Below are 115,343 nucleotides of genomic sequence, written 5' to 3' on the forward strand. Positions count from 1 at the left end.
TTTTTATTATTTAAGTTTAGGTTATCGTCGAACACGTTCATATTCTTGTAGTGCGATTGTACTTGATTTACGTCGTGTCGTTATACAAACGCACTACATGGAAGGTCCTCGTTCGCGCGGTCTAAGCGCGCTCACGTCTTCGCCGCCGTAGAAGCACACCGTGCTTCTACGCTAAGCGGCTCAGCGCTCCGAATTACCTTTTCGCGCTACGATTCTCAAGCGAAAAGGTAGGTCGTCGCGCATATAAATAACGTCATAACGAACATATATAGTCAAACATAGGTTCGGGGTGCGCATAAGCGCTGAGATTATACCCGTTGAACCTGATCTAGTTAGTACTAGCGAAGGGAAAATCATGACTACTGTGTCGTGTTCTAAAAATAATGAATTCTCAACTAATGCTCGTTGCAAGCAATTCGTTCAAGATGTACGTGAATGCATTGAAACTTTACGCGCAAAAAATCCGCTAACACATTGCGTAACGAATAATGTTGTTCAAGAAATAACAGCAAACGTTCTGCTGGCTGCTGGAGCATCGCCAGCAATGGTCGTAGATGCAGAAGAAGCTGAAGTATTTGCTCAAATCGCATCTGGTGTATTAGTAAACATTGGAACGTACAGGCCAGTAGACAAAGAATCTATGGATGCTGCGATTCGCGGAGCTGTAAAAGCACACACTCCATGGGTTCTTGACCCAGTTGCAGTTGGCGGTTTAGCTCCACGCACGCAATACGCGCGCGAAATTGTTAAAAGTCATCCTGCTGTAATTCGTGCCAACGCTTCCGAAATCTTAGGCTTAGCTGGAGAAGAAAGCGGCGGTAAAGGCGTAGACGCTGGAGATTCCGTTGATTCGGCAGTTGCAGCAGCTAAGAAGCTAGTTAAACGCTACGGCTCGGTAGTGGCTATTTCTGGCGAAAAAGACGCTATTTATGGGCACGGATGCTCGGCACGAGTTTCTGGCGGCCACGAAATAATGACGAAAGTAGTCGGCACGGGCTGCTCTCTTGGCGCGTTGGTGGCAGCATACGTTGGAGCAAATCGAAATCGACCTTTTGCAGCAACAGTTGCCGCGCACGTACACGCTGCTGCAGCAGGAACTTGGGCAGCGCAACGTTCAACATTGCCAGGGTCATTTAGAAAATTATGGATGGATGCGCTTATGGATTTGAGCGCAGACGAGATGCTGAAATTAGCGAATATTGAATTTGAACTCGATCCTGTTGATTGGTCTCTATACTTTATAACAGACCCAAAGATGAGTGATCGAGCAGAAGAAGATATTGTAGTTGATTGCGTTAAAGGCGGAGCAAGCGTAGTCCAATTGCGCGATAAGTACGCAAATAGCGAAACTTTTAACAATAAAGCTCAAAGCCTGCGAGACAAAATGCTTGCTAATGGTTGCGGAGACGTGCCGATTTTTGTTGACGATCGTATAGATTGCGCTAAAAACTTAGGGTTCAACTTGCATGTTGGGCAAACAGACACGCCTTATATTGAAGCGCGTAAGTCTATTCCTGCAGAGTGGATGGTTGGACTTTCTATAGAAAAGTTAGAACAGTTAGATTACGTTTATAACGAATGTGCTAAAGAAAATGTGGCATTACCAGATGTTATTGGAATAGGTCCGATTTGGCCTACTGCCACTAAGCCAGACGCTGCTCCTGCTTTAGGAGTTGAAGGAGTAGAAAAGATTGCTAAACGCGCTAAAGAACTCGGCATTAGCACTCTAGGAATCGGCGGAGTTAATGAAAATACCGTGTTTCCTATTAAAAGCACTTCAATAGATGGTTTATGCGTAGTATCTGCTCTAATGCTTGCGCAAAATCCTTGCGAAGAAGCACACAAATTACGCGATGCTATTACAAAGGAATAAAAATAATGAATAATCAATTTTCGCAAACTCAAGCACCTTTGCAATCAATTTCTAAATTATATGATTCAAGCCTAAGGCCATCTTCCTTGCCATCTTTAGAAGAGCCAATTATTCCGCGAGTGCTAAGCATTGCTGGAACTGATCCAACAGGCGGAGCTGGAATTCAAGCTGATCTAAAATCAATCACAGCATCTCATGGATTTGCAATGTGTGTAACAACTAATTTGGTTGCTCAAAACACTTGCGGTGTGCGCGAAGTTTACGCTCCTCCAACAGACTTTTTGCAAGCGCAACTAGAAGCAGTATTTGATGACGTAACTATTGATGCTGTAAAAATCGGCATGCTTGGAGACAAATCATATATTAGCCTAGTTCAAGATTGGCTTAAGAATCATCCTGTTCCTGTTGTTGTGTTAGACCCAGTAATGGTAGCAACTTCGGGAGATAGGTTGCTTGAAAAGTCTGCAGAAGATGCAATGCGTGAGTTTGCGCCTCTTGCAGATGTGATTACGCCAAACATACCTGAACTCGCAGTATTATGCGATAAACAGCCTGCATCTAATTTTGAAGAAGCTTATGCTCAAGCAAGCGAGTGGAGTGCAAAAAACAATACTATTGTTATTGTTAAAGGCGGCCACTTAACAAGCGAAGATGCTGGTAATACTGTTGTGTTCCCAGATGGCCACAGAGTGCACGTTCCTTGCCCTAGGGTTGATACAACAACAACGCATGGCACTGGCTGCTCGCTATCTTCCTCGCTTGCTACGCGCATAGGATTAGCGTTGCGAGAAGGCAAGAAGCTAAGCGATTACAGTACAGTAGCGGATGCTTTAGCATGGTCGTCAAGATGGCTTAACGAAGCTATTGCTTGCGGTAAAGATTTGCATGTTGGCAAAGGTCATGGGCCTGTGAACCATGCTGCTCGTAATTATCGTTTGGAATTAGATTCTTCGTCAACTCCTTGGGAGCATATGCAAACTAGTGGCTTAGACGGATTAACTGCGCAAAGCGTAGTCGTAAAAGCTCATAGCAAGGCTAGAAAGCCAAATGTGGAGCCTTGTGGCCCTTGGACTCAAGCTTTATGGGATGCTAGTGCAGATGTCGATAACAACATTATGAAAATGCCATTTATTAAGGCTTTAGGTAATGGAACGCTTGACTCCGACTTGTTTGCTTTCTACATAAGTCAAGATTCTGAATACTTGAAGCGTTACTCGCGCGCGCTAGCTGCTGTTGGAGCTAAAACGCCAGATAATGAAGCTAGAGTGCGTTGGGCTACGGGTGCAGCTATGTGCATAGAAGCGGAATCGCAGTTGCACAGAGATTGGCTTGGAAGCAGAAATATAAGCATTGATGCGTCTTGCTCGCCAGTAACGTTAGCTTACGTAAATCACTTACTTGCTTCTACAATGGCAGAAGATTACGTGATTGGAGCTGCATCCATATTGCCATGCTATTGGCTTTATGAAGAAGTGGGGCAAATTTTAGTCAAAAATAATACTCCTGAAAACCCATATCATGATTGGATTTCAATGTATTCTTCTAATGATTTTGAGTCAGGAGTAAGAATGGCAGTTAAATTTGTTGAGAGAGCTTTTGAAGAAGCTGGCCCACAGGCTCGAATTCTTGCTGCTCAAGCATATATGACTTCATGCATTTACGAGTATGAGTTCTTTAATCAAGCTCATAGAGCATTGAGGTAGATGGTTTGATAGCTTGATAGCGCTGATGCATTGACTTCGTCTTTATTAACAAAATCTAGAAGATTTGAAGATGAGTAAAAGCGTCAGCGCATTTTTATAATACGCATGTCTCTTATTTATTGTTGATTTTCTGAGCAGCGCAGATGCACAAGTGACTTGCTTAAGACCTTGCTTAAGACTTAAATCGTGAGTAGTAAAAGTTACCTAAATTCGCTAGTCAATTTTCCTATCTGCATATTTTCCCATTTTCATATCTCCCTATCTTCCTATCTTGCAAAACTCAAAGTACTTTGGAAAATATCAAATAGAATTGCATTCAATGACGGTTATGCATTTGCGATGATTTTGTATGCAATGCCTATTTACTGAATTGATAAATAGGCATATACTTATATGTGTGAAGCGAAAAGAGTTGGAGAAAAAACTCAATCAGCTTGCAAGAAGTACTAATAGACAAATAACTTGGTCTGAGGGCGGTAATCATAGCAAAGTTTGCATTGGCGAATTGGCTACTACTGTTCCGAGGCATAATGAAATAAATGAGCTTACTGCTAGAAGCATTATTAGATATTTTGAAAGGAACCTGCAGGCATGATAGGAGCAATGAGTGTTACTGAGCATGATAATGCAACAAATTGTTTGCAAAAGGTGACTGCTATAGCTCGCAGATGCGATGACTGGTGGGCTATAGAAGTGCCAGAAATACCAGGATTATTTACTCAAGTACGTAGGCTTGATAAGGTTGCAGCAATGGTAAAAGATGCTGCTGCAACTTTAAATGTTAAAGTCAATTGCGTGGAAGTAACTCCGAAACTTAGTGAGCAAGATGAGCTTATGCTTCAGCGCATGTTAGATGCAAAATCTGCAGCTATAAAAACTCAAGAAGAAGCGTCTATACTTATGCGTGAAACAGTTCGTATACTAAGGAATCAGGGATTGACGGTTCGTGATGTTGCAGAGCTTACGGGGGTTACTCCGCAGCGAATAAGCTCGCTTAAATCTTAGTGATTTAATGCAATGCGGTTGGGGCTATGCACAAGCAAGTTGCTCAGTAGTGTATAAACTCTATGCAAAACAAATCAATAGCGGATAAATAAGTAAAGGTCAAGTCGTAGGATGTGTGGCTACAACTTGACCTTTGAAAATTGCGATATGTTTTTAAGTTAAAATCGCAGTCTAATGCTTTTATTTATTCTTGGCAATTCCAAGAGCTTTTGAACTTTCATCCTTGTCAAGGCCTATAAATAAAAGCACGATTATGCCAATAATCAGCGGAACATAACCGTATCCAGATCCGTGGATTATGCCGAATATTTCCATAAGTCCATTTGCTATTACGGCTAGTGAAGATACTATAAAATATAGTTGAGCGCACCACGGTTTTTTAATGAGAAACATGGTTGCAAGACCAAATAATCCAGCGATAATTTGAGGCACTCCCCATAGATAATCATTACGCATTACAATCAGCGCAATTCCGCTAGCAAGAAATACACCATTGGCTATTGTCCAAAATACGGATGGAATTTGTGCTTTTGTATCTTCTAAATTACTCATATTCTTCTCCTTCTAATACAAGAAAATAATTGTGTATATCAAACCTTTACAACTTATAAATTAATGGCGTGCTAAAAGGTAAACAATATCTTGTCTAGGAAAACCTTTACAAATAATTACTATCTAAAACTGCTTAAGATTCATTAATCTTTTAAACTGAATCAGTAAGCCATACTATCTATACAGTTATGTTCATTTTTGAAAGGAATAACTGCATTACATTCCCAATACTTACCAAAGGCTCGAAAATAGAGTGAACCGCCTAAATGCTTTATGGTATCGCGATGAAGCAAAAGTCCTTTTTGAGATACTGAGCGAATTGCATCTTTACTTTTCCCGCCCAAAAATCGAACATTGAACTGTTTTATAACAATTTGTTTTTCGCGTATCGAAATTCTGATGTAATAAACTAAAGAAGCATATTTTCGCATGTTCAAATATAGTTCTTCGATTAATTCAATAACTTCACAGATGATTTCATTGCTAATGTCTTCAGGAATATCGTTACTAGATATGTTGCATATTGATCTTCCTTTTAATCCACAAGATGTATTGATTGAGTCGTTCATTTGTAGTGTATCTTCAATGTGCTGAATGAACTCGCTTCGAGCATCTTGCTTAGCAGTATTTCCACGTAGAATGTCGATAATATTATGTCCTTCTTCAAAAGCCTGATCTGCCAAATCATTTATTGCCTCAATAGCACTTCGCTGTTTTTTAGAAATAGACTTGTCAAGTAATGCTATTTTACTTTGTAGTGCAATATCTGCAATCTTATTAGTTAATCTATCGTGCATTCGCACAGCCAGATGAAGATTATTAATTGTTTGCTTATCTTTTTCATAAAGAACCATTTTTTGGTGAGAAATGCGCAAAATAATACCAGTGCAAACGCAAAATATATTTATTAAAAGGTAAGCAATAAGATACTTGAAAGACAAAGTTGATAGGTATCGGTATGCAACGTAGTGTAATGCATCTATTACTAAGAATAAAGGTAGTGTAAATTGAATCGGATATAAATACGAAATAAAAACAAATGATATGATGAGCCCGAAAGTTACTGGTGGAAGATTCAGACTAGGAATAACAAGAATGCTGAGATGTACAAAAATATAGCACATGCTCATAAAATGCGGGAGCAAGCAAAGAAACAGATTTATAGCAGCAAGAATCATGTAAACTATGACAAGTTGTATTGTGCTATTGTCGCTATTTGAGTAAATATATGCATCCATTGCGCTCGACAAACATCCCAATAGTAAAAATGTTTTATTGTCAATAAGCTTTTCTCGTAAACGACGCATTAAGAAAATAATCATTGTGTATCATTTCCTAAATATTCATCATGCAGCCATGTAGTAATAAGTTGTGAACGATTTGTCACATTCAATTTTTTGAACACGCGACGAAGGATAGTTTCCACAGTACAAGTTTCAACAAATAAACGTTTGGCGATTTGCGCATTAGTCATGCCTTTACTGCACAACTTTATAATTTCAGTCTCATGATTCGTTAAAGCAAGGCGTCCATTTTTTGGCTTATTTTGCAAACGCTGAAATGCTGTCGTCGTGTCGTCAAAATGAAGATCTCCTATTATTTGTGGCTTGAACGTGCCATTGGCAATACTGCTAAGCATGGCGCAAATAGTTTCTGGGTGGTTCTTTCCAACAATGCCTTGCGCGCCTGCTGTTGATGCTTTTAAAGCATAATCGTTTATAGGGAATGAAGTTATAGCAATTATTATTGGGAGTGAGTATCTTCTTCGCAATTCGTATAATATTTTAATTCCCGAAACCCCAGACATATACATGTCAATTAGCAGCACGTCTGGGCATTGATTTTGACAAAATTGAATTGCTTGATCGGCGTACGCGGATAACCAGCAAATACTGCAGGACGGAACAACCTGTTCAATATATGTTTTTAGGCCGTGTAGACAAAAACAATCATCATCAACAATGCCAACAGTAATATGCTTTGCTATCATATTGCTCCTTCAGAAAAGCATTATTTAAGTAATAATAGTACTTGAATTTGTATGATGAATATCTTGTCTAGGAAAACCTTTACAAAGGTAATCTTATAAAGGTAGGCACTGAGAGCTTACGTGGGTTACTCCGCAGCGAATAAGTTCGCTTAAAGTTTAGTGATTCAATCACAATGTGGTTGTGGCTATAAGCAAATAAATTGTTCAGTAACATATAAACTCTATGCAAAACAAATCATTCTCTGGTATTATGCAAGCTCCAAAAATCATAAATAAAATCATCATTTAGTGTGATGCAAACTCTTTACGGAGATTATAGGCTATTAAGCAAAAGCTTAAATCCTCAATAAAGTGACAATCATAAAAGCATTAATTGTAGCATTATCAAGCACTTTATTTATTTTGGATCAGTTTGAGAGGCTTGTTTCGACGCATACTATGTGTCTACGAGTTTGGCGAGTAAGGAGATTTGTGTTATGAGTAAGTTTGCGAAAGTACTCTTGCTTGCTGCTATGCCAGTGTGTTTGCTTACTGCATGCTCTGGTAGAGCAGTTGATAATAGTCAGCAGCAGGCACAACACGATTCAGTTCCACTTGTTTCAGTCAAAAAACAGCCTTTAACACAAGTTGTGTCGGGTAAAGCAACAATAGAACAATCATCTACCTTTGTTATCACTGCTGTAAGTAGAGGGAATTTTTCTCCATCGGTAAAAGCAGGAAGTGCTGTAAAAGCTGGAAGTGTTCTAGGCTACAATGCTGGTAACAAAATTATTGCTCCCGTAGACGCTAAAGTTGTGTCAGTAGCTGAATCATCTGCGGACGTGCCTAAATCTTTCCCACTATTCACTCTTAAATATGAAGGTTTTTCAATAAGCCTTAACGCAAAAGCTTTACTTCGTTCTGCGGATATTGCAGATGTTAAAGGTCGCTTCCAAGTTGAAGATGGTGTTGGGCCAACCAATTGTTTGCAAATAGTACAAAGCGGTGGAACTTCTACAGATGTTGCAGCCTCGGGTAGTAGCAAGAATGAGAATGCTGATTCAACTCAAACAGATGAGTCGAGTGCGCAAAGTGCACCTAGCGTATCGTCAAAAGTTTTAACGTGTTTAATAGATAAAAGCACAGAAGTAGAATCAGGTCAAAATGCGACGCTTGTTTTTAATGGCAAGCATAAACAATCAGTTCTAACACTGCCCGTTAGCGCGGTTGCTGGAAGAGTCCAAAAAGGATTAGTCTCATACAAAAAAGGCGATAATTGGGAGCGTAAAGAAGTTGGTCTTGGAATCAGTGACGGCGCTAATATTGAAATTACGTCTGGTTTGCATGAGGGTGATGTCGTAGCAGGTGTTTCTCCTAATCTCATTCCAGGAGTGCAATGATTATGGAGAACAATACTGTTCCGCTGGTTGAACTACAAGACGTGTCAGCGCGTGTAAAACTAGGCAATGGCGAATGGCTTACCACTGTCAACTCTGCTTCTATGTTACTTAATCAAGGTGAAACATACGCGGTAGTTGGCAGGTCTGGCTCCGGCAAAACAAGTCTTATTTCTATTATTGGATTTTTGAATAAAAATTTTACTGGAAAATACTATTATTTTGGCAAATCAATCCAAAAGTGTAGTGATGCTACAGTATCGCATATGCGCGCTCGAAATATTGGTTTTGTTTTTCAAAACTATTCGCTTATTAAGCATTTAAGCATTAGAGAAAATGTTGAGTTGCCGCTTTTATACGCAGGACTACAACAAAGCAAGCAGAAAAGAAGAAAAACTATAGAAGAAGCATTATGTGATGTTGGATTGCAAGATAAACTAAACGAATACCCTGGAAGGCTATCAGGCGGTGAACAGCAGAGAGTCGCGATAGCGCGTGCTCTCGTCACTAATCCCGAATTACTTATTTGCGATGAGCCAACTGGTGCGCTCGATAGTAGTACGGGAGAAAAAGTGCTTCAAGTGTTGCATGATCGTGTTCAAGAATCTGGAACAACATTACTATTAGTCACTCATGATATGAAAGTGGCTCGTTCTTGCTCTCACATTTTTACTATGGAAGGCGGTGTTCTTTATGATCATGCTGCTTAAAGATTTGCGCCTGTCTCCTATGAGATCCTTCCTCACAGGTTTTTCAATGTTTATCGGCATCATTGCCGTTATTGCGTCAGTGCTTATCGGCACGGTTGGTAAGGACTATCTTATTGCAACTAACGAACAGCTAAACGGTCGTAGACCAACATACGAGATTACTTTTTCAGCACAAAATTTTGACGAATATTCAGTATTTAACAAATTCTTAAATCGCATTGAATCCGCAAACCGTAACGCTAACGTTATGCTACAAACAAACACTGGACTACTGTTTAGCGCTTCTATGCCAGCCTCGAAGAGTGTAAAAATAAGCAAAGAATATAAGACTGGCAATCTTCAATATGCTGACGCTGTTTACACTACGGCAGGATACAACAAAGTTTATAACTTACCTATTGTAAGTGGAAGATGGTTTAGTAATAGCGATAAAAGCAACGCATTAGAAATGGTAGTAAACCAATCTGCTAGCAAAAGATACAAGATTGGTGAAGTAGCATTTATTACTTCTCGCAAAACAACACAAATGAGTCCTATAAGGATTGTTGGAGTTGTGAACGATGGCGTAGACTCAGCAAAAGTATACGTGAATATTCTAGGATTATTACGTTATGCTCCAACTCTTTGGGAATATTCTGGAAAAGAAGCTCAAGGCTCAATCTACTGGTTGAATAAAGAAAATCGTTCTCAAAAATCAATTAAATCTTATGTTTCAGATGCTCTTTACGACTGTTGTGGTGGACAAGTAAACGAAATTAGAAGACATGATAATAGTGATGATTACGAGAATGTTATAACAGTATTGCAATTAAGTTTTGCTATCGTAGCAGCATTATTGCTTTTTGTTTCCGCGCTAGGTTTAATCAATATTGGTTTAGCATCGTTGGAGCAGCGCACACATGAACTGCTTATACGCAGAGCCTTGGGTGCTACTAGATGGTCTATTGCTTCACTCGTGTTAGGAAGTGCGATTATTTTAGCGCTGATAGTTTCGATTGCTGCTGTCGCTGTTTCTTTTGGACTTGTGTCTATAGCATCAAGTTTTTGGGATGCAGCAAGCCCAGTTAGTCCGCCAGTTTACCCATATGAAGCCGCTATTGGAGCTGTTATTGCGGCTTTTATTACAGCGCTTGCTGGAAGTGTGGTGCCGGCAATAAAAGCATCACGTTTACAACCAGCATTAGCATTGCGTTAATTTTCAAAAAATAAGAAAGAAGGAATAATGAATAATCATACTATTGGTAAAGCAACTCTTATTGTTGGTGTGCTTAGTGCGCTTCTTATGTTTAATGCGTGTGGAGGAATAGGCAACAATAATGCGAGTGGTATGGGTGGCGCGCGCTCGCAAAATAGTTCGCCGAGAGAGATTGTTGATTTTGCTCATATAGAGAAGGAATATCAGGAATCTGTGGCAAAGCTTAGTTGGCCTGAAAAATATAAAGCTCCTGCAAACTTGGTTGGAGAAGAAAAAGACGCTCAGTTCCAGAGTGGATATGGTGATACGCAAGCATCTAATTATTATCAGTGTGCTTGGGAACGGCAATGGTTAGACACGTATGCTAGTGATGAACAAGCGGCAAGTAAAGCTTTGCATGAGCTTGAAAAAGTGCCTAGCATGCCGTTTATGGGTCCAGATCGTTGTGATGATGCAACGCGAAACTTTTTCAAAGAGCACATGCGTAAAGCAAAACTAGGAGATCCGTCAGGATTCCAACAGGATGTGCAAACTAATTGTCCTGTGATGTAATTGCATTTGTATAGCTTTATTGTGCTTACGCGCTAAATAGCTTGTTATATGCTTCTTTTTACCCATGTTGATGGTGTCCAATAATCTTTGGTAAGCATTGATGGGTATGTTTGTTTACGAGCTTGAATAATCCATAAGGCTATACCTGTTGAAACAAGTATTACGCCAGCTGCAATCATTATGAATAATGATGAATTTAGATTTCCCCATGCTAGTACGCTTGCATACCCTACGATAATGCCGCATTGCTCCATAATAGAAGTAAAAGTAGTAGTCGCGCCGAGAATGTGTGTCGGTATGCCATCGAGAAGAGCTGTTTGCCCATAGACAATAGTTGCGTCAAAAATAATACCTGCAATGAAAGCAGAGCAAAGAAAAAGAGCAATCCAATTATTAAGTGCGAAAATAAGTAAAGGAATAGAAAGGAATCCAGGTAATAAAATAGAGTATAAAATCTCATAATACAGCACAATATATTTGCATAATAGCGAACCTACAATCATGCCAATGTTAAATATGCTGACTATTGATCCCCACGTGGATGCCGAATGAAAAAGCGTGAGACAATGGTGTGCTCCCATTAGTCTGAATGCAGCAAGCCATGAGCCTGATTGTAATGCTGATACTACTCCTAAGACTATTAACCATGGTGTAGATTTCATATAGTGTAAAGAAGCTGCAAAACCAGCAGTTTTATTGCTTCCTGTCTTCGTATTGTTTGAGCTATTTTGTGCTTGCTGGTTTAGATTAACTAACAGTAGAGGTAGCGCCGCTAGTATCATCACAACAGCAATGCTCGTAAAGAAAATGAGTGGATTGCATATATCAACAAATATGCCAGTAATCGCAGGTGCAGCAAGCCTGCTGAGATTAATCCACATACGCATGCTTGCTAAAAATTTGGTTTTTTCGCCAGTTGGCGCGCTATATGCCATTAATACTTTTTGATTAGGCGAAGAAAATGCAGTAAAGAATCCGAATATTATGCCGAGTAGTGTAACCGTAATAGCAATAAGATTATGCTGTGCTACTAAAGCGAAACCGTATCCAGTACACAACAAGGCAAAACAGACCGTTAGCGCTATAAACAATCTAGTTGGTGGATATTTATCTGCGATAATGCCGCCAAGCGGTGCTGCTATGCAGGTCATAAGTGCTACGGACACTGCGTTAAGCGCTGCGTGAGATAAGTCGACATGTATTAAAAGATATAGGCTTACGCCAAATCTACAGCTTGTTATAAGAAAAGCATTAAGCGATAAAACGGCAATAATAAGAGTTGTGCGAATCCGTGCCGCAGCGTTCATTTCCTTCTCTTTTTTCTTTCTTTCATGTTATGAATGTCTTTCATATTCTGAATGATATATGCCTCTTGATATACACCTTTTTCTGGACTGTGAGTGAAATGAGTGTTTTATTGCAGTGTTTTACTCTTAACTACTCTTAACTGTGCTGAGCCCTACTCTCGTATGGCTTTGTTGGGTTTTCTTTGTGTTTATTGTGGTGTTTTACTCCGAAATGCTCCGAAATGTATTTACTTTTGCGCTTTGTTGTTTGTGTCGTGATTCGAATTGCTGCAGTTTGCAAACAAGATATATAACTACTGGCGATAGTAGGAGAGGAAGCTGGAGAGTTTGCTTATTGCGTCGCGAAGCGTTTGCAAGCGCGACAAGTAGATAACGTGTAATTATTTTAAGGGATTGACGTTTGTTTAACAATGTAGTAAATTGATTTACAAGAGTTTAGCATTGCAGTTCAAAGGAGACTGAAATGGAAAGAATACCTAAAGGTAAAAAGTTCCAATTTAAGGCATTGCTTGATGACAAACAGTGGGTATCTAAAGATAATGTCTTCGGAGTTGGAGGGGAGGAGGTAGAAACAAGCGTGCATTTTTGATTTGGTGTCTGTGTGAACATGACATGTAGATTTATATGAGCCAGTGTTTGCGGCAATTAAAAAACTGTTTGCTTGTTATGTAGTCATACAACAAAGAATAAAAAAATTACTAGTTTGTTTTCTGATGCTTTAGAGAATAGTTCGTCACCCATTTTCTAAATGCAAAATGAGTGCAAGTTAACATATGCAGATAAAAAGAAGGTTACAATGAAGAAACTTACAAAAATATGTGCATTAATCGGTGCTGCTGCAATGATTATTAGCGCAGGTGCGTGTGGTAGTGCAAAATCATCCGACGCTAATGGCTCAACACAGCTTACCATTTGGCATTATTGGGATGGCGCTAATGCCGATACCTTTGATGCAATGGTGAAGGATTTTAATGCTTCGCATAAAAATATTAAGATTAAGACTGCGAGCGTCCCGAACTCTGATTTTATGACGAAGCTTCGTGCATCGGCTTCGTCGAAGAGCTTGCCAGATATTTCTATAAGTGATTTGGTATGGGTGCCACAGATTGCAAAAATGGGCAATTTGACTGATCTTTCTAAGGTTATCAGCTCGAAAACGCTCGATGATGTGACTCCTGCATTGATTGACTATGGTCATATTGACGGCAAACAAGTTTCTGTGCCAGTTACTGCCAATAATCTTGCGTACATGTACAACAAGGACGTTTATAAAGAAGCTGGGTTAGATCCTAACAAACCACCACAAACATGGGATGAGTTGAAGAAAGTTGCAAAGACGATCAAGGAAAAGACGGGCAAGCCAGGGTATGATTTGCTTACTCAAGCAGGAGATAACGGAGAAGGTTTAACTTGGAACTTCCAGGTCAACTTGTGGCAAGCTGGCGGCGAATTCTTGACGAAGGATAATTCTAAGGCTGCATTCAATACGCCAGAAGGCAAGAAGGCTATGAACTTCTGGATGGATCTCATCAAGAGTGGCGTGAGCCCATATGCTAAGTGGGGCGAATTTGAAAAGGGCAAGGGTGGTTCTGCTCAGGAAGGTAGCTGGATGGTTGGCATCTGGGCGCCAGATCCACCATTTGATTTCGGTGTAGCGAAAGCTCCTCATCCAAAGGATGGCAAGGAAGCGACTAATCTCGGTGGTGAACAAGCAATCGTCTTCCATAATTCTGACGCTCGTGCCAAGGCTGCTGGCGAATTCTTGAACTGGTTCTTGCAGCCAGAACAGGTGATCAAGTGGTCGCAAAAGACTGGCATGCTTCCTGTAACGAAGAGTGTTGCAAAGTCTGATAAGTATTTGGATTGGGTTAAGAAGGAACAGCCTCGTTTAATTCCGTTTGTGGAACAAATGGAGATTGCTCATACACGTCCAAATACGCCATTGTATCCAAAGATTTCCTTTGAATTTGCAAAGGCTGTGGAGAAGGCTTTCGCTGGAGAGCAGAGTGTTGACGAAGCGCTTGCGAATGCTGAAAAGGCAGTTAACGACGTGATTGCCAAAGGCTGATTGCATAAATACTGTGCCGATAGCTGGGTCAAAGGAAATGAAGTTGACTCAGCTATCGGGGTTCTTTGCATCAAGGAGTATGTAATGAAAAAACGTCATTTTCTCAAGTCTGCGCACAGGCACTACCAGAAAGATCAAGTAATATGTGCTGCGGTATTCTTGTTGCCAGCAGTGCTTATTATTGGTGGTTTCGTGCTGTACCCTGTGTTGTCTGCTGTATATATTTCACTAACATCGTGGGATGGATTCTCTCCAGAAAAGAAATTTATTGGCTTGGGAAACTATGTTCGTCTTTTCCAAGATCCTGAGTTTTTCAATAGCTTAATGGTAACGGTTATTTATGCTGCTGGTGTATGTGTATTAAGTGTGCTGACTGGATTGTTGCTCGCGCTTTTGCTTGATGCGCCTATACGAGGTAGGAGTATTTATCGTAGTATTTACTTCCTTCCAGTGGTTACATCTTCTGTGGCTGCAGCCATTGTGTGGAAATATATGCTCGATCCTTCTGGATTCGTGAACAGTGTGTTGATGAAATTCAATATACACGGACCAGATTGGTTGCAAAATCGCTGGCTTGCGCTTATTGCATTAATTCTTTTGACCGTGTGGAAAAATATTGGTTTTAACGCTATTTTGTATTTAACTGCGTTACAAGCATTGCCAAAAAGCGTGTATGAAGCGGCTGCATTAGATGGAGCTACTGGGTGGCAAAAATTATGGAAGATTACTTTCCCATTGCTATCTCCAATGACGTTTTTTGTAGTAGTTCAGGCATTAGTAACGAGCTTCCAATCCTTCGACCTTGCATACATGCTCACGGGTGGCGGTCCTCGCGGAGGCACGGAAGTGCTTGGCATGATGATGTATCGTGATGCGTTCAAGCTTGGTGATTTTGGCTATGGAACAGCAATAGCGTTTATTACACTTGCGCTAGTGCTAGGCGTGACGATGGTTCAATGGAAAGTTTCTGGAGCACAAGGAGAAGAATAATGAAATCATCATTATGGTCGCGTTTGGCGCGTCATGCGATTCTGATTTTAGGTTCAGCAACAGTAATCATTCCATTTTTGTGGATGTTCACTACTTCTTTGCAAATGCGTGCTGAAACATACACGAATACTTCAATTTTTCCTACATCATGGCATTGGGAAAACTATATTCATGCGTGGCAAGCGGCGCCGTTTGCGCAATATTATTGGAATACGCTATTGATGACGGTAGGAATTGTTGTAGGACATTTAATATTTGATGCCTTTGCCGCCTACGCTTTTGCGCGATTAGAATTTCCTTTGAAGAAAACAATATTCATTCTGCTGCTTTCTGCATTGATGATTCCTAATTTTGTGATTGTTATTCCGTCTTATGAGATAGTCGCTAATTTGGGATGGGTCGATACGCTGTATGCTTTGATTGTTCCTAGACTTGCAGATGTGTTTGGCATTATTTTACTTCGCCAATATTTTGCAACAATTCCTCGAGAGCTTGATGAGGCAGCGCGCATTGACGGTTGTGGCAGGTTTGGAATATTCTTCAAAGTAATCGTTCCATTGTCGTCCCCAGCGTTTGCGACGCTTGGTATTTTTAGTTTTCTCTTTGCGTGGAATGATTTTCTTTGGCCGTTATTGGTTACGAATACGGATGAAACTCGTACAATTCAGATTGGTTTAGCATCCTTCGTAGGGCGTTACGGAACCTCTTGGAATTATTTGATGGCAGGAACTTTGACTGCAACAATACCAAGTATTATTGTGTTCCTTTTCTTCCAACGTGCGCTTGTTAGAGGAATTGCCAATACTGGTATGAAAGATTAGAAATTGTAGAAAAATTAAGGATGGGGTTTATTATGTCTATACCACAGTGGTTGCCTGATGCAAGATTTTATCAGATTTTTCCTGATCGTTTCTATCGTTGTGAAGGCTACGGTAAGCTAACTGAAGGTCATGTGCCGCTTGATCCATGGGATGCTGAGCCTACGCGTGAGAATTTCTTAGGTGGTAATATTGCTGGAATTACAGAAAAACTTGATTATATTCATGATTTAGGTTGCAATGCTCTCTATTTGAATCCAATTTTTTCTGCTGCAACAAATCATCGTTATGATGCAAACGATTATTTTAAAATCGATCCACTTTTAGGAACTCTTGAAGATTTCCATACATTAGTAGATGAAGCGCATAAGCGGAATATACGTATAGTACTAGATGCAGTTTTAAATCATTGTGGTAAAACTCATTGGATGTTTCAAGATGTTGTTAAAAATGAAGAGAATTCAGAATATGTGAATTATTTTTCAGTGAAAAACTTTCCAGTTAAGTCATTGCCTGTGCCTAATTATAAAACCTGTTCTGGTTGTGAATATCTACCGAAGTGGAATGTGTTTAATCCAAAGGTGCGTGAGCATCATTTTAATGTTGCGAGATATTGGATTGATCAAGGTATCGATGGTTATCGTCTTGATGTTCCATATTTTATTTATCCAGAATTTTGGCAGGATTTTAGGCAAGTTGTTAAAGCAAAAAATTCAGAATTATGTTTGATAGCTGAAGAATGGAGAGACCCTGCTCAATGGCTGCAAGGAGACACTACTGATAGCACAATGAATTATACTCTGCGTGATTTAGTTTTAGGTTTTACTGCAACGAAGCGATTCAATGCATACGATTTTGTTAACGGTATTAACCGTTTGCAGGAGCGTATACCGTATGGATATCACCATGGGATGATGAATTTGTTGGGTAGTCACGATACTGAGCGTGTTTTAACTGCGCATCAAAATAATACTGAGGATTGCATAACTGCGTACTATTGCATGTTTGCCTGCGAAGGTGCTCCAATGATTTATTATGGTGATGAGCTTGGTATGGTTGGCGATAATGATCCAGGGTGTCGTTCTGGTATGCAGTGGGATAGTCTTGATACAAATGCTGAAATATTCCGTACAATTGTTCAATTAAATGCATTGCGGCGTGATCATATTGCGTTGCGAAGAGGCACGCAAAGTTGTTACGCTGTTGACGGAGATACTGTCATTATTTCGCGAGAGCATAAGGAAGAATCTCTTTTGATGATTATTTCACGTAATAATTTGGTAGAATATAATTCATCGAAGCTACCTCAACAATTGCAAAATCATAATTGGCGAATTATAAATGGTGTAACTGTTGGAAATAGTTGGCGCCCCAATAGAGATAATTCTATGATCGTATTGCAAGCTCAACAGTAAAAATAATGTAGAAGTAAGAAGTGTGAGACATGGGAAAGAAAATTACAATGCAGGATATTGCTGATGCAGCGCGTGTCTCTAAATCTGCTGTCTCCTTTGCGTATAATACTCCTGATCGCTTATCATCAGAAACTGTAGAACACATATTTTCAGTTGCAAAGGAACTAGGATATGTGCGTAATCCTGTTGCTTATATGCTGCGAACTCAAAAGACAAATAGTTTGGGATTGTTACTACCACAGCAATTAGGGCGAGTGCTAGAAAATCCATACTATTCGGAATTTATTCAGGGTATTGGGCAAATCTGTGAGCGAGAGGGATTGACGCTTCTTTTAGTGCCTCCACTTCGTAATTCTATGTTAAAAGCAATTCCTTATGCTGCAGTTGACGGTTTTATAGTAACTGGTTTAGAAGAAGATCGTGGTGAAGTTGAAGCTCTTATGCAGCAAGGAAAGCCATTTGTGATTGTTGACAGTGAAGTACATAGCCAGGCTCCGAGTATCAATATTGATGAGACGCGCGCTATGAAGGAATTAACTGAGCATCTTATTTCATTGGGTCATCGCAATTTTGTGGTGATTTCTCCAGAATCAGGCAATGATGATGGGTATCTTTCTTGGCATGGAACAATTCGTCGCCGTATTGATGGTGTGGTTTCTGCTTTAGAAGAGAATGGAATAGCTCCACTGGTCGATAAGAAAAATGTTATTGAAGTGCCATGTACTCGTACTGGAGGAGAAGAAGCTTTTGCACAAATAAAACAAAATAATTCTGTATTACCAACTGCATTCATCTGTTTTAGTGATGTTATTGCGTTTGGAGTAATGGACGCTGCTAGACAGTCTGGTTTACAAATCCCACGTGATATTTCTGTTACAGGCTTTGATGATCTAGCTGAGTCTGCATGTAGTAATCCACCGTTGACAACAGTTAAACAGCCTGTTACAACTAAAGGACGTTTAGCTGCTGAATATATAGTAGAGACTTTGAATGCTGGGTATGAACGAGCATCATCCCGTCACGTATGCCTACCTATTACTGTGCTGCTGCGTGAGTCAATTGGTCCAGCAGCATCTATACGAGAATAGTCTGCGTAGTAAATACTTTGATTCCTTCCTCCTATGAAAAATATAGTGCCACGTTAAGTTTTTTTAGCGTGGCACTATATGCATAATTTCTTGAATAGGGTCAGAATTAATCGTAATTTTTTGTTTATGCAAAAATTATGATTTCTACTGGCGATAGTAGGAGAGGAAGCTGGAGAGTTTGCTCATTGCGTCGCGAAGCGTTTGCAAGCGCGGCAAGTAGACTACGCGGAAGTAGCCTGGAGTCTGCCAATTAAAGCCTTTGCCGTGCACAATCAGCAACTTCTGGTCGCGCAGCAAATCAAGCGCAAACTGTTCGTCGTCGTGAATGTTGTAGCGAGCAGGATCGAGTTTTACAAACATGTAGAAAGCAGCATCTGGTCGCTCGACGCTTACGCCATCCATCTCCTGAAGTGCGTTATAGCAGTACTCTCGCTGCTCATACACGCGTCCGCCCGGCTCCAAATACTTCTCAACGCTTTGGTATCCGCCTAAAGCAGTCTGAATAATAGATTGCGCAGGAACATTCGAGCACAAGCGCATATTAGACAGCATGTTAAGCCCCATAATGTAGTCGCGAGCCTTGGATTTATCTCCCGAAAGACTCATCCAACCAATACGGAAGCCAGCAATCATATGCGACTTAGAAAGTCCGCTAAAAGTTACGCAGAACACGTCTGGAGCAAGAGAAGCAATCGAAACATGCTTCTTGTCGTCCATAACAAGACGGTCGTAAATCTCGTCCGCAAAAATAATCAGATTAAACTCGCGCGCAATCTTAACAATCTCTTCCAAAACTTCGCGACTATACAGCACGCCCGTAGGATTATTCGGGTTAATAATCACGATTGCTTTAGTGCGAGGCGTGATTTTAGAGCGAATGTCGGCAATATCTGGGTACCAATGCGACTTTTCGTCACACATGTAGTGCACAGGAGTGCCGCCAGCCAAGCTTGCGCACGCAGTCCACAGCGGATAGTCTGGGCTTGGTATAAGAATCTCGTCGCCGCAATCAAGCAGTGCTTGCATAGAAAGGTTAATCAGCTCGGAAACGCCGTTTCCAGTGTAAATATCTTCCATTTGCACGCCTGGAATGCCCTTAAGCTGATCGTATTGCATAATCGCTTTGCGCGCAGAGAAAAGTCCACGACTATCCGAGTAGCCTTCGCAATCAATAAGCTGCTGCTGCATGTCGTAAATCACTTCGTCTGGAGCGCGGAATCCAAAAGGCGCAGGATTCCCAATGTTTAGCTTTAAAATATGCGTTCCGTTTGCTTCCATGCGGTTTGCTTCTTCTACAACTGGGCCTCGAACGTCGTAAAGCACGTGCTCAAGTTTGGTGGATTTGTTGAAAGATCTATGTTTGAGCGTTTTGGAAAGCTCTTCCTCTGTAAGATGTGGCTGATTTAATTGTGATTCTTCTACAGACTGGCAGTTTTGCGCGGTTTTTGCGCAAGAATGCCCACCTTTGATTCCGTAGTCGCTAATTTCAAGAATTTGTGCAAGCATATCTCGCACGTCTTTGCGTGGCTCAGTTTTACCGCTTAAATATTGACTTAGTTGACTTTTGCCAAGCTTATGACCATCTTTTGCTGCAAGCGCGATTACATCAATCTGCTTATATCCTTTGATTTTCATGGCCTTTTTAAGGTCGTTTGCAAAATTCTGTGCCATAATCCGTCTTTCTTATAGAAGCTTATAAAATCAGCATTCTTAAATTGAACAAACTTACAACAAAGTTCAAAATAGAAGCTATAAATTGAACTTTGAGGCGATTAAAAGACAATTTTACGCATAAAAAAGCATTTTGCAAGCCTAGAATTGAATTTATTTTGAATTTTGACAGAACCGTGCGAACAATTATGAACTTTTTGAATCTATGTTGAACTTTTGAATAAATAGACAATTTTTTAGATTTATTTTAGATTACTTTGAATTACTCAAATTGTTTTACCATTTTCTTATATTTCGCGCGGTTGCCATGTTTCGATAAGCTGGAAAAATATGGCAAATAAGCAAGGGGAGTTATAGCAGTATGCCAATTTTTGAGCTAATTCTGTACATAATGGCAGTTGTGGTTCTGTCATCATTCTTGGAGCGTTTTATACCAAGAGTTTCAGTGCCACTTGTGCAGATAGCTATGGGCATTATTGCTGCAGAATTGCCATTTTTTCCAAACGCATCTTTAGATCCAAACATGTTTATGGTCGTTATAGTTGCGCCACTTATATACTTTGAGTCTAGAGAAATCAATAAGCTAGCTCTGCTGTCTTCCTTCAAATATTCAGCCACGCTAGCTATTGGATTAGTTTTAGCCACAATGATTGTTGTTGGCATTCTATTGCCTGCAATATGGCCGTTTGTGCCAATTACGGCAGCTCTTGTGTTGGGTGCTGCATTAGGTCCAACGGATGCCGTGGCAGTAAGCGCTTTAAGTCACGAAGTGTCGCTTACGCGCAAACAATTTAGCGTTCTTCAAGGCGAATCATTATTTAATGACGCATCTGGAATAGTAGGATTCCAATTTGCAGTGTTGGTAGCATCCTCAGGCGTTTTCGACATTGTTCCAGCATTAAGCAGTTTTACAACAAAATTCTTTGGTGGAATAGCAGTAGGCGCGTTAGTAGGTTTTGCTGCAAACTGGCTTTTTGAAAAAATCAGGTCACTAGGTTGGGAAACTACGAAAACTAGAATATTAATGGAATTATTCCTACCATTTTTGTTATACATGGGTGCAGAAAGCCTTGAAACTTCGGGAATGCTTGCGCTAGTTACTGCAGGATTGCTTACAAAATTCGATCGTTCTGGAGTAGGTCCTAATGTTTCGCGAACAAATATAGTGGCAAACAGTGTTTGGAGCGTTCTATCTTTTGGGCTTAATGGTGCTGTTTTTGTGCTTTTGGGAATCGCGCTTCCAAAAGTAGTAAGTTCAAGTTGGAATGATCGTGGAATTAACAATCTTATTCTAGTGGCGATTATTTGCGTAACTTTAGTTGCCATTATAGGCGTTCGATTCTTGTGGATGGTTATTATGATTCGCCTTGCAAGTCGATCTAAAGCAAATAGGCGAGATGTAGATTGGCTAAAATCGTCCGTAATAATGACATTAGGTGGAGCAAAAGGAACTTTAACATTAGCGCTGATGTTTACGCTTCCAATTAGCTTCTCGCTTAGAAATGAATTGATTTTTATTGCTGGAGTGGTGATAGTAGTAACGCTTTTGCTAGCTAACTTTATTCTTCCCCTAATATCTCCTAAAGATAACAATCATGAGCTAGAAGCAGTTACGCCAATAATCATAGAAGTTTTGCGGAGAACCGTTGAAGAGCTTACGCTTAACGTTACGCAGGACAATCTTAAAAGTGATGATTATGAAACTCGAGGTGCCGTTTTATCTGTGATTGATTCCTACACGGAACGAATCAATAGGCTAAAACAAAATGTAAATAAGAGTGATTCAAAAGACTACTTGTTATTACGTGTAGATGCTCTAAATTGGGAAAAGGACTATATAAAACAAAGGCTTAAAGAACTTAAACAAGATAGTATAAATAAATCTCATAATTTAGAGACAGAAGCATGCGAGAGGCTTTTGGATCAGATAATGAATTCCTTAAGACATATTCACACAGGGGAACAATCACAATCTATAATGTGGTATTTGCGTGGACGATTTAGGGCTGCTCAGCGAAGAGTAGTAACAGTTGTAAGACGAACAAGTAATATGATTCGCCGAACGACTCCGCTTCTTAGAGAAGACATGATTTTTGTGCGCGTTCGGCAGATTCATATTGACGTTATACATAGCGTTGTTAAACGCTTGTATCAGGAAATGCATAAGGAAACATATAATACGGAGCATTGTTCAACGCTTTTGCGTGAATATAGGGCTAATGAGGCGCTTCTTAGATCTAGGCCAAATGTTGCTATGAGCGTAAAAATGATTGAGAGAATTGATGATGTTAAGCGTGAAAGCTATGCGATTGAGCTTAGGATTATTCATGAGATGTATGAGGCGGGTTACATTACGCGTGCACAAGAGCGGCAGTTGCGAAACAACGTTTATGTTATGAATGTTGATGCTAATGCAGATGTGTAAGTTTTGTGTTAAATGCAGCTTTGTATTGCGTTTGTATTAACTTTGCGGCGTGCTGTGTCGTTCGCGCGGTCTAAGCGCGCGAACGACTTCGCCGCGCAGAAGCAGTGCTTCTGCTTTGAGCGGCTCAGCGAATCGAGGTGTATCGTTCGCGCGTTACAGCGCGCTCACGTCTTCGCTTGCGTTGAAAGCACACTGTGCTTTCAACCTTAAGCAAGCTCAGCGCTCCGAATTGCCTTTTCGCGCTACGCTTTAAGCGAAAAGGCAGGTCGTCGCGCCCGCGCATTATGCAGCTCGAAATCGTCGATTCGCACGCGGTCTAAGCGCGCGCTATTCCTCGCGGCTATTAGTAGCCGCTCGGCTGATTTGGCACATAAAGTTGCGAATCAACGCAGTTTGTTGCGGTGATACTATGGGTTACATGTATTTCTTTACTCCGCGCAGATGTGAATCTACCCAAAAAATAATGTATGCCAATAAAGGGCAGGCTCTTATGGCAGCGGATAAAAGCCTTAGAGAGCGCGGAGCAAGATTATGGGTTTATAAATGCGATTATTGCGGAAGTTGGCATTTAACGCATTCAAATCCTGCAATTCGTAAGTATTGCGATATGCGCTCGCGATTTGAAACAACCAAACCTAAGTCTAGAAAACGCGGATATAAGCCGCGTCTTCGTTAAATAATTAATGCTAAATAATTAACACTAAAAATCAGCAAATCAATAAATCAATACTTAAAAGTAAATCCTTGCGCATTAAGCTGCGATTCGCAACTATGGTTTTTGGCGCCAGAATCTACAGCAAGCTTTGCGATTTGTGCGCTGAACGCGTCTACTGGTTTGCTAGCATTTCGCAAATCGTAGTATTTATGCACTCTTTCATCGAATTCTGCAAGTTTTTCAAGCAAAACATCATCGCTGCTAGGGTATTCATTTTCAAAGAATTGCATGCTCGAGTCCATGCGCGGCTTTAGCTCTGGGCTTTGGTCTGGCTCGCCAATCGCAAGCCCAAGTACTGGATACGTGTATTTTGGCAACTTCAAAAGTTCAATTAAATCGGGAATGTTGTTCAAAATTGAACCAAGGATTACGCATCCGAGCCCAAGTGATTCTGCAGCTGTTTCCATAGCATGCAGTGCAAGAATTGCATCGTTCTGCGACTGTGAGAACCTGTATCCTGTTTTAAGCGTAAAATCGTTTCCGTCTGCATCAATGCCATTTTTGCGCGCTATAGCAGCATTTCTGTGCTGATCAATAATAAAAACATACAAAAGTGGCGCTGTGGCTATATAAGTTTGATTTCCAAGCTCGGAAAGCTTTTGTTTAAGATTTTTGCTAGTGATTTTAATTGCGGACCAGTCGTTTAAAAACTGACTACAAGCTGCGCGCTGCGCTGCTGCTTCCAACGTTTTTACAATATTTTCGCTAATCGGCTCGTTTTTAAAAGCGCGTATAGATCTGCGATTTAGAAGTGTCTGAATTGTTTTATTTTCTTCAATCTGTTTATTGTTGTTTTGATCGTTATTTTGTTGCAACTCTGTCATTTTATTTCCTTAAAATTATGCTATTGAAAAATATTTATGCTATTTAGACTACTTAAAATACTTGTTTTTCTTGTTATTTTCTGCGACTTTGCCTTTTCTTAATTGCAGATAGTACCGCGCGATTTGTGTATCTACCTGCAACTGTTGTTAATATTGCGCTAAAAATCGCAAGCCCGAGGTTCATGAGCAAAGAATCTTCTTGTTTATTGTCTTTACTGATTTTTTTATAGTCTTCCCTATTTACGTCTTTATTTTTGCTACTTTTATTTTTTCTGTATTTCTCAAATTGTTTATTTTGCGCGATTTTGTGCATTTTATTGTTTTTTACGTAATGCTTCCATACGATTTCTGCGACTTTACCTACGACCATTGTAACAATTGCAGGAATTGCAGATTTTGCAATCATATCTAACAAAGTGTCAGGATTTTTAAGTCTTTTTTGTCTTAATGCAATAGCTTTATCGTTAACCTTGTTTAAACGCTTAATTGTAAGATTTGAAGCGCTGCGGGTTGCGCTGCGAGACGCATTATGAGTCGCACAATAATCTGCATGTGCGTTGGAAGATTCGGTATAAAATTGACCAGAAAAGTCTTGTCGTGAATTGTGCTGCGAATCATTCCGTGAATCATATCGTGAATCATTTTGGGTTAACGTCATATTTTTATGTTAATGGTAGCGAAATACCAATTAGTAATTGACATGTAAAAGTGTTATAAAAGTGTTATAAAAGCGAGCGAATATGGCAGTGGAGCCAGTTTGTAAGTAATGGGTTTAGATTTGCGCTAAGGCACCAAGCGTAGATTTTTGACTTGTTGGCGGTGCTTAAGGCGGAGTGGATTTATGCTGAACAGTATTGACGTTGACGTTAATGGTGGTTCATTTAGCGGAGATTCGTACGAGATTCAAGATGTTCCAGCAACTTGTGGCGGAGCTCCAGAGGGAAGACTTGTTCTTTTGCGTCACGGACAAACTGTTTGGAGCGAATCAGGTCAGCATACAGGCAGAACGGATATACCGCTTACTCAAATTGGTTGTTCGCAAGCAGTTTATGCTGGTGAGCGCATTCGACAAGCATTTCCTAAGGGTTTTGATGCGGATTGCCAGTTTGTAAGCCCTCTTGTTCGTGCTCGTCAAACAGCTCAACTGGCGGGTTTTACGTATTGCACGCCGTTAGAATACGCAGCTGAATGGGATTATGGGTGTGCAGAAGGGCGAACTAGAAAAGATGTCTCCGCGTTAAGCGGAGTAGAATCGTGGGATGTTTGGCGAGATGGTCCTAAGGCTCTTCCAGAGTTTATGTCGGATTCTTGTGAAGAGTCTCTTCCTAGTGGTGAAACGGTGAAAGTCGTACGCTGCAATGGGGAAAGTCTGCAGGATGTTTCTGATAGAACGCAAAAAATAATCGACTCTGTTTTACCAAAACTTAAAAGCGGCAAGGATGTGATTATTGTTGCACACGCGCATGTTCTTAGAATTTTAGCTATGAGATGGTTAGGCGTTGATGCGTCTCAAGCGCGGTTGCTGCGACTAGACACTGCTCATTACAGCGCTCTTGGAACTTATAAGGGAGATCGTGTAATCGTTCGCTGGAATTGTTGATTTGTGATTGTTGCAGATTATTCGACACGCCATCATATCAACACTGCTATCGTTTGCAATATCTTTGCATTTGAGGCATAATAAAAATTGTCGAAAAGGGCACCTAGGGGTGCGGCGGCTCATAGTAGGGTCGACGGCATAGGAGAAAGGTTCGATGATGAATCGTACAATTAAGTCAACAATTGCACTTGTAGCTTGCTCCGCGATGGCATTCGGTGCGCTCGCTGCATGTGGTTCCAGCTCTTCGGATTCTTCCGATAAGGGTAAGGTTTACTTCCTTAACTTCAAGCCAGAATCTGCTGATCAGTGGAAGGAAGTTGCTAAGGAATATACCAAGAAGACTGGTATTCCTGTAAAGGTCCAGAACGCTGCTTCTGGCACATATGAGCAGTCTCTTAAGAGTGAAATCAGCAAGGGTGATGAAGCCCCTACACTCTTCCAGGTGAATGGTCCTGTTGGATATGCATCTTGGAAGGATTACACTGCAGATCTTAAGGATACGGAGCTTTACAAGCAGCTTCAGAACAAGGATATTGCTCTTAAGGACGGAGATAAGGTTGTTGGTGTTCCATACGCAATGGAAACTTACGGCTTGATTTACAACAAGTCTTTGTTAAAGAAGTACACTGAGCTTAAGGATGCAAAGGTAAAGTCTGCTGAAGAGATTAATTCCTTCGATAAGCTTAAGGCTGTTGCTGACGACATTCAGGCTCGTAAGAGTGAACTTGGTGTTGATGGTGCTTTCACTTCTGCTGGTTTCGATTCCAGCTCTGATTGGCGCTTTAAGACTCACCTTGCAAACATTCCTCTGTACTATGAGTTCAAGGCAGACAAGGTAACTAAGCAGCCAGCAAAGATCAAGGGCACGTTCCTTGACGGATACAAGAAGATCTTTGATCTTTACATTACTGATTCCACCACTCCTGCAACTCAGCTCAGCTCTAAGACTGGTGAGGATGCAAACTCTGAGTTCTCGCTTGGCAAGGCTGTGTTCTATCAGAATGGTACTTGGGCTTGGACCGACCTGCAGAAGGCTGGCATGAAGGCTGAAGACCTTGGCATGCTCCCAATCTACATTGGTGCTAAGGGCGAAGAAAAGCAGGGCTTGGCTACTGGCTCCGAGAACTACTGGTGCATTAACGATAAGACTTCGGATGCAAACAAGAAGGCAACTAAGGACTTCTTGAAGTGGGTTCTTACCTCTGATTATGGCAAGGAAGCTATGTCTAAGAAGATGGGCTTCACCACTCCATTCAAGAGCTTTGCTGATATGAAGTCTGAGAATCCTTTGACTGCTGCTGCTGTTGAAGATGCTCAGTCTGGTAAGACTCCTGTAAGCTGGAACTTCACTATGATGCCATCTGACAACTGGAAGAACGATCTTGGCTCCGCTTTGCTTGAGTATGCTCAGGGCACTGGCAAGTGGGATAAGGTTAAGAGCGCCTTCGTTGACAATTGGGCTAAGGAAGTTGCTCAGACTCACGAAGATCAGGATTAATCTGAATATTGATTATTCGGCTTAAACTTGATTACAAATTAAAGTCATAATTTAAGAACATAATTTAAAACGATAATTTAAGATTGGGCTGTTGATGTAATTGCATTAGCACAGTGCATTAATAGCCTACTAAAAGAGCTTCAAGCCTTAGGTGTTTGAAGCTCTTTTGTTTGAATTTAGGCTGAATTTTGTTTGAATCTATTCTGATATTTAAATAGTATTTTAAGATTGCATTTAAAATGGTACTTAAACTAAGCTACGTCAAGTTGAGATGTACTCGAGCGCACAATTAGCTGTGCTGGAATCGTAATGTATCTGCGACTTTCATCTAAATAATCTCCATTAATTAAAGATAAAGTCATTTTTGCAGCATCCACTGCCATGCTTACAGGGTCTTGTCTGATAGTTGTAAGTCCTGTTTCTCTAGCGTAGAAGCTGTCGTCAAAACCGATAATTGAAAGATCACCTGGTGTGCTGTATCCGCTTCTAGAAAGCTGGAACATTAAAGGTATTGCTATTCCGTCTTCTTGGCATGCGATTGCGGTAGGCATACTACTGTTGCTTAAAAGCGATGAAACTATTGAACTTATGCGGTCTAAACCTTCTGGAGCTACGATTTCGGTAGGCGTAATATTGTTAATCTTGCATTCGTCAATAAACGAATGATAACGTTGTAAAACGCTGAAATGCAGGGAAACATCGCGATTTGTGCGAATATAAGCTATGTTTTTATGACCTAATCCAATAAGGTGGCGAGCCATAAGCCTCGCGCCCTGATTGTCGTCAATATTAATTGTTGCATCAAAATCGCAGTCCATAGGATATAAGCAGTTTATGCCTAAAACTGGTACACCAGTTGCCTTTAATGAAGCAACTTCCGACTTATTTACGTCAAATGAGCAAACTATTACGGCATCTGCATTTCTTCGAGTTGGTAGCATATCAAAGAATTCTGCGCGCTCTTGGCTGCTTGATATTTGGAAAATTGATAGATCGTAGCCTGCTGGGTGAAGAACCTGATTCAATCCTTGCATTATGGATGCGCTAAACCACAGGCGAATGCTGTCGCTCATTAGTAGTGCGACTCTTAGAGTTCTGCCAGATTTTAAAGCGGCTGCAGAACGAGATATTGAGAAGTTTAGTTTTTCTGCAATAGCCAACACTTTGTCGCGAGTTATTGCGGAAACTAAGTTTGGTCGTGTAAATGAGCGTGAAACAGTAGATACTGATACGTGAGCTTCGTTGGCAACATCTTGAATATTAGCCGGCATGTGAACTCCTTTATTCGCACAACATCAATATCTTCATCAATATTTTTATTAATGTCTTCATTAATATCATTCAATCATCTTCAACGATAGTATATGAGCAGCGCATACATCAATGTTCATTGCGCCTCTTATACACAAACGTTTGCAATAAAAATAATAATAGCAGATTTTGCTGCAAAATCGCCAAAAATAGGGATTTTCTTCACATTTAATTTTGATTTCATCGCGTAACGACATGCAAAAAATGACAACGTTTGACATTGCTGTTGCATGTAGTAATATAAAAGTATTGGTTCGGGCGTCGACGCTCGTACAAGCGTTGTACTCAAGGAGGAGAAAGTGACGAGTCATGATTAATATGAGTGGAAAAGCAATACGCAAATGGTGGGCGTTATTCGCTTTGCCAACGTTTGCTGCTTTTGTAATCGGCTTTTTAGTGCCATTCGTAATGGGTGTGTATCTTAGCTTTACTAAGTTCCATACTGTTACGGATGGAAAGTTTGTGGGTATTCGCAATTATCGCAAGGCTTTGCGCGATCCTCATTTTATTCATTCGTTGATTTTCACAACTGCTTTTACTGTTGTAACAACAGTTGTTATTAACGTTATTGCTTTTGCAATTGCGTATATGCTTACAAAGAAGTTCAAAGGTTCAAACTTATTCCGTACAGTGTTCTTTATGCCAAATCTTATTGGTGGCATTGTTTTGGGCTATGTTTGGCAAGTAGTGCTTAATGGTATTTTAGGCTACTTTGGTCGTGCTATTACGTATTCTGCGACGTACGGATTCTGGGGCATGGTTCTTTTGATATGCTGGCAGCAAATCGGATATATGATGATTATTTACATTGCTGGTTTGCAGGCGCTTCCAGGAGATGTTATTGAGGCGGCAGCTGTTGATGGCGCAACACCAATGCAAACGCTGTTTAAGATTACGATTCCTCTTATGATGCCGTCCATTACAGTGTGCACATTCTTGACTGTGACAAACGGATTCAAGCTGTTCGATCAGAACTTGGCGTTGACTAATGGTGCTCCTTCCAGAAAGTCGGAGATGTTGGCGTTGAACATTTTCAACACATTCTATGGAAGAATCAATGGTGAAGGCGTCGGTCAGGCAAAGGCAGTCATATTCTTCATCATTGTGGCTGTAATTGCTTTGATTCAGAACAGGTTGACAACGTCTAAGGAGGTGGCAGCATGAACGAGAAAACTAAGCATCCTGTGCTTTGGACCACGCTTTTTGCTGTAGTGAGTTTGTTGTGGATTTTCCCAATCGCGTTAGTGTTTATGAATTCCTTTAAGTCAAAGGTGTATATTGCTAGCGAGCCATTCTCACTTACTCCAAAGTCGTTTATTGGTTTTGATAATTACGTTCTTGGCATTAACCGCACGAATTTGTTGATGAGCTTCTGGTGGACAATTGTTGTAACGATTGGCGCTGTGGTTCTGATTCTTTTGTGCACTTCGATGTGTGCATGGTGGATTGTGCGAGTAAACAATTGGGCTGCAAGGCTGCTTTACGTATTGTTCTTGTTCAATATGATTGTGCCGTTCCAGATGGTTATGTTCACTCTTTCCAACATCACTACAAAGCTTGGATTGAACACCCCTTGGGGATTGTGGATTATCTACCTTGGTTTTGGCGCAGGTTTGGCTGTGTTTATTTTCACGGGCGTTGTGAAGGGTATTCCTCAGGAATTGGAAGAGTCCGCAATGATTGATGGTGCTTCAGTGCCTCGCATATTCTTCCAGATTATTGTTCCAATTATGAGACCTGCTATTATATCTGTGTCGATTTTGCAAACAATGTGGATTTGGAACGACTTCCTTCTTCCTTACCTCACTTTGGATTTGAACAAGTATAAGACTGTTTCGATTGCAGTTCAATATTTGAAGGGTGGTTATGGTTCCGTTGAAATGGGTGCCATGATGGGCTGCTTGGTTCTTGCCATTCTTCCAATTATTATCTTCTACCTCATCTGCCAGAAGTATATTATCAAAGGCGTTATGGCTGGTGCGGTAAAAGGCTGAGGTCTTTTCTCCTTCGGACCTCGGTTGCATGATGATGGTGGTTGCAAAACTTTGCTTCCACCATCATTTGTGTTTAAGTGTATTTTTTAGTGTATTGTTATTTTAGATTTGTTTTAGATTGCGTTTAACTATGCGGGAGTGGTTGTAATGATTTCTTTTGGCAGCCCCGATTCAAAGTTTGCTCAAGGAATGGAATCGTTTGCAGATGCAGTATGGCTTACCATTTTAATGATTATTACGAGTATTCCGATTATAACGATTGGCGCATCTATTACAGCTGCTCATGAAACTGCTAGAAGGATTGAACGCGGAGAAGCGCACACAACTTCAATCTATTTTAAATCTTTTAAAAATAATTTTGTTAAATCTACTATTATTTGGATAATTTTGCTTCCGATTCTTCTGGCAATTGTAGGGTCTTGGATTTTTCTGCAGCTTACGCCACTTTTAATAATAAAGTTTGCGATCAGTATTTTATGGGTTTTGGTTGCTCAATGGGTGTTTGCTCTTCAAGCAAGATTTGAAAATTCTGTTGGTAGAACTTTGATTAATTCGTTGATTTTTAGCGTATCTTACATTGCAACCACTTTTATGATGGTTTTGCTTGACTTTGTATTTTTTGCGCTTGTCTATTTATCTTTAAAGTATTTTTTGCAGGGATTGCCGCTGTTGATTTTGCTTGGATGGGGGTCTTTGATTATGCTCCATACTCCGCTGCTTGAGCGTGTGTTTGCAAAATACGTTAAAACAAGTGGTAAGTGATTTGTGAATTGACATTAGTAACCCGAGAATTAGATGTAACCAAGTAATCGGGTATTCGGATAACTGGGTAATCGGGGGTAACTAGGTATCCGTGTATTCTGCAGAATAATTAATGAGGCGAACACCATCATGGATGTTCGCCTCATTTGGGACATCATTACAAGGTGCTTTAAATGTGCAACTATGCGCAAATCCTAACACCATGTCGGGGAGGGAAACAAGTTACTCTTAACAGATAACCATGCCCTTTCATTATACTCTAAATAGCTTTATTTATAAAGGTTTTCACCCTTTCTTTTTTGTTATTTTTATTGTTATTTTTATTGTTATTTTGGCTTAAATTCTAATTATTTTTTGCCGTTCATAACAGCTGCCATAGAAAGCACTCTAGGTGACTTAAACACTTCGTCTGTATGAACAACATTGCCATCTTTGTCAGCCAAAGGAATACGCCAATTTGGATATTCTGTACTGGTTCCAGGCTGATTCTGCGAACGCTTTTCTCCAACTGCGTCAACAAGCGCCACTTGCAAAAGCAAAGATGGGGAAGTGAGCATAACCGCATGCATAGCCTCCACAATCTCTTGCACATGGTCTTCTACATGTTCGGCAGCATCCTTGCTAATCCATCCGCCTTCCAAAAGCATCTTCATCATGGCGTCCCGTTCTGCGCTCGCAGCCTTCTGGAAGCTTTCTACAGAATCGGTAAGCAAATGAAGCTCCTCGCGAAGCTTAACATGCTCGAAAGCAAGATATCCAGCTGTAGGTGGCATGTCGTGAGTTGTAACAGATGCCAAAGCATATTCGCGGTATGTGGAAGGGTTTGCAAATATAGTCTGCTTTTTACCAACCTTCTTAGCGGCTTTTTCTGCATCGTCGTCGTGAGTGAACCATTCAACAACAGTTCCAAGAATTCCATGCGAGGCAAGAACCTTAGAAACATATGCTGGAACAGTGCCCAAATCTTCGCCAATCACCAATCCGCCTGCGCGAGTTGCCTCAATGCTAAGCACAGCAAGCATAGCGTCCACGTTGTAGTACACGTAAGCACCGTTTTTAGCTCCTTGACCTTGCGGAATCCACCATAAGCGGAAAAGCCCGAGCACGTGGTCAATGCGAACCGCGCCAGCATGCAAGAACACGTTGTGAACCATGTCTCGGTATGCAATGTAACCAGTTTCGTCTAGATAATTAGGGTCAAATGGAGGCTGACCCCAATCTTGACCTTGCTGGTTGTAGAAGTCTGGAGGTGCACCAACGCTAACGCCGTTAGCAAATCGCTCTGGGCTCCACCACACATCTGCGCCATATCCGTGAACGCCAACAGCCATGTCTTGCATAAGACCTATTGCCATTCCAGCGGCTTTAGCTTCGGCGTGGGCAGCTGCAACCTGCTCGTCTGCAATCCACTGCAGCCAGCGGTGGAACTCCAACAAATCAGCGTGCTCGCACTTAAGCGCGTCAATCTGAGGAGTGCCCTTGCCGGTGGTATCAAACCAAAGGTTATCTCCCCAAGGAGCGCCCCAAACCTCGAAGGCTACGCACCAAGTCGCAAAAGCGTCTAAGTCTTCTCCAGAACGCGCCTTAAAGTCTGCGAAATCCTGCTCGCGCTCTGCGCTTCTAGGCTGCTCAAAAATCATCTTTAGTGCTGGTAGCTTTGCGCTCCAAGCAGCGTTAATATCCATAGGATTTGGATCGTTGTTTTGCGCTTCAACCGACTCGTGCAGAGCTTCCACTTGTTCTCTCTGGCTATCGCTTAATTGCGTGTATTCTGGAATATCCTGTGGGCGAATATAAGTTACGTTTAAGAATCTGCGCGACTCAGGCAAATAAGGCGAAGGCTCTAAAGGCGCCACTGGTGCGCAGGCGTGAATTGGGTTTATAAGCATGAAGTCGGCTTTGCCAATGCTACCCGCGTCTTTAAGCAGCCTACGCAAGTCTCCATAATCGCCAACTCCCCAAGATTCCTTTGATCGCACGGAGTAGAGCTGAGTCATGTAACCCCAGCGATGGCGTTCCTGAACGCTTTGCGGAAGAGGGATTCTTGCTGGAGCAGAAATCAGTGTAACCTGAGCATGCAAGGCGCATTCGTCATCTACAGTTGCTTTCAGAGTGTGGTAACCCATTGGCAAATCTTCTGGAAGTTCCAGCAATAAGTCGCCCTCTTTGCTTGTCTTAAAGTTATTAAGCGGCTTATCAGGCGTATCCTCGTATTCTGTTCCGTCTTCTAAAGTCAGTGTTACGTGGATTTTGCTTGGGTCGATTGCACTACCGCCAGTGTGCACAGGCACTATTGTTTTTGTGCCATTAAAGCATACAACTGTTGGTGGCAGAAGTTCGCTATCTCGCTTTTCTTGCACTCGTTTTAGTGAGTTTGCAATATTTTCCTCTGTATTTGCTTGCCAACCTAGTGCATCTAGCACGCCAACAAGAGCTTCATCGGTAATTTCCGTATAGTCGCCTAGTTGGTCGATGTAGAAAGTTGCAACTCCGCAGGCTTTTGCTAACTGAATTAGTAGACGATTGAGTCGTTCTGTGCTTTCTTCTACGGGCACAGGCGTGGCAGCCTTTGTTTTGGCGTTGTCTGTTGTGCTCATGATGCTCCTTTGTTAATCAGTGGCACATGTAATCTCGTCGCATCGATGTTGGTTTGCAAACGATGTTGAAGAGTGCGATTTCTCAACACCTCACTGGATTGAGGCACGCTCTAGCTAACCATTATATTAAGTATTGATATCGTTTGCAATATTGGCGATTTTCGTGGCACTTAACAAAAAACCGCAGAAGGTTAAATACCAACTGCGGTTTTTTGTTTTTTGTTATTTGCGCATATTTGCTGCTACTTACTTGCGACGGATTCGCATAAAGTGCCATCCTGCGCCGATTGCTGCGATTCCAGCAGTTATGCTTCCTGCGATTGCTGCAATTAGCGTTGTGCTGTTGCCAGCGGCGTGCTCACCGTTGTTTGCGCCAGATGCCTGAGCGCTCTTATCGCTGCTATTGTCTTCGCTCTTTGAGTCTTCGTTCTTGGACTCTTCGGATTCCTTCTGATTTTCATCTTTTGCAGAATCGTTAGATGTGTTCTTGGACTCTTCGCTCTTTGTTGTGTTTGCGGAGCTTGCTGTAGGAGCAGCAGATGCTGCAGCACGAGGCGTGCGTGCAGGAATCTCTGCGGTTGCTGGCGACTTAGCAGTAGCATTTTCTACGAGTTCTTCTGCAGCTTTTGCGGTATGCGTGGACTCCGTTTGGTTCGCTGGAACAGCACTGTGCTTAGGTGCAGCCTGTGGTGCAGACTGTGATACAGAAGGAGCCGAAGCCTGTGGCGCACTTGGTGCAGCATTGTTCTGTGGCGCATTCTGTGGAGTGCTTGGAGCTGGAGCTGGCTGTTGTGCGCTTGGTGGCGCAGAAGGAGCCTGTTCCTGCACCTGTGGATTTGAAGCCGTTGGAGGTGCTGGTGGATTAAGCGGAGCTTGTGGCTGCACCTGTGGAGCCTCTTGCGGAGTGCTTGGAGCTGGAGCAGGAGCTGGTGTAGAAGGAGCTGGCTTCTGAACCTGTGGATTCAAAGATTCCTCAGCCTGCTGCTTTGCTGCAGTGAGACTCTTTTCCACATTGTTCAACGTTTGTGTTGATTTATCAAGTTCTTTAGATCGATTAGCAACCTCTTTTATCATTAAATCAAAAGCGAATTCGATGGTTTGGGAGCTTGCAGCATACTTTGAAATAAGTGTACGCTTGGTCTCTTCAATCGAAGCTTTTAGCTCTAAGATCTTTGCTTTAGTCGCTTCAACATTAGTTTTCGCTTCATTTAGTTTTTGCTTTGCTGTTTCAGCAAGTTGTTTAGTTGCTTCAACATTAGTTTTCGCTTCTGATATTTCTTTATCGATTCGCTTCAAGTCTTCTTTAAGTTGATTAAGATTCTTTTCGGCGGTATCCTTATCTATTTTAGCGTTTTCAAGATTAGCAGTTTCGTCTTGAACTTTTTTCTCTGCTTTTTGTGCTTCTTCTGTTATTGCCAGTAAGTTTTGAGCAGCTTTTTCTGCCGCCTCTTTAGCTTTTTCTGCATCTCTGCTAGCGACATTTAGATCTTTTTCAGCATCTTGTTTAGATTCTTTTAGCTCTTTTATAGTATTCTCAAGCTCAGCTAGTTCGGATTCTTTATCTGAAACTTTTTTAGCTAAAGAATTAGATTCAGACTTCTTCTCATTGGCAGCTTTTCGAGCATCTTTTGCATTATCAGAAATTCTTGTTAAAGAATTTATCTCAGAAGTCAATTCAGAAATTGTATCTAATAGATCTCTTATTTGACTACTTTTATCTGCTTTGGCAAGTTCTTCTTCTGCTTTTTTTGCTTCAGTACTTAGTTTTTCGCTATTTTCTTTTGCGGTACTAGCTTCGTTTTTTAATTGCTCTTCAATATCTTGCGCCTCTGTCTTTTTAGTTTGCGCGTTAGTTAATTTTTCTATGTGTGAAGGATCACCAAGTTTTGATCTATCGGATTCTAATTTTTGTAATTCTCTCTCATATTCGGCAACTTTTTCTTTTTGTTTCGTATATGCAAGTTGTTTTTGGGCAGCAGTTTTTTCTGCTTCTTCAGCTTGTTTTTTAGTCGAAGCAACTTTTTCTTTTAACTGATTAATTTTGTTTTGATCATTGTCAGCATCAAGAGTTTTTAGATTTTCTTCTGCAGTTTTAATTTGCTTAGTAATGTTCTCAATCTTATTATCGACGCCTTCAGCAGCTGCTTCCTTTTGCTGTGCTTCCTTTTCAAGCTTTTCAGCTTCTACCTTAGTGGATTCAGACTTTTGCTTAGCTTCAGCTAACTCTGCTTCAAGCTTAGATTTAGCCTCTTCTTCATTTGCTAAATCTTCTGCAGTTTCTTCGTTGTCATCTTTTGCGTCCTCAGCAAGTTCATCTTTTGCAGCTTTTTCTTCAGACCTAATTTTGTTTACTTGATCAGCATTTTGCTTAGCCTCGTCAGTCACTTTCTTGTCTTTTTCTGCCTCTTTTACGGCTTTACTCTTCTCTTCAATGCGCTGCTCGGCATTTGCTATATTCTGAGTCTCTGTTTCTATTTTCTTATTGGTCTCAGCAATGCTATTTTCTGCATTATTTTTCTTTTCTACAGCTTCATTAATTTTTCTTGCAGTATCTTCAGCTTCTTGTTTTGCTTCTTCTACAGCTTTATTTGCTTCATTATGCTTATTCTGAGCTTCTTTTTGTAGATTCTTTGATTCTTCGACTTTTTGGAGTATTTCTGCATTTGCTGGAGTGTTATTCTTAGATGTGCCTGAACCTTGAACCGTTCCAGGATTTTCTTTCTCTTGCTTGCCAGCACCAGCGTCGCCAGTAACAGGCGAGTTAACGGTTTGCGGTGTAGAGTTTTGCGGATCTATAGTTACAACATTGCTAACAGCATTAAAACCAGTGTCGGATATTGTCTTAACCTGTGCTGCTGGATGATTGGACGTATCTGTTGTAGTCGCGTCGGCTGCGTTGGCAGCGTTTGCAATGCTTATGCTTCCAATAAGAGCCAAAGAGCTTGCTCCCAAAGAGATAGCGGCTGCAATCTTAGCGTTCATATTTACCTCATTCTTCAAATCATTTAGGTTTGGGGGTGGGGGTATTTGTTTAATTATCAAGTTGTAAGATCAAAGCGCTGACTGTTTATTACGTTTCGCGTCTCTGTCTTGTTTCTAGACTTCCTACTCTTCTCTACTCTGCATATTTCTCCACTTTGCATATACATAATAGGGGTATAAAGTATAAAAGTTATTCTAACAGAATCACAGGAATAATTCGCTCACTTTGGCAAGTTATAAGGAACAATTAAGGAAATTACAAGGATTTGTCTTGAAATATTAGTATTCAACTCAGTATTCGAAAATATTGGGTTATTTCCCAATAATATTAATATTCAATCATAAGACAAAAAATAATCCCGACTTTGTTCCCAAATCACAAGAATAAGGGAACAAAATCGGGATAAAATGCGGGTCGAGCGCGCTCAAGAACTCGAGCAATCAAGCGCGCTTGCGACTCAACACAACGAATGTACGCGGCGGCACATGAACCGCACACTGAGAGCCATTATCATCGCACAGCATAGAAACGCAGCTGCCAGAGTCGTGCCCCGTCCACTTAGCAAAATACTCAGTGGAATCCAACACGCAGCGCCACGGGTTCGCAGATTTAGCAGGCAAATCAATTGTTGCAGACGCATCATTCATAGGATTCACGCACACAATCAAATCGCTTCCAATCTGCTCCGCAAGAACAGCATCATCAGACGCAGTAAGCCTTGTGTGCTGAGCATCATAAAACTCCGCATTCTTAGCACGAAGCGATATAAGCGCACTATACCACTCTACAAGAGGTTGGAATCGCTTAATTCTAGACCAATCCAGCTGATTCATAAGCGCACCGCGATTATAGGAATTATCGCAACCATGCTTAGTGCGACCAAACTCTTCGCCGCCAAGCATAAATGGCATTCCAGCAGAACACAAAATCAATCCAGCACTGAGAATATTAGCGCTAAAAATGTCTGCAACGCTGTTTGGATCACTTGCGTCAAAATCGCAGCTAGACGCATTATCGCGCATAGAAATACACAGCTTATCCCACAAAGTCAAATCGTCGTGAGCAGAAACATACTGCACAATTTGACCAACACTTTTACCAGCACAAGGCATACCACGCCAGCCATTAAACGCGTTTCGCACAGGATCCGCCGTCCAAAACTCATTGCCATTTACATATCCGCGGTCATGATGATCCATAACATTGCCCTTAAGCGTGTCACGAGACTCATCACTAAACCAGCCGATTCTAGAATCAAGGAATCCTCGCCCATCTTTATCTCCCATAGGGCAATCATCGCCAACAGCTGCAGCATCCGCACCCCACGGTTCACCATACATAAGAATATCTTTGCCGCCATCAAGCTTATCTAATTCGGCACGAATCATATTCAAAGTTTCCGCATCCGTTAAGCCCATAAGGTCAAACCTAAAACCATCCACATGGTAGCAGCGCGCCCAGTGCAAAATAGATTCAATCATAAAACGCCTAAACATAGGATGATCGGAAGCCATCTCGTTACCGCAGCCAGAACCATTAGCAAAAGACCCATCAGCCTTACGCCTGCAGAAATAGCCTGGAGCCACACTTTCAAACACATTCGACGCAGCCTCAAACATGTGGTTATAAACAACATCCATAACTACGCGTATACCATTTTTATGCAAAGCGCCAATCATCGCCTTGCACTCGCGGATTCTTGCCGTACCGTCATACGGATTACTAGAATAAGCACCCTCTGGAACGTTGTACGCATGTGGATCGTAGCCCCAATTGTAAAGCGAATCCACGCTCTCACCGTTTTTGCGAGCAGACGAAATCGCAACCTCATCCACAGTAGCAAAATCGTAGATTGGCATTAGTTGAACGTGAGTTACACCAAGTTTTTTAAGATAGTCAATTCCAGTAGGGAAGTGCTCATCGCCACCTAAAGTCGTATGCGAATCTGTAAAAGCAAGATACTGACCCCTATGTTCTGGCTTAAAACCACCATTAGGATTGCTGCTAAAGTCCTCAACATGCGTTTCCCAAACAACCGTCGCATGGCGCACAAACTCTGGCGACTTATCTTTGTGCCAGTCAGCTGGGCTAACGCGTTCCTCACTTACAACCATGCTGCGCTCGCCATTTACGCCACTAGCAACACCCCAAGGGTCACTTGTACGATTGACTTTTCCATCTGCAAAAGTCACCAGAAAATCGTAGTAAACGCCATCTAGCCTTTGCAATATTGAAGTTCTCCATGCGCCGTCGCGCAATGGCTTTAAATTACGTGTTTTGAACGGCTCGCTGTTGTTTCCTGTTTCAAAAAGTCTTAGCGTTACGCATGATGCGGTTGGTGCCCAAACTGTGAATGTTGTTGATTTTTCATTAAGCGAGCATCCAAGCTGACCCGAGTACACTGGCCATTGTGTTGAAGACGTGCACGTCATGTAATATATCCTTCTTTTAATTATTCAGAAGAAAATGAAGGCCGAAACGCTTTAAAACGCTCGACCCCCATTTTCAATTAAACCCCACAATTGATGTAGAGGTTACTATCCCTTAACAGAGCCAGACATCGACTCTTCATAGAATCGCTGCATGACAATAAACAGGATTGCAATCGGAATGGAAACGCACACAGCTCCAGCGGAGAATCGTGCGAACCAGTGATTGATGTATTCTCTCTGCAACATCTGGTACAAGCCCAAAGCCACAGTGTAATTATCTTGAGTACGGGCAATAGTCTTAACCAAAACGAAGTCAAGCCATGGACCCAAGAAGCTAACAATAGCTTGGAACACAATCATAGGCTTGCAGATTGGAAGAATAATCTTCCAGAATACTTGCCAAGTTGTGCATCCATCCAAATAAGCGGCTTCATCCAAAGACTTTGGAATCGTGTCCATATAGCCCTTCATAACGTAGAAGCCCATGCCGCTGCCAGCAGAGTAAACGATTATAAGGGAAATAAGAACAACAGAACCATTCGTCAAGCCAAAAGCCTTCAAAATGAAGTAGATAGCGATAACTGCCATGATGCCTGGGAACATACCAAGAATCAAAGCAATGTTCATAAATGTCTTACGACCGCGGAAACGCAAACGAGACATGCAGAACGCTACTACAAGCACGAAGAACAGAGAGATAATGCACACGAAAATAGACACAATCAAGGTGTTTAAGAACATTCGTGGGAAGTCAAGAACTTCTCGCTCAGTAAACAGCTGAATGTAATTATTAAACGTGTACTTAGTTGGGAAGAACGTTGTCTGATATGGTGCAGTGTTCTGGTTAAAGCTTTCCAAGAACACCCAAACGATTGGCGCAAGCCAAATCACAGCCATAACAATCAGGAACAGATGAGCTACAATGTCTCCGAATATGCGGCGGATACGCTGATCGCGCCAGAACGGGACACTACGTACACTATGCACAGTCTGTTCGCCTTGCATAAGATCCTTCTTATTACTCACCGGAATCCCTCCTCATTCTTGTAGGAGCCAGAGTTGCGGTATGTTATCAAAGCAACAATCGCAAGCACAATGAATGTCATAATGCCGATTACCGCGCCCATGCTGTAGTTATCTTTATCAACCGTAAGCTTGTACAGCCAGGTGATGAGCAAATCAGTCTTACCTGCAGAAGAACCAATTGGTGTTGGCTCGCCGCCAGACAACAGGTAAATAACGTTGAAGTTATTAACGTTTCCAGTGAAGGTGGTGATCAGGTATGGAGTCATAACAAAGAAGATGTATGGCATAGTGACGTTCATGAAACGCTGCCACCAGCTTGCACCGTCAAGCTCTGCTGCTTCGTAAAGTTCAGCTGGAACGTTCTGCAAAATACCAGTGATCTGCATGATGGTGTAAGGAATACCAACCCAAAGGTTGATGAGAATAACCGTAACCCTTGCCCAAGTAGCATCTTGGAAGAACGGTAGTGGAGAATGAATCCAGCCAGAAGATATAAGAAGACGGTTAATAGCGCCATCTCTTTGCAACATGCTGTGCATAACAAGCAAGGACACAAACTGTGGGACAGCAATGGTCAAAGAGAAGCAGATACGCCACAAGCTCTTAAGACGAGTGGTGCGCCTGTTAATAATCATTGCCATAAACATGCCGAAGAAGAAGTTCAAGAATGTAGCGAAGAAAGCCCAAACAAGGGTCCAAATCAAAACATCAAAGAAGATTCCAGCATTAATGGTTCCAGTTGTATTTCCAAGAATCTTAAAGAAGTTGTTTAAACCAACCCAATGGAACAGCAATGTGTGGTCACGATCATAGTTTGTGAATGCCATCGAAATCATGAACACCAATGGCAAAACCGTGAACAAAACAATTCCAGCGGTTGGAAGAGTCATAAAACCAACGTGCGCATGGCGGTCGAGCAAAGACTCAACATCTTTAACAAAAGTAATAGGCTTTTCTCCGCGCGCTACAAAAGCCTGAGCTTTGTATGCGCTACGCAAAGACAAAGTAGCTAAATAAATTAAAACAACAATTGCTGCAATGCTCATAACGCCATACAGCAAAATTTCAACAGAATTATCTCCAGCCACATAGTGCCAGAAGCCGTTAATCTTTACTCTACCCTGCTTCTTAGTACCAAGAGTACCGAATTTTGGTAGATATTCAGCGCCAGTTGTGGCCAAGAAGGCAAGAACTCCAGCCTCGCATAGAATGAATACGAGACCTTTCACGTACTGTTTGCGAACGAAGTTACCAAAACCGAAGATAATTATCGAAACCCAAGACAGTACGTCTGCGTGCTTTGCAGCCTCCTGTAATGAGTATTGCGAAGGGGCAATGTATTCATCGGCAGCAGGTGCCTTCTTACGCTTCCCTCGCTTGGTGGATGTCGTGCCAGTCATGACATGCCTTTCGTAAAATTGTGGGGTTTTTACAAGCAAAAGACGCCCCGCCCCGATTTTAAAATCCTTAGGGGAGCGGGGCGTCCTTGCCGTGTGTTTTCTAAATATTATTTTCTTTTAAAAGAATTTAATATTTAGAAAACAGTCGTAAGTAATACTTACTTCTTAAGAGCTTCCTCAAAGCCCTTCTGGAAGTCTGCAATCTTTGCAGCGGCGTTGCCGTCGTTGACTTCCTTGTTTGCCAATGCAGTACCGAAGGTCTTCATTGGATCCCAGAAGGCACCCATTTCTGGAACGGTTGGCTGCAAGACAGAAGTCTTAGCAATGGTGTTCATCTGAGCCACAGCGGCTGGGTTGTCCTTAACGAGATCAGACAAAGACTTAGCAACTGGGATATCGCCGTGAAGCTTGTACATCTGCTCCTGGGATTCCTTAGAACCGAGGAATGCAGCGAACTTAGCGGCCATCTCTGGAGCCTTGGAGTTAGGGTTGTAAGCAACAGCCTTAGAGCCAGCGAAGGACTTCATCTGATGTTCGCCATCTTCAGACTTGAACTTTGGAAGCTGAGCAGCAGCGTAGTTGTCGCCCAAAGCCTTCTTTACATCGCCAGCATCCCAAGAGCCAGAGAAGTAAGCGTCAACGGTGTGGTTCTTAATGCCAGCTAAGCCAGCGCCATCGCCATCCATTACGAAGTTCTTGTTCTGAATGAACTTTGCAACATACTTGGTGATTTCGGCAGCCTTATCACCAATCTTGATGCCAGCCTTGCCATCGTTGCTCTTCTCGCCGAAGAGGGTCATGTTGCCATCGAGGTAGAAGCCTGGAAGGTACCAAGCGTTGCTGATATCGAAAGCAACCTTGCCCTTTTCGAGCATCTTATCGAGGGACTTAACGTCTTCGTCGGAGAACTTGGACTTATCGTAGTACATGAACCAAGTGTTGCCCATGTATGGAACGCCATAAAGCTTGCCATCCTGAGCGGTTACAGACTGGATGATGGTATCATCGTTGTCTTCCTTAACCTGTTTGGCAGCGTCGTCGCTCAACTCGCCAATTGCGTTTGCCTTTACCAAGTCGCCGAGCTGATCGTTAGGGAACAGGTAAACGTCGGCAGCAGCCTTAGCGTCCTGCTTAACGGTCTTAGCAGCATCTGGTGGAGCAACAACAGCGTTCTTAAAAGTAACCTCTGGGTGATCCTTCTTGAAGGCTTTCTCCATAGCCTGAATCCAGCCGCCAGCCTTCTGATCTTCGGAAGAAGACCACACGGTGAGCTTTACTGGGTTTGCCTTGTTGCTGGAGCCAGCGTTGGTGCTAGAACCGCATGCAGCAAATCCAAACATTGTAGCGATTGCGAGGCCTGCGCCCAGCACTTTCTTCATATTCGTCATCCTTGACCTCCTATATCATGCCAGCTTGGCATGTTCTTTGGTGGCATAGTAACAGATCCCATGCGACGCACCATCGCATTTTGCTGCGTTGAGCAACGTCACATTTTTATTGAAATCCGTGTATAAGCAATGTGTAGTATACACGGATATAAAAGTGTTAGCAAATCATGTCGCAAGTGATTAGAAAAATTGTTTGTAAAGTGACTTTTTAGCTTTAGAAAATCGTATTTTATTCTATAACTCAGTAAATTTAACGGAATTTTATTATTGACTGGTTGAATGTGAATCGACGATTTTGAGCTCAGTCAAAGCGTAAAGTTTTCCTGATTTTGTTGCTCAAAATGGCATGTTGAGCAACAAAATGCGGAAAAGTGGATAGTAAAATAAAATTAGACAAGATAAGTCAAGTCGAAAAATAAAAGATAAGATAAGACAAGAGATAAGTCAAGATAAAAGACAGGTCACGCCAACAAAACCAACAAAACGGGGTAAACATGCAAAACGAACATGCACAATGGCTGCGCGACGCCGTGTTCTACGAAATCTATCCACAAAGCTTCTACGATTCAAACGGCGACGGAATAGGCGATATTCCAGGCATAATCGAAAAGCTCGACTACGTAAAATCGCTTGGATGCAATGCGATCTGGCTAAATCCTTGCTACGATTCGCCATTTAAAGACGCGGGTTACGATGTGCGCGACTACAAAAAAGTGGCAGCGCGCTACGGCACGAATGAGGATTTGCAACGTCTTTTTAGCGAAGCACACAATCGCGGAATGCACATTTTGCTAGACCTTGTTCCAGGGCACACAAGCGAAGAGCACGAGTGGTTTAAGCAAAGCTCGCGCGCGCAAGAAAACGAGTTTAGCAAGCGATATATATGGACCGACAGCGCGTTTAGCGGCTATTCCATGCCGTTTATTGGCGGCGAAAGCGAGCGAGATGCCACGTATATTCTGAACTTCTTTAAATGCCAGCCAGCGCTAAATTACGGCTTTGCGCATAGGGATCGCGCGTGGCAATCCGCGCCAGATTCTAATGAGGCTGCGCAAACGCGTGCCGCGATGGTTGATGTTATGCGATTCTGGCTTGCGCTCGGTGCGGACGGATTCCGCGTAGACATGGCGGATTCGCTTGTAAAAAACGACGACAACAATGGCGAGGGAAGCCTTGGCAAAGACAACACGATTCGCGCATGGCAAGAGATGCTGGGTGCTGTAAAGGCCGAGTATCCGCAGGCTGCTTTCGTTTCGGAGTGGGGCAGGCCTCGTCAGGCGCTGGCTGCTGGATTCGACATGGACTTCTATTTGAATTGGCGCTGGGATGGGAATCCGAACGGTTACGCGCGCTTGGCTCGCGATGTGGATAATGCGCTAGACAGCAATCCCGAGCACGACCACAGCTACTTTAATGCGCGCGGCGGCGGCAGCATTTGCCCATTTTTAGACGATTATTGCCCACAGTATGAGGCCACTTGCAACGAGGGTTATTTTAGCTTTATAACGTGCAATCATGATACTCCACGCCTGGCTCCGCGATTAAGCGAGCGCGAAAGGCGGATTGCGTTTGGCATGATTCTTACAATGCCAGGTGTGCCGTTTGTGTATTACGGCGACGAAATCGGCATGAAATATCGCGATATTCCTACAAAAGAGGGCGGTTATGCGCGCACGGGCACGCGTACGCCAATGCAGTGGGATGATTCTAAGAATTTTGGATTCTCCACGGCTGCAAAGTCGAAGTTGTACTTGCCTGTTGAGGCGCGCGCGGATGGAAGGACTTGCGCAAATTCTCGCAAACAAGCGGTAGAAAGTGGCGAAATTCCAACGGTTTTGGGGCAAGAGCAGGATGGTGATTCGCTGCTTAATTGGGTGCGCGCGCTGATTGCTTTGCGCCACGAGTGCGCGGCGCTGCACGCGGATGCCACTTGGCGAGTGTTGCATGCGCCTGTGGATGGTCGCAGCTTTGCATACGAGCGATGCGCGGCTGAGTCGAATGTGTCGGATGGCGAATCCTCTACAGATAGATGCATTGTGGTTATGAATCCTGGATTAAACGAGGAGACGATTGCGCTTAGCGCGCTTGCGGGGCTTACGCCAGAGGCGATTTTGCAGCCGCGGCTTTCGGTTGGAGCGGTTACTTGCGACTCTTCCGCGCTGAAACTTGGCGCGCAGTCCTTCGCCCTGTTTGTTTTATAGTCCGCTTTATTATTTGGTGTTTTTTGATACAAACGTACTGCATAAGCGCACTGCAGAGATTTAAGTTAGGGTTTGATACAATTGCAATGATTATGCAATGACGTTGTCAACGCTGTTGTCAATAACGTTGCAATGACGGCAAAAGCTTATACGCACTTAACGCAACGAGTGCTAGCAAGAGGTGAATTATGGACGCGCTAAAACCAAAGATTCGCGCAGACAAGAACATAAAAATGGGTATTACGCTCAAAAAGTTCAAGCTGCTCGGCGCTGTAATGATGATGCTCAGCGCGTTCGGAACAACCGTGATTCCGCACCTTTTTGGCGGTCTTTCCAACTCCAACATGTGGAGCCTCACAGCTGCCGTAGTTTGCGAAGTTATAAGCTGGTCGGCTCTGCCGTGGTACGCGTGGCTACTCGTTCGCGGATATCAAAACACGCATAATCTCAACCTTTACACGCTCCGCCTTCTTGTGCTTGCGCTTATTTGCGAGGTTCCGTACGACTTTACAACCTTTGGCTGCGCTTTCGATATGCGCTCGCAAAACCCAGTGTTTGGTCTTGTTATCGCACTGTTTGTGCTTTCGGGAATTGACATGGTTCGCGCGCGTTTTAAGGGTGCGCAAAAAGTGGCGTCAATCGCAGTGATTCTGATTGCAGGAATATTGTGGAATCTTTTCGGAAAAGTCGGCTTTAGGCAGAATATTTTTTGGGGCGGAGCTTTACTTTTAGGATTTGTTTTGATTTTTAGATTCCTAGAAAACCACGAGATTCGCATGGAACTGATTGCTGGCGCTTTCGGAGCAATGTCTCTTTTGGCGCCAGGCGTTGGCGTGGCTGTGCTGCACTATCGCAGCCCGTATGGCGATGGACCTAAGCAAACTAAGCAATTCCGCTGGCTTATGTATGCGTGGTATCCGCTTATGCTTGTAATCGCAAGCTTGTTCACGATTCTGCTTTAGGTGCAGCCGTAGAATTTCTTATAATAAGTTGCACTGGAGCTGTAAGATGTCTTCGCGCTACAGCTTTACCTTCTATAAGAGATATCGCAATGTTCCCAGCTTGTTCTGCCATTGTTTTAGGATTTTGGCGGATTGTGGTTAGTCCAGCCTCTTTTGCATAAGTGCCATTGTCGAATCCTATAATCGATAAATCTTCAGGCACGCGAATTCCTAATTTTTGTAATCTAAACAAGAACGGCATTGCTGTTGAATCCTGGTGGAAGCATATTGCCGTAGGGGGATTTTCTTGTGTAAAAAGCTCAGAAAGAGTGGCATCTATAGGGTCATCTTTTATGTCTATTGGCAGTACTTTCCCTTGTATTCCATCAATATTGTTGCACACGTTTTCAAAGCTTGTGATTCTTCTTGACGAGCTAAAGCGGAAAGATGAACAAAAATGCTCATACACGTATAAAAGACGCTTATGCCCTAATGTTGCTAAGTGTTGAATCGCAAGTTTTATGCCCAGAGCATCGTCGATTCCGATTGATGCAGAAAGCACTTTAGAAGCTGTGCAGTTTATTCCGACAATTGGTACGTTTATGCGTTGTAATTGTTCAGCCTCATTGCTGCTTATGTCAAATGACGATACGATTATTGCGTCTGTGTTTGCACGTAAAGGCAGCTCTTTAAAGAAGTTTTTTCTTTGTTCAACTCCCTCTAAAAGGTGTATTACAAGGTCGTAGCCATTTTTGTTCAGTACGCTATTTAATCCTTCTATAATTGCCGAGCTAAACCATTCGATTTTACTGCTTCCGATTAGTAGCGTTATGCGATATGATTTGCCTGTTTTAAGCTCTCCAGCGGTTCTAGAAACAGTGAAATCCATTTGTTCGGCTGCGCGCATGACTTTGGCGCGTGTAGATGCGGAGACTTTTTCTGGATGTGCGAATGTTCTGGAGACGGTTGCAATCGACACTCCTGCCAGTGTTGCTACATCGCAAATACTAGTTTTTGACAAGTCGCACCTCTTTTAAGCGTTTGAGCTGCAGAGTTTTTAGCTGCATTTCTTTTAATCACCCTGCTTCTAGTTATCATAAATGAAAAGGTTTACATTTTTAGACACGCCGCCTAAAAAGTATTTATTCGTGCAAAACTAGCTTAGTATTAAGGATTCAAAATGAAAACCTTTACATTTACATTTTTAATGTTTGACCGAGTCAAACTTAAAGCAATATTATAAAATTACCCATCAATTTCACGAGGAAGTGGAGTAACAATGAAGATTAGAAAAATATGCATATCCTGTATAGCAGTTTTGGGCATGATTTCTACGCTTGCCGCATGTGGGAATAATGGTGCAGCAGGAGTAACAGATACAAAGAAAGACAAAGGCCTAGCTGTTATGGGTCAAGCTTTAAAGTATGACCCAAATCATTTAGTAAATCAAGGAAAGCCAATCCAGCTTGAGTATTGGAGCTGGGGAGACGCGTCCACTGATCCAATTTACGACATGATTAAGGATTATCAAAAGATTTATCCAAATGTAAAGTTTAAGACTAAGAACGTTGCTTGGGATGATTACTGGACAAAGCTTCCTCTTGCTCTAAAGGGAACAAAGGGCCCAGCTTTGTTCAATATTCACAACTCCAAAGATGAGCTTATTCGCCCATACGCTGCCGATTACAAGATTGACAAGGCTGCTATGGAATCGGATTACGCAACGGCTAGTGCGCATGAAGATGCTAAAGGTAATGTAAAGTACATTGATTCCGTAATCAATACGGGAAACATCTACTACAACAAGAAGCTTTGGAAGGAAGCTGGCTTAACCGAGGCAGATATTCCTGCTACTTGGGATGAGTTGCGCGAAGTGGCGAAGAAACTCACTAAGTGGAACGGTTCCAAGATGGAACAGGCTGGATTTAACGTGAACGGCGATGCTTATGCTGCAATCAATCAAGGATTGAACTATCAGCGTGGTGAACTTGCTTTTGATGAAAGTGGCAAGAAGCCTAATTTTGACAACAAAGTCACGCGTGAAAACATGAAGTTCTTGAAGAATTTGTACGACAAAGACAAGGTCATTTCTACCGACTTTGGCACGGATTACACGCAAAGCTTTGGAAACGGCCAATCTGGAATGGTTTATGCCTGGGGATGGCTCGAAGGTGTGCTAAAAGAAAAGTACCCAAATATTGAATATGGAGTCTTCCCAACTCCAACATTCACAAAAGAAAAGCCATTTGCGTACGATCGCTACAATGGAGAATCCACTCCAGGAATTAACGCTCACCAGTCAAAAGATCAGCAAGAGGTTGCTCAAGACTTTATTAAGTTCATTCTCGCTAACGATGCGTTTATTCGCTCGGCAGTAAAGCATTTGAACTCGTTCCCAGCAAAGAAGTCTTTGCAAAACGATCCTGAGATTCTAAAGGCTCCAGTAATGGCTGCGATTCAGCCGCGTGCAGATCGCCTAATCTGGCCAGGGATCACGCCTTCTACCGTGGAAACAAGTAGCAAGGCTGCTTTCCAGAACGTTATGCAAAATGGTGAGTCTATTGATGATGCAATCAAAGAGGCTCAAGCAACAATGGTTAAAGATATGAAGAATTCTAAGTTTACGTCTGCAGAAAGTAAGTATGAGTTCTTCAAAGAGCACAAGTAAAAACAAAGCAGACTAGTTAACTAGTTGTAAATCGTAATCACTGTGCTCAGTAGGTAAGGCAAGGAAAATCATGAAACAAGTTAATCAGGATTCTCATTTGAGCAAAATGAGAAAACATAATGGTGGTATGTCAAAAATAAGCACTGCTCTTTCTCGAACCTTCTCCTTTCGGAATATAGCAGTAGTGTTTCTGATTGTTTATTTTGTGATTTTTCTTGCCTATCCAATATATAAGGCTTTTGCAGGCAGCTTCCACGAATGGAATCCGCTTGTTGGAACATACAATTGGGTTGGGCTGGATAATTTTAAGCAGATTTTAGTAGATAAGTTATTCTGGAAGTCCATTGCAAACACCGCAATCTTTACGTTTGTATCTGTTGTATTCCGCGTTATTCTTGGCATTGGTTTTGCAATGTTGTTAAGCTCCAAGCTTGTTAAGTGCAAAGATACTCTGCGAGGTCTTTTCTACATGCCAACAATTACGCCGTTGGTGGCAGTGAGCTTTGTGTGGATGTGGATGTTTGACCCGCAGTTTGGCATGATCGATAGGGTTACAGGCTTAAACATAAATTGGTTGCACAGTTCGACTTGGGCTATGCCAGCAATCATAATAATGACAATTTGGAAAGACTTTGGCTACGCAACGGTATTATATTTGGCTGGATTAATGAATCTGCCAAAAGATGTTTACGAAGCGGCAGAAATAGACGGCGCTAATAGCGTGCAAAAATTCTTTAGAATAACAGTTCCGTTGCTAAAGCCAACAACACTTTTTATAGTAATCACATCTATGATTGGCTATATTCAAGCGTATGTTCAGATTCTTGTTATGACCAATGGCGGCCCAGGAACATCAACGTACACAATCAGCTACCTAATTTTTGATCAAGCGTTCCAAAAGTATAACTTTGGAATTGCATCTGCAATGAGCGTCATTCTGTTTATAATCACTGGAATCCTAACATTCATAATGTTTAAAGCGTCTAAGGATAGTGAGTTAGTATGAAAAAACAAAATCTTAAAAAGAGCATTATTGGATGGTTTCTAACAATATTCCTATTCTTATTGTCTTTCTTAACAATCGTGCCATTTATTTGGATGTTTGTATCTTCCTTTGCTCCAAACAGCGACATTGTGCGCATAGATGGTGGGCTGTTCCCAAAGCCAAGCACATTTGGGAATTACGTTGGGATTCAAGAGAAATTCGACTTTTTGAGGCTATTCTTTAACTCATTGTTTATATCGGTAGTTAAAACGGTAATAGCCATTTACACGAGTGCCGTTCTTGGATATGTGTTTGCAAAAATGAGATTCCGTGGCAGAAATCTGCTTTTTGGAATAGTAATAAGCACGATGATGGTACCGTGGGCAGTAACAATTATTCCTCAATACGACATGATGACTAGCTTTGGTTGGCAAGACACGTATCGCGCGCTTATAGTTCCAGGCTTAATAAGCGCATTTGGAATCTTCTTATTCCGACAATCAATAAGCGGAATATCCGACGAATTGATTGAAGCAGCAAAACTAGATGGAGCTTCGGATTCTAGAATATTCCACAGAATAATTCTGCCAATGAGCCACAATACTATTGCTGCGCTCGCAATCTTTACGTTCTTGTGGAATTGGGAAGACTATTTGTGGCCATTCCTTATGATTACAGACGAGAAAAAGCAGCTTCTTGCAGTTGGATTGAAGACGTTTAGCGGAAGATTTGGAACTGACTACGGCGGTTTGTTTGCTGCGGCATCGCTTGCTATTATTCCTGTAGTAGTAGTGTACTTGGTGTTCCAGAAGCAGTTTATTGCTGGAATTTCAACCGGCAGCGGTAAGTAGAAAAGGGCGGGTCGAATGACTTTACAAGATGCGCGTGAAGCGCGTGGAACACAGGATGTGCAAGACGCACACATTTTTTACGATTACGCTAAAAATCCGCTGTCTAAAGCCAAAGAGTCGCAGGTTATAAGCGGCAAAAATTGGCGAATCACGTTAATCACGGATTCGCTTGTGCGCCTTGAGTGGAGCGAAAACGGCGAATTTGTAGACGCTCCTACGCAAACAGTTGTAAGACGAAACTTCGAGGCCGGCACGCAGATTGCCGAGGAAAAATCGCAAGCAACCGAAGATGAGGCATCGCGCGCTTTTAATCCAAAATCTTCTAATCCAAAATATAGTGTAAAAAACTTAGAAAATGGCTGGATAGAAGTCGAAACCGAAAAACTATTGATCACGTACAACCAGCAGCCGTTTAGCAAAGAGGGCTTGAGCATTGTTGTGCGCGGAGTGCCAGGCTCGCAATTCAACACATGGCATTACGGCGACGAATGCCACGGCAATTTGCTCGGCACGGCGCGAACAGTGGACGAGGCGGATGGGGCAGTAAAGCTTGGAATGGGCGTAATATCTCGCGACGGATGGGCCGTGTTAGACGATTCGCAATCGGCACAAATCGCGTACGCGGCTGCTGTTGATGGAAAAGAAAACCCGTACGGAGCATGGGTGGAGCCGCGTGAAAAGGCAGATGGCAGTGTGTCTGGGGAAAACTCTGCCGAATCATCTAAATCAAACTCTAAAGACCTATACTTCTTTGGCTACGGTCACAACTATATAGGCGCAATTCGCGACTTTTACAAGCTTACGGGCGCGCAGCCGCTTCTTCCGCGATTCGCGCTAAGCAACTGGTGGAGCAGGTACTACAGGTACAGCCAAGACGAATATTTGCAGCTGATGAGCCGATTTAAGCGCGAAGGAATACCGTTCTCCACGGCAGTAATCGACATGGATTGGCACGTGACGGATGTGGACCCAAAGTACGGTTCGGGATGGACTGGCTACACGTGGAACCGCGATTTATTCCCAGATCATCGCGCGTTTTTGCGCCAACTTGCCAGCGAAGGGCTTGCCGTAACGCTTAATTTGCATCCGCGAGACGGCGTGCGCGCGTTTGAAGAAGACTATGCGCAAGTTGCGCGCGATATGGGAATTGACCCTGCAAGCGGCAAGGCAGTTGAGTTTGACCTTACAAATCCGCGCTTTTTGCGAGCATACCTAAACATGCATCGGCGCATGGAGAACGAGGGCGTTGGGTTCTGGTGGATTGACTGGCAGCAGGGCGGAGTTACAAAGCAGGCTGGCTTGGATCCACTTTGGATGCTTAACCACGTGCACTACCAGGATTCGGGGCGCGGCGGTGCATGGCCGCTTACGTTCTCGCGCTACGCGGGGCCTGGATCGCACCGCTACCCAGTGGGATTTTCGGGAGATAGCGTAACAACGTGGGATTCGCTGGCTTTCCAAACTTACTTTACTTCTACGGCGTCCAACATTGGCTACGGCTGGTGGAGCCACGATATTGGCGGACACATGCTTGGCGTGCGATGCAACGAGCTGGAGGCGCGCTGGTATGCGTTTGGCGCGTTTAGCCCGATTAATCGCCTTCACTCCAGCTGCTCGCCGTTTGCAGGCAAGGAGCCGTGGAACTTCCCTCGTGAAACTCGTGACGCGATGGTTAAAATGCTGCGACTTCGCGCGCAAATGCTGCCTTATTTGTATACGATGAACTATCGCGCGGCGGTTTGCGGCAGGCCGATTGTAGAGCCAATGTATTGGCAATCGCCAGAAACACCTGCAGCGTACGAGATGCCAAACGAGTACCGTTTTGGCAGCCAGCTTGTTGTTGCGCCAATCGTTAGCAAGGGGTGCGCGCAAGTTGAGCGCGGGTGCACTGCCGTGTGGCTTCCAGAAGGCGATTGGTACGATTTCTTTGACGGAAGGCGCTACGTTTCGCGCGGCGGTGCTGGGCGCAGATTTGAGGTTTGGCGAGGAATCGACCGCGTGCCGGCGTTTGCGCGCTCTGGGGCTATTGTGCCAATGCAAGTTTTGCCAAGCGAAGCGGATTGCGCAAGTAGAGAGCAGGCGGCGGAGCTTGTTAATAGCATTGAAAATCCGCGATCTTTGCGCGTTCTTGCATTCCCAGGGGATTGCGGCGAGTTTGTGATGCGCGAAGATAACGGCTGCTTTGAAGACGCGTGCGCTGGGAAAACTGCCGATACGCGCATGGAACTTATTTGGCGAGACGGCAACGCGTCTACGCAATTTGTGATTAACGCTGCAACGGGTTGCACTAGTGCCGTTTCTTCGCTGCCTTCCAAGCGCGATTGGAGCGTGGTGTTTAGAGGCGTTGCTTGCCCAGACTTTTCGCGCGTTCGCGTTTTTGTTGGGGAAAATCAGCTTGAATCTAAGGCTGTAGAAGTTTCATATGAAGGCGAAGAATCTACGCTAAGTCTTACTGTTTCCGTGCGCAATGTGCCTGTTGGCGATTGCGTGCGAGTGATTGTGGATGGCGGACTGTGCATTGCGCAAGACCCTAAGATTGGCGATTGCTACAGGCTGCTTTTACAAGCGCAAATGCCGTACCGCGGCAAGGAGATTGCTTTTGACGCGATTCGCCAGGCTGGTGGTAGCGCGAGTGCTATAAGTGAGCTTTGCGCGCTTGAGTACACTAGCGAGAGCGAGTTTGAGCGACATCAGCAAAGCGTTGACTTGACTAATGCGCATGCTCCGCAGCACCCAGAGGTTGCTAAGTGGGCGCAATGGAAGTGCACGCTGCCTGATTCGGTTAAGCGCTCTCTTGAGGAGATTTTAATTCGCAGCGCGCTGTAATGCACTGTAATGCGCGAACGATATTTCCTATTTGGTGTTGTAGGAGGGCTGGCTAATTCTACGCTCGCGCGTTACAGCGCGCTCGCGCCTTCGCTTGCGTTGAAAGCACACTGTGCTTTCAACTTTGAGCAAGCTCAGCGAATCGAAGTGACTTCTCGCGCATTATGCAGCTCGAAGTCGTCGATTCGCACAACGCTTCGCCTCTTACGTGTTGGTTGTTGTTGCGGTTGTTCCGTTTTGGCTTTGATTTTGTTTTTGGGTTGAAGTTTGTTTGTAGCGGTGGCTCATTGGATTATTTGGTATCGGCTGCCGCTCTTATACTGTTCGACCAAGAATCACCCAGCCCTCTTACGTACTAAAACAATTGCGTAGCGTTTATCACCGAGATTCTCGATTTTTCTTGCTCTCTCGGCGAGTCACCATCTAGCGACGCTGAGGCTCGCTTCGATAGCTGCGAAAAATCTCGAATCTCTACCGCGCTGCAGAGGGTCTAAAAATGTGATTTGTATCATATACAAATGTTTAGATGAGTGAGCTAAAAATGGCGGTTGACTTGCCAGAACTGCAAGAATTTTTGAAAAAATTATTTCGCAAAAACCCTTGAAATAAAAGGCTTGGGGGGGGGGGTATGTATCCCCCAAAGCTATAAACATTTGTTAGTTATCTTCAAAATTTTTTCTAAAATGTTATAATGACTTCTCAAAGGATGGTTACATCATTATAGATGTACGCTATAAGACTTTGTAAAACTATTGTTAAAAACTATAGGGCTTTGAGAGTCACGGTCGGTGCGCAAAGCAATATCAAGTAAATTTAATTAATCTCACGGAAAGAGGAGAACATGACTACAAAATCTGCTAAACACGCCAACAAGACATTTGGTTCTGCAAAAGATGAGTCTGCAAAGGCTGTTGATATGCGCAAAGTGGCTGCTCTTTCGGCTGGAGCTGCTAGCGTAATTGCCGGCGCGGCGATTGCTTTTGGCGCAACTCCTGCAATGGCGGCGGAGACTCCTGCTTCTGCGCCTGTTAATACGAATGATCCTGCAAAAGAACAGAGTGTAATTGCTAATAAGAATAAGACTGAGGGTGAGAGCGCTGAGGGTTCTAAGGGCAAGACTTCTAATGATGAATTGAAGGAAGAATCTAAGAAGGAGCAGCCTGAGCAGACTAAACCAACTGAGAAGATTGTAGTAAAGACTGAAGGTAAGGCTGACGCTACTAAGACTGAGTCTGGGTCGAAGGTTGAGAGGGCTGCGGCTGTAGATAATAAGGTTACAAATAGCACTTCTGCTACTGATAAGAATAATGCAGACAGTAGCACCACTGAGGAAACTAGCACTCCTGCGGAAAATGTTGTAAAGAAGCGTACAAGGCGTGCGACGGTTGAGAATAAGCAACCTGAGGCTACTAATGATGCTAAGGATGAAAATCAGAAGCAGGGCGAACCTGTTGTTGGTGCAGATCGCGAAGCTAATCCTGCATCAGCTCCAAAAGTTAACAGTGAGATAACACTTTCAGAAGGAACAAAAGACACGCTGCCAAACATGTATGCATGGGGATCTTCTGACAATGTGTATATTGAAAAAGGGCAAAACCAAGCAGTAATCTTTAAATTTGCAAAACCTGATGATGGCAGCACCATTACCAAAGTAGCAATTTTCCCATCTGATGGTAATACTGTTGATAATGCTAAAAGTAGAAAGTTCCTTGAATATTATTCTGCTAATGAAAACGAGCACAAGCCATATTCTGGTAAGTACGAATTTATAGTAAATACAGATGGCTCAGCTAAGCTTACCATGACTAAGCTTTATAGCGAAGCAAACATGGCTGCAGAAAAATACACTGCAAACCGCTGTATTTATGTGTACGGCACCAAAGATGGTAAAGAATCTGTACTGTATAAAACAAATATTGTGCGTGCAGCAACACTTGTTCCGCCTAAAACAGCTGGCTCAATTGTTTTGAAGTATAACGAAGAGCTTACCGCACAACAAATTCAAGATAAGCTCAAGGCTGCTTTAGATGCTCCTACCGAAGCCACTGGTAAAAAATCAATTCGCGCACAAATTGATGCTGCAAGTAGATCTAACGGCGTTGGTGGTCGCACTGGAGAAAATGGTAAATTCGTTCAGACGCCAGATGACCCTGAAAACAAGGTAATTATTAACGATCAGCGCGCATACAATCCAACTGAGGTTAATCGCTTTAATACAAAAACACCGGGAACGGATGCTGCTGAAACAACGTATATAGCTACTGTACAAACCCTTAAAACTCATCTCATAACAGACACTGGTTATACCTCTGATGATTTACCGCTTACCGTTGCGCGCTACGATACGCGTATTGATAAGCCGATCGTGGACGACCTGTCCAAGGTTTCCGATGATGTAAAAACCGAAATTAAACGCAAGCTTGCGCATCTTAATCACGTAAGCCAAGATCAGGTGACCATTAACGACCAGGGTGAAGTCACTATCAACTTTGCTGGCGTGGATGCTGCGGACGCTCCTAAGATTGCACTCAGTGACCTTGTGTTGAAGAAGCTTGCTGAGAAGGATGTCGTCGTTCCTGAAAACGACAAAGCAGTCTTTGTGGCTAACCCACTTGGCTACTCCAATGCCGAGCTTGACCGAATTAAAACAGCTATTTACGAAGCTAATAAAGACAATAAAGAGCTTGGTCTTACCAGCAAAGATCAGATTACACTTGAGTATCTTAAGGGCGATCTTACTGCATCTGGTGACTCTAATAAGGGAATCTCTAATGGTCAGGCGGAAAACAAGATTACCGTTAAAATCAAGACTGACAAGTCAGTTGCTGAGTTTACGTCTAATGTAAAAGAGAGCAAGCTTACAAAGCTTCCAAATATTCGTACAGATTACACCGTTTCGTGGGACAAGACTAAGATTGATGGTCGCGATACCGACGAAGGTATTTCTTGGAGTAATGATCAGAAGACCACTATCATCTACCGTTACGATCCAACTAAAGCGCAAGAGTTTGATACAACAAAGATTCTTGGCTTGCTGAAGGCTAAACCAAAGGATAGTAGTTCTGGTTTGCGCGACCTTACTGGCGGCGAGCAGCTTTCCTATGAAGGTACAGGGAATAACGCGCGCAAGTCGCACATGAACTATGCGCTTAATAAAGATGGCGAGCCAACAACTGAACTCACGCTTGGCAATATGGGTGGCGCTTATTGGTCTGGGAATCAGAAAGTTTCTAATTCTGACGTAAACCTCGGTGATAATTTATCAATAGCTGGTTCGTATTCATGGGATCCAGAAGCTGGTTCTGTAACGGTAGCTGGCAAAAAGGACAAGATTTTCAAGGCACGTCTGTTTGTTGAGCCGTATGCAATGACGTACTATAAGCATGTTTATATGGAGAAAGATCGTCACCCAGGCAATACGGCAAAGGCAATTAACGTTATCTTTGTGCCGCAGACGAATCATAAGACTGCCGATTTGAAGACGTCGATTGGTGAGCATAAGACCACTAAGGTTGATAATACGGATGTTCCGACTGACTCGAAGTACTACAACGCGTCTGATGCAGTGAAGAAAGACTACGAAGATGCATTGAAGGTTGCTAAGCAAACGCTTGAAAAAGTTGGAACTACACCAGATGATCAGTTAACTGAACAGCTTAAAGCTGAGGTTGATAATGCAACCATTAAGCTGGATAAAGCTCGCAAAGCTCTTGATGGTGACGCTACCAAGAAAGACGAACTGGATAAGTCGATAACAGAAGATGGTACGCCTGCTGAAGGTCAACAAGCTACAACTGGTACAAAGGCTAGCGATAAGTATAAGAACGTAAGCGATCCTGATTTTAAGAAGGCAGACGGTTCTGATGATAAGGACAGAAACGAAGCTGCTAAGAAGGCAAAGACAGATTATGATAATGCGCTCGCTGAAGCCAATAAGGTAAAGAACGACAAGAACGCCACGCAAAAGGCTGTTGACGATGCTAAGGCTAAGCTTGACGCAGCGCGCGAAAAGCTTAACGAATTTACCACTAACAAAGATAAGCTTAACGCCGCTATTGCTGAGCATGGTAAGGTGAAGACTGGCGACGCTGATAAGCAAGGCGACGCAAAACTTAAGACCGCTGACCCAGCTTATCAAAACGCAACTAAAGAAGAGCGTAAAGCCTACGATGATGCTGTAAAGAAGGCAAACGAACTTTCAGCAGATCCAAACGCTTCTCAAAAGGACGTTAACGCAGCTATTGACGCGCTTCAAAAAGCTAAGAAGGCTCTTGACGCAAAAGCAACAGATAAGTCAAAGCTGATAACTGCTGAAAAGCTCACCTTTGATAATCCTAATGATGATGCAAGCAAGCAGAGTACTTTCTATAAGAATGCCAAGGCCAGGGCTGATGCTAATGATTATGCTGCTAAAACTGCCGTTGACAACTATAACAATGCATTAGCTAAGGCTCGCGAGGTTCTTAAGAACGATAAGGCAACTCAAAAAGAAGTGGATGCTGCTAAAGATGCATTAACTAAGGCTGAAGATGCACTTCATAAAGATTATGCAACTGACGCTAATGAACTTACGAAAGTTCTTGCAGACAACTTCAGCGGTTATTTGATGCCTGCATACTTTAACGCTTTCGATAAGGCGCAAGCTGGCGACGCTGAAGCAAAGAAAGCATTTAAAGATTACAACGATGCTTATCAAAAAGCCAAGGAACTTAAGAAAAAGTTTACGGAAACTGATCCGTCTAAGCAGCCAACTGCTACAGACATCGCCGATGCCAAGAAAGCTCTTGAAGAAGCACGTAAAGTTATCGACAAGTATGCAACTAATACCAGCAGGCTTTCTGCAGCTGTATTTAACGATATTGCTATACAACACAGCCCAGCGTATGCGAATGTATCTGAAACTGATGCAAGTGAAGAGGCAAAGGCTGCTAAGAAGAAGTATGACGATGCCGTAAAGAAGCTACAGCAGGCGCTTGATAAAAAGATGCCTAAGGATAAGCAAGGTAATACAGAAATCCCAACTTCTAATACTCCTGATGCGAATATTGATGTTAATAATGCGAATGCATTGGATAATATTCAGGCACATGCGCAAGGCGAGCCTCTGGATAGGGATATTACCAAGATCCTTCAAGAAATGAACGACGCAGCTGCTGAGTTGAACAAGTTTGCAACCAAGACCGACGATTTGCTTAAGTCTGTTAACGAGCATGACAATACTCAGAAGACGCCTGCGTATAAGAATGCTTCGCATCCTGATTTCAAGAATGATGATGGAACAACTGCTGATAAGACTAAGAATGATGCAGCTCAGAAGGCTGTAGATGAGTATGGCGAAGCTCTTAACGTGGCAAAGGAATTGCTCAAGAATCCTGCTGCAACGCAGAAGCAAGTCAATGATGCACTTAATACCTTGAACGAGAAGCGTAAAGCGCTTGACACGTACAAGACTGACACCGCCAAGCTCAAGGATAGTGTTGGCAAGCACGGCTCTACAGATGGCGCTGCACCTACAGAAGGTACACAAACTTCTGATGCATATCGCAACGCGTCTGATCCTCACTTCATGAAGGAAGAGGGCGGCAAGCTTGTTCCTGATACGGATAAGAATGATCAGGCTACTGCAGCCAAGAAGGCGTATGATGAAGCTTTGACAAAAGCTCAGGAGCTTTTGAAGAAGCATGACGAGAAAGATACGCCGCAAGACGCAAAGCCAACTCAAAAAGACATCAACGATGCACTTAAGGCTCTTGACGATGCTCGTACTGAGGTTGAGAAGTATAAGACTGACACAACAGCCTTGAACGCTGAAGCTGAGAAGTCTCAGGCAGATACTGCAACTACTCCAACCGCTGGTCAGTTTGAGGACTCTCCAGAGTTCAAAAACGCTAAAGCTAAGACAAGCGATGGTAATGAAAACACAGATGTTACTGCTTACAAGAATGCTCTTGCAAATGCTCGCAAGTTAGTAAGTGATGCAAAGGATGCAAGCAAGAAGAACAGCGAACGTCCAACGCAGCAACAGATTAACGAGGCGCTTGACGCACTTAAAGCAGCTAAGAAGCAAATTACTGATAATTACAAGACCAATCTTGAGCCGTTGACTTCTGCTAAAGACTTTGCAGGTGGCGACTTCAAGAAGACTCCTGAGTATCAAAATGCTGTTGCTAAGAAGGGTGCTGGTGACCAAGGTGCCACAAATGACTTGGGTCAAGATAATGGACAAACAGGCTTTGACAATATTCTTAAGAAGGTTGCCGATAAGCTCAATGATAATGATTGGAAGCAAAAGGCAACCCAAAAAGAAGTAAACGCTCTGCTTAAACAGCTCCAAGACGCTCAAGAGAAGATTGCTAAGGAGTACAAGACTGATGCAATTAAGCTTGAACGTGAGTTAGGAGATAAAGATCAAGACGGCAAGCCAGTTGTTCCTCCGTTTGAGGCGTCGGTAACGTACAAGAACGCACTTGAAAAGGCGAAGACTGAAGATCCTGCTACAACGGATGCTAACTCTGCCACCAAGAAGCTCAAGGAATACACCGACAAGCTGAAGGATGCGAATGACCTCATTGAAAAGGTCAAGAATCCTGATCCAAACGCTAAGCCAGAAGATCGTCCAACACAGAAGCAGGTTGATGAAGCGCTTGCAGCTTTGAAGAAAGCAAAGAAAGACATTGACGACAACTTCAAGACCAAAGTTGATAAGCTCCAAAATGAAGTTGATGATAAAAACGAAGATGGCACTGCGCGTACTCCAAAGTTTGAAGAATCAACCGAGTTTGCAAACCTTAAAGGAAAGACTAAGGATGGCAAAGAACCTGAGGATCTAACTGCCTATAAGCAGGCTTTGGCTAAGGCTAAGGATCTCATCGACAAGAATGATGGCAAGGTTACGAAGGATGGTCAAGAAGTTGACGTTCCAAAGGATCAGCTGCCAACTCAGGCGCAGGTTGACGAGGCTAAGAAGGCTCTTAAGGAAATCAAAGACAAGATTCTTGCTAACTACAAGACCAATCCGCATGACTTGCAAGAAGAATTCGACAAGTCTAAGGACGGCGACGACGACACCAGAACCGACGTGTTCGAGAACACTCCAGAGTTCAAGAACGCTACTGATAAGGGTGATGACGCTGCTAAGAAGGCACTAGATGCCTACACAGAAAAGCTCAAGGCTGCCAAGAAGCTCCTCGATGCCTTTGACCGCACTACTGGCAAGCCAAAGACCAAGCTTCCAGAAGGCATGGATAAGGCTCCAACTCAGCAGGAACTTGACGCTGCTTTGAAGGATCTTCAGGATGCCAAGAACAAGATCACTAACGGCTACAAGACTAATAAGTCTGATTTGAACACTGAAGCTGGTAAGGATTCTGACTTTACTAAGACACCTGAGTATCAAAATGCTCAAGCTAAGGGTGATGACGCGTCTAAGCAAGCTCTTGAGGACTACAAGAAGGCTCTTGAGGATGCCAACAAGGTTCTCGGTGATAAGAATGCTACTCAGGCTCAGGTTGACGCTGCTTTGAAGAAGCTTCAGGATGCTAAGTCTAAGCTTTCGGATGGTTATAAGACTGATAAGACTGATCTGACTGCTGAGGCTGGTAAGGATTCTGATTTCACCAAGACTCCTGAGTACGTAAATGCTGCAGGAAGCCCTGAGGCTGATGCTTATAAGCAGGCGCTTGAGGATGCCAACAAGGTTCTCGGTGATAAGAATGCTACTCAGGCGCAGGTTGACGCTGCTTTGAAGAAGCTTCAGGATGCTAAGCAGAAGCTTGCTGATTCTCATAAGACTGATAAGTCTGATTTGAATACTGAGGCTGGCAATGATCCTGATTTCCGTAAGTCGATTCCGTTCATTATTGGTAAGGCTGCTGATTTGGCAGAGTATCAGCAGGCGTTGAATGATGCGAATAGTGTGCTTAAGGATCCTAATGCTACTCAGGATCAGGTTAATCGGGCTCTTCGTAGGCTTCGTGATGCTAAGCAAAAGTTGATTGATGCTTATAACAGACTTATTAATAGTGGCAGTGGTGTTGGTGACAATACTGGTGTTGGTGTTAATGATTCGAATACTACTAGTGTTAATAATGTTGTTGATAAGGGTGCTTTGCAGGCTGAGGTTGATCAAGCTCTTGGTGATGTTTCGGCTAATGCTAGTGGCGTAGTGGCTGATTCTAACTTGGTGAGTGAGTTTAATGCGGCTTTGAATCATGCTCGTTTAGTGTTAGCGGACGCTAATGCTACTCAGGGGCAGGTTGATTCGGCATTGGCTCGTTTGCGTGCTGCGCGTGCAGCTTTGCGCGAGGGTATGCTTGCGGCGCGTGATTCTGCTGGAATGAATCTCAAGCGTGGTGACGTGAGTGGTGTTAATACTGGCGCTAGTTCCTCGGTGTTTGCTGCTTTGGCTGCGGTGTTTGCTGGGCTCGGAGTGGCTGGTGCTGCGTCTAAGCGTAGGAAGCATTCGGCTCGTTAGTTTAATCTGTAGCAGTGTGTGATGCTGCTACGATTGGAGTAATGTGAATTAATGGCTTGGAGATAATCTCTTCAAGCCATTAATTGTTTTCTTCTTTTCCACATTTTGTTTGGTGTTGTAAAGAAGAAAACGACAAGTAACATTTCGAAGAACATTTCGAAGAACATACCAGTGAATTTAGTAATTTTCCACAAAAGTGTTAAAATCCCTAACTGTGACTTATGCAAATCAAAATTGCAAATCACCCGTATGGGGACGTTTGCAGGATTGCACTATCGCGAATAATCGCCAGTAGTTGTGATTGCAAAAGTCAAAAAGAGAAAATAGTCTAAAAAATAATCTAAAAACAGTCTAAAAGGTTTGAAATTAACCAAAATAGACGAAACGCGGGAGCTTGTTCTATACAGGCTGAGAGGGCGAAAGCCGACCGTAAACCTGATGCGGGTAATGCCGCCGTAGGGAAGGAGTATTATGCGAAATATTCGTATTATTGGTGCAGGTATTATTGGTTTAGCAACAGCGTGGAGACTTACGGAAGCTGGCGTAAAAGTTAGCATAATTGATCCAGATCCAGTCTCCGGTGCTTCTCACCATGCTGCCGGCATGCTAGCTCCTACCGCAGAAATGCAATATCAGCAAGAAGCGTTGTATCCTCTTATGTTTGAGTCTGCAACTATGTATAAGGAATTGGTTGATTCGGTTGCAAAGTACACCGATAAGCCAACCGGTTATTTAGAGTGTGGATCTTACGTAATCGGTGGTGACGCTGCAGATAACGAGCACGTGAACGAGTTGCTAAACTTGCAGCACCGTTATGGGCGTAGAGCTGAGCATATTTCTGTGAGTAAGCTTCGTGAAATTGAGCCTGCGCTTTCACCAACTATTGCTGGCGCTGTAAGCGTTCCGGATGATCATCAGATTAATCCTCGTCAGTTTACTGCAGCAATGATTGATGCACTTGAAAAGCGTGGTGTTGTTATTGAGCGTCGCGCAAGCACTCCAGACGATTTGGGTCCAGACACAGTTTTGGCATCTGGTTTGGGTGCTAAGGATATGCTTCCTCAGCTTAAGCTTCGCGCTGTGTGGGGCGATATGATTCGTATGACTATTCCAGAGCCTTTGCGCCCAATTTTGAGTTCTGTGGTTCGTGGATTTGTGCATGATCGCCCAGTGTATTTAGTGCCTCGCGCTAAGGAAACAGGTGAGCTTGTGCTCGGCGCTACTTCTCGCGAAGATGACCGCGATATTCCAAAGGTTGGCGGCGTGCTCGATTTGCTTCGCGATGCTGCAAGCGTGCTTCCTGGCATTCAGGAATGCTCGATTACTGAGGTTACTGCTGGCGGACGCCCTGGAACTCCAGATGATTTGCCATTCATCGGTATTGATCCTAAGACGCACACCACGATTTCCACTGGTTACTTCCGTCACGGCATTTTGCTCACAGCTTTGGGTTCTTCTTTGACTACAAAGCTTGTGCTTGAGCAAGAGTTGACTGAGAAGGAAAAGGGCTTCTTGGAGAGCTGCAATCCTGCTCGCTTCTAGTGACGCAAGTTTCTAGTGACGCAAGTTTTAATGGACGTTAATAAAGGTTGAATTATGCAAATCGTCGTCAATGGTGAAACCGCTCAAGTGAAGGATGACTTGACTATTGCCCAACTTGTTGCACAACTCTACGGATCTGACTCTGGTTTTGGCATAGCGGTCGCGATTGGCGACGATGTGCTTAAGCGCGCCCAATGGGAATCAACCATCATCTGCGATGGGGATAAGATCGAAATTCTCAGCGCGGTTCAGGGCGGATGACCCTCAATAGGCGACTGATCCACAATAGCGGTTGATTTCAAATAATTTGAGTATAGTTTCAAAAAATTTATATAAAAGGCTTAAAATGACAGAAAATATAGAAAATAATGAAGAAAATGTCGATACTTGGCAGCTTTGCGGTAAGACCTTACATTCAAGGCTTTTGCTTGGCACTGGTGGAATGACAAGCATTGACATTATGGAAAAGTCACTTGTTGCTTCAGGCGCGGAAGTAGCAACTGTTGCTTTGCGTCGTCACGCAAAAACTGGAGTTGATATTTACGGTATGTTGCAACGCCATAACATTAACGTTTTGCCAAATACTGCTGGTTGCAAAACTGCTCATGATGCTGTTCTTACAGCAAAAATGGCTCGTGAATCACTTGGAACTGATTGGATTAAGCTCGAAGTGATTGCAGACGACGATACTTTGCTCCCAGACACTCGCGAAGTTTTGCTTGCTGCAGAAAAGCTAGTTGAAGAAGGATTTAGCGTGCTCTGCTACACGAATGACGATCCGATTGTGGCTCGTCGCCTTGTGTCGCTTGGTGTGAAGGCTGTTATGCCAGGGGGTGCTCCAATTGGAACTGGACTTGGTATTTTGAATCCTCGAAACATTGAGCTGATTGTTCAAGAAAGCAAAGAATCTGGCGTTCCTGTGATTTTGGATGCTGGCGTTGGAACTGCTTCCGATGTTGTTAAAGCTTTCGAAATTGGTTGCTCGGGCGTGCTTCTTGCAAGCGCTGTAACTCGCTGCCCAGATCCTGTAAAGATGGGTCGTGCAATGGCTGCTGCTGTAACTGCTGGTAAGCTTGCTCACGATGCTGGCCGTATTCCTAAGCGTGAGCATGCGCTCGCGTCTTCGCCTGTTGAAGGTCGCGCTTGGGCTGACGCGGTACTGTAAATTCTGTAAATTTTGTACTGTAATTGATTCAGCATATTCAGTATGACGATTAATAAGATTTATGATAACCTGCAGGAGCTTGAGGCGGAACGCACTTGCCGCCACTTGCTCCTGCCAGGCTTTACGCATGAACATCAGCAGTTACTTCGCGATGCGAAAATCTGCATGGTTGGGGCAGGTGGACTTGGTTCGCCGTGCTTGCTTTCGCTTGCTGCTGCAGGAGTTGGTGAAATCACGATTTGTGACGACGATGTTGTAGAGCTTTCTAATTTGCAAAGGCAGACTTTATACACTGTGGATCAGTGTGGCAAGTCGAAAGCTCAACTTGCAGCTAAGCGCTTGCAGGCATTATCTCCAGGTTTAAAAATCAACCTTGTAAATAGATTTAATGAAGACAACGCAAAACAACTTGTAGAAAATCACGACTTAATAATTGATGGTTGTGATAATTTTGCTACGCGCTTTTTGATTGCGGATGCTGCTTGTAGTGCTGGCACGCCAGAAGTTTATGGCTCAGTTCTTTATTATGAAGGTCAAGTAAGCGTTTTTGTGCCAGGAAAAGGACCTACTTTGCGTGACTTGTATGCTTGCCCTCCGCCTAAAGAAAAAGTGCCAAAATCGGCTGTATTAGGCGCAACTGCAGCTATTGTTGGCGCAATGATGGCAACTGAAGCAATCAAGATTATAACTGGTATAGGAAAGCCGCTTATTGGGGTTTTGGCGCGATATAACGCCATTGATAACTCGCTTCGACATTTTAGATTTGCGTGAACTTTGCGAAAAGTTACAAAAGTTGAGTGGAGTAGTATTAAGTTTTTGCGAAACGCGCACCAAAATATTTGACTTTAATAACTTGAGTGTGTTAGACTCAAGTTTTGTAAAAAGAAAAAGTGGCTAGTCGCAAGGCTGGCTGCCAAGAATTTGAGTACATAGATTAAAAGGTACATAGATAAAGATAGCTAGGAGATATTATGGGACGCGCAGTAGGTATTGATTTAGGAACAACGAACTCCTGCATTGCAACGCTTGAAGGCGGCAGTCCAACAGTTATTGTTAACGCAGAAGGTGCGCGTACAACACCATCCGTGGTGGCATTCAGCAAGTCGGGCGAAATCTTGGTTGGTGAAGTCGCTAAGCGTCAGGCAGTTACAAACGTTGATCGCACGATTAGCTCTGTAAAGCGCCATATGGGTACGGATTGGTCTGTTGAGATTGATGGCAAGAAGTGGACTCCACAAGAGATTTCCGCACAGGTTTTAATGAAGTTGAAGCGCGATGCTGAAGCCTACCTTGGTGAGCCAGTAACCGATGCCGTTATTACATGCCCAGCTTACTTCAACGATGCACAGCGTCAGGCAACTAAGGATGCAGGTAAGATTGCAGGCTTGAACGTGCTGCGTATTATTAACGAACCAACTGCTGCAGCTTTGGCTTACGGCCTTGAAAAAGGCAAGGAAGACGAGCGCATTTTGGTATTCGATTTGGGTGGCGGTACTTTCGATGTGTCGCTTCTTGAGATTGGTAAGGATGACGACGGCTTCTCTACAATCCAGGTGCAGGCAACTAATGGCGATAACCACTTGGGTGGCGATGACTGGGATCAGAAGATTATCGACTGGCTTGTTGGCGAAGTTAAGAACAAGTACGGCGTTGATTTGAGCAAGGATAAGATTGCTTTGCAGCGCTTGAAGGAAGCTGCTGAGCAGGCAAAGAAGGAGCTTAGCTCTTCTACTTCTGCTTCAATTTCTATGCAGTACTTGGCAATGACTCAAGACGGAACTCCAGTGCATTTGGATGAAACTTTGACTCGCGCTCACTTTGAGGAAATGACTTCCGACTTGCTCGGTCGTTGCCGTACGCCATTTAACAACGTGCTTTCCGATGCTGGCATCTCCGTAAGCCAGATTGATCACGTGGTGCTTGTTGGTGGTTCAACTCGTATGCCAGCCGTCAAGGAGCTTGTAAAGGAGCTTACGGGCGGTAAGGAAGCGAATCAGTCCGTGAACCCAGATGAGGTTGTGGCTGTTGGTGCAGCCGTGCAATCGGGCGTTATTAAGGGAGACCGAAAAGACGTTCTGCTTATTGATGTAACTCCACTTTCCTTGGGCATTGAAACCAAGGGTGGAATTATGACGAAGCTTATTGAGCGTAATACCGCAATTCCAACTAAGCGCTCTGAAGTGTTCTCTACTGCAGAAGACAATCAGCCATCCGTGTTGATTCAGGTTTATCAGGGTGAACGTGAGTTTGCTCGTGATAACAAGCCTCTTGGTACTTTTGAGTTGACTGGTATTGCTCCAGCTCCTCGTGGCGTTCCACAAATCGAAGTGACTTTCGACATTGATGCTAATGGCATTGTGCACGTTTCCGCTAAGGATAAGGGCACTGGCAAGGAACAGTCCATGACGATTACTGGCGGTTCTGGCTTGCCAAAGGACGAGATTGACCGCATGGTTAAGGAAGCTGAAGCTCACGAAGCTGAAGATAAGAAGCGCAAGGAGGAAGCTGATACTCGTAACCAGGCAGAATCCTTTGCTTACCAGACTGAAAAGCTTGTTAACGATAATAAGGATAAGCTTTCTGACGAAATCTCCAAGGAAGTTACCGAAAAGGTTAATGCTTTGAAGGAAGCTTTGAAGGGTGATGATATTGAGAAGATTAAGTCTGCTCAGAGCGAGCTTATGACTTCTGCTCAAAAGATTGGTCAGCAGCTTTACGCTCAGCAGGGTGCGTCTGGTGCTGCAGGTGCACAGGCTGGCGCTGCTGGTGCTGCATCTGATGCAAATGCAGGCGCTGGATCTTCTGCAAAGGATGACGACGTGGTTGACGCCGAAGTGGTGGACGACGACAAGGACGATAAGGACAACAAGTAATGTCCGAGTTTAACGCCAACGACTACTTGAGCGGATTGGAAGATGTGCCTTCGGATGCTGGCGATTTGGAAGAATCGTCAAATCCAGCTGATTCTGCTAGTGCAGCCTCGTCTAATGAGCATGTGAATGCATCACAAAACGAAGCACAAGACGCAGCTGCTCATGAGGCAAAGCATGCGGCGACGCAAGATACGTCAACACAAGATGTGGATGCTAATGCAAGTGCCGATGCGGAAAAGTCGCCAGCAACCGACGATAAAGCCAACGCTAGTAAGTCTCAAGAAAATAATGATTCTTCAGACACGCAAAGCAACGAAGAAGAAGATTCTTTAACACCGCTTGGCAAAGCCAAAAAAGAGGCGGCGGAGTATTTGGAAGCGTTGCAACGCGAGCGAGCAGAGTTCATAAACTTCCGCAACCGTGCTTCTAAAGAGCAAGATCGATTCCGTCAACATGGAATTATCGATGTTTTAACAGCTTTGCTACCTGCTTTAGATGATATTGATCGTATTCGTGAACATAGCGATATGGACGATTCATTTAAAGCCGTTGCTGCAAAGTTAGACAAAGCATTTGAGAAATTCGGCGTTGAAAAGTTCGGCGAAAAGGGCGAAGAATTTGACCCGACTAAGCACGATGCGATTCTGCATAAGCCAGATCCAGATGCTACAAAAGACACAGTAGATGTTGTTGTAGAAGCAGGATACAGGATCGGAGATCGAGTGATTCGCGCAGCTAGAGTAGTTGTTGCGTCGCCAGCAAGCTCGTGAAACACGCTGTGAAACATTCGTATGGTTTGTATGTAACGCAATAAAACGCAGTTACCGACTAGCGAAGAATCCCATAAAAACTTACTCGTGCTGGTTTAAAACGTTTAAAACACTGTTTAAAAACGCAAAACCAACACGAGTAGGTTTGTATTTAAGGTTTATATATAAATGTTATGCCAATGTGCTCGAAACATAAGAAGGAGGCACAAATGGCTGAAAATGAATGGTTAGCCAAAGATTTCTACAAAGTGCTCGGTGTCTCCAAAGATGCCGACGAAGACACAATCACAAAAGCATACAGAAAACTAGCTAGAAAATATCATCCTGATTTAAACAAAACAAAAGAAGCGGAAGAAAAATTCAAAGACGTGTCCGAAGCGTATGACGTTTTGAAAGATAAGCAAACACGTCAGCGTTACGATGCGATACGCCAATTTGGAGCGGGCGGAGCAAGATTCGCTGGAGGCTCTGGAGCAGGCGGATTCGACGCAAGTGGATTCAGCGATATATTCTCATCGATGTTCGGAGGCTCAAATGGGTCTCGCGTGCGATTCTCCACAAGCGGAGCTGGACCAGACATGGGAAACATATTCTCCATGTTCACGGGAGGTGCAGGAGCGCAATCTTCGCAAGGATTTGGAGGAAGTGGCTTTAATGGCGGTGCAGAATATGGTCAATATGGTCAGTATGGTCAATCTGCTCCACAAAATTCGCCTGAACGCGGTGAAGACATTACAACTTCAATCAAACTAACATTTAAACAAGCGTTCAAAGGTGCTACGGTTTCGCTGCGATCTGGCGGAGAGTCGTTCAAAACTCATATTCCAGCAGGAGTAAAAGATGGGCAAAAAATCCGCTTAAAGTCCAAGGGTAAGCCAGGGAAGTTTGGTGGAGAAGCTGGAGATATGTACTTACAGGTGCAGGTAGAAAAAACCGATAATTTTTCTCTACGCGGCTGTGATTTAGTGGCAAATCTTCCGCTTACACTAGATGAGGCTGTTCGCGGAGCAAAAGTCACGCTTAAAAACCTAGATGGTAAGCCAGTAGTGTTTAAAGTGCCAGCTGGAACATCTAGCGGTAGCGAAGTACGTGTAGAAGGCGAAGGCGTGCCAGGTAAAAATGGAGCCTTTGTAGGAATCGTACAAATACAAATACCAAAGCGATCGGGCATGATGATAAAGCGTGCTGCAAAAGAATTCAACAAGGCATGCGGAGAATCATATGAGCAAGAAGTGCACGATTTGCGCGCATAGCAACAAATCGCTTAGTGTGTGCGTGTAGAAAGGAAAAGTCATGGTTAGGTTGGAGCGCCAAACTAAAGCATTGTACGAAATGTGTGCAGTGGCGTTAGTGCGTGGAAGCGCAACTCTTGACGGCGCAGATGAAGTCGGCTTTAAAATCGACATGCCGATTTTTACAGTAAGCCACGTAGCCAACCTAACCGACACTCATCCACAAACACTAAGACAGTACGACAGGCTGCGCTTGATTATGCCACAGCGTACAGAAGGTGGAGCTAGAAGATACTCTCTTAGAGACATAGATAGGCTTGTGCAAACACAAAAACTAAGCCAAGAGGATGGAGTAAATCTTGCTGGAATAATGCGTATTTTGGCTTTGCAAGAAGAAAATCGCCAGCTTAAAAGACAAGTAAGACATTTGATTGAAGAAGCCAATTGCGCTGAACGAAATATTTTTACTGCGACTGTAGATGGGAATATTGTAGAAGTTCAAAGGTCACAAAGCGCAAAGGATTGGCGGCGCGATATTCGTGTTCAACAGCGCGCATTGCCATCATCGTATAATAAACATTCTCACTCGCAAAACGATGCTCAATACAACAATTGTGATTATGATGATTTAAACGACGATAAGTCTGTTGTTTTGTGGCGAGCATTCAGAATATAGCAATGTAGCAGTCTAACATTAGTTTAGATATTATTAAATACTAATCAAATGTTTAAATATAAAATGTAAATATAAAATATAAATATTGATAAATATTGCATACGTAAAGCGACAAAACAAAAGGGTATTGATGGCACTAAACACAACAGCAGCGCAAAACACCACAAATCACAAGCTTTCCGCAGTCTTTTGGGATATGGACGGCACGCTAATTGATTCGGAACCGTATTGGCATGATGCTGAAATCCAAATCGCAAAAGAACATGGTGGCGAATGGAGCGAAGAATTAGCTTGGCAGTATTCTGGTGGATCTTTAAAAGATGTTGCTGAAGCCATGATTGCTCGCGGAACAAAAATGGGCGTTGAAGAAATCGGCAACGCGATGGTGGACTATGTAGCGCAAAAAGAGCAGATAGAGGTTCCATGGGTGCCAGACGTTCTGAATCTTTTGCAAAAATTAGCGGATGCAGGAATCCCTTCGATTCTAGTGAGCAATTCACCAAGGCGACTTGTTGAAAACATTGTGAACCATGCGCCAAAAGGTGCGTTTGCAGGATACATTTGCGGAGACGATGGATATGCTACAAAGCCAAGCTCCGAGCCATATTTAGCAGCAGGGAAACTGCTTGGTATTAGTGCGCAAAACATGAAGTATTGCATCGCTATTGAGGATTCGTTTGCAGGGTTAAAGTCGGCTGCAGCTTCGGGGGCGACGACTCTTGCACAAACAGCGTACTCGAATCTAGACGTAAGTAACGGACCGCAATTCGCTGATATACATGGATACGAAGATGTTACGCCTCAAACGCTTGAGCGCTACATTATTGCGCGAATTGCGCAGTAGCGAATACGTGAGCGCTTAGAGCGCGCGAACGGTATTTCTTTGCTTGCTGTTGCGCGAGGTTTGAGTATTTCTCTCCTCGCAAGTCCCGTCGCTACGCTCCTCTTTTATTGCTCGTATAGAAATACATCAAACCTTCTGAATATCTAAAACTTTTGCGTATATCTTAATCACCGAGATTCTCGATTTTTCTTCTTCATTCGATGAATCACCATTTCATGCTGAGGTTCATCTCATTCAGTGCGAAAAATCTCGAATCTCTACCTACTTGGCGCAACCTACGTAATCTTGTAACGCGCGAACCAATCGACGCTTTTTGTACCAAATTCGACCCGATTCACGTACAAACTCGGGGAAATATAGATTAATCGCCGCCAGCAGCGCCTTCTTGAGTCTCTGATCCAGAGTATCCATATGGCGATCCTGGCGAGTCAAATGCTCCAGACGAATTGCGTTCAGACTGACCAGACTCTCCCGAACCAAGCCCAGATCCATAAGATCCTTCGGACGCACGAGAAGAGTCGCCAGCAGCCGCGCCTGCAGAATCTGAAGGCTTATTTTCTGTCCTATCTACTTTATCCTTATTTTCCTTATAAGGCTCTTTATCGTCAGAAGCTCTATCCGAGTAGTCGTATTCCGAAGTACGCCTATTGCCTCCAAGTCCCCACTTGCCATCTTCACCACCAATTTTGCCGTTATCCTTAGCTTCTGGGAACTTCTCGGTAGGCATTCCAGTAAGCGCGTGACGCATATACTTTGTAAACAAATGTGCAGAATACCCAACACCGCCTGGATAACCGCGGAAAGACGGAACAGGCTGAGGATTTCCCTGCGCATTCGGATACCATATAGCAAACACGGTTACAACACTAGGAGTAAAACCAACAAAGCTGCATGCAGTCTCATCGTTTGCGGTACCAGACTTTCCAGCTATAGGTTTGCCAACACCCCTAGCTTCCGTAGAAGTACCATATTGCACAACGCCTTGCAGAGCTTTAGTGGTAAGAACCATGTCTGCTGGAGAAAACACTTGTCGTCCAGATGTTGGAGCTCTATAAAATTCTTTACCATCTGGATTCTTAACGCTAGCAACAATATGAATATCTGGCCTGCGCCCCTGACTTGCTATCGTAGAATAGGCTCGCGCAATTTCGCTAACATGCACAGGGTCGTTACCCAACACTGTGAACGGATTTTCGCCATTAATCCTCTTAGGATCCAAGCCAGCCGTAACAGCAGTATGAGCCACAGCCCTACGCCCAAGCTTTTGCTGCAAAGACATAAACGGCGTGTTCACGGAGTTTGCTGTTGCTTTATAAAGGTTGATTGTTCCCCAATTAGTGTTTGCATAGTTGTTAACAGGCTTATCTATGCCTTCAAACTTTAGGTTAGAATTTCCATTAAACAGCGTATTAAGACTTGTTCCAGCCTGAATAGCACCGATTAAAGCGAATGGCTTCATGGTGCTTCCAGGTTCATAAAGGGCTTGAGTAGCATTATTAAGCGGTTTAGAAAGATAGTCATCTCCAGCATAAACGGATATGATTGACCCGTCTTTAGGATTTACACTCATTCCACCTACTTGCAATCCAGCTGGAGCAATTCCGCGACCACCCATAGCAGGGCTTGCCACACTAAACATTAAATCCTGCTTAGCTTTGTCGATTGTTGTAACAATACGATATCCGCCAGTATCAAGGTCTTCCTTTGTAAAAGCTCCGCTTTGAGTAAGCTCGCTGCGAACCATGTTAAGCAAATAACCTTGAGGTCCTGAATAAACGTTTTGCTTAGTCTGATTAATGGTTTGTGGCATTTTAGCGCTTTTATATTCTGCGTCAGTAATGTACTTGTCTTCACGCATAATCCTAAGAACGCGCTTGAATCGCATATTCGCTTCTTTAGGCATAATTGCAGGATCCCAGCTGCTTGGTGCAGGGATTATTCCAGCCAGCATTGCTGCTTGAGATAGTGTAAGATCCTTTGCTTCTACACCAAAGTACGCTTTTGCTGCCGCTTGTATTCCATACGCTCCGCGACCAAGATAAATAGTGTTCATATAGTTACATAGCACAGTATTTTTATCTTGTGTTTGCGCGATTTTTAGAGCTAGAATCGCCTCGTGAAGCTTGCCTAAATACGTTTTTGTTTCACCAAGATAGTAGCGTTCTGCATACTGTTGTGTGATTGTGGACCCGCCCCAGCGTCCTTTAGAAGTTATGTTGTGAATTATTGCGCGTCCAATTCCTTTAAAATCAATTCCACCGTCTTTGTAGAACGATCTGTTTTCGCTTGCGACTATCGCGTTGCCAACATATGGTTTTAGCGCAGAGCAACTTATGATTTCTCGATTTTGTTCCGCAAAACTACCGATTTCTGTTTTTCCGTCTGCGTAGTACACCTTGGTTTTGTCTGCCATTGCAATCTTATCTGGCTGCGGAATGTCGGTGTTCACATACATAACCGCAAATACGAGTGTGCCAAGGATTATTGGCGTAAAAATTATGATTAATGCCCAAAATAGGATTGGATGTTTTGTTCGCCACGTGTCGCGGATTCTTTTGTGTTTTCTTCTTTGACGCCTCTGCCTTGTTGCGCTTGGTCTGGCTGTTCCAGTTCTGGCGTTTGCGCGTCGTTTTTCCTCTGCAGAAGTCGCGCTTCTTACAGTGCGTCCTGTATTAGAAGAGTGCGAATTTTGTCCATTACTATTTGCAACCATATAATCCAAGTTAGCGCTTGGCGAGGAATTTTAATCATATGTAATATCATGTGTAATATTTGTAAAAGCTAGTATTATAAAAGTGTGTTAGTGCAGCATGATTATATGCTGTTGTTTTTGGGCAAGGAGTTTATATGAGTATCCGCGTTGCCATTGCCGGTGTTGGCAATTGTGCTTCGTCGTTGGTTCAAGGCGTTGAATACTACAAAAATGCCAATGATGGCGATAAAATTCCAGGATTAATGCATGCTGTTTTTGGGCAATATCGTGTGCGAGATATTGAGTTTGTAGCAGCTTTTGATGTTGACGCTTTAAAAGTGGGTCATGATTTAAGCGAGGCGATTTATGCTTCGCAAAACAACACGATTCGCTTTGCAGACGTGCCTAATCTTGGTGTTAAAGTGCAGCGTGGACCTACTTACGATGGCTTGGGCGACTACTACAAGCAAATGATTGAGGAGTCTAAGGAAGAGCCTGTAAATGTTGCCGCGGTTTTGCGCGATTTGCATGTAGACGTGCTTGTGTCTTACTTGCCAGTAGGCTCCGAGCAAGCAGACAAGGCTTATGCGATTGCAGCTATGGAAGCTGGATGCGCGTTTGTAAACTGCCTTCCTGTTTTTATTGCTTCCGACCCAGTTTGGGCGCAAAAATTCCGCGATGCAGGCGTTCCGATTATTGGCGACGATATTAAAAGCCAGGTTGGAGCTACGATTACGCACCGAGTTATGGCGCGACTTTTTGAAGATAGAGGAGTGCGTTTGGACCGCACTTATCAGCTTAATGTTGGCGGAAACATGGACTTTATGAACATGTTGCAGCGCTCTAGGCTTGAGTCGAAGAAGATTTCTAAGACGCGCGCGGTTACTTCGATTGTTCCGCACGATATGGATGATCACAACGTGCACATTGGTCCTTCGGATTATGTTGCTTGGCTTGACGACCGCAAGTTTGCGTTTGTGCGCTTAGAGGGCACCACTTTTGGAGATGTTCCGCTTAGCTTAGAGTACAAGCTCGAAGTGTGGGATTCGCCTAATTCTGCAGGAATTGTTATAGACGCTGTGCGCGCAGCGAAGATTGCGTTGGATCGCAAGCTTTCAGGCCCGATTTTGGCTCCTAGCTCCTACTTTATGAAGTCGCCAGCTGTTCAGCATGAAGATAGCGAGGCGCGCGAACTCGTTGAGCGCTATATTGCTGGAGATGTTGAGGCAGATGAGTCGCAGCTTAATGCAGATGTTGAGGCTGCAAAAGAACATGGTAAAAGCGTGTGGCGCGCCTAGCAATGCGCCTAATGGTGCGGAAGCTTGCGACTTGCGCTCGACTTGTAGCCAAAATCGTGTAATATAGGTAGAGCCTCCGCGTGGCACTACGTCACCCAATCCCCCCAGGGCAGGAATGCAGCAAGGGTAAGTGGCCTCTGGTGGGTGCGCGGGGGTTTCTTATATTTTTGTAGCGCAAGTGCTCTGTAGTGCAGAGTGTTGTTTGATAAAATGCTTGGTATGAGTCTATTTGAAGGCAGCAAGATTAGCGATGGCAGCGACGACAGTGATAATAGTCAAATTAGCGGCATTGGTGAAAATATCAAAAATAGTCAAAATTCTCAAAGCAGCGAGGCTAATCAAGATATTTCTAAGCTCGATCCGCTGATGAATCGTCCTAGAATATCAACAATAGCTTTGTGTGCGCTGTGTGCTGTTCTTTTTGCATCTTTTGCATCAATCATGTGGATTCTAGCCGTTAGAACCGCAATAGGTCAGTCGTATGAAGAAATGGTGATTAGTACTTTTGGATATAGTGCCATTCCGTCGTGGCTGTCTGTTGTACTAACTCCGCTTAGAAGTTCCATACTCGTTATAGTCTTATCTGCCTTGATTTGCGCTGCGGCAGCAATAATATCAATCATAAGAAAACGCTGGTGGCTGATTGCGCAATGCGCTGTAATACTAGTTTTATCTCTAGCTGCAGAGCCTCTAAAACGTGTGCTTCCGCGTCCGATCCTAGTAAATGTAGCAACGCTTGCAAAAAATTCCGCTCCGTCTGGTCACATGCTACTAATGGCGGCTGCGTGCGCGCTGCTTGTTTGCGCTGTAAGTCGCGTTTTTAGAGCATGGGTTGCACTTGGCTCAGCAATAATCACATTTCTGCTTGCCATAGCTCTTTTGGGAGGCAGATGGCACAGGCCGGCAGACGTTATGATATCCGTACTCATAGTTGGTGCTGTAACATCAACAGTGTTGATTTTTACAAGATCATCTGGAATGGACGTGCCAGGTTCAAGAAGATCATCTATAAGCGTGCAAATCGTTGGAAGCGCAATGATCACAATGGGAATAATCTGCCTAACTTACTGTTCGTACATGATTTACCAGATTATGCCAGGAATAGATTTAGGTGCAAAATGGGCTATAGGGGTATCGCACTCTTGCGCATATTGGGCTGTAGCAGGAGTGTGTAGCTTGACTTTCGGCGTTTTGATGGTTCTTAGACAATCCAGTGCAGCTCCTTTAAGTAGGCTAGGATTAGTTGGTGCTCCGCCTACTCCTCCTTCAAAAAGCGAAGTTCCAAAACGTCAAGATGAGGACGATTTATTGTTAAGATTATCGTCTAATTGAATAAAAAATAAGTAAAGTGGTATATATAGGAGTATATGCTGATATTTCGCAAAGTTTGATTTTGTTGATTTTGTTGAATATGAAACGCGTATTGCGTTAGAGTTTGCGTGGATTGAGTAGTAAAAGCGCGGAATATGCATACAAAATGCATCTGTACGAAAGGAGAGCGTATGACAGAGCAGAACAAGCTTGTCATTGTGGAGTCTCCCACTAAAGCGCGTAAAATAGGCGGATATCTTGGAAGCGGATACACTGTTATGGCATCCGTGGGTCATATTCGTGATTTAGCACAGCCAAGTCAGGTGCCAGCTGCTAAAAAGGCAGAATTTGGCAAGTTTGGCGTAGACGTAAATAATGGTTTTGAGCCATACTATGTTGTTGGCGCGGATAAAAAGAAAACAGTTTCGGATTTAAAGGCTGCGCTCGCAAAGTCGGGTGAATTGTTCCTCGCAACTGATGAGGACCGCGAAGGAGAAGCGATTGCGTGGCATCTTGTGCAAGCACTTAAGCCAAAAGTGCCAGTAAAGCGCATGGTGTTTCACGAGATTACAAAAGATGCGATTCAAGCTTCGCTTGCTAACACGCGAAACGTTGATGACCATATGGTTGATGCGCAAGAGACTCGCCGCGTGTTGGATAGATTGTATGGCTACGAGCTTTCGCCAGTTTTGTGGCGTAAGGTGGGGCCGGGTCTTTCGGCTGGTCGAGTGCAATCTGTTGCAACGCGTTTGATTGTTGAGCGCGAGCGCGAGCGAATGGCGTTTAGAAAAGCGAGCTATTGGGATGTTTGCGCGGATTTGAGCGCCAATGGCGTTGATTTCCAAGCGCGAATGACGGCTCTAAATGGCAATCGTTTGGCTGCTTCTAAAGATTTTAATTCGCTTGGCGAGCTTCAAAAAACTAAGGGTGAATCTGCTTTAGCGCACTATTTGAACGAGGCGGATGCTTGTGCGATTGCGCAGAGTCTTGGCACGGCTGATTTTGTTGTGAGCTCAATGGACACTAAGCCGTATCGCCGCCGCCCATTGCCTCCGTTTACAACTTCTACTCTTCAACAGACTGCTGGAAACCGCTTGTCGATGAGTTCTCGCCAAACTATGCGCGCGGCTCAATCTTTGTACGAAAACGGTTACATAACCTATATGCGTACTGATTCTGTAACGCTTTCTAAAGAGGCGATTTTTGCGGCTCGAGATTGCGTTAAGTCTAGTTTTGGAGACGAGTATTTAGCGGATTCTCCAAAACAGTATGCTACGACTTCTGCAGGCGCTCAGGAAGCGCACGAGTGTATTCGTCCTGCTGGCTCTACGTTTAGGAATCCTGCAGATTTGGCTGACGCTCTCCCTGCTGATCAGCTTAAGCTTTATACGCTTATTTGGCAGCGCACTCTTGCTTCTCAAATGGCGGATGCTACTGGTTTTACGGCTACAGTTAAGCTGGACGCTTCGGCTGGCAGCTTTGGAACGGCTAATTTCCAAGCTTCTGGAACTGTGATTGAGTTTGCTGGATTTATGAAGGTGTTTGGCGGATTTAGTGAAGATGAACAGTCCAAGGCTTTGCCTGCTATGTCTTCTGGCGATGTTCTTAAAGCTCTGCAAGTTAGCGCTGATGGTCATGAAACTCAGCCTCCAGCTCGCTACACGGAAGCGTCTTTAGTTAAAACGCTGGAAGCTAAGGAGATTGGTAGGCCGTCTACTTACGCTAGCATTATTTCCACTATTATTGACCGCGGATACGTGTATGAGCGTGGGCGCGCGTTGATTCCAAGTTGGCTTGCTTTTGCGGTTATTAAGCTTTTGGAAACTAATTTCCCAACTTACGTTGACTACGCGTTTACGGCAGACATGGAAAATGGTTTGGATCGTATTGCGCATGGCGAGGAAGCTGGTAAAGATTGGCTTTACCAGTTTTACTTTGGAGATAACGGGGCGGCGACTGGCGATTCTTCGGCGGTTGCTAGCGACTTTGCAATGCATGAAGGTTTGCAAAAACAAGTTGATCAGCTTGGCGAGATTGACGCTCGAGAAATCAACACGATTGATATTGGCGGCGGATTGCACGTGCGCGTAGGCAGATACGGCCCGTATTTGGAAGATACGAAGAATCTAGACGAAGATGGCAATGCGCGCAGAGCTTCGATTCCAAGTACTTTGGCTCCAGACGAGTTGACTGAGCAAGTTGCACGAGATTTGATTGAGAACAACTCCGACGGTCCGCGCGTTTTGGGTACAGATCCGCAAACTGGAGGCAGTGTAGAAGTTAGGAACGGGCGTTTTGGAGCTTACGTTGCTCTTGTTGAAGCTTCGGATGAGGATGAGTCGCAAGCAGCCGACGATTCTGCTAAAACTGGCTCAAAGTCTTATGCAAAATCTAAAAAGTCTGCTAAAGCTAAGCCAAAAATGGCGTCTTTGTTTAAAACAATGGACCCTGCAACAATAACTTTGCAAGATGCTTTGCGACTTTTGAATTTGCCTCGATTGGTTGGCGTTGTGGAAGAAGTTGATGAGCAAGGCGAAGTGAAGCGCGCGAAGATTGAGGCGAATAATGGTCGATACGGACCTTATTTGACTAAAACTTACGAGCGCACGGTTGCTAGCGATTCGGCATCGTCTGGTAATTCGGCTGTGGACGACAAGCCAGATAATCGTTCGCTTGCAAGCGAAGACGCGATTTTTAGTGTGACTTTAGACGAAGCCAAGGAGCTTTTTGCTCAGCCGAAGTATGCAAAGCGCACGCGTGGAGCTGCAAAACCGCCGCTTAGGGAGCTTGGAGAAGATCCAGAGAGCGGAAAGCCAGTGGTGATTAAAGATGGCTTCTACGGAGCTTATATTACAGACGGCGTTACGAATCGAACGCTGCCAAAGCAGTACACGCCTGAGTCGATTGAGCCGCAGGTGGCGTTTGAGCTTTTGGCGCAAAAACGCGCGGCTGGACCTGTAAAGCGCAAGAAGACGGCAGCTAAAAAGACTTCTACAAAGACTTCTACAAAGAAAACAGCGGCTAAAAAGAGTACGACTAAAAAGGCTACAGCTAAAAAGTCTACGTCTAAATCCGAGTAAACCCGTAAGAGGTATGCAAAATGACTATAGGTCTTAAAAACAGCGGGCTTAGCGGTTTAAACAAAGGGCTTTTTATATCTTTTGAAGGAATAGACGGCGTTGGGAAAACCACGCAAGTTGAGGCTTTGCGCGATTTTTTGCAAGCACGCGGACTTGAGGTTGTTGTGACTAGAGAGCCTGGCGGAACACCGTTGGGCGAACAGTTGCGCAACATTCTTTTGCACGGCGGAGCGATTTCTGCGCGCACCGAGGCGCTTCTGTTTGCTGCGGATCGCGCTCAACACGCTGCGCAAATCATCATCCCAGCCTTGCGGCGCGGGGCGGTGGTTATAACGGACCGTTACATTGACTCATCACTAGCGTACCAGTCTGGGGGGCGTGAACTCACTATGCAAGATGTGCTCGATTTAAGCGAGTGGGCGTCTAATTGCCTTTGGCCAGATCGCACGTATTTGCTAGATATGAGCGAGAAGGATGCTGCTGTGCGATTGCATGGGCAGGCGGATCGCATGGAAAGCGCGGGGCTTGATTTTGCGCGCCGCACGCGTGAAGCGTTCTTAGATCTTGCTAAACAAAATGCGCAAAGATTTTGCGTTTTAGACGCCACTTTGCCAGCTTGCGACTTATCTAAGTTGATTGCTAAAGACGTGTGCGAGTTGCTGGATAATGCTGGAATAGGTGACGAAAAATCGCCAGAATCGCCAGAAAATTAAGGACTTTAGCGATGGACGTTTGGGAATCGGTAGTTGGTCAAGCGCAAGTTGTTGAACGCCTTAAAAAAGTAGCGCAAGGCGATTCAAGCAAAATCGCGCAATCGTGGCTTATTTGCGGATCTGCTGGATTCGGGTGTGCAAAAGTAGCAAGAGCGTTTGCAGCGGCATTGCAATCGAGCGCAAAAGTCGCAAGCAACCGAGCCGACGAAAACTCCGCCACTCAAATAAACAATCAAATAAACACAGATAAAATCGCAAGTGAAGTATTGGCTGGAACGCACCCAGACGTAAACATTTTAAGCACGAATAAAGTCACAACTAGTATTGACGAAGTGCGCGAACTCGTATCAATATCCGAGCAAATGCCAAGTGTTGCACCGTGGCGAATCATAATAATCGAAGACGTTGGGCGCATGCTTGAGCGCACAACAAACGTTTTGCTAAAAGAAATCGAAGAGCCAGCACCTCGCACAATATGGATTCTTTGCGCGGCAAGCGCGGCAGATGTTTTGCCAACAATTCGATCTAGGTCTCAAATAGTGAATTTGGCTCAACCAAGCGACCAAGATGTGCAAGAATACGTGCAACAAAGCGCACACATTGATGCAAAAACGGCGGCAAACGTGGCTCGCATAGCTCAAGGAAACGTTGATTTAGCAATGCTCTACGCTACAAGCGAGAGCGCTAGAAGTAGAAGAGAAGAGCTTGTGGCAGGCGTTTTGCGTCTTAGCAGCGCAATAGATGCGATTATGCTTGCTCAAACGCTAATTGAAGATGCTAAAAGCCAGGCAGAAGATGAGGTTCAAAAGTCTGTTGAAGCTGAGCAAAGCGAGTTTTTGCGCATAAATGGCATTAAGCCAACAGATAAAATTCCGCCTAAAATTCGTAGCGCATACAATGCGATTGGCAAAAAAGACGATGTTAAGCGAAAAGTCACTCGCGTAAGTAGAGACGTTTTAAACCGCGCAATAGATGCAATTTGCAGCATTTACAGAGATGTGCTTGTTGTGCTAAACAATGCTCAATTACAAACACCACTTGTGAATCAAGAATTTAAAGCAGAAATTATGCAGCTTTCTAAAAAAAATACAGCAGAGCGCGCGCTTAAATGCCTGGACACGCTTGCTGTGGCAAAAAAGCGGCTTGCTGGCAATGGAAACGCAACGCTTATTTTTGAAGCACTTTTATGTGCGCTTTGACTGAGATTGAAATTGCATAACGCATTTCAAGCTCCTTCAAAGCGTGATTTGGCTTAAGGCATAAAGTCCAGTGGACTTTATGCGCCAAATCAGCCGAACGGCTACTAATAGCCGTGAGGAATAGCGTAGCGCGCGAACGTCTTCGCAGCGCAGAAGCAGTGCTTCTGCCTTGAGCTGCTCAGCGCGCCAAATTGCCTTCGCGCGCTACGCTTTAAGCGCTACGGCAGGTTGGCGCGCATAGTCACAGCGGTAGTAGATACTTAAATTATGAATATTTCTACAGATTTCACCACTATTCCAGACAACTTTGCAAAAGCTGCGCCGGAAGAAAACAAGATTAACGGCGTTCCAGTCGTGTCTTTTCCATTTTATGTAGACAAGTTGCCGGATTTTGTGCACTACTTGCATTGGCGATTTGTAGACGACGATGCTATACCAGTGTGCGGATTCCAGTGGATTCATTGGGTTGTGGCAAATGTTCCAGTGGAAGCGCTTATGTTTGACTTTAACGATTCGCATGCGTTGCAAATTCCGCAAGATTTTTCGCGAACAATGCCAACTATGATTCCAGAAGTTGTACAAGGGCGAAACTCGCAAGCTAGCCGATTTGTGGGGTGCACGGATCCTTCTATTACTATGCGCTACAACGGTCCGCAGCCTCCAGACAAGGATCACGACTACATGCTAGAAGTGTTCGGCACGCAAAAACCTCTTCCAAATCTTAAAGAGGGATTCTATCTTAACGAAATGATGAATGAAATCAGGCATTATGATTCGTATGTAGACGTTAACGGATTATATTTGCGAGGAAAAGCTTAGAGTTTAGGCTTTAGAATTTAGGATTTAGGCTTTATATGACTTCGTGCGGATTAGTCGCAAGCAGCTTACGACTATATATGCGTGCGTAAAATAGTCAAAAATAAGCAAAACCAATCAAACTAATCTAAACAAACAAAATAATCAAAAATAATCAAATAACCAAAATAATCAAAAATTAGAAAAATGAGGATGCAAATATGGCATGCACAACAATTTTAGTAGGACGCAAAGCGAGCTACGACGGATCCACGCTTATTGCGCGTAACGAAGACTCAGCAAATGGCGAGTTTAATCCAAAGCGTTTAGTGGTAGTAAAGCCGCAAGACCAGCCTCGCGTTTATAAGTCTGTGCTTAGCCACGTAACAGTAGAGCTTCCAGATAATCCAATGCAATACACAAGCGTTCCAAACGCAGACTTGCGCGAAGGAATTTGGGGAGAAGCTGGCGTTAACGAAGCAAACGTGGCAATGAGCGCAACCGAAACGCTTACATCCAACGAGCGCGTGCTGGGTGCTGACCCAATGGTGGAGCTTAAAAAAGCGCAAGGTAAGGAAGGCGACGCTGACTACAAGCCAGAAGTGCCAGGCGGAATTGGCGAAGAAGACTTCTTAACGCTTGTTTTGCCTTATATTCGTAGCGCTCGCGAAGGCGTGGAGCGTTTGGGCGCGTTGCTAGAAAAGTACGGCACTTACGAGATGAACGGCGTTGCGTTCTCGGATGTAAACGAGATTTGGTGGATGGAAACTGTTGGCGGACACCACTGGATTGCTAAGCGCGTGCCAGACGAGGCGTATGTTGTTATGCCAAACCAGCTTGGAATCGACGAGTTCGATTTGGAAGACGCTTTGGGAGACCAAGAAGAGCACATGTGCTCTGCTGATTTGCTTGAGTTTATTGAAGAAAATCACTTAGATTTGTCGGTAGAAAACGCTTCACCATTTAATCCTCGAGATGCTTTCGGCTCTCATTCAGATGCCGATCACGTGTACAACACTCCTCGCGCGTGGTTTATGGAGCGTTTCTTGAATCCTTATGACGAAGTGTGGGATGGCAAAGACGCAGATCACAAGCCAGATAGCAACGATATTCCGTGGGCGCGTCAGCCTGAGCGCAAAGTGACGGTTGAAGACGTTAAGTATGTGCTTAGCTCGCACTATCAGGGCACTGAGTATGATCCTTACGGCAAGCTTGGCGATGAGCATACTCGTCATCTTTTCCGCCCAATCGGCATCAATCGTCAAAGCGAGCTTGCTGTAATGCAAATCCGCCCTTACGTGCCAGAACCAATGCGCGCAATTCAGTGGATTACTTACGGTTCTAATCCTTTCAACTCTTTGATTCCGTTCTATCCGAACGTAAATCGCACTCCAAAGTATTTGGAAGATACGACTACTCGCGTAACAAGCGAAAACTTCTATTGGGAGAATCGCATTATTGCAGCTCTTGCGGATGCCGCATTTAACGACACTGCAAACGCGATTGAGCGTTACCAAGAAGTTGTCGGTTCCCTTGGTTACGCAATGGTTAAGTCTACGGATGCTGCTGCGGCAGATCTTCTTGGCGTTTCTTTGAAGGATTACGAACCAGAACGTGAAGGTAATGAAGGCGAAGATTACGATGATTTAGTTCGCGATCCTGAAGCAATTATTGCAGAGCTTCGTAACGACAAAGTGCGTGAAGCTTTGGCTGAAGCGAACGACGATATGGCAGCAAAGTTGAAGAAAGAAACCGATTCTTTGCTTGACACAGTGCTGTACATAACTAGCATGCGTATGAAGAATGGTTTTAATCGTTCCGATCACTGATCGCAAGCTGTTATAGACATTAGTGATAACGCGCATAGTTTTAATGTAATATTGCTATACCACGCCCATGCAATCGTATAGTATAAAAATTGTTCATTTACATTAGCTATGCGCGTTTACTATTGAGCGTTTATTGGGCATCTGTTATTGAACGTTTGTTATTGAACACTATTGGGCATCTACTAGGCTTTTTGCTTATGAAAGTGGGGAATATGAGCATTCTTGATTCGTTTACTACGCAATTTGGATTAGTTAAAAAAATAGACGCCTTCGGATTTATGGATTATTTAAAGAAGAATCCAAGTGAGCAAAAAAAGCACGGTAAAGTGCTACTCGTTACAGCTGATACTCCTCTTAAGGCTTCTAGAGGAGAAGGCAAAACAACTACCACTATTGCGCTGGTAGACGCGTTGCGCGAACGCGGGGTAGATGCGGCGGCTGTTTTGCGCCAGCCAAGCATGGGCATTACTGCAGCGGGTTCAAAAGGCGGCGCTAGCGGCGGCGGAAAGTCCTCACTTTCGCACCCTGAGCTAATCGATTGGGGATTGTGCGGAGAAATGGCTGCCATTGAATGTGCGCAGAATTTGCTTGTTTCTTTTGCAGAAAAAGCGATTGACGAGGGTATTTTAGACACGATTTTAGTGCCGCGCGTAAGTGAAGTACCTTCAAGATCTTTGCGTAGTATTGCTGTTGACTTTGGCAAGAGCACGGTTGCGGAGCGCGTTGTGTTAACGCCAACTTGTGAGCTTATGCAAATTGTAGTGCTTTCGAGAAGCATGGAAGAAATCGCAAATCGCGTTGCTGCCATGATTGCTGGCACAAAAGATGGGAATCCTGTTAAATTTGGCGATTTTGTTGACTTGTGGCGAATCACAAATATTCTTGCCGATGCTGTAAAGCCTGCAAAAACTGAGACGATTAATGGTTCTCCGATTTATGTTCATTGCGGTCCGTTTGCCAACGTATCTCTTGGTATTCCAAGCCTTGTAAGCGTTGAAATGGCTTGTGCGTTGCACGATGTTGTTGTTGTGGAAGCAGGATATGGCACGGACGCTGGTGCGCAAAAGTGGCTAGATATTGCGGTGCGTGAGTTTGGAGCAGCAATGCCATCGGCGGCGGTTGTTGTTACTCGAGCAACTACTTGGCGAGATGACGAAACTCTTGCATGGCGCTACCCATTCCACGTTTCGCGCCTTGAGTCGCTTAATATTCCTACGTTCCCTCTTATCAATTTGTGGGAAGGTGAAGATGGGCAGGTTCCAGATTTGCTTGAGCAAGCTAAGACTTTAGGATTCCGTAAGCCGATTGTTGGCAATTTGTTCCGAGACGGCGGCGATGGCTTGGCAGATCAGCTAGATGATTTTGTGTCTGTAATCACCGCTGATACTGAAACGAAAGTTCCGCAAAGCCGCCGAGGAAAGTCGCTTCGCGAGCGCATTAATTTGCTTTGCGCCGAGGCATATGGAGTTCCTGAAAGTCGAGTGATTGAAAAGGATGGTTTTGCTGCTTCTTTGACTGCAGCACAGGATTTGTGCAATAAGTCTGGTGTTGATTTTGATAGCTTGGCTCTTGTTGCTGTAAAATCGCCAGCAACCATGACGGATGACGATCACGCGCCTGAAGATTCTCGCACTGTAACTTTAAAGAAAGTAGAAGTTCATGCTGGAGCTGGGGTTGTGCAAGTCAATCTTACGTCTTCGCTTACAACGCCTATGCCAAAAATAGTGTGATTGCTTTTTAAATATTAATCATTAATAGCAAATAACAAAACGTCGTCAACACATTAATCATGGTGTGTGGGCGACGTTTTTGTTTTATGAATGTCTTTTATGAATGTCGTTTATAAACGTCTTTTATCTTACATAGGATCCATGTTGTATCTATCGTAAAGATATTTGTGTATTGAACTTGCGCCATATTGTGTAATGTGAAAAACCTCACATGTATTATTTAATTATCATATTGTTATAACAACAGAAAATATTACGATTTAGCTTTATTATAAGAGAGTTAACATGCATATTTTTCGTATTTTATCTTAATTAATTTAAATTTTTCTTCAGACTCGCCGAAGGTGTTTTTTTTTTATTCGGCGATTCCATAAATATAAAAAGGATTTTAGTCGTCGGAAAATTTACGACAATTTTCAGTTTGAAAAATAAATTTTTTAGTGTTTTACTCGTGGCTTGTCTCATAACTATTTTCATGAGCGAAGGGAGAAAATACTTAATGAAAATGAAAATAGTGACAGCTAGCTTATTAACAGCCACGTTATTAACAGCAAGTTTATCTTCTTCGGCGTTAGCTCAGTCTAGCAATGATAACGTTTTTACTAATCATGAGAACATTCCAACGAATAAATCCAGTATTAACAACATTGATTTAATTCCTGCTCCTACCCAGCATTTCGGCAAGCCAGATGGGAAACTTCCAGAAGTAAGGACTTCAATCAGCTATGTTGATGGAGATTCTACTGACAATCATGCGAATACGAATAAAACTAATAAAATTCTGCGTCCAGGTAGCAAGCTTACGCTCCGGGCTACAGCCAAATTTATTGTTCCTGAAGCTGGCGATGTTTTTAGACCATATCTTCGACTAGCCATTCCGAAAATTCTTACAGTAAACGCAAATGATTTTGTTGTTGATGCTGGCAGTGTTGCAAATAAAGTAGTACAGATTTCAGATTCTAAGTCGTTTGGTAACCACAATCTCGGTAACTATAATCTTTTTGACGTCTACTTTAATTACAACGAGTGGTCTTCTGATTTTGCAAATGAAATGCCATACCTTGCTGCCATAAAAGGCGTGAATCACTCTGGCAATGTATTATCCAATGGTGATGTAATAAAAAATAATCAAACAGTTTCCATTGAAATCCATACAGTAGTCAACAGTAATGCAAAAACTTCTGATCTAGTTGATTTGAAAAATTACAAAAAAGGTGTGAAACCATTAATCCAAGGCAGAGTGTCATATATGCCTTTCCCAACGCCTATGGAATATACTTCTACAATCGGCGGATTAAGAGATTTTCCAAACGATAGGATACTGCAAAAAAATCCATGCCTAGTGCGTTCGGATCTGGTAACTGGATGGGACGGCAGAGATAATTATGGATTCTGGTTCACTGGTCTATCTATGGAAACAAGCGGCGTCGATTATGACAGTAGAAGCACTATGGTTGAGTCGCAGAATGGTGTTTGGTTACCACAATTAATACCTGCAAATATTGAGCATAACCAATTCGTAACTATTTATCGCAATGGGAACGACAATGATCCGATTAAGTTGAGATTTAAAATTCCATTTGGTTCTAAGAACTATGCTTTAAATGGAACTAAGCAAGTTTTTAAAAATCATCATTTAACAGTTTTCCGTTCGCCTAACAACAACGATGAAGCTCGTAAAATTATGGCTAATATTGGAATAGAAAAAGTTGCTTATGGGGATACTGAAGTTTTCGGCGATATTTTGGATTCTAAATATTTCGATGGTTGGGGAACTGTTCCAAAACAAAGCAGACCTTCTGAGTTGCTAATATCTGGAGAATTTAACCCAGATTCAACTGTGTTTGGTCCTGATAATATTAGCAACGGTATTTGGATGAGTGGAAAAGCAAGCGCATACATAAAATCGTATTATCGTGCGTTAGATTGTAATGATAATTATCCAGATAATACTTTGAAATATCCGCCAATTATTAACAAAATTCAGGAGACTGTTGCAACGTATGCGCGCAGTAATCGCAGCAAAGTTAGCACAGTTCCTATTGAAATCGTCATTCCTGCATCTTTGAGTGGACGCGTGTGGTTTGATGCTAACCATAATGGTATTCAAGATAAGGGAGAGTCGAGCATAATTGGTGCAAAAGTACAGCTTGTTAAACAGTATGGGGATAGCACAGTAATCGACATAAATGGCAATAAGGTTAATCCTATTACCACTACTTCGCCTGATGGATCTTACGAATTTACTAATTTGCTGCCAGGAAACTATGTTGTTAAATTTACACTTCCAGAAGGTAGTGAATATTTTGGTTTTACATATACGCATAAGGGGTCAGATTCCTCTGTAGATTCTGACGCGATTCCTGGAGAGCCTGTAACGGATAGGTCTGTTATAGAAAACGGATCTGCAGAAACCGATAATTCGGCTTCAAAAAACTCATATGTTGGCAATATAAGTCTTTCTGCTGGCGAAGATAAAAAGCATATTGATGCTGGAGCTTTTAAGAAGGATGAACCGAAGGATCCTAAGCCAAATCCTGATCCTAAGAAGAATGATCCGAAGGATCCTGATCATAAGCCGAAGCCTAAGAATCCTCAGCCTAAACCTGAAAATCCCAAGGATCCTAAGCCTAAGGACCCTAAGCCGAAAGATCCGCAGCCTAAGCCAAAGACTGACCCTAAGAATGACAATCCTGTAAAGCCTGATACTCCTAAGTCTTCTGATCCTAAGAAGGATGAGCCTAAGCAAAATCCTAAGCCAAATCCTAAGCCAAATCCTAAGGATAAGCCTAATAATCCAAATTATCAGGATAGGGATGTACCTGATACTAAACCTGAAGATCCTAAGGAGCCTGATAATCCTACGAAACCTAAGGATGATAAGCCTGATACTCCTAAGGAACCTGAGTCGAAGGATCCTAAGGATCCTGATCCTAATGATGAGCCTAAGAAGGATGAGACTGAAGATCCTGATCCAAAGGATACTAATCCTAAGTCTGAAAATCCGAAGGACAATGAGAACCCTAAGAATCCTGAGTCTAAGCCTGATGATCCTAAGTCTGATACTCCTAAGGATCCTGATACTGATGACACAGAGTCTAATGATCCCCCTCAGTATGAGGATCCCCAGCCTAAGGAGGATTCTTCAGAACCTAATCACTCTGAGATTCGTGAATCAGATAATCCGATACCAAACATTAATAATGATTTAGATAGCAATAATAGTCAGCCTAATGAAAGTTCGTTTGACAATAATAATGCTGATTCTAAGCAAGAGCATGTAAGGGATAAGCTTGTAAACACTGGCGTAAGCACAGTTTTCACAGCTGTTGCGTCTGTTGCTATGCTCGCTCTGGGGGCTACGAATAAAATAAAGCGTTATTTCTGCAAGGGTAAGCACAGGCAATAATTGTCGAAAATTCAGGTGAATAATATAAAACGTCGTCAACACATCAATCACGGTGTGTGGGCGACGTTTTGTTTTTGCTTTGTGTTTCGTCTGTTGTTTCCGCTTTTTGTAGTTAGACACGCTGATTAGAGCTACAAAAAGCGGAATTGTTTTCCCGAGTTTGTACCAAATTTGACCTAAATCACGTACAATCTCGGGCAGGTCCTGTCGTTCGCGCGGTCTAAGCGCGAAGGCAGGTCGTCGCGCAAGTGAGGTGGAGATTCAAGATTTTTCGCTGCGAAAGAGGCGAGCCTCAGCGCCGAAGGTGGTGACTCGCCGAGAGAGCAAGAAAAATCAAGAATCTCGGTGATAAAAGATACGCAAAAGTGTTAGATATTCAGAAGGTTTGATGTATTTCTATACGAGCAATAAAAGAGGAGGGCAGCGACGGGACTTGCGAGGAGAGAAATACATCAAACCTCGCGCAATACCAAGCAATGGAACCGCGCTACGCTCTAAGCTCGAAGACAGGTCGATTAGCACGCAAATGTGCGACGAAGCCAATCGCAAGCAAGATCAATCCACTGCTGAACTTCTGGCTGTACAAACTCAGGAATCACTGCGCCATTTTCATCGCGCTTAGCAGTTTCTTTAACAGCCAAAGCCAAGCCGTGCGGACCCTTAGGGAACAAATGTGCTTCCACGCTTACGCCAGCTTTAACACAAGCATTAATAAACATAATTGAGTTTTGAACTGGAACCGTTTGGTCTGTAATCGTTTGCCAAACGAACACAGGTGGAGTCTTAGAATCAACGTGGTTTTCAAGCGAAAGCTGTTCAACGAGTTGCGCGCGAGTGTTAGAATCTACGCTTCCAAAAAGACGGTCGAAAGTTGGCTTATGTGCGTATTCGCCAGCGGAAATCACTGGGTAAGCAAGCATAAGAGCGTTTGGACGAACGTCATTTGCGTTGTATCCATTTGTTTCTTCAACATCGTCGCTAACGCTAGTCGCAAGATTTGCTGCAACATGGCCTCCTGCAGAGAATCCAATAATCGCCACTTTTTGCGCATCTACATGCCATTCTTTTGCATTATTGCGAATCAATTGCATAGCTTGTGCTGCTTCCAAAAGCTGAGTCGGGTGTGCACTAGGCACAAGAGAATAGCGCAGAACAAATGCGTGGAATCCAGCAGCAGCAAACTTCATAGCAACAGGTTCTGCTTCGCGATTAGAAACGCGCAAGAATCCGCCGCCTGGCAAAATCAGCACTGCTGGGCGTGTTTGATCCCCTTCGCTATCTAAGTTGTCATCTAAAACATATCCAGTAAGAAGCGCGTTGCTACCGTCAATGCCTTTAATTTGGCGTTCTATAATCTTCATGGTATCTCTTTTCGTTTTGCTTATTTGCAATTTATGTTAAGCATAATTACTAAGCGCAATTACTAAGCATAATTCTAATCAAATATCTTATTTTTTAAGTGCGTTATTTTATAAATTCGTGTAGAGTCTTAAGAGGTTTTATAAGGAGATTTAAGATGCGTAATGAAGAAGATAATTTAGGTAAAGTTGTTCTTGCAGCCACTCCTATTGGCAATATGGGAGATGCTTCATCGCGCTTGATTAATCTTCTAGAAACCGCGGATATTGTTGCAGCGGAAGACACGCGCAGGCTTTACGATCTTGCAAATCGCCTTGGCGTGCATGTTTCTGGGCAAGTTATTGCATATCATGATCACAATGAGCACAACAAGGCAGATGGCTTGCTGGATAAGGTTGAGCAAGGCAATACCGTTCTTGTTGTTTCCGACGCTGGTATGCCTACGATTAACGACCCAGGGCTTGCGATCGTTCGCCGTGCAATAGAGCGCGATTTGCCTGTTACTTGCGCTCCTGGACCGAGTGCCGTACTAGATGCTCTAGCGCTTTCTGGCTTGCCAACAGACCGCTTCTGTTATGAGGGTTTTTTGCCGCGTAAATCTGGAGACAGGCAGCAGCATTTGCGCTCGCTTCTTTCAGAGCGGCGAACAATCGTTTTTTATGAGGCGCCGCACAGAATTGCGGAGTCAATGGAAGATCTTCTTGCAGTTTTTGGCGCAGATCGCAAAATGGCGTTATGTCGCGAGCTTACAAAGGATTTTGAGGAAATAAGGCGAGGAACAATCTCTCAAATATGCAAAAGCGTAGAAAACGACCCTCCGCGCGGAGAAATTGTTCTTGTGATTGCGGGAGCTAGCGATGAAGAAATCAAGCAGCAAAACATTGATTTGAGCGTTGAACAGCTTGCGCAAATGTCTTACGATCTTTCGCAAAACGAGGGTTTGCGTATTAAAGATGCTATAACGCGTATTGTTTCACAAAATCCTCTTTCAGACGGTTCTTTTGCGAATCGTAAAGAAGTTTATGCTGCTTGTTTAAACATCAAGTCATGAAATCTGTTTCGCGTAATCGTAGCTTTCTAAAAGTACGTCTAAGCTATGCTTAACATCTGGACCGCCTTTCTGTGAAATATACTCCAGTATTTTTGCGTCAGCGGCTGGGTTTGCTATAACCCATTTTCGTAAGTGCGGAATGTTTCTCGCTATGTGCCAAAGTATTTCTTTGTCTGTATTTTCACAGCATGCTACTTGTTCTGTGAGAATAATTGGCGGTTTTGGCGGTAGATCTTTTGTTTGTGTTTTATGGAAATTTTCTGTATTTTCTTGTACTTGATTTAAATGTTCAATATTAATATTCATAAAAAATATCTTCCTGTTCTATAACGTTTTTTAGCCAATCTTTTGCTTTTTGCGCTCCTGGAAAATGTGGGTTGCTATTTATGATTTTTTCGCATTCTTTAAAGCTTGTGCCATATTCTTGAATCAGATTGAAAATTGTGTCTTTTTTGCGTATCTCGTCGTAAATATTTTTAGATGGTGTTAATGCTATGTCGCAGATTGTTCGAGCAGGAGATGTTATGCGCAAATCTTTAATCACCTTTTGTTCTCTCTTCAACAATTTTCGTCTGAATACTCGTAATGGATGATCATGTGGCACTACACGATAATGGCTGCCAGAGATAATGTCTAATATGTTTGGAATTGTTCCTCCAAGCCAAATCCATGATGCTGTAAACATGCATGCTGCAGAGTCTCGTGGTATTAGTTTTTTGAGTATTTTGCACCGCCCCTCAATGGACTTTGCAGTGGAATGTGCAAATCCGCTTCTTATTGACAATCGTTCAAAAGCTCCGAATTTAGATAATTTCTTCATGCACAATGGTCCTGGCAGATGCGTTGTGTCTAGTAAGGTTGGAAGATTTTTACTAATGTCAATGTGTTGATTTTTATTGTCGTAATTTTCAAGAATTATTTTTGTTTCTTGAGCTATATCTTTAGTCGTACTGTATTTATTCGCATCATAGTTTCTGCTTTTTGAAGTCTTTTTTGAAGTCTGTCTTGAAGTCTTTTTTAAATTTTTAGCGATTGGCTTGATTGTGGATTTATCTGTTCTTTTATTTGTTCGCTTATCGGTTGTTTTGCATGTGTATTTACTTGTGGCATTAGTCGAATTGTTAATAGTTTTGTTTGCAATAATTTCTGCTTCGTTATTCATAATCCCTCCTTTCTTGTTAGACATAATGATTGGGAATAATTTTTTAGACATATGGTTTTAGACATATGGTTTTAGACAGAATAGATACGTTTGTTCATGTTGTCCATAAGATTTTTGCGAAATGTGTAAAAGTGGATTTTTAAGCATTTTTACATTAAAAAATGTGCATATGTGTATATGTTTTTTATTAAGGTGTCCTCGCTGAACAAGATAATATTTGGCTATGAGTCATATTTTGGTGAATGTTGCATGGCCTTACGCAAATGGCCCTCGTCATATTGGTCACGTTGCAGGATTTGGTGTTCCTTCAGACGTGTATGCGCGTTATGAGCGCATGAAGGGCAATGACGTGCTTATGGTTTCTGGTACAGACGAACATGGCACGCCGATTTTAGTTGAGGCAGATAAAGAAGGCGTTAGTGCTCAGGAGCTTGCAAACCGCTATAATCGCGTGATTACTAAAGATTTGTGCGATTTGGGTTTAAGCTACGATTTGTTTACGCGCACGACTACAGCAAATCACGAGCATGTTGTTCAAGAGATGTTCCGTCAGTGCTTAAAGAACGGCTACATTTATAAGGGTACTCAAAAGGTTGCGATTTCGCCTTCTACAGGTCGTACTCTTCCAGATCGCTACATTGAGGGCACATGCCCACTTTGCGGCGCGGATGGAGCTAGAGGCGACCAGTGCGATGCTTGCGGTAATGAGCTTGATCCAGATGAGCTTATTAATCCTGTATCCAAGATTAACGGCGAAACTCCGCGATTTGAAGAAACAGAGCATTACTTCCTCGATTTGCCTGCTTTAGCTGATGCTAATTTAAGCTGGCTTAATTCAAGGGATGGTTGGCGTACAAATGTTATTAACTTCTCGATTGGATTATTTAAGGAAGTTAAGCCTCGAGCTATTACGCGTGATATTGACTGGGGTATTCCTGTTCCTGTAGAAGGATGGGTTGATAACCCAAATAAGCGCCTGTACGTGTGGTTTGACGCTGTTATTGGCTACTTGTCTGCATCTATTGAATGGGCACGCCGTCAAGATAAGCCGGATGCTTGGCGCGATTGGTGGTGTGACCCTAAGTCTCCTGGCTATTACTTTATGGGCAAAGATAACATCACCTTCCATTCTCAGATTTGGCCTTCAGAAATGCTTGCATATAATGGCGCTGGCTCTAAGGGTGGCGAGGCTGGAGTTTATGGCCCGTTGAATATGCCTGAGCAAGTTGTTGCTTCTGAGTTTATGACTATGGAAGGCAAGAAGTTCAGTTCTTCGCGTGGAATTGTGATTTACGTGAAGGATATTTTGGCGCGTTATCCTGTGGATGCTGTGCGTTACTACATTTCTATTGCTGGTCCTGAAAATTCTGATGCCGACTTTACTTGGGCAGAATTTGTTCGTCATAATAACGAAGAGCTTGCTGCCAGCTGGGGTAATTTGGTAAATCGTGTCGCTAATTTGATTCATAAGAATTTCGGAGAGATTCCTGCTCTGGACGAAAATTCAATGACAGATATGGATCGCGCTTTGCTTGATCAAACCTCTAATGCTTTTGAGATTGTTGGTGGTTTGATTGAACGTCATCATCAGAAGAATGCGCTTAACGAGGCAATGCGTGTTGTGTCGGATATCAACAAGTACATTTCTGCAACTGAGCCTTGGAAGATTAAAGATGATGAAGCACGTCTTGGTACTGTTTTGCACGTTGCAGCTCAAGCTGTCTCTGATGCTAATCATTTACTTGCTCCATTCTTGCCACATTCTGCGCAAAAAGTGTGGGAAGCTCTTGGTGGTACGGGTGTGTTCTCTCCTCTGCCAAGAATTGAAGAGGTGACTGACTTAGATAATCCAGATTTTAAGTATCCGATTATTACTGGCGACTATCGTCTTGGAGAAACTGTTCACCCGTGGGAGAGTGAGGAATTAGTGACTGGTACACCTGTCGCTAAGCCAACTCCGATTTTTGCCAAAATTCCTAAAGAGGCTATTGATGAGGAGCTTGAGCGTTTTGAATCTGCGCTTGCCGCTCGTCGTAAAGCTGACGAAGAAAGATTGGCTGCAGCTAAAAAATCACTAGAATCTAAGTGATTAAACGAAAAATTTTAAGTTATAGTGATGCATGTAACAAAAAATAGGTTGACTATCAGGATTTAAAAAATTTTTTAAGGAAATTTTTAGGTTATATGCGTGTTTTGCGAGAAAAGTGTGGTTATAATGAGTATTGCTGATGGTTATCCATCAGTGAGGTTCGTTCGCGAACCCCATAACTGAAACCTTCTTCTCTCTTTCTCTCTGCCCCGGTGGGTCTTCTCTTTCCCACCGGGCTTCTTTTTATCTTTTTTAACTGTTCGCCGCTTACTCACATTTCCCGAAAATGTTGCTCAAATCGGCAAAATCAACAACAAAATCGGGAAAATCGTTCGCGCGCTACGCTTTAAGCGCTCATGCAAGTCGATCAGCAGTCCTCCGATGGTGATTCATCGAATGAAGAAGAAAAATCGAGAATCTCGGTGATAAAAACCACGCAAAAGTTCTAGATATTCAGAAGGTTTGATGTATTTCTATACGAGCAATAAAAGAGGAGCGTAGCGACGGGACTTGCGAGGAGAGAAATACTCAAACCTCGCGCAATACCAAGTAAGGAGCGCGCAACCCCAAATAAGAAAGCGCAATAAAATAAAAAACGCAGATTGCATTTGTAATTTGCGTTTGCAATCTGCGTTTGTAAATCAGCTTGTGCTAAATCAAGTTTAGCGGCAGCGCTTTGTAAGTGGAATCCACGGATCAAGCATTACAGGCTCCTGATCCAATATTGCTCGCGTTGCTTCATCAAGATACTTCTTGTTAATAATGATTTCTGTAACGTAGCGGTCAAACCACTGCGCGGATCCAACGTAGTATCCGTCTTCGCCGTTATCTTTACCCCAGCTGTTTTCAATCTTCCAGCGGTCTGGCTCGCCATCTTTGTTAAGATTTACGCCAGTAAAGGTCATTGCGTGGTTGCCTGGGCAATCCATATATTCCAAACCTTTAGCTTTGTCGAATGTAAACTCTACATCGAATAGCTCGTCTACGCGAACAACTGCTGGGTCAAAGAAGCCCTCTTGCCTTAGCGAGAATTGCGTGCAATCGCAAGCAAACCAAATTGGGTGTCCGTCTTTTAGCTGATCCACAGCGGCTTTGCGGAATACTTCTAGCGCAACGTTTGCAAACTCCATTTCCTTCGTCTCAGCAACGTTTGTGGTGTATTTAAGCTGGTAGAGCTTGTTGAACGGAGTGTGTTCCATTGGGGAGTTGCACAAGCTCACAAAGTCGTTTACGTCAATTGGAACGTATTTCTTTGCGAATTCTAGTGGTGTTATTCCATATTCGCGAATCATTGGACGATCGTCTTTGCCAGTCTTTGGCTTATCGTCCTTCTTATCGTCTTCTTTGGCTTCGTTCTTTTTGTCGTCCTTTTCGTCTTTCTTATCGTCGTCATCTTTAGTACGTGCAATAAAGTCGAAACGCTCTGGTGGCTCGCCAAGTGCGATAGCTGTCATACGGTATACGGTTTCAAGGTCGCGGATTTTCATTTCGCGCAACTCTTCTATGGAAGTACCGTTCTTGTGTGCTTCGCGCAATTCAGCCGCGAATTCACGCAACTTGGTGTTTATGTATTGTACGAATGCATCTGAGTCAATAGCATTCTGTGAATCTGGGTATGCGCTTTTTGGTACGAGTCCGTACTTGTTTACCAAGTTGACGAACATTTGCCACCATCCGCCGTCGTCGATCGGACCGTAGTTAATGTTTTCAAAGACTCGACTATCTAGGGTTTCGTCTAATGTTGCCAACACGTTTTCCAAGTACGCATTTGCCTTTTCAATCTTGTCCCAGAAGAACAGGTAGCTTTCGGAAAACTCGAAGTCGTCTAAATTCCACTTGTGCATTAATTCGTAACGCAAAGTGTTAAGTGAAGCGAACATCCAGCAACGTCCAGAGTGCTGTTGGTTTGTTATTGATCCTTGTTTTAATTCTATGGAGAAGTTGCGTGGTAAAGCGCGTTGTCCTTGATAGCTTGTTGCAGCTTTAAGAACGCCGCTTGCTACAGAAGCGTTTGCGGCTACTCGATTTGCTCGCTGTTCGTTAAAATGCTTGGAATATTCGCGCACGTTGTCTATGGTAACGGCTTTTACGTTTTCAGACATATATCTCCTTTTGTTGTTAGGTTGAAAATAGGCGAATAAGCGTTATTGTAGCGTGTTCAATGCACGAGTAGCGTTTTGCGTGGTCTGTGCTTTTTTAATAGGATGCTAGTAAAACTAATTGCAATGTGTTTTGTTAGTACGAAATGTTATTGTATTTACACTTTTATTACGATTTACGAAACTAATTTTCGTAAAATTTAAATAATTCCGTTAAATATTCTGATGTTTTGTTGATTTTGTGTATTAATTTTTGTGATAATTGATATTTATTCCGTATTATTGCATGTTTATTTTAAGCAATGTACATAGGTTAGCTAAAAATATACTAATTACATGTCCCATTTATGAGGGCTTACTTAAGTGTGCCTTGAGTATGCTTTTGATTTGCTTTTGCAACTGGGTATAGCAAACGATGGCAGTGTGCAAGCTTGAGGCTTGCAGTTACCAGATGGAGGTAACAATGGTTAGACGTAGAAAAGAGTCACAATGATACGATACATCGTTAAACGATGCCTGAATTATGTTGTGATGCTGTTTGTCTCCGTATCCATGACGTATTTCTTGGCAAGTGCTTTTATGGATCCGCGATCGAATTATATGTCTAGGCATCCGCATCCACCAATTCCTTCGATTAACCGTTCTTTGGATTTGGCGAACATTAACGACCAAACTCCAGTTATTACGAGATATTTGCGTTGGATTACTGGCGTTCTTACTCGTTGGGATTGGGGATTAAGCCCAGAGCAGGCTCCTGTTGGTCCTGCGATTGCGGCTCGTATTGGTGCGTCTGTCCAATTAGTTACTTGCGCAACTGTTCTTGGTATTGTTTTCGGTGTTAGTGTTGGCGTTTATACTGCTATTCGTCAGTACAAGTGGCAGGATCGAGTTCTTAACTCTATTGCTACGTTCTTGCTTGTTGTTCCAGCTGCTGTGTTTGGATTGCTTATTGTGTTAGCTGCAATTAGCGTTAACAATGCTGCTGGCTCTCGTTTATTCTTTGTTACAGGATTGCATTCTTATCAAGGTTCTAACCCTATTGCTTTTGTTCTTGACTTCTTACAGCATTTGATTTTGCCGACAATTGTTATGACTGTTCCTGGCATGGTTGGATACCATCTTACGCAGCGCACTTATTTGCTTGACACTATGAATGCTGATTATGTTCGCACTGCTCGTGCTAAGGGATTGCCTTTGAACATTGCTATTCGTCGCCATGCTTTGCGTACTTCTTTGATTCCTACAGCTGTGGACGTCGCCTTCTCTATTGCAGGTGTGTTCACGGGTGCTGTGATTACTGAGACCGTGTTCGCAATTAACGGTTTGGGTAGCTATTTTGTGCAAACAATTTCTAATAATGACATTAATGGTTCTGTTGCTATTGCTGCATTCGGAGCTGTGTGTACTTTGGCTGGAGCTTTGCTGGCAGATATCTTCTCTGCTTGGCTTGATCCACGTATTCGCTTGAACTAATTGCAGAACAGTGTAGGTGTTATTGATATGAGTAAAAAAGATGTATCTTCAAACCTTCAAGAGTCTGCTGCAGACAAGAAGGCGACTGCTAATTCTTGGGGTAATTTTAAGCGCACTGGCAAGATTACGCTTTATACGCGTCGTTTCTTTAGGCGACCATCTGCCGTCGTTGGCTTGGTTTTGCTTGTGTTCTTGATTCTTCTTGCGTTGTTTGGATCTAAGATTAGTAAGTGGGGCTACGATGAGCCTGATTTTACGGCTCTTGCAACTCCTCCTAGCGCAGAGCATTGGCTTGGCACAACGCCTGGCGGTTCTGACATGTATGCAATGGTTGTTCGCGGACTTGGTCGCTCGCTTTCTATTGGTATTGTAAGCTCCATTTCTATTACAATTATTGCTGCTTTGGTTGGTACTGCTATTTCTTACTTTGAGGGTTGGTTTGAGCAAGTTGGCATGTGGGTTTTGGACATGCTTTTGATTGTTCCATCCTTCTTGCTTATTGCTTTGATTGTTAGCTCCGCGACTGGTGGCAATGATTGGCTTTGGCTTGCATTTGGTATGACTTCCTTTGGTTGGATTGGTTATGCTCGTACGCTTAGAACTTTGACTTTGAGTTTGCGCGAGCGTGAATATGTGCGCGCAGCCAAGTTTGAAGGTGTTTCTTCGTTCCGCATTATTGTTCGCCACCTTGTTCCAAATCTTGGTTCTGTATTGATTATTAATACAGTTCTCGGTGTTATTGGTGCAATCAACGGCGAAACCGCATTGAGCTTCTTGGGTCTTGGTATCAAGGCTCCAGATACTTCTTTGGGTACTCTTCTTAATGTTGGTCAAAGTAGCGTTATGACCTCTCCTTGGGTTCTTTTGGTTCCTTCTGCGGTTTTGGTTATTTTGACTTTCTCTGTTCAGCTTATTGGCGATGGTCTTCGCGATGCGATTGATCCATATTCTAGGTCTGTTGGTAAGGCCGAGTAAGGCTTGTTGGAGGTTTAAACATGACTGATATGGTGAATGACGCAATTAAGGAAGATTCTGTGATGGAAAATCAGAACAACGAACCACTTCTTTCTGTACGCAATTTGCAAGTTAGCTTTGCTTCGGAAGCTGGTACGGTTCATGCAGTACGCAATATGAATTTTGATTTGTACCGCGGAAAAACCATTGGTATTGTAGGTGAATCTGGATCTGGTAAGTCGGTTACTTCCCTTGCTGTTATGGGCTTGCTGGATAAGAACGCGTCTGTTAAGGGTTCTGTTGTTTATAAGGGCGAAGAGCTGTTAACGAAGTCTGATGCAGAGATGAGTAAGATTCGTGGCAAGAATATTGCTATGGTATTCCAGGATCCTCTTTCTGCTTTAACTCCAGTGTTTTCTATTGGAGATCAGCTTAAGGAAGCTTTGGTTATTCATAATCCAGATATGACCGAAGAACAGATTCGTGAGCGCTCTATTGAATTGCTTAACTTGGTTGGTATCACTAAGCCAGCTGAGCGCTTAAAGTCTTTCCCTCACGAATTTTCTGGCGGTATGCGTCAGCGCGTTATGATTGCTATGGCAATCGCGAATAACCCAGATATTATTATTGCTGATGAGCCTACTACCGCTTTGGATGTTACTATTCAGGCTCAGGTTTTGGATGTTTTGAAGAAAGCGCAGAAAGAAACTGGCGCAGCGATGATCTTCATTACTCACGATTTGGGTGTTATTGCTGGCGTTGCAGACGAAGTTATTGTTATGTATGCGGGTCATTTGGTTGAGCATAATAGCGTTGAGGAGATTTTTGCTCACCCAACTCAGCCATACACAATCGGCTTGCTTGGTGCTGTTCCGCGCGTTGATCAAAAGCGTACTCGTCGCTTAACTCCAATCTCTAAGCCAACAATGGATATGTTGATGGCAGAAGAAAAGAGTGGAGATACTAGCGACATGATGGGTCTGGAAGCAGAAAGCGAAACTGTTCGCGCGCTGCTTCATGCGGAAACCGAAAAAACGATTAAGCCAATGTTTGAGGGCATTCCTCGCGAGGATCGCAAGGTTGTTTTGGATGTTAAGGGATTGGTTAAAACGTTCCCAATTACAGGTGGCGGTTTCTTGAGACGCAAGGTTGGCGAAGTTCGCGCTGTTGATGGTATTGACCTTGAGATTCGCGAAGGCGAAACTGTAGCTCTTGTTGGCGAATCTGGTTCTGGTAAGTCAACTACTTTGATGGAAATCATGAGTTTAAAGAAGCCAGAAGCTGGCTCTATTACAGTTTTTGGCACCGAGCTTAACGATAAGTTGACTAAAGAGCAGCGTCGCGAGCTTCGTTCTAAGATTCAATACGTGTTCCAGGATCCTATGAGCTCTCTTGATCCTCGTATGCTTGTTTACGATATTTTGGCAGAGCCTCTTCATGTTCAAAAGAAGTCTAAGGAAGAGATTCGTCAGCGTATTGCGGAGCTTATGCAGCTTGTTGAGCTGAATCCAGATCAGGTTGATCGCTTCCCAACGCAGTTCTCTGGTGGCCAGCGTCAGCGTATTGCTATTGCTCGTGCTTTGGCTGTGAATCCTAAGCTTTTGCTTCTTGATGAGCCTGTTTCTGCTTTGGATGTTTCTATTCAGGCTGGCATTATCAACTTGCTTGAAGACTTGCAGGATAAGTTGGGAGTTGCATACTTGTTCGTGGCTCACAATATGGCAGTTGTTCGTCACATTTCTAGCAGAATTGCTGTTATGTACCACGGACGCATTGTTGAATCTGGCGAAACGGATGAGGTGTTTGATAATCCTAAGCATCCGTACACTAAGGCTTTGATTAGTGCTGTGCCAATTCCAGATCCTGCGATTGAGAAGAATCGTAAGCGTATTATTCTCAACGAAGAAGATTCGTTTGATGACGTTGCAAGCGTCTGATTCTAATCTTTTGTGAATACGCCTAAACTTTTGTTTAGGGCAATTTTGATCGCGTGTGTTATGCAAGACACACGCGATTTTTTGTTACAGGCACATAAATTCTAAAAAAAGTAATATATTTTGTTTTTTAATTAAAATAAACTAAAAAATTTTCTGTTTGACTGTTTTATGTATTTAATTTTCTTTTTTATGGATTAAATCTTAAGTAACAAAAGCTTAAATTCAGTATTTGTTAAAAAAGTCGTAACACAAAATGTCAAAAGATTAGATATACTCTACACACATACCAGAAAGCGGACATCATTTCTGGGGAATGAGAGGAATCATGAAAAAAACTAATGCAGGCAAATTAACTGTATTCGCCGCAGCTGCACTTTCTGTTGCAATGCTACTCGGCGCTTGCGGTGGCACAACTGCTACTACAGCAGATAAGGCCAAGGGCGGTATGACCGAAGAGCCAGCCGCAGGTGTGGATACTTCCTACACTGGCGCTCTTCCAATGCCTAAGGTTGACAAGCGCTATGACAATCCACAGCCTCGTGACAATGTTAAGGATGGCGGTACTTACACGTTCTCGCTTTCCGACATGGGTCCAAACTGGAACTACGCTTCTAACGACGGTAATACCGCTTATATGAGCACTTTGTGGGGCTTCTACCAGCCATCGCTTCCTTATTACGACACTGTTAAGGGCGAGAAGGTTAAGTACAACCCTGATTACATTACTTCTGTTAAGAAGGTTAGCGACAAGCCACTCGTAGTTCAGTACGATTTGAACCCAAAGGCTAAGTGGAACGATGGTACAGACATCGATTACACTGCTTTCAAGGCTACTTGGGAAGTTATGAATGGCAAGAACGAAGCCTACTCTGTACCATCTCACGAGGGCTATGACTGCATTGAGTCCGTTGAGCAGGGTGCAAATCCTAAGCAAGTAATCGTTAAGTACAATAAGCCATGCGCAACTTGGGAATTGCTTTTCGCTCCATTGGTTCATCCAAAGGCAACCGATCCAGCGGTATTCAACCAGGGTTGGGTAAATAATCCTCACAACGAGTGGGGTGCAGGTCCATTCGAGATTCAGTCCGCAACCGAAGATCAGGTTGTTTTCGTGCGCAATCCAAAGTGGTGGGGCAAGAAGGCAAAGCTTGACAAGGTTGTTGTAAAGCGTATGGAAGATACTGCTGCAATGAACGCCTTCCAGAACGGCGAAATCGATTCCGTGGATTCCATCTCCACCAAGGATAAGATTAAGGCTGCTCGTAGCGTTAAGGGCGCTCAGCTCCGTTACGGCTACAGCACCAAGATTCGTGTTATTAACTTAAACGCAAAGGCTGGCGCATTCAAAGACAAGGCAGTGCGTAAGGCTGTTGTTCAGGCATTCGACGTTGCTACATACAACAAGATTCAGTTCCAGGGTATGAGCTGGAAGAGCGAGCAGCCAGGTTCGGAGCTTCTCTCCATGTTCCAGGCTGGCTACAAGAACAACCTCCCAGCTGATGGTAAGTTCAACGTAGAAAACGCTAAGAAGACTCTTGAGGCCGCTGGCTACAAGATGGGCAAAGACGGCTACTACGCTAAGAATGGTAAGACCGTTCAGTTCACATTCACCTTCTTTGGCGATGACTCTACTCAGGCAGCTCTTGCTAACGCATTCCAGGCCATGATGAAGAAGGCTGGCATGAAGTGCAAGACTGTAAACAAGCCTGCATCTAAGTTCTCTAAGACTGTAAGCTCCTTCGACTTCCAGGTGCTTCCAATGGCTTGGGTTTCCCAATCCCCATTGAGCTTCTTGGCATCCGCTTCCCAGGTCTACGATTCTAAGAGCGATTCCAACTTTACTGGCACTGGCAACAAGAAGATTGATGCCCTGCTCGCCAAGATTGGCAAGACCTACGATTACAAGGAACAGACTGCATTGAGCAACAAGGCTGAGTCCATGGCTTTCGCCGAGTATGGCACGCTCCCAGTTTCTGCTCCTCCAACCTACCAGGCATACAAGAAGGGCTTCGCTAACGGCGGTCCTGCTGGATATGCTAACGTTTTCGTTGAAAACATCGGTTGGCAGAAGTGAGTAAATTTGTAGCGATAACTCGCGCAAGTTTACTAAGCTGATTGCTTAACTTATAGCATGTGGCGTGTGGTCTTTGGGCTGCACGCCACATGCTTTTGAGTGCGCTTTGACTGAGCTTGAAATCAACAGGATTTCAAGCTCCTTCAAAGCGTGATTTGGCTCAATTGTGAAGCACGGTGTGCTTCACATGCCAAATCAGCCGAACGGCTATGCCGTGAGGAATAAGCGCTCGCTATGAAACTCGCTCAACACCAAACAAGAGCTGTCGATTAAACTATAAATTTAAGATTAAGTCTCAAAAAACAAAGTCAAAAATAAGGGAGAATCTAGCGCATGTATGTAAATCCAAATAAACGCAAAGACGCAAGCAATGTGCGCTGGGTTTTGCAATATTGTAAGCCGGATATGTGGAGAGTAGGCGTATCGCTAGTTCTTTTTACTATAAACGACACAATGGCAATGACAATGCCTCTGCTTTCGGGCTTTATTGTAGACAAAGTCATTATTGGAAAACAGCATGATTTGCTTGCTTTTGTGTGCGTGCTAATGGTTGCAATGATGATTGTTCGCGTTGGATCAAGGTATATCTACCAGCTTCTAATGGAAAAGTTTGGCCAAAACGCCGTGTATCGCCTTGTAAGCGACGAGTACGAAAAGCTGCATTCGCTTGATTTTACGTACTTTAATCACACGCGCACAGGCGACATTATGAGCCGCATGACTTCGGATACGGACGCGATTCGCCACATTTTAAGCTGGGTGTCTTATATGGCGCTGGATTGCTTAGTAATGTTTGTGTTTGCGCTAATTATAATGTTTTCAATCCAATGGCAGCTAGCTTTAGCGCTTATGGCAATTACGCCATTTTTATTCTGGCTTGCAAAGCTTATGGGCAAGAACGCTAGGCCGAAGTTCCTTGCGATTCGCGAATCATTTGCGCGCATGAATTCAATGGTGGAAGAAAACATTGAAGGTAATCGCGTTGTAAAAGCTTTTGTGCGCGAGCCTTTTGAAACAAAGAAATTCGACGATTGCAACGAAGACTACTTTAATCGCAATATTACGCTTGCAAAAAACACGCAAAAATACATGCCATGGCTGGACGGTATGGGCTTTGCGCTGGAGCTTGTAACAGTAGGATTTGGCGGATGGCTTGTGCTTAATGGAAGCATGACTTTGGGCGCGTTTGTAACGTTTAACAGCTTCCTTTGGATGCTCCACATGCCAGTAAGAATGGTTGGATGGCTTATTAACGATTGGCAGAGATTCAACGCAGGATGCGTAAATATTCGTAAGCTTCTTACGCAAGAATCGCATATTGATTTGCCATCTACATCTGCGGAAAATCTTAAAGTTAAGGGGCGCGTAACTTTTGAACACGTTGATTTTGCGTTCCCAGACGATCTTGATTCCCCAATTTTAAGTGATATTGATTTAGATGTTCCAGCAGGCACAAAGCTTGGAATCTTAGGAGAAACGGGGTCTGGAAAGTCAACGCTTGTAAGTCTTATAGCGCGTTTTTATGACACTACGCGCGGCCGCGTTTTGATTGATGGAAAAGACGTGCGCGAATGGCCTCTAGAAACTGTTAGAAATCAAGTTAGCATAGTCGCGCAAGAAACATTCCTGTTTTCCGATACAATTGCAGGAAATATTAGCTTTGGATTGCCTCAAAACGAGGAAAATTGCAAAGAATTAGATGGCACGATTAGGCGCATGGCAAGAATCGCAGATGCAGACGATTTTATTATGAGCATGCCAGAAGGCTACGAAACTGTTGTAGGAGAACGAGGAGTTGGCCTTTCGGGCGGTCAAAAGCAGCGCTTAAGTCTTGCTCGCGCGCTAGCAAATAATCCCGCAGTCTTAATTATGGACGATACAACTTCTGCAGTAGACATGGAAACTGAGGAGCATATTCAAAAAGAGCTAAAAAAGTTAGACTGCTTGCGAACAGTAATCACAATTGCTCACAGAATCTCGTCTGTTAAAGATGCAGACATGATTATTGTGCTAGATCACGGCAAAATCGTAGAACGCGGAACGCATGAGCATCTTGTGGCGTCGCATGGAAGATATTGGGAAATCTACAAAAAGCAGCTTGGTATGCAAATGGGCAAAGCTTTGGGATTTGAAGATTTATACAAGGCTAAAGGTGAGTAGAATGGCGCAACGCAACACTTATAAAGAAGATGAAAGCCAAGAAGAGCACGTAAATTTACACGAGTTGATGCGCGTTCGCAAATACATAAAGCCGTACGCATGGCAGCTAGTCAAAATAGTTTTAGTTGTTATTAGCGGAAGTTGCATTATGACAATAACGCCAATGATTACAAAAACACTTATAGACGTAGTTTTGCCTAATAAAAACGTTTCGTATTTGTATGCGCTTATTGCATTGTTTGGCGTGCTTATTGTGCTGTATGAGCTTGGGTTAGCCTACAGAACGCTTGCTATTACGCGACTCGGCCAAATGATAATTAAAGATATGCGACGAGATATTTTTACGCATGTGCAATCGTTATCGTTTGACTACTTTGATTCGCGCCCACACGGCAAGATTTTGATTCGCATAGTAAACTACATAAACACGCTTTCCGACACGCTTTCTTCTGGTTTAATCAACGTGTTTTCCGATGTTTTTGTGCTAATCATTACACTAATCGCAATGTTTGCTATGGATTGGCGAATGGCGTTGTGGAGTCTTGTATTATTCCCAGTTTTTATAATCTGGACTCGCACTTTGCAAATTTTGCAACGAAAAGCGTCTAAAAAACTATCAAATAAGCAAAGCAATCTTAACGCATATTTGCACGAATCAATCGCAGGCGTAAAAACAACTCAGACTTTTGCTCGCGAATCGGAGCAATACGCTACATTCCAAGAGCAGCAGTCGGGAGTTAGAAAAGCGTGGATGCAAAATGTTAGAGTGCAAATGCTGCTTTGGCCTGGAGCTTCGATTATTGAAAGCGCAGCAATTTCGCTGCTCTACTACGTTGGCATAACAAACGCGAGCAGTATGAACATAAGCACGGGTACGCTTATAGCATTTGTGTGGTATTCGAGCACTTTTTGGGAGCCAGTTGTAAACATTGGTAACTTCTACACGCAACTTGTAACATGCTCAGTGTATTTGGAGCGCATTTTTGAGACTTTAAGTATTAAGCCAAATATTGTAGATAAGCCAGATGCAAAAGAATTGCCGAAAATTAAAGGCAAGGTTGACGTAAACGATGTTGTTTTTCGCTACGAAGAGGGCGGAAAGCCGATTTTGAATTTAGTTGACTTGCATGTTGAGCCTGGAACAACGGTTGCGCTTGTTGGCCCTACTGGAGCGGGCAAAACAACGCTTGTAAGTCTTCTTTCTAGATTCTACGACGTTTCCGAAGGCTCAATCACAATTGACGGTTACGATGTGCGCTCAATAACGTTAGCATCTTTGCGCAAACAAATGGGCGTTATGCTTCAAGACAGTTTTATATTTAGCGGAACTGTTAAAGAAAACATTCGTTACGGCAAGCTTGATGCAACAGACGAGGAGATTGAGGAGGCGGCTCGCGTAGTTCACGCGCACGAGTTTATTGAAGAATTGCCTAATGGCTACAATACGGAGATTGAGGAGCGAGGAGCCACTCTTTCTGCAGGACAAAGGCAGCTTATATCGTTTGCAAGAGTATTACTTGCGAATCCGCGAATTCTAATCCTAGACGAAGCAACAAGCAATATTGATACTCGTACAGAAGAGGCGTTGCAAGCAGGATTGGCTCAATTGCTTAAAAATCGCACTTCTTTTGTAATCGCACATAGACTTTCTACAATAGAGAATGCGGATTTGATTTGCGTGATTGACCATGGGCAAATCGTGGAGCGCGGAAGTCATGAGCAACTTATGGCGCAAAAAGGTGCGTATTACAGGCTTGTGGAATCGCAATACGCTGCGATTAGTGCGGCGATTGCGTAAGCGCAAAGTGGTGTTTAAGAGGCGAAATAGTCGCGTTTTAAGTCACGTTTTAAGCCACGTTAAATATGTGACTACACTTGTAAATCATGAGTAAGCATCATCGCGAACATAATTGGGCACCTTCTTTAACAGAACAATCTACAATATGGGAAAATTTGCTTAAAGAAGGCATAACAATCGCAGACGACCACACGCACATGTTAAGCGTAGTAGACTTTGTGCAAAATCTTAATCAAGAATTAGCGCAAAAAGGGCGAGAACCAATTGCTGAACCAACTGCAGATGACTTAGTAAATAGTGCAAAAGCATCAGGGGTTTCGCAAATGATCGAAGTTGGATGCGAATACCCAGATTGGCAGCCGACAATAGATTTTGCAGCTGCTCACCCTGATTGCGTGCGTGCTGCAATAGCGATTCACCCAAACGAAGCGCCTCTACATGGCCATAGGGGAGCAGAAGGACCAGATGGTTTACCAGTAGTTTATAAGCCGTACCACGATATTTCATTTGATGAAGCGATGCAACACTTGCGCTCGCTAGTCGTAGATAATACCAAAGAAGTAGTTGCGATTGGCGAAACTGGTTTAGACTATTTCCGCACGGGCGAATCTGCAAGAATTTACCAGCGCGACTCATTCCGCGCACATATAGCACTTGCAAAAGAGCTTAATTTGCCGCTTCAAATTCACGATAGAGATGCTCATAGTGATGTTGTAGAAATTTTGCTAAAAGACGGAGCGCCAGAGCGCACGGTGTTTCACAGCTATTCTGGCGGAAAAGACTTAGCTCAAGTGTTAAAAGAAAACGGATGGTACGCGAGTTTTTCTGGAACGATTAGCTATAAGGGTAACGAAGATTTACAAGAATCTGCGCGAATTATCGGCAAAGATTACATTACTGTTGAAACTGATGCACCGTACCTTACGCCAATGCCGTATCGAGGTCGCCCGAACGCTCCTTATATGGTTCCTTACACTCTTGAGTCGCTAGCTAATGCTCTTGATTGCTCTTTGCTAGAAGTAGCAAAGTCAACTTTAAAAACAACGAAAGAAATCTACGGTTTTTAGATGATCTAGTCTTATATTCTTGCTTTGATTAAGCCTTATTTTTCAAGGATTCTATGCTGACTTTGCTTTATATATCTGTTATTGTATACAATATTTAGGTACAAATAAATAAAACTGTAAGCAGTAAGACCATATGCGACTTCTTATTATGGCAGATTATTGCAAAGAAGAGGTCTTACTTTTTGGAGGAAAAATCAAGCATGACTAAGTCACGCGTTTCAGCGCTATCTAACGATAACGCTAAGGATCTTCGCAACGGGGCGAAGGAGTCTGAGAAGGCTGCTAAGGGAGTAACGAACCCTAAAGAGGCGATTCTAAAAGCCGCTTCTTTTACAAAAGCGCCAAAAGTTTCTCAGAAAACCACCACTCGCGAAGAACGAGAGGCGTTGGCGTATCAGCAGGCTAAAGAAGTTAAAGAGGCTGAAAAGCTTGCGGATAGTGCGGTTAGAGGTCCACTTGGCAGGTGGTGGGCAAAGATACAAACCAGCTCAGATAAATTTACTCTAGGCATGTCGATAGTGGCATTGGGTGTTGTTTATGGAGATATTGGAACTTCTCCTTTGTACACCGCTCAAACATTCTTAGCTGGTCAAGGCGGATTGCAAAACATTAGTCGCGAAGCCGTTTACGGAATGTTATCCCTAGTGTTTTGGTCAATCACGTTAATCACAACCGTAAAATACGTGTTTGTAGCAATGCGAACAGACAACAAGGGCGAAGGCGGAATATTCGCACTCTATTCTCTTATTAGGCGAAAAGGCGCATGGCTTGCGATTCCCGCAATGATTGGCGGTGCTGCGTTCCTTGCGGATTCTGTTCTAACTCCAGCAGTTTCAATATCTTCTGCAGTTGAAGGTCTGCGAACTATATCTGCGTTTAAGCCAATTTTCTTAGAAAACGACAATCTATCTTTAATGATCACCGTGGTTATTATTGTGATTCTGTTTTCGGTTCAACAGCGAGGAACTGAAAGAATAGGCAAAGTTTTCGGCATAGTAGTTATGATATGGTTCGGATTCCTAGCGCTTGTTGGAATTATGAACATTGGTGAAGATTGGGCAATTTTTGAAGCATTAAACCCAATTTACGGCTTGAAGTTTTTGTTTAGCTCGCACAATGTGCAAGGAATGGCGTTAATGGGCATCATATTCCTTTCCACAACAGGTGCGGAAGCCTTGTATTCTGATATGGGTCATGTTGGGCGTGGAAACGTTTACGTTACGTGGCCATTTATTAAAGTTGCTCTTGTTCTAAACTACTTTGGTCAAGGCAGCTGGATGCTACAACATCAAAACAATAAAGCATTATGGTCTATAGAAGGCTTAAATCCTTTCTTCCAGATGCTCAGCCCGAATTTACGTTATGTAGCAGTTGTGCTTTCTGTAACAGCAGGCATTATTGCATCACAGGCTTTGATTACTGGTGCATTCACTATGGTTTCAGAAGCTACAAGCCTTAATTGGATGCCTCATCTCCAGGTGCGTTACCCTGCGCGTACTCGTGGTCAGCTTTATATTCCAGTTGTTAATTTTGTGCTTTGTCTTGCAACTCTTACGGTTTTAGCTGTGTTTAAAGATTCAGAGCATATTTCGGGAGCATATGGTCTTGCACTTACGCTTACCATGATTGCTACAACAACACTTCTTACTGTTCACATGTGGTATCAAAAGAAGAAGATTGCTGCTTTAATTTTTGCCACTGTGTTCTTGATTATCGAGATTTTGTTCTTTATAGCATCTATGGCAAAATTCATGCATGGTGGTTGGTTTACCATGATTCTTGGGGCTACGATTCTTATCGTTATGCTCACTTGGAAGGATGGCACTAAGATTGAGCGTTCTCAACGCTTGCACATGAAGCCTAAGGATTTTCTGCCTGTGCTAGATAAGCTTCATCGTGATTTCCGTATTCCTTATTTTGCGGATAACATTGTTTATTTGACTTCCGATAAGGAAATGAAGCGTTTGGATACTGGAATCTTCTTCTCTATTTTTGCGGATCATCCTAAGCGTGCGCGCGCGTGGTGGGCTGTGTCAGTGGAAACGGATGATGCTCCGTTTACTCGCGAATATTGCGTGGAGAATTTTGGTACGGACTATTTGTTCCGCGTTAAGATCAAACTTGGGTTTAAGGTTTCTCCTTCGATTCCTGCGTATTTGCATCAGATTATGCACGATTTGTCGCATACTGGCGAGCTTCCGCAACAGCAATCTGTGTACCCTAAGGTTGATGCGGATCCAGATATTGGTCCAATTCGTTACGTGCTTTTACATAAGGCTTTGATGCCTGAGTCGAATATTTCTTTGCGTGGTGCGTTATCGCTAAAAATGAAGTATGCGATTCGTCATATTGCTGGTACGCCTGTTAAGTGGTTTGGATTAGCTCCGTATAATCCTGTTGTAGAAGTTCAGCCGTTGTTTGTTTCCACTCGTAGACCTCCTCGTTTAAAGAGAGAAGAAGTTGCTTCTTCTAGAGCAGTTCAGTCTTTGCAAGGTTCAGGAATTGTGTCTGATGTTGCGTCGGATGCTGAACAAACAACTATTATGAACGCTAGAGATATTGTTAATGCAAATGTTTCTAGCGATGGCAAGTCTGAGAAGTCTGAAAAGTCTGCAAATAAGGAGACTAAGGAATCTAAAATATCTAACACTGGCAAAATCGCTAGAATAGATACTGGTCAGATTAAAGCAGTTAAAAAGTGAAGTGATTTAAGCAACTAAGCAACAAGTGCTTTGTTTGTGTTGCTTTGTTTTAAGGAGCGCGGTGTAATTATGCTTGCAGATTTGCCTGATTTTAATAGGATCGAAAAGTTGCATCGCGCTACTGCGCCAAGTGAAGCTGCGTACAATTTGATTCACTGCCATTGTGTTGTTATTGCTACGATTTCTTGGATGATCGCAAGACGCCAAAATCAGTTGTTGGCTTTTAAGCAGCTTGGTAGTATTGAGGATTTTGCGGATAAGTCGCCAGCATCCGTCGAACGGATTATGCTTTGTCAAATATCTAAAATCAATAAAGACTTAAAAAATAGATGTGATTTAGCAAAGTCGTGTCTTGAAAAATTAATAAATTTAGATCCGTTATCTCTTCCTCAAATCGATGGAGGTGCGGCTCCAAGTGATTATGTAGACGAATATGCTGCATTTGCTGGAGGATTGTTGCACGATATCGGAACTTATTTTGTTTTAGATAAAGACGGTTCGCGCGAAGAGAACAGTAAGTTGGAGTTTGACGGTCCTCATTATATTTTGCACGGCTTGCGCGGCTACAACTATTTGATTGATAACGGTTTTAGCGAAGATACTGCGCAATTTGCGCGTAATCATACTGGTGTAGGGCTGACTCGCGAGCAAGTTGTTTCTCAGAATTTACCGCTTCCAGCTGGCGACTATATTCCGCAAACTATTGAACAAGAAATTGTGATGGTCGCAGATAAATACAACAGTAAGTCGATTCCGCCGCGATTTTTAACAGTTGATACATATAGATGTAAAGCTGAACGATTTGGCGAAGAAAATGCAAAGCGATGGATGTTCTTGGTTAATAAGTATGGCAGAGTGAGTGTTTGCAAGCTTGCAGATTTCTTTGGGCTTAAGGTTGATTAGGCAAAGTTGATTAAGCTTTGCTTTTATGGCTATAAAGCCGCTAATCCAAGTGCAGTGTTTACTTCGGCTACAATATCGTGCATAGCAGCGCTTGCTGCAGCTGCGTCACCTTCCATAATTGCCTGCGTTACCTTTTTATGGTTTAATATCGCTTCTTTATTTGGTTTTTGCGGATAAAGATTTAGCTCAACTCTGCCGCGTAATACGCTTTCGACTATTGAACTAAGTTTTGCAAAAATCGGGTTACCGCTATTTGCAAGCAAAAGAGTATGGAACTGGATATCTAATTCATGAAAATCTGCCAGTCTATTTTCTTCTACCGCTTTTACCATATCGTGACCAATTACGCCCAATTTATAGCGTATTTCTACATCTCCGCGTAATGCACATCCAGCTGCTGCGGCAGGTTCTACAACAAGACGAAGTTCTGTTAATGCTCGTAGTTCATTTTCTCTGTATGGTGAATGTAGTTTCCATGTGATTACTCGTGTATTTAAATCGTCCCAATTTTCTGGATTGCAAGCTATTACGCCTGTTCCGCGTTGAAATTGTACGCAACCCAAAGATGCTAATAGTCTTGTTGCTTCTCGAGCTACTGTTCTAGATATTCCATATTGTTTTTGAATATCTTCTAGTTTTCGATTAGTTTTTGGCTCCCATTTGTTATTTACTATTTCATCTGCGAGAGAATCTGCTATAGATAGATGTAAAGGAGCGTTTTCGGTCACTAAGTCACTAGAAATTTGACTTTGTGTGGTATTAGACACCATATTTGCCTCGCAGTTTTATGTATATTTATGGTTTCATCCTAGCAAATAGAAAATGAAAATATAGTTATGCTCAAAAAATACCACACAAAGACTCTTAATTCTTTGACAAAGAGTCTTTGTGTGGTATTCTTATAGTGTTGTCAATAACAAAGGAGCTATTATGGCGATTCACATTGTAGTGATGGGCGTTGCTGGTTGCGGCAAGTCTACTGTTTCTGAGGCAATTCGCGATCAACTTGGTTACACTCTGGCAGAAGGTGATGATTTTCATCCAAAAGCTAATATAGATAAAATGTCCGCAGGAATTGCGCTAACAGATGAAGATCGTTGGCCTTGGTTGGATCTTATTAACAAATGGATGGTTGCGCGTGAAAGTCTTGGAGAAAACACAGTTGTTTCAAGCTCTGCATTAAAACGGTCATATCGCGAAGTTCTTTCTAAAAATCTAAACGTGTACTTCTTGCATTTAAACGGAAGCCATGAGTTAATAGCGCAGAGGCTAAAAGATCGTAAAGGACACTTTATGCCACCATCTTTATTGCCAAGTCAGTTTGCAATTTTGGAGCCTCTAGGTAAAGAAGAAAACGGAACCGTTATATCGATTGAAGGTTCTGTTGAAGATATGGTTCATAGAGCTATCAAAGCAGTAAAAACATATGAACAATCGCAGCTGCAAAAACAATCATAAATGCAAAACAATAGCAATTGTAAAGTGGCGCAATTGTAAAGCAGCACAAAAATATACATTCAAAAATTACTAACGCAAATAACAAAGTTGTTAGCGCATTGATCGTAAACAAAAGATCACAAGGAATTATAAATAAAGCATCACAATAATTAAAACAATTCACAAAATCATGGAGGATTTATGAGTGGGTTAATTCTTGCGGCAATATTAGGTATAGCGCTTATTGTCGTACTTATTGCAGTGGTAAAAGTACATCCCTTCCTATCGTTAATGATTGGTTCGATTGCAACTGCAATCATTGCAGGAGTTCCATATGATAAAAGTCTTACAAGCTTTACTAATGGAGTTGGTTCCACAGCATCAGGAGTTGGATTACTCATTGCTTTAGGCGGAATTATTGGAATTCTTCTTACGCGTTCTGGTGGAGCAGACGTGATTTGTGACACCATACTTAAGAAAGCTCCAGAACATAAGCTTCCATGGGCTATGGCGCTGAGCGCATTTATTGTTGGAATTCCACTGTTCTTTGAAGTTGGTGTAGTGATACTTATACCAATTATTCTTCTTGTTGCTCGTCGTACAAAAATGCCAGTAATTGCTTTAGGAATACCGGCGCTCGCAGGCTTATCGGCTTTGCATGCTTTTGTACCGCCACATCCTGGACCACTTGTTGCTATTGATGCTTTGCACGCAAACCTTGGATTGACTTTGGCTTTTGGTTTGATTATCGCCATACCAACTGTAGCAATCGCAGGACCTCTAATGGTTCATTGGATGGTAAAAATGGTTCCTATTCAAGCTAAGCAAGAAGAAGACAATAAGAAGGAAGATAAGCCACAAAATCGTCCTACATTCGCGGAAGCATCTAGCGTAATTTTACTTCCAGTAATTCTTATGCTTGCAGCCAGTGTTGTTGATATTACGGGGCAATCAAAATCTACATTTGGTAGTGTAATCGCATGGATTGGAACACCACTTGAAGCTCTTACAATCACTACTATTTTTGCGATGATATTATTTGCTATTCGCGCAAAGTGGAGTAGGGATACATTAAATTCTCTGGTAGGCCTTTCGTTCTCCTCAATTGCAAGTATCTTGTTGATCGTTGCTGCTGGAGGTGGATTCAAGCAAACTCTTGTAGATTCTGGAATTGGTAAAGTTATTGCTACGGGCATTGTTCAGGCAAATCTTAATCCTCTTCTTGCTGGATGGATTGTTGCTGTACTAATTAGGCTGGCGACTGGATCTGCAACCGTTGCAACCGTAACGGCATCTGGTATTGTTGCACCTTTGGCTGCAAATCTAAATCAAGTACAATTAGCGTTACTCGTACTAGCTATTGGTGCTGGATCAATCTTCTTATCTCATGTAAATGATGCTGGATTCTGGTTGGTTAAAGAATATTTCGGTATGAGCGTAGGACAAACATTTAAAACATGGTCATTAATGGAAACAGTATTGTCTGTTGTTGGACTTGCAATTATTATGCTAGTTTCTGCTGTTGTTCCTGTTTTTATGTGAAATTAAAAAGATTATCTGAATAAGTTTTGTGACAGTTTTGCAAAAGTTATTAAAAGTTATCAAAAGTTATAAAAAAATTTGAAAGAAGGAATTTATTATGCAATTAGGTGTTATCGGTTTAGGGCGCATGGGTGGAAACATGGTTAAGCGCTTGCGCGAAGGAGG

80 protein-coding genes, 1 other RNA gene and 1 riboswitch (1 of these 82 running past the window's edge) are annotated in these 115,343 nt (G+C 43.1%); of the genes, 60 read left to right on the plus strand and 21 right to left on the minus strand.

The genetic code is table 11. The features are described 5' to 3' along the window. The first annotated feature begins 275 nt into the window (after positions 1-275). A riboswitch (TPP riboswitch) is annotated at positions 276-368 on the plus strand. The 3 genes from thiM to P0106_RS06360 all read left to right on the plus strand — a co-directional run bounded on the left by thiM (position 356) and on the right by P0106_RS06360 (position 4,581). Then, positions 356-1,873, plus strand: coding sequence for a hydroxyethylthiazole kinase (gene thiM / locus P0106_RS06350; RefSeq protein WP_473730577.1), 1,518 nt, complete (start codon positions 356-358; stop codon positions 1,871-1,873). It overlaps the preceding riboswitch by 13 nt. Before the next feature lie 5 nt (positions 1,874-1,878). After that, on the plus strand, positions 1,879-3,576 hold the full coding sequence (locus tag P0106_RS06355) for a bifunctional hydroxymethylpyrimidine kinase/phosphomethylpyrimidine kinase (protein WP_473730578.1): 1,698 nt from the start codon (positions 1,879-1,881) through the stop codon (positions 3,574-3,576). A gap of 591 nt (positions 3,577-4,167) precedes the next feature. Next, positions 4,168-4,581 (plus strand): transcriptional regulator, encoded by a 414-nt coding sequence (locus P0106_RS06360; RefSeq protein ID WP_004113737.1) that lies wholly within the window; start codon positions 4,168-4,170, stop codon positions 4,579-4,581. Between the two features lie 180 nt (positions 4,582-4,761). Here P0106_RS06360 and P0106_RS06365 read toward each other — a convergent pair whose 3' ends face one another. From P0106_RS06365 to P0106_RS06375, 3 genes are all read right to left on the minus strand, one after another. Continuing rightward, positions 4,762-5,133, minus strand: a complete 372-nt coding sequence (locus P0106_RS06365; protein ID WP_004112863.1) for a hypothetical protein — start codon at positions 5,131-5,133, stop codon at positions 4,762-4,764. 161 nt (positions 5,134-5,294) lie between these two features. Continuing rightward, positions 5,295-6,455: a hypothetical protein gene (locus tag P0106_RS06370; RefSeq protein ID WP_004113739.1), complete on the minus strand. Its 1,161-nt coding sequence runs from the start codon at positions 6,453-6,455 to the stop codon at positions 5,295-5,297. Next, positions 6,452-7,123 (minus strand): response regulator transcription factor, encoded by a 672-nt coding sequence (locus P0106_RS06375; protein WP_004113741.1) that lies wholly within the window; start codon positions 7,121-7,123, stop codon positions 6,452-6,454. The genes P0106_RS06370 and P0106_RS06375 overlap by 4 nt, the downstream gene beginning before the upstream one ends. A gap of 476 nt (positions 7,124-7,599) precedes the next feature. Here P0106_RS06375 and P0106_RS06380 point away from each other — a divergent pair, with 476 nt between their 5' ends. The 4 genes from P0106_RS06380 to P0106_RS06395 are packed head-to-tail and all read left to right on the plus strand — an operon-like array spanning position 7,600 to position 10,956. Further along, positions 7,600-8,502 carry an efflux RND transporter periplasmic adaptor subunit gene (locus P0106_RS06380; RefSeq protein WP_004118107.1) on the plus strand — a complete coding sequence of 301 codons (903 nt, stop codon included), beginning with the start codon at positions 7,600-7,602 and terminating at the stop codon, positions 8,500-8,502. Beyond that, on the plus strand, positions 8,499-9,209 hold the full coding sequence (locus P0106_RS06385; RefSeq protein WP_004113744.1) for an ABC transporter ATP-binding protein: 711 nt from the start codon (positions 8,499-8,501) through the stop codon (positions 9,207-9,209). The genes P0106_RS06380 and P0106_RS06385 overlap by 4 nt, the downstream gene beginning before the upstream one ends. Beyond that, positions 9,193-10,404, plus strand: coding sequence for an ABC transporter permease (locus P0106_RS06390; RefSeq protein WP_473730579.1), 1,212 nt, complete (start codon positions 9,193-9,195; stop codon positions 10,402-10,404). Before P0106_RS06385 ends, P0106_RS06390 begins: the two co-directional genes overlap by 17 nt. Before the next feature lie 27 nt (positions 10,405-10,431). Then, positions 10,432-10,956: a hypothetical protein gene (locus P0106_RS06395; RefSeq protein ID WP_004113747.1), complete on the plus strand. Its 525-nt coding sequence runs from the start codon at positions 10,432-10,434 to the stop codon at positions 10,954-10,956. Between the two features lie 44 nt (positions 10,957-11,000). Here P0106_RS06395 and P0106_RS06400 read toward each other — a convergent pair whose 3' ends face one another. Next, a complete protein-coding gene (locus P0106_RS06400; protein ID WP_473730580.1) occupies positions 11,001-12,263 on the minus strand; it encodes an MFS transporter in 1,263 nt (420 codons plus the stop codon). A 463-nt stretch (positions 12,264-12,726) separates the two neighbouring features. On the opposite strand from P0106_RS06400, the gene P0106_RS06405 reads away from it, so the two are divergent. From P0106_RS06405 to P0106_RS06430, 6 genes are all read left to right on the plus strand, one after another. Then, entirely contained in the window at positions 12,727-12,852 is a 126-nt protein-coding gene (locus P0106_RS06405; RefSeq protein WP_004112878.1) for a hypothetical protein, read from the plus strand. Between the two features lie 207 nt (positions 12,853-13,059). Continuing rightward, on the plus strand, positions 13,060-14,331 hold the full coding sequence (locus tag P0106_RS06410) for an ABC transporter substrate-binding protein (RefSeq protein ID WP_004138403.1): 1,272 nt from the start codon (positions 13,060-13,062) through the stop codon (positions 14,329-14,331). An 84-nt stretch (positions 14,332-14,415) separates the two neighbouring features. Next, the gene (locus P0106_RS06415; protein WP_048730997.1) at positions 14,416-15,321 is read left to right on the plus strand and encodes a carbohydrate ABC transporter permease; all 906 of its coding nucleotides are present in this window, start codon (positions 14,416-14,418) and stop codon (positions 15,319-15,321) included. After that, entirely contained in the window at positions 15,321-16,142 is an 822-nt protein-coding gene (locus P0106_RS06420) for a carbohydrate ABC transporter permease (RefSeq protein WP_004112888.1), read from the plus strand. The genes P0106_RS06415 and P0106_RS06420 overlap by 1 nt, the downstream gene beginning before the upstream one ends. Positions 16,143-16,174: 32 nt before the next feature. Beyond that, entirely contained in the window at positions 16,175-17,554 is a 1,380-nt protein-coding gene (locus P0106_RS06425; protein ID WP_473730581.1) for a glycoside hydrolase family 13 protein, read from the plus strand. Between the two features lie 29 nt (positions 17,555-17,583). Next, the gene (locus P0106_RS06430) at positions 17,584-18,642 is read left to right on the plus strand and encodes a LacI family DNA-binding transcriptional regulator (protein WP_101892011.1); all 1,059 of its coding nucleotides are present in this window, start codon (positions 17,584-17,586) and stop codon (positions 18,640-18,642) included. Between the two features lie 144 nt (positions 18,643-18,786). On the opposite strand, the gene P0106_RS06435 is transcribed toward P0106_RS06430, so the two are convergent. Then, positions 18,787-20,313, minus strand: coding sequence for an aminotransferase class I/II-fold pyridoxal phosphate-dependent enzyme (locus tag P0106_RS06435; protein WP_473730582.1), 1,527 nt, complete (start codon positions 20,311-20,313; stop codon positions 18,787-18,789). A 361-nt stretch (positions 20,314-20,674) separates the two neighbouring features. Here P0106_RS06435 and P0106_RS06440 point away from each other — a divergent pair, with 361 nt between their 5' ends. Further along, entirely contained in the window at positions 20,675-22,738 is a 2,064-nt protein-coding gene (locus P0106_RS06440) for a cation:proton antiporter (protein ID WP_004112898.1), read from the plus strand. 409 nt (positions 22,739-23,147) lie between these two features. Then, positions 23,148-23,414: a hypothetical protein gene (locus P0106_RS06445; RefSeq protein ID WP_004138399.1), complete on the plus strand. Its 267-nt coding sequence runs from the start codon at positions 23,148-23,150 to the stop codon at positions 23,412-23,414. A gap of 47 nt (positions 23,415-23,461) precedes the next feature. On the opposite strand, the gene P0106_RS06450 is transcribed toward P0106_RS06445, so the two are convergent. Together P0106_RS06450 and P0106_RS06455 are read right to left on the minus strand one after the other, a co-directional pair. Beyond that, on the minus strand, positions 23,462-24,277 hold the full coding sequence (locus P0106_RS06450) for a nitroreductase family protein (protein ID WP_048730992.1): 816 nt from the start codon (positions 24,275-24,277) through the stop codon (positions 23,462-23,464). A 73-nt stretch (positions 24,278-24,350) separates the two neighbouring features. Then, positions 24,351-24,935 carry a hypothetical protein gene (locus P0106_RS06455; RefSeq protein ID WP_004112904.1) on the minus strand — a complete coding sequence of 195 codons (585 nt, stop codon included), beginning with the start codon at positions 24,933-24,935 and terminating at the stop codon, positions 24,351-24,353. 183 nt (positions 24,936-25,118) lie between these two features. Between P0106_RS06455 and P0106_RS06460 the strand changes: the two genes are divergently transcribed. Next, on the plus strand, positions 25,119-25,877 hold the full coding sequence (locus P0106_RS06460) for a histidine phosphatase family protein (RefSeq protein ID WP_004138413.1): 759 nt from the start codon (positions 25,119-25,121) through the stop codon (positions 25,875-25,877). Positions 25,878-26,031: 154 nt separating this feature from the next. Then, on the plus strand, positions 26,032-27,375 hold the full coding sequence (locus P0106_RS06465; RefSeq protein ID WP_013399402.1) for an ABC transporter substrate-binding protein: 1,344 nt from the start codon (positions 26,032-26,034) through the stop codon (positions 27,373-27,375). Positions 27,376-27,626: 251 nt separating this feature from the next. Here P0106_RS06465 and P0106_RS06470 read toward each other — a convergent pair whose 3' ends face one another. Then, the gene (locus tag P0106_RS06470; protein ID WP_013399403.1) at positions 27,627-28,646 is read right to left on the minus strand and encodes a LacI family DNA-binding transcriptional regulator; all 1,020 of its coding nucleotides are present in this window, start codon (positions 28,644-28,646) and stop codon (positions 27,627-27,629) included. A gap of 349 nt (positions 28,647-28,995) precedes the next feature. Here P0106_RS06470 and P0106_RS06475 point away from each other — a divergent pair, with 349 nt between their 5' ends. From P0106_RS06475 to P0106_RS06485, 3 genes are all read left to right on the plus strand, one after another. Next, positions 28,996-29,850: a carbohydrate ABC transporter permease gene (locus P0106_RS06475; RefSeq protein WP_004112931.1), complete on the plus strand. Its 855-nt coding sequence runs from the start codon at positions 28,996-28,998 to the stop codon at positions 29,848-29,850. Beyond that, positions 29,847-30,680, plus strand: a complete 834-nt coding sequence (locus P0106_RS06480) for a carbohydrate ABC transporter permease (RefSeq protein WP_004113778.1) — start codon at positions 29,847-29,849, stop codon at positions 30,678-30,680. Before P0106_RS06475 ends, P0106_RS06480 begins: the two co-directional genes overlap by 4 nt. Positions 30,681-30,827: 147 nt before the next feature. Further along, a complete protein-coding gene (locus P0106_RS06485; RefSeq protein WP_020760800.1) occupies positions 30,828-31,442 on the plus strand; it encodes a DUF624 domain-containing protein in 615 nt (204 codons plus the stop codon). 347 nt (positions 31,443-31,789) lie between these two features. Here P0106_RS06485 and malQ read toward each other — a convergent pair whose 3' ends face one another. The 6 genes from malQ to P0106_RS06515 form a co-directional block, all read right to left on the minus strand. Then, positions 31,790-34,039, minus strand: a complete 2,250-nt coding sequence (gene malQ / locus P0106_RS06490; RefSeq protein ID WP_473730583.1) for a 4-alpha-glucanotransferase — start codon at positions 34,037-34,039, stop codon at positions 31,790-31,792. 246 nt (positions 34,040-34,285) lie between these two features. After that, positions 34,286-37,021: a proline-rich domain-containing protein gene (locus P0106_RS06495; protein ID WP_473730584.1), complete on the minus strand. Its 2,736-nt coding sequence runs from the start codon at positions 37,019-37,021 to the stop codon at positions 34,286-34,288. A 441-nt stretch (positions 37,022-37,462) separates the two neighbouring features. Further along, positions 37,463-39,454: a type I pullulanase gene (gene pulA, locus P0106_RS06500; RefSeq protein WP_473730585.1), complete on the minus strand. Its 1,992-nt coding sequence runs from the start codon at positions 39,452-39,454 to the stop codon at positions 37,463-37,465. Positions 39,455-39,559: 105 nt separating this feature from the next. Continuing rightward, on the minus strand, positions 39,560-40,480 hold the full coding sequence (locus P0106_RS06505) for a sugar ABC transporter permease (RefSeq protein WP_004113786.1): 921 nt from the start codon (positions 40,478-40,480) through the stop codon (positions 39,560-39,562). After that, complete coding sequence (locus tag P0106_RS06510; protein ID WP_004113788.1) at positions 40,477-41,880, minus strand: carbohydrate ABC transporter permease; 1,404 nt, start codon at positions 41,878-41,880, stop codon at positions 40,477-40,479. The genes P0106_RS06505 and P0106_RS06510 overlap by 4 nt, the downstream gene beginning before the upstream one ends. 158 nt (positions 41,881-42,038) lie before the next feature. Continuing rightward, the gene (locus P0106_RS06515) at positions 42,039-43,268 is read right to left on the minus strand and encodes an extracellular solute-binding protein (RefSeq protein WP_013399406.1); all 1,230 of its coding nucleotides are present in this window, start codon (positions 43,266-43,268) and stop codon (positions 42,039-42,041) included. Between the two features lie 494 nt (positions 43,269-43,762). Between P0106_RS06515 and P0106_RS06520 the strand changes: the two genes are divergently transcribed. Both P0106_RS06520 and P0106_RS06525 read left to right on the plus strand, forming a co-directional pair. Next, positions 43,763-45,469 carry an alpha-amylase family glycosyl hydrolase gene (locus P0106_RS06520; RefSeq protein WP_473730586.1) on the plus strand — a complete coding sequence of 569 codons (1,707 nt, stop codon included), beginning with the start codon at positions 43,763-43,765 and terminating at the stop codon, positions 45,467-45,469. 188 nt (positions 45,470-45,657) lie between these two features. Continuing rightward, positions 45,658-46,431 carry a TraX family protein gene (locus P0106_RS06525; RefSeq protein ID WP_009993522.1) on the plus strand — a complete coding sequence of 258 codons (774 nt, stop codon included), beginning with the start codon at positions 45,658-45,660 and terminating at the stop codon, positions 46,429-46,431. On the opposite strand, the gene P0106_RS06530 is transcribed toward P0106_RS06525, so the two are convergent. Further along, positions 46,415-47,431, minus strand: a complete 1,017-nt coding sequence (locus P0106_RS06530) for a LacI family DNA-binding transcriptional regulator (RefSeq protein ID WP_246943673.1) — start codon at positions 47,429-47,431, stop codon at positions 46,415-46,417. The genes P0106_RS06525 and P0106_RS06530 overlap by 17 nt on opposite strands. A gap of 258 nt (positions 47,432-47,689) precedes the next feature. Here P0106_RS06530 and P0106_RS06535 point away from each other — a divergent pair, with 258 nt between their 5' ends. From P0106_RS06535 to P0106_RS06600, 14 genes are all read left to right on the plus strand, one after another. Then, entirely contained in the window at positions 47,690-49,078 is a 1,389-nt protein-coding gene (locus P0106_RS06535; protein WP_004118145.1) for an extracellular solute-binding protein, read from the plus strand. A 70-nt stretch (positions 49,079-49,148) separates the two neighbouring features. After that, positions 49,149-50,084 (plus strand): carbohydrate ABC transporter permease, encoded by a 936-nt coding sequence (locus P0106_RS06540; RefSeq protein ID WP_004113799.1) that lies wholly within the window; start codon positions 49,149-49,151, stop codon positions 50,082-50,084. Continuing rightward, a complete protein-coding gene (locus P0106_RS06545; RefSeq protein ID WP_004113800.1) occupies positions 50,081-50,914 on the plus strand; it encodes a carbohydrate ABC transporter permease in 834 nt (277 codons plus the stop codon). The genes P0106_RS06540 and P0106_RS06545 overlap by 4 nt, the downstream gene beginning before the upstream one ends. Before the next feature lie 15 nt (positions 50,915-50,929). After that, positions 50,930-53,740, plus strand: a complete 2,811-nt coding sequence (locus tag P0106_RS06550) for a glycoside hydrolase family 31 protein (RefSeq protein WP_473730587.1) — start codon at positions 50,930-50,932, stop codon at positions 53,738-53,740. Between the two features lie 841 nt (positions 53,741-54,581). Beyond that, positions 54,582-62,213, plus strand: coding sequence for a peptidase (locus P0106_RS06555; protein WP_473730588.1), 7,632 nt, complete (start codon positions 54,582-54,584; stop codon positions 62,211-62,213). A gap of 471 nt (positions 62,214-62,684) precedes the next feature. Continuing rightward, positions 62,685-63,755, plus strand: coding sequence for a glycine oxidase ThiO (gene thiO / locus P0106_RS06560; protein ID WP_103085092.1), 1,071 nt, complete (start codon positions 62,685-62,687; stop codon positions 63,753-63,755). A 54-nt stretch (positions 63,756-63,809) separates the two neighbouring features. Continuing rightward, the gene (thiS, locus tag P0106_RS06565) at positions 63,810-64,016 is read left to right on the plus strand and encodes a sulfur carrier protein ThiS (RefSeq protein ID WP_101892000.1); all 207 of its coding nucleotides are present in this window, start codon (positions 63,810-63,812) and stop codon (positions 64,014-64,016) included. A gap of 85 nt (positions 64,017-64,101) precedes the next feature. Next, entirely contained in the window at positions 64,102-64,920 is an 819-nt protein-coding gene (locus tag P0106_RS06570; RefSeq protein ID WP_004112835.1) for a thiazole synthase, read from the plus strand. 42 nt (positions 64,921-64,962) lie between these two features. After that, positions 64,963-65,691, plus strand: a complete 729-nt coding sequence (locus P0106_RS06575; RefSeq protein WP_004113807.1) for a HesA/MoeB/ThiF family protein — start codon at positions 64,963-64,965, stop codon at positions 65,689-65,691. A gap of 200 nt (positions 65,692-65,891) precedes the next feature. Next, complete coding sequence (dnaK, locus tag P0106_RS06580) at positions 65,892-67,793, plus strand: molecular chaperone DnaK (RefSeq protein WP_473730589.1); 1,902 nt, start codon at positions 65,892-65,894, stop codon at positions 67,791-67,793. Further along, positions 67,793-68,563: a nucleotide exchange factor GrpE gene (gene grpE, locus P0106_RS06585; protein WP_415707039.1), complete on the plus strand. Its 771-nt coding sequence runs from the start codon at positions 67,793-67,795 to the stop codon at positions 68,561-68,563. The genes dnaK and grpE overlap by 1 nt, the downstream gene beginning before the upstream one ends. A gap of 209 nt (positions 68,564-68,772) precedes the next feature. Beyond that, positions 68,773-69,816, plus strand: a complete 1,044-nt coding sequence (locus P0106_RS06590) for a DnaJ C-terminal domain-containing protein (protein ID WP_004113822.1) — start codon at positions 68,773-68,775, stop codon at positions 69,814-69,816. A 40-nt stretch (positions 69,817-69,856) separates the two neighbouring features. Continuing rightward, complete coding sequence (locus P0106_RS06595; RefSeq protein WP_004112824.1) at positions 69,857-70,471, plus strand: heat shock protein transcriptional repressor HspR; 615 nt, start codon at positions 69,857-69,859, stop codon at positions 70,469-70,471. A gap of 130 nt (positions 70,472-70,601) precedes the next feature. Then, complete coding sequence (locus P0106_RS06600; protein WP_415691171.1) at positions 70,602-71,315, plus strand: HAD family hydrolase; 714 nt, start codon at positions 70,602-70,604, stop codon at positions 71,313-71,315. Positions 71,316-71,676: 361 nt separating this feature from the next. Here the strand turns inward: P0106_RS06600 and P0106_RS06605 are convergent, their stop codons facing one another. Further along, on the minus strand, positions 71,677-74,028 hold the full coding sequence (locus tag P0106_RS06605; RefSeq protein ID WP_473730590.1) for a transglycosylase domain-containing protein: 2,352 nt from the start codon (positions 74,026-74,028) through the stop codon (positions 71,677-71,679). Between the two features lie 134 nt (positions 74,029-74,162). On the opposite strand from P0106_RS06605, the gene P0106_RS06610 reads away from it, so the two are divergent. From P0106_RS06610 to P0106_RS06655, 10 genes are all read left to right on the plus strand, one after another. After that, positions 74,163-75,305: an inositol-3-phosphate synthase gene (locus P0106_RS06610; protein WP_473730591.1), complete on the plus strand. Its 1,143-nt coding sequence runs from the start codon at positions 74,163-74,165 to the stop codon at positions 75,303-75,305. Between the two features lie 67 nt (positions 75,306-75,372). Further along, positions 75,373-75,469: signal recognition particle sRNA small type (gene ffs / locus P0106_RS06615), an RNA gene on the plus strand. Between the two features lie 46 nt (positions 75,470-75,515). After that, on the plus strand, positions 75,516-76,637 hold the full coding sequence (locus tag P0106_RS06620) for a PAP2 family protein (RefSeq protein ID WP_473730592.1): 1,122 nt from the start codon (positions 75,516-75,518) through the stop codon (positions 76,635-76,637). Between the two features lie 170 nt (positions 76,638-76,807). Continuing rightward, positions 76,808-79,696: a type I DNA topoisomerase gene (gene topA / locus P0106_RS06625; protein WP_473730593.1), complete on the plus strand. Its 2,889-nt coding sequence runs from the start codon at positions 76,808-76,810 to the stop codon at positions 79,694-79,696. 20 nt (positions 79,697-79,716) lie between these two features. Continuing rightward, on the plus strand, positions 79,717-80,409 hold the full coding sequence (gene tmk, locus P0106_RS06630; RefSeq protein ID WP_004113832.1) for a dTMP kinase: 693 nt from the start codon (positions 79,717-79,719) through the stop codon (positions 80,407-80,409). Between the two features lie 11 nt (positions 80,410-80,420). Continuing rightward, on the plus strand, positions 80,421-81,608 hold the full coding sequence (locus P0106_RS06635) for a DNA polymerase III subunit delta' (protein ID WP_473730594.1): 1,188 nt from the start codon (positions 80,421-80,423) through the stop codon (positions 81,606-81,608). A gap of 267 nt (positions 81,609-81,875) precedes the next feature. Further along, complete coding sequence (locus P0106_RS06640) at positions 81,876-82,427, plus strand: YbhB/YbcL family Raf kinase inhibitor-like protein (protein ID WP_415682498.1); 552 nt, start codon at positions 81,876-81,878, stop codon at positions 82,425-82,427. Between the two features lie 197 nt (positions 82,428-82,624). After that, positions 82,625-84,232, plus strand: coding sequence for a C69 family dipeptidase (locus tag P0106_RS06645; RefSeq protein WP_473730595.1), 1,608 nt, complete (start codon positions 82,625-82,627; stop codon positions 84,230-84,232). A gap of 212 nt (positions 84,233-84,444) precedes the next feature. Further along, positions 84,445-85,962, plus strand: a complete 1,518-nt coding sequence (locus tag P0106_RS06650) for a formate--tetrahydrofolate ligase (protein ID WP_473730596.1) — start codon at positions 84,445-84,447, stop codon at positions 85,960-85,962. A gap of 499 nt (positions 85,963-86,461) precedes the next feature. Beyond that, complete coding sequence (locus tag P0106_RS06655; RefSeq protein WP_473730597.1) at positions 86,462-89,371, plus strand: SdrD B-like domain-containing protein; 2,910 nt, start codon at positions 86,462-86,464, stop codon at positions 89,369-89,371. 515 nt (positions 89,372-89,886) lie between these two features. Here the strand turns inward: P0106_RS06655 and P0106_RS06660 are convergent. After that, positions 89,887-90,732, minus strand: coding sequence for an alpha/beta hydrolase (locus P0106_RS06660; RefSeq protein ID WP_009994265.1), 846 nt, complete (start codon positions 90,730-90,732; stop codon positions 89,887-89,889). 155 nt (positions 90,733-90,887) lie between these two features. On the opposite strand from P0106_RS06660, the gene rsmI reads away from it, so the two are divergent. Then, positions 90,888-91,781: a 16S rRNA (cytidine(1402)-2'-O)-methyltransferase gene (gene rsmI, locus P0106_RS06665; protein WP_004118187.1), complete on the plus strand. Its 894-nt coding sequence runs from the start codon at positions 90,888-90,890 to the stop codon at positions 91,779-91,781. Here the strand turns inward: rsmI and P0106_RS06670 are convergent. Together P0106_RS06670 and P0106_RS06675 are read right to left on the minus strand one after the other, a co-directional pair. Next, a complete protein-coding gene (locus P0106_RS06670) occupies positions 91,776-92,087 on the minus strand; it encodes a variant leucine-rich repeat-containing protein (RefSeq protein WP_004113848.1) in 312 nt (103 codons plus the stop codon). The genes rsmI and P0106_RS06670 overlap by 6 nt on opposite strands. Continuing rightward, positions 92,077-92,943, minus strand: coding sequence for a hypothetical protein (locus P0106_RS06675; RefSeq protein WP_032841982.1), 867 nt, complete (start codon positions 92,941-92,943; stop codon positions 92,077-92,079). The genes P0106_RS06670 and P0106_RS06675 overlap by 11 nt, the downstream gene beginning before the upstream one ends. A 223-nt stretch (positions 92,944-93,166) precedes the next feature. Between P0106_RS06675 and metG the strand changes: the two genes are divergently transcribed. Then, complete coding sequence (metG, locus tag P0106_RS06680) at positions 93,167-95,032, plus strand: methionine--tRNA ligase (protein ID WP_174143116.1); 1,866 nt, start codon at positions 93,167-93,169, stop codon at positions 95,030-95,032. 662 nt (positions 95,033-95,694) lie between these two features. On the opposite strand, the gene P0106_RS06685 is transcribed toward metG, so the two are convergent. Beyond that, positions 95,695-97,134 carry a C1 family peptidase gene (locus P0106_RS06685; protein WP_248898607.1) on the minus strand — a complete coding sequence of 480 codons (1,440 nt, stop codon included), beginning with the start codon at positions 97,132-97,134 and terminating at the stop codon, positions 95,695-95,697. Between the two features lie 486 nt (positions 97,135-97,620). On the opposite strand from P0106_RS06685, the gene P0106_RS06690 reads away from it, so the two are divergent. From P0106_RS06690 to P0106_RS06730, 9 genes are all read left to right on the plus strand, one after another. Beyond that, a complete protein-coding gene (locus tag P0106_RS06690; RefSeq protein ID WP_004138444.1) occupies positions 97,621-98,604 on the plus strand; it encodes an ABC transporter permease in 984 nt (327 codons plus the stop codon). 27 nt (positions 98,605-98,631) lie between these two features. Then, a complete protein-coding gene (locus P0106_RS06695) occupies positions 98,632-99,579 on the plus strand; it encodes an ABC transporter permease (RefSeq protein ID WP_004113854.1) in 948 nt (315 codons plus the stop codon). A gap of 20 nt (positions 99,580-99,599) precedes the next feature. After that, positions 99,600-101,495 carry an ABC transporter ATP-binding protein gene (locus tag P0106_RS06700; RefSeq protein ID WP_020760736.1) on the plus strand — a complete coding sequence of 632 codons (1,896 nt, stop codon included), beginning with the start codon at positions 99,600-99,602 and terminating at the stop codon, positions 101,493-101,495. A gap of 325 nt (positions 101,496-101,820) precedes the next feature. After that, positions 101,821-103,569: an ABC transporter family substrate-binding protein gene (locus P0106_RS06705; RefSeq protein ID WP_473730598.1), complete on the plus strand. Its 1,749-nt coding sequence runs from the start codon at positions 101,821-101,823 to the stop codon at positions 103,567-103,569. A gap of 333 nt (positions 103,570-103,902) precedes the next feature. Next, positions 103,903-105,729 carry an ABC transporter ATP-binding protein gene (locus P0106_RS06710; protein ID WP_473730599.1) on the plus strand — a complete coding sequence of 609 codons (1,827 nt, stop codon included), beginning with the start codon at positions 103,903-103,905 and terminating at the stop codon, positions 105,727-105,729. 1 nt (position 105,730) lies between these two features. Further along, positions 105,731-107,527 (plus strand): ABC transporter ATP-binding protein, encoded by a 1,797-nt coding sequence (locus P0106_RS06715; RefSeq protein WP_473730600.1) that lies wholly within the window; start codon positions 105,731-105,733, stop codon positions 107,525-107,527. 86 nt (positions 107,528-107,613) lie between these two features. Next, complete coding sequence (locus P0106_RS06720) at positions 107,614-108,594, plus strand: TatD family hydrolase (RefSeq protein WP_192382214.1); 981 nt, start codon at positions 107,614-107,616, stop codon at positions 108,592-108,594. Between the two features lie 200 nt (positions 108,595-108,794). Continuing rightward, the gene (locus P0106_RS06725) at positions 108,795-111,296 is read left to right on the plus strand and encodes a KUP/HAK/KT family potassium transporter (protein WP_116773040.1); all 2,502 of its coding nucleotides are present in this window, start codon (positions 108,795-108,797) and stop codon (positions 111,294-111,296) included. A gap of 69 nt (positions 111,297-111,365) precedes the next feature. Next, entirely contained in the window at positions 111,366-112,199 is an 834-nt protein-coding gene (locus P0106_RS06730; protein ID WP_004118194.1) for an HD domain-containing protein, read from the plus strand. Between the two features lie 29 nt (positions 112,200-112,228). On the opposite strand, the gene P0106_RS06735 is transcribed toward P0106_RS06730, so the two are convergent. Next, the gene (locus P0106_RS06735; protein ID WP_004112733.1) at positions 112,229-112,969 is read right to left on the minus strand and encodes a FadR/GntR family transcriptional regulator; all 741 of its coding nucleotides are present in this window, start codon (positions 112,967-112,969) and stop codon (positions 112,229-112,231) included. Positions 112,970-113,129: 160 nt separating this feature from the next. On the opposite strand from P0106_RS06735, the gene P0106_RS06740 reads away from it, so the two are divergent. The 3 genes from P0106_RS06740 to gnd form a co-directional block, all read left to right on the plus strand. Continuing rightward, complete coding sequence (locus tag P0106_RS06740; RefSeq protein ID WP_004112729.1) at positions 113,130-113,657, plus strand: gluconokinase; 528 nt, start codon at positions 113,130-113,132, stop codon at positions 113,655-113,657. A gap of 180 nt (positions 113,658-113,837) precedes the next feature. Then, a complete protein-coding gene (locus tag P0106_RS06745) occupies positions 113,838-115,178 on the plus strand; it encodes a GntP family permease (protein WP_116439773.1) in 1,341 nt (446 codons plus the stop codon). A 97-nt stretch (positions 115,179-115,275) separates the two neighbouring features. Continuing rightward, positions 115,276-115,343, plus strand: partial view of a phosphogluconate dehydrogenase (NAD(+)-dependent, decarboxylating) gene (gene gnd / locus P0106_RS06750; protein ID WP_065189378.1) — the start only. 808 nt of this gene lie beyond the right edge of the window; only the first 68 of its 876 coding nucleotides appear in the window; it begins with the start codon at positions 115,276-115,278; its stop codon lies off the right edge, out of view.

Source organism: Gardnerella sp. c11Ua_71 (assembly GCF_055818025.1).

Coding starts and splice junctions, on each gene's coding strand:
- thiM (WP_473730577.1), top strand. CDS start 356: ATGACTACTGTGTCGTGTTCTAAAAATAATGAATTCTCAACTAATGCT.
- P0106_RS06355 (WP_473730578.1), top strand. CDS start 1,879: ATGAATAATCAATTTTCGCAAACTCAAGCACCTTTGCAATCAATTTCT.
- P0106_RS06360 (WP_004113737.1), top strand. CDS start 4,168: ATGATAGGAGCAATGAGTGTTACTGAGCATGATAATGCAACAAATTGT.
- P0106_RS06365 (WP_004112863.1), bottom strand. CDS start 5,133: ATGAGTAATTTAGAAGATACAAAAGCACAAATTCCATCCGTATTTTGG.
- P0106_RS06370 (WP_004113739.1), bottom strand. CDS start 6,455: ATGATTATTTTCTTAATGCGTCGTTTACGAGAAAAGCTTATTGACAAT.
- P0106_RS06375 (WP_004113741.1), bottom strand. CDS start 7,123: ATGATAGCAAAGCATATTACTGTTGGCATTGTTGATGATGATTGTTTT.
- P0106_RS06380 (WP_004118107.1), top strand. CDS start 7,600: ATGAGTAAGTTTGCGAAAGTACTCTTGCTTGCTGCTATGCCAGTGTGT.
- P0106_RS06385 (WP_004113744.1), top strand. CDS start 8,499: ATGATTATGGAGAACAATACTGTTCCGCTGGTTGAACTACAAGACGTG.
- P0106_RS06390 (WP_473730579.1), top strand. CDS start 9,193: ATGATCATGCTGCTTAAAGATTTGCGCCTGTCTCCTATGAGATCCTTC.
- P0106_RS06395 (WP_004113747.1), top strand. CDS start 10,432: ATGAATAATCATACTATTGGTAAAGCAACTCTTATTGTTGGTGTGCTT.
- P0106_RS06400 (WP_473730580.1), bottom strand. CDS start 12,263: ATGAACGCTGCGGCACGGATTCGCACAACTCTTATTATTGCCGTTTTA.
- P0106_RS06405 (WP_004112878.1), top strand. CDS start 12,727: ATGGAAAGAATACCTAAAGGTAAAAAGTTCCAATTTAAGGCATTGCTT.
- P0106_RS06410 (WP_004138403.1), top strand. CDS start 13,060: ATGAAGAAACTTACAAAAATATGTGCATTAATCGGTGCTGCTGCAATG.
- P0106_RS06415 (WP_048730997.1), top strand. CDS start 14,416: ATGAAAAAACGTCATTTTCTCAAGTCTGCGCACAGGCACTACCAGAAA.
- P0106_RS06420 (WP_004112888.1), top strand. CDS start 15,321: ATGAAATCATCATTATGGTCGCGTTTGGCGCGTCATGCGATTCTGATT.
- P0106_RS06425 (WP_473730581.1), top strand. CDS start 16,175: ATGTCTATACCACAGTGGTTGCCTGATGCAAGATTTTATCAGATTTTT.
- P0106_RS06430 (WP_101892011.1), top strand. CDS start 17,584: ATGGGAAAGAAAATTACAATGCAGGATATTGCTGATGCAGCGCGTGTC.
- P0106_RS06435 (WP_473730582.1), bottom strand. CDS start 20,313: ATGGCACAGAATTTTGCAAACGACCTTAAAAAGGCCATGAAAATCAAA.
- P0106_RS06440 (WP_004112898.1), top strand. CDS start 20,675: ATGCCAATTTTTGAGCTAATTCTGTACATAATGGCAGTTGTGGTTCTG.
- P0106_RS06445 (WP_004138399.1), top strand. CDS start 23,148: ATGGGTTACATGTATTTCTTTACTCCGCGCAGATGTGAATCTACCCAA.
- P0106_RS06450 (WP_048730992.1), bottom strand. CDS start 24,277: ATGACAGAGTTGCAACAAAATAACGATCAAAACAACAATAAACAGATT.
- P0106_RS06455 (WP_004112904.1), bottom strand. CDS start 24,935: ATGACGTTAACCCAAAATGATTCACGATATGATTCACGGAATGATTCG.
- P0106_RS06460 (WP_004138413.1), top strand. CDS start 25,119: ATGCTGAACAGTATTGACGTTGACGTTAATGGTGGTTCATTTAGCGGA.
- P0106_RS06465 (WP_013399402.1), top strand. CDS start 26,032: ATGATGAATCGTACAATTAAGTCAACAATTGCACTTGTAGCTTGCTCC.
- P0106_RS06470 (WP_013399403.1), bottom strand. CDS start 28,646: ATGCCGGCTAATATTCAAGATGTTGCCAACGAAGCTCACGTATCAGTA.
- P0106_RS06475 (WP_004112931.1), top strand. CDS start 28,996: ATGATTAATATGAGTGGAAAAGCAATACGCAAATGGTGGGCGTTATTC.
- P0106_RS06480 (WP_004113778.1), top strand. CDS start 29,847: ATGAACGAGAAAACTAAGCATCCTGTGCTTTGGACCACGCTTTTTGCT.
- P0106_RS06485 (WP_020760800.1), top strand. CDS start 30,828: ATGATTTCTTTTGGCAGCCCCGATTCAAAGTTTGCTCAAGGAATGGAA.
- malQ (WP_473730583.1), bottom strand. CDS start 34,039: ATGAGCACAACAGACAACGCCAAAACAAAGGCTGCCACGCCTGTGCCC.
- P0106_RS06495 (WP_473730584.1), bottom strand. CDS start 37,021: ATGAACGCTAAGATTGCAGCCGCTATCTCTTTGGGAGCAAGCTCTTTG.
- pulA (WP_473730585.1), bottom strand. CDS start 39,454: ATGACGTGCACGTCTTCAACACAATGGCCAGTGTACTCGGGTCAGCTT.
- P0106_RS06510 (WP_004113788.1), bottom strand. CDS start 41,880: ATGACTGGCACGACATCCACCAAGCGAGGGAAGCGTAAGAAGGCACCT.
- P0106_RS06515 (WP_013399406.1), bottom strand. CDS start 43,268: ATGACGAATATGAAGAAAGTGCTGGGCGCAGGCCTCGCAATCGCTACA.
- P0106_RS06520 (WP_473730586.1), top strand. CDS start 43,763: ATGCAAAACGAACATGCACAATGGCTGCGCGACGCCGTGTTCTACGAA.
- P0106_RS06525 (WP_009993522.1), top strand. CDS start 45,658: ATGGACGCGCTAAAACCAAAGATTCGCGCAGACAAGAACATAAAAATG.
- P0106_RS06535 (WP_004118145.1), top strand. CDS start 47,690: ATGAAGATTAGAAAAATATGCATATCCTGTATAGCAGTTTTGGGCATG.
- P0106_RS06540 (WP_004113799.1), top strand. CDS start 49,149: ATGAAACAAGTTAATCAGGATTCTCATTTGAGCAAAATGAGAAAACAT.
- P0106_RS06545 (WP_004113800.1), top strand. CDS start 50,081: ATGAAAAAACAAAATCTTAAAAAGAGCATTATTGGATGGTTTCTAACA.
- P0106_RS06550 (WP_473730587.1), top strand. CDS start 50,930: ATGACTTTACAAGATGCGCGTGAAGCGCGTGGAACACAGGATGTGCAA.
- P0106_RS06555 (WP_473730588.1), top strand. CDS start 54,582: ATGACTACAAAATCTGCTAAACACGCCAACAAGACATTTGGTTCTGCA.
- thiO (WP_103085092.1), top strand. CDS start 62,685: ATGCGAAATATTCGTATTATTGGTGCAGGTATTATTGGTTTAGCAACA.
- thiS (WP_101892000.1), top strand. CDS start 63,810: ATGCAAATCGTCGTCAATGGTGAAACCGCTCAAGTGAAGGATGACTTG.
- P0106_RS06570 (WP_004112835.1), top strand. CDS start 64,102: ATGACAGAAAATATAGAAAATAATGAAGAAAATGTCGATACTTGGCAG.
- P0106_RS06575 (WP_004113807.1), top strand. CDS start 64,963: ATGACGATTAATAAGATTTATGATAACCTGCAGGAGCTTGAGGCGGAA.
- dnaK (WP_473730589.1), top strand. CDS start 65,892: ATGGGACGCGCAGTAGGTATTGATTTAGGAACAACGAACTCCTGCATT.
- grpE (WP_415707039.1), top strand. CDS start 67,793: ATGTCCGAGTTTAACGCCAACGACTACTTGAGCGGATTGGAAGATGTG.
- P0106_RS06590 (WP_004113822.1), top strand. CDS start 68,773: ATGGCTGAAAATGAATGGTTAGCCAAAGATTTCTACAAAGTGCTCGGT.
- P0106_RS06595 (WP_004112824.1), top strand. CDS start 69,857: ATGGTTAGGTTGGAGCGCCAAACTAAAGCATTGTACGAAATGTGTGCA.
- P0106_RS06600 (WP_415691171.1), top strand. CDS start 70,602: ATGGCACTAAACACAACAGCAGCGCAAAACACCACAAATCACAAGCTT.
- P0106_RS06605 (WP_473730590.1), bottom strand. CDS start 74,028: ATGGTTGCAAATAGTAATGGACAAAATTCGCACTCTTCTAATACAGGA.
- P0106_RS06610 (WP_473730591.1), top strand. CDS start 74,163: ATGAGTATCCGCGTTGCCATTGCCGGTGTTGGCAATTGTGCTTCGTCG.
- P0106_RS06620 (WP_473730592.1), top strand. CDS start 75,516: ATGCTTGGTATGAGTCTATTTGAAGGCAGCAAGATTAGCGATGGCAGC.
- topA (WP_473730593.1), top strand. CDS start 76,808: ATGACAGAGCAGAACAAGCTTGTCATTGTGGAGTCTCCCACTAAAGCG.
- tmk (WP_004113832.1), top strand. CDS start 79,717: ATGACTATAGGTCTTAAAAACAGCGGGCTTAGCGGTTTAAACAAAGGG.
- P0106_RS06635 (WP_473730594.1), top strand. CDS start 80,421: ATGGACGTTTGGGAATCGGTAGTTGGTCAAGCGCAAGTTGTTGAACGC.
- P0106_RS06640 (WP_415682498.1), top strand. CDS start 81,876: ATGAATATTTCTACAGATTTCACCACTATTCCAGACAACTTTGCAAAA.
- P0106_RS06645 (WP_473730595.1), top strand. CDS start 82,625: ATGGCATGCACAACAATTTTAGTAGGACGCAAAGCGAGCTACGACGGA.
- P0106_RS06650 (WP_473730596.1), top strand. CDS start 84,445: ATGAGCATTCTTGATTCGTTTACTACGCAATTTGGATTAGTTAAAAAA.
- P0106_RS06655 (WP_473730597.1), top strand. CDS start 86,462: ATGAAAATGAAAATAGTGACAGCTAGCTTATTAACAGCCACGTTATTA.
- P0106_RS06660 (WP_009994265.1), bottom strand. CDS start 90,732: ATGAAGATTATAGAACGCCAAATTAAAGGCATTGACGGTAGCAACGCG.
- rsmI (WP_004118187.1), top strand. CDS start 90,888: ATGCGTAATGAAGAAGATAATTTAGGTAAAGTTGTTCTTGCAGCCACT.
- P0106_RS06670 (WP_004113848.1), bottom strand. CDS start 92,087: ATGAATATTAATATTGAACATTTAAATCAAGTACAAGAAAATACAGAA.
- P0106_RS06675 (WP_032841982.1), bottom strand. CDS start 92,943: ATGAATAACGAAGCAGAAATTATTGCAAACAAAACTATTAACAATTCG.
- metG (WP_174143116.1), top strand. CDS start 93,167: ATGAGTCATATTTTGGTGAATGTTGCATGGCCTTACGCAAATGGCCCT.
- P0106_RS06685 (WP_248898607.1), bottom strand. CDS start 97,134: ATGTCTGAAAACGTAAAAGCCGTTACCATAGACAACGTGCGCGAATAT.
- P0106_RS06690 (WP_004138444.1), top strand. CDS start 97,621: ATGATACGATACATCGTTAAACGATGCCTGAATTATGTTGTGATGCTG.
- P0106_RS06695 (WP_004113854.1), top strand. CDS start 98,632: ATGAGTAAAAAAGATGTATCTTCAAACCTTCAAGAGTCTGCTGCAGAC.
- P0106_RS06700 (WP_020760736.1), top strand. CDS start 99,600: ATGACTGATATGGTGAATGACGCAATTAAGGAAGATTCTGTGATGGAA.
- P0106_RS06705 (WP_473730598.1), top strand. CDS start 101,821: ATGAAAAAAACTAATGCAGGCAAATTAACTGTATTCGCCGCAGCTGCA.
- P0106_RS06710 (WP_473730599.1), top strand. CDS start 103,903: ATGTATGTAAATCCAAATAAACGCAAAGACGCAAGCAATGTGCGCTGG.
- P0106_RS06715 (WP_473730600.1), top strand. CDS start 105,731: ATGGCGCAACGCAACACTTATAAAGAAGATGAAAGCCAAGAAGAGCAC.
- P0106_RS06720 (WP_192382214.1), top strand. CDS start 107,614: ATGAGTAAGCATCATCGCGAACATAATTGGGCACCTTCTTTAACAGAA.
- P0106_RS06725 (WP_116773040.1), top strand. CDS start 108,795: ATGACTAAGTCACGCGTTTCAGCGCTATCTAACGATAACGCTAAGGAT.
- P0106_RS06730 (WP_004118194.1), top strand. CDS start 111,366: ATGCTTGCAGATTTGCCTGATTTTAATAGGATCGAAAAGTTGCATCGC.
- P0106_RS06735 (WP_004112733.1), bottom strand. CDS start 112,969: ATGGTGTCTAATACCACACAAAGTCAAATTTCTAGTGACTTAGTGACC.
- P0106_RS06740 (WP_004112729.1), top strand. CDS start 113,130: ATGGCGATTCACATTGTAGTGATGGGCGTTGCTGGTTGCGGCAAGTCT.
- P0106_RS06745 (WP_116439773.1), top strand. CDS start 113,838: ATGAGTGGGTTAATTCTTGCGGCAATATTAGGTATAGCGCTTATTGTC.